This is a genomic window from Streptomyces galbus, from assembly GCF_005280195.1.
GTDB classification, from domain to species: Bacteria; Actinomycetota; Actinomycetes; order Streptomycetales; family Streptomycetaceae; genus Streptomyces; species Streptomyces galbus.
The window spans coordinates 284,086-366,011 of sequence record NZ_SZPR01000017.1 but is presented as its reverse complement, the minus strand read 5'-3'; the positions used below and the strand labels follow the sequence as shown (position 1 = coordinate 366,011).

The 81,926-nt window shown below is 72.8% G+C and carries 74 protein-coding genes and 1 pseudogene (1 of these 75 running past the window's edge); 47 read left to right on the top strand and 28 right to left on the bottom strand.

The window, feature by feature from the left end; genetic code table 11:
* Positions 1-547: pseudogene (locus tag E4U92_RS21140) on the bottom strand (ADP-ribosyltransferase); the annotation flags it as partial.
* Positions 548-655: 108 nt separating this feature from the next.
* Positions 656-2,182 (bottom strand): hypothetical protein, encoded by a 1,527-nt coding sequence (locus tag E4U92_RS21135; RefSeq protein ID WP_229862810.1) that lies wholly within the window; start codon positions 2,180-2,182, stop codon positions 656-658.
* Between the two features lie 111 nt (positions 2,183-2,293).
* Here E4U92_RS21135 and E4U92_RS21130 point away from each other — a divergent pair, with 111 nt between their 5' ends.
* On the top strand, positions 2,294-3,454 hold the full coding sequence (locus E4U92_RS21130) for a glycoside hydrolase family 18 protein (protein ID WP_229862813.1): 1,161 nt from the start codon (positions 2,294-2,296) through the stop codon (positions 3,452-3,454).
* 216 nt (positions 3,455-3,670) lie between these two features.
* On the opposite strand, the gene E4U92_RS21120 is transcribed toward E4U92_RS21130, so the two are convergent.
* The 4 genes from E4U92_RS21120 to E4U92_RS21105 form a co-directional block, all read right to left on the bottom strand.
* Complete coding sequence (locus tag E4U92_RS21120) at positions 3,671-4,447, bottom strand: succinate dehydrogenase/fumarate reductase iron-sulfur subunit (protein ID WP_137301994.1); 777 nt, start codon at positions 4,445-4,447, stop codon at positions 3,671-3,673.
* Positions 4,444-6,420, bottom strand: a complete 1,977-nt coding sequence (locus tag E4U92_RS21115) for a fumarate reductase/succinate dehydrogenase flavoprotein subunit (protein ID WP_137302023.1) — start codon at positions 6,418-6,420, stop codon at positions 4,444-4,446. The genes E4U92_RS21120 and E4U92_RS21115 overlap by 4 nt, the downstream gene beginning before the upstream one ends.
* Positions 6,421-6,489: 69 nt before the next feature.
* Positions 6,490-7,326, bottom strand: coding sequence for a hypothetical protein (locus E4U92_RS21110; RefSeq protein WP_137301993.1), 837 nt, complete (start codon positions 7,324-7,326; stop codon positions 6,490-6,492).
* 17 nt (positions 7,327-7,343) lie between these two features.
* Positions 7,344-7,634, bottom strand: coding sequence for a hypothetical protein (locus E4U92_RS21105; RefSeq protein ID WP_137301992.1), 291 nt, complete (start codon positions 7,632-7,634; stop codon positions 7,344-7,346).
* 347 nt (positions 7,635-7,981) lie between these two features.
* Here E4U92_RS21105 and E4U92_RS21100 point away from each other — a divergent pair, with 347 nt between their 5' ends.
* The 12 genes from E4U92_RS21100 to E4U92_RS21045 all read left to right on the top strand — a co-directional run bounded on the left by E4U92_RS21100 (position 7,982) and on the right by E4U92_RS21045 (position 24,971).
* A complete protein-coding gene (locus tag E4U92_RS21100; RefSeq protein ID WP_137301991.1) occupies positions 7,982-10,363 on the top strand; it encodes an ABC transporter family substrate-binding protein in 2,382 nt (793 codons plus the stop codon).
* Between the two features lie 217 nt (positions 10,364-10,580).
* The gene (gene typA, locus E4U92_RS21095; RefSeq protein WP_137301990.1) at positions 10,581-12,497 is read left to right on the top strand and encodes a translational GTPase TypA; all 1,917 of its coding nucleotides are present in this window, start codon (positions 10,581-10,583) and stop codon (positions 12,495-12,497) included.
* Between the two features lie 397 nt (positions 12,498-12,894).
* Entirely contained in the window at positions 12,895-13,932 is a 1,038-nt protein-coding gene (locus E4U92_RS21090; RefSeq protein WP_137301989.1) for an ABC transporter permease, read from the top strand.
* A gap of 111 nt (positions 13,933-14,043) precedes the next feature.
* Positions 14,044-15,852 (top strand): ABC transporter substrate-binding protein, encoded by a 1,809-nt coding sequence (locus tag E4U92_RS21085; protein ID WP_168373011.1) that lies wholly within the window; start codon positions 14,044-14,046, stop codon positions 15,850-15,852.
* 95 nt (positions 15,853-15,947) lie between these two features.
* Entirely contained in the window at positions 15,948-16,928 is a 981-nt protein-coding gene (locus tag E4U92_RS21080) for an ABC transporter permease (protein WP_137301988.1), read from the top strand.
* A 9-nt stretch (positions 16,929-16,937) separates the two neighbouring features.
* Positions 16,938-17,999 carry an ABC transporter ATP-binding protein gene (locus E4U92_RS21075; RefSeq protein ID WP_137301987.1) on the top strand — a complete coding sequence of 354 codons (1,062 nt, stop codon included), beginning with the start codon at positions 16,938-16,940 and terminating at the stop codon, positions 17,997-17,999.
* A gap of 13 nt (positions 18,000-18,012) precedes the next feature.
* Entirely contained in the window at positions 18,013-19,137 is a 1,125-nt protein-coding gene (locus E4U92_RS21070) for an ABC transporter ATP-binding protein (RefSeq protein WP_137301986.1), read from the top strand.
* 242 nt (positions 19,138-19,379) lie between these two features.
* The gene (locus E4U92_RS21065) at positions 19,380-21,008 is read left to right on the top strand and encodes a peptide ABC transporter substrate-binding protein (protein WP_137301985.1); all 1,629 of its coding nucleotides are present in this window, start codon (positions 19,380-19,382) and stop codon (positions 21,006-21,008) included.
* Between the two features lie 6 nt (positions 21,009-21,014).
* Positions 21,015-21,938, top strand: coding sequence for an ABC transporter permease (locus tag E4U92_RS21060; protein WP_137301984.1), 924 nt, complete (start codon positions 21,015-21,017; stop codon positions 21,936-21,938).
* Positions 21,931-22,911, top strand: coding sequence for an ABC transporter permease (locus tag E4U92_RS21055; protein WP_137301983.1), 981 nt, complete (start codon positions 21,931-21,933; stop codon positions 22,909-22,911). The genes E4U92_RS21060 and E4U92_RS21055 overlap by 8 nt, the downstream gene beginning before the upstream one ends.
* A 7-nt stretch (positions 22,912-22,918) precedes the next feature.
* On the top strand, positions 22,919-23,893 hold the full coding sequence (locus E4U92_RS21050; protein ID WP_137301982.1) for an ABC transporter ATP-binding protein: 975 nt from the start codon (positions 22,919-22,921) through the stop codon (positions 23,891-23,893).
* The gene (locus E4U92_RS21045; RefSeq protein ID WP_137301981.1) at positions 23,886-24,971 is read left to right on the top strand and encodes an ABC transporter ATP-binding protein; all 1,086 of its coding nucleotides are present in this window, start codon (positions 23,886-23,888) and stop codon (positions 24,969-24,971) included. The genes E4U92_RS21050 and E4U92_RS21045 overlap by 8 nt, the downstream gene beginning before the upstream one ends.
* A gap of 160 nt (positions 24,972-25,131) precedes the next feature.
* On the opposite strand, the gene E4U92_RS21040 is transcribed toward E4U92_RS21045, so the two are convergent.
* Positions 25,132-27,276 (bottom strand): S9 family peptidase, encoded by a 2,145-nt coding sequence (locus E4U92_RS21040; RefSeq protein WP_137301980.1) that lies wholly within the window; start codon positions 27,274-27,276, stop codon positions 25,132-25,134.
* 185 nt (positions 27,277-27,461) lie between these two features.
* On the opposite strand from E4U92_RS21040, the gene E4U92_RS21035 reads away from it, so the two are divergent.
* From E4U92_RS21035 to E4U92_RS21000, 8 genes are all read left to right on the top strand, one after another.
* A complete protein-coding gene (locus E4U92_RS21035; RefSeq protein ID WP_067236661.1) occupies positions 27,462-27,656 on the top strand; it encodes a hypothetical protein in 195 nt (64 codons plus the stop codon).
* Between the two features lie 76 nt (positions 27,657-27,732).
* Positions 27,733-28,599 carry an N-acetyl-1-D-myo-inositol-2-amino-2-deoxy-alpha-D-glucopyranoside deacetylase gene (gene mshB, locus E4U92_RS21030; protein WP_137301979.1) on the top strand — a complete coding sequence of 289 codons (867 nt, stop codon included), beginning with the start codon at positions 27,733-27,735 and terminating at the stop codon, positions 28,597-28,599.
* Positions 28,596-29,006 (top strand): DUF6113 family protein, encoded by a 411-nt coding sequence (locus E4U92_RS21025; protein ID WP_137301978.1) that lies wholly within the window; start codon positions 28,596-28,598, stop codon positions 29,004-29,006. The genes mshB and E4U92_RS21025 overlap by 4 nt, the downstream gene beginning before the upstream one ends.
* Before the next feature lie 154 nt (positions 29,007-29,160).
* Positions 29,161-31,563, top strand: a complete 2,403-nt coding sequence (locus E4U92_RS21020) for a hypothetical protein (protein ID WP_137301977.1) — start codon at positions 29,161-29,163, stop codon at positions 31,561-31,563.
* A 92-nt stretch (positions 31,564-31,655) separates the two neighbouring features.
* Entirely contained in the window at positions 31,656-32,627 is a 972-nt protein-coding gene (locus tag E4U92_RS21015) for an ABC transporter ATP-binding protein (RefSeq protein WP_137301976.1), read from the top strand.
* Positions 32,624-33,364 carry an ABC transporter permease gene (locus E4U92_RS21010; RefSeq protein ID WP_137301975.1) on the top strand — a complete coding sequence of 247 codons (741 nt, stop codon included), beginning with the start codon at positions 32,624-32,626 and terminating at the stop codon, positions 33,362-33,364. Before E4U92_RS21015 ends, E4U92_RS21010 begins: the two co-directional genes overlap by 4 nt.
* On the top strand, positions 33,361-34,521 hold the full coding sequence (locus E4U92_RS21005) for a sensor histidine kinase (RefSeq protein WP_137301974.1): 1,161 nt from the start codon (positions 33,361-33,363) through the stop codon (positions 34,519-34,521). Before E4U92_RS21010 ends, E4U92_RS21005 begins: the two co-directional genes overlap by 4 nt.
* On the top strand, positions 34,518-35,132 hold the full coding sequence (locus E4U92_RS21000) for a response regulator transcription factor (RefSeq protein ID WP_137301973.1): 615 nt from the start codon (positions 34,518-34,520) through the stop codon (positions 35,130-35,132). The genes E4U92_RS21005 and E4U92_RS21000 overlap by 4 nt, the downstream gene beginning before the upstream one ends.
* A 71-nt stretch (positions 35,133-35,203) precedes the next feature.
* On the opposite strand, the gene E4U92_RS20995 is transcribed toward E4U92_RS21000, so the two are convergent.
* Both E4U92_RS20995 and E4U92_RS20990 read right to left on the bottom strand, forming a co-directional pair.
* Positions 35,204-36,055, bottom strand: coding sequence for a transglutaminase-like and tetratricopeptide repeat-containing protein (locus E4U92_RS20995; protein WP_137301972.1), 852 nt, complete (start codon positions 36,053-36,055; stop codon positions 35,204-35,206).
* A complete protein-coding gene (locus E4U92_RS20990) occupies positions 36,042-37,103 on the bottom strand; it encodes a GNAT family N-acetyltransferase (protein WP_137301971.1) in 1,062 nt (353 codons plus the stop codon). The genes E4U92_RS20995 and E4U92_RS20990 overlap by 14 nt, the downstream gene beginning before the upstream one ends.
* A 141-nt stretch (positions 37,104-37,244) precedes the next feature.
* Between E4U92_RS20990 and fdxA the strand changes: the two genes are divergently transcribed.
* Both fdxA and E4U92_RS20980 read left to right on the top strand, forming a co-directional pair.
* A complete protein-coding gene (gene fdxA, locus E4U92_RS20985; protein WP_137301970.1) occupies positions 37,245-37,568 on the top strand; it encodes a ferredoxin in 324 nt (107 codons plus the stop codon).
* Between the two features lie 123 nt (positions 37,569-37,691).
* Positions 37,692-38,840 (top strand): bifunctional succinyldiaminopimelate transaminase/glutamate-prephenate aminotransferase, encoded by a 1,149-nt coding sequence (locus tag E4U92_RS20980; RefSeq protein WP_137301969.1) that lies wholly within the window; start codon positions 37,692-37,694, stop codon positions 38,838-38,840.
* Positions 38,841-38,898: 58 nt separating this feature from the next.
* On the opposite strand, the gene E4U92_RS20975 is transcribed toward E4U92_RS20980, so the two are convergent.
* The gene (locus tag E4U92_RS20975) at positions 38,899-39,348 is read right to left on the bottom strand and encodes an ATP-binding protein (RefSeq protein WP_137301968.1); all 450 of its coding nucleotides are present in this window, start codon (positions 39,346-39,348) and stop codon (positions 38,899-38,901) included.
* 319 nt (positions 39,349-39,667) lie between these two features.
* Positions 39,668-40,666, bottom strand: coding sequence for a VldE C-terminal domain-containing protein (locus E4U92_RS20970; protein ID WP_174863956.1), 999 nt, complete (start codon positions 40,664-40,666; stop codon positions 39,668-39,670).
* A 92-nt stretch (positions 40,667-40,758) separates the two neighbouring features.
* Between E4U92_RS20970 and dapE the strand changes: the two genes are divergently transcribed.
* Together dapE and E4U92_RS20960 are read left to right on the top strand one after the other, a co-directional pair.
* A complete protein-coding gene (gene dapE / locus E4U92_RS20965) occupies positions 40,759-41,871 on the top strand; it encodes a succinyl-diaminopimelate desuccinylase (protein WP_137301967.1) in 1,113 nt (370 codons plus the stop codon).
* Between the two features lie 91 nt (positions 41,872-41,962).
* Positions 41,963-42,721, top strand: coding sequence for an LOG family protein (locus E4U92_RS20960; protein WP_137301966.1), 759 nt, complete (start codon positions 41,963-41,965; stop codon positions 42,719-42,721).
* Between the two features lie 33 nt (positions 42,722-42,754).
* Here the strand turns inward: E4U92_RS20960 and folP are convergent, their stop codons facing one another.
* Complete coding sequence (gene folP / locus E4U92_RS20955) at positions 42,755-43,615, bottom strand: dihydropteroate synthase (RefSeq protein WP_137301965.1); 861 nt, start codon at positions 43,613-43,615, stop codon at positions 42,755-42,757.
* Between the two features lie 144 nt (positions 43,616-43,759).
* Here folP and E4U92_RS20950 point away from each other — a divergent pair, with 144 nt between their 5' ends.
* Both E4U92_RS20950 and E4U92_RS20945 read left to right on the top strand, forming a co-directional pair.
* On the top strand, positions 43,760-44,122 hold the full coding sequence (locus E4U92_RS20950) for a DivIVA domain-containing protein (RefSeq protein WP_174863964.1): 363 nt from the start codon (positions 43,760-43,762) through the stop codon (positions 44,120-44,122).
* Entirely contained in the window at positions 44,119-44,706 is a 588-nt protein-coding gene (locus E4U92_RS20945) for a DNA-3-methyladenine glycosylase I (RefSeq protein ID WP_137301963.1), read from the top strand. The genes E4U92_RS20950 and E4U92_RS20945 overlap by 4 nt, the downstream gene beginning before the upstream one ends.
* Positions 44,707-44,727: 21 nt before the next feature.
* Here E4U92_RS20945 and chcB read toward each other — a convergent pair whose 3' ends face one another.
* A complete protein-coding gene (gene chcB / locus E4U92_RS20940) occupies positions 44,728-45,531 on the bottom strand; it encodes a 2-cyclohexenylcarbonyl CoA isomerase (RefSeq protein WP_137301962.1) in 804 nt (267 codons plus the stop codon).
* Between the two features lie 383 nt (positions 45,532-45,914).
* Between chcB and E4U92_RS20935 the strand changes: the two genes are divergently transcribed.
* Positions 45,915-46,082, top strand: coding sequence for a DUF3117 domain-containing protein (locus E4U92_RS20935; RefSeq protein WP_003966491.1), 168 nt, complete (start codon positions 45,915-45,917; stop codon positions 46,080-46,082).
* A 74-nt stretch (positions 46,083-46,156) separates the two neighbouring features.
* On the opposite strand, the gene E4U92_RS20930 is transcribed toward E4U92_RS20935, so the two are convergent.
* Entirely contained in the window at positions 46,157-46,855 is a 699-nt protein-coding gene (locus E4U92_RS20930; RefSeq protein ID WP_137301961.1) for an O-methyltransferase, read from the bottom strand.
* Between the two features lie 163 nt (positions 46,856-47,018).
* Here E4U92_RS20930 and sigE point away from each other — a divergent pair, with 163 nt between their 5' ends.
* The 5 genes from sigE (at position 47,019) to E4U92_RS20905 (ending at position 52,345) form a co-directional block, all read left to right on the top strand.
* Positions 47,019-47,813: an RNA polymerase sigma factor SigE gene (gene sigE, locus E4U92_RS20925; protein ID WP_174863954.1), complete on the top strand. Its 795-nt coding sequence runs from the start codon at positions 47,019-47,021 to the stop codon at positions 47,811-47,813.
* Complete coding sequence (locus tag E4U92_RS20920) at positions 47,810-48,838, top strand: anti-sigma factor family protein (protein WP_137301960.1); 1,029 nt, start codon at positions 47,810-47,812, stop codon at positions 48,836-48,838. The genes sigE and E4U92_RS20920 overlap by 4 nt, the downstream gene beginning before the upstream one ends.
* Positions 48,839-48,963: 125 nt before the next feature.
* Complete coding sequence (locus E4U92_RS20915) at positions 48,964-50,790, top strand: S1C family serine protease (protein ID WP_137302019.1); 1,827 nt, start codon at positions 48,964-48,966, stop codon at positions 50,788-50,790.
* A gap of 201 nt (positions 50,791-50,991) precedes the next feature.
* Entirely contained in the window at positions 50,992-51,414 is a 423-nt protein-coding gene (locus E4U92_RS20910) for a sec-independent translocase (RefSeq protein ID WP_137301959.1), read from the top strand.
* A 271-nt stretch (positions 51,415-51,685) separates the two neighbouring features.
* A complete protein-coding gene (locus E4U92_RS20905; protein WP_137301958.1) occupies positions 51,686-52,345 on the top strand; it encodes a hypothetical protein in 660 nt (219 codons plus the stop codon).
* Between the two features lie 63 nt (positions 52,346-52,408).
* On the opposite strand, the gene E4U92_RS20900 is transcribed toward E4U92_RS20905, so the two are convergent.
* From E4U92_RS20900 to E4U92_RS20890, 3 genes are read right to left on the bottom strand one after another with little or no spacing between them, the layout of a single operon-like run.
* Positions 52,409-53,542, bottom strand: coding sequence for an Mrp/NBP35 family ATP-binding protein (locus tag E4U92_RS20900; RefSeq protein WP_137301957.1), 1,134 nt, complete (start codon positions 53,540-53,542; stop codon positions 52,409-52,411).
* A 43-nt stretch (positions 53,543-53,585) separates the two neighbouring features.
* Entirely contained in the window at positions 53,586-54,206 is a 621-nt protein-coding gene (locus E4U92_RS20895; RefSeq protein ID WP_373311560.1) for a DUF1003 domain-containing protein, read from the bottom strand.
* On the bottom strand, positions 54,196-55,578 hold the full coding sequence (locus tag E4U92_RS20890; RefSeq protein WP_137301956.1) for a magnesium transporter MgtE N-terminal domain-containing protein: 1,383 nt from the start codon (positions 55,576-55,578) through the stop codon (positions 54,196-54,198). The genes E4U92_RS20895 and E4U92_RS20890 overlap by 11 nt, the downstream gene beginning before the upstream one ends.
* Before the next feature lie 268 nt (positions 55,579-55,846).
* Here E4U92_RS20890 and E4U92_RS20880 point away from each other — a divergent pair, with 268 nt between their 5' ends.
* Positions 55,847-56,602, top strand: coding sequence for a hypothetical protein (locus E4U92_RS20880; protein WP_373311562.1), 756 nt, complete (start codon positions 55,847-55,849; stop codon positions 56,600-56,602).
* 120 nt (positions 56,603-56,722) lie between these two features.
* Here E4U92_RS20880 and E4U92_RS20875 read toward each other — a convergent pair whose 3' ends face one another.
* Together E4U92_RS20875 and E4U92_RS20870 are read right to left on the bottom strand one after the other, a co-directional pair.
* Positions 56,723-57,238: a hypothetical protein gene (locus E4U92_RS20875; RefSeq protein ID WP_137301955.1), complete on the bottom strand. Its 516-nt coding sequence runs from the start codon at positions 57,236-57,238 to the stop codon at positions 56,723-56,725.
* 23 nt (positions 57,239-57,261) lie between these two features.
* A complete protein-coding gene (locus tag E4U92_RS20870) occupies positions 57,262-58,392 on the bottom strand; it encodes a magnesium and cobalt transport protein CorA (protein ID WP_137301954.1) in 1,131 nt (376 codons plus the stop codon).
* A 484-nt stretch (positions 58,393-58,876) separates the two neighbouring features.
* On the opposite strand from E4U92_RS20870, the gene E4U92_RS20865 reads away from it, so the two are divergent.
* Entirely contained in the window at positions 58,877-59,464 is a 588-nt protein-coding gene (locus E4U92_RS20865) for a suppressor of fused domain protein (protein ID WP_137301953.1), read from the top strand.
* Between the two features lie 53 nt (positions 59,465-59,517).
* Here the strand turns inward: E4U92_RS20865 and E4U92_RS20860 are convergent, their stop codons facing one another.
* On the bottom strand, positions 59,518-60,765 hold the full coding sequence (locus E4U92_RS20860; RefSeq protein ID WP_137301952.1) for an MFS transporter: 1,248 nt from the start codon (positions 60,763-60,765) through the stop codon (positions 59,518-59,520).
* A 159-nt stretch (positions 60,766-60,924) separates the two neighbouring features.
* On the opposite strand from E4U92_RS20860, the gene E4U92_RS20855 reads away from it, so the two are divergent.
* The 3 genes from E4U92_RS20855 to E4U92_RS20845 all read left to right on the top strand — a co-directional run bounded on the left by E4U92_RS20855 (position 60,925) and on the right by E4U92_RS20845 (position 63,488).
* Complete coding sequence (locus E4U92_RS20855; RefSeq protein ID WP_137301951.1) at positions 60,925-61,566, top strand: DUF6758 family protein; 642 nt, start codon at positions 60,925-60,927, stop codon at positions 61,564-61,566.
* 313 nt (positions 61,567-61,879) lie between these two features.
* Positions 61,880-62,737 carry a PHP domain-containing protein gene (locus tag E4U92_RS20850; RefSeq protein WP_137301950.1) on the top strand — a complete coding sequence of 286 codons (858 nt, stop codon included), beginning with the start codon at positions 61,880-61,882 and terminating at the stop codon, positions 62,735-62,737.
* A 145-nt stretch (positions 62,738-62,882) separates the two neighbouring features.
* Positions 62,883-63,488 (top strand): MarC family protein, encoded by a 606-nt coding sequence (locus E4U92_RS20845; protein WP_137301949.1) that lies wholly within the window; start codon positions 62,883-62,885, stop codon positions 63,486-63,488.
* Positions 63,489-63,577: 89 nt separating this feature from the next.
* On the opposite strand, the gene E4U92_RS20840 is transcribed toward E4U92_RS20845, so the two are convergent.
* The gene (locus tag E4U92_RS20840) at positions 63,578-63,730 is read right to left on the bottom strand and encodes a hypothetical protein (protein WP_106982064.1); all 153 of its coding nucleotides are present in this window, start codon (positions 63,728-63,730) and stop codon (positions 63,578-63,580) included.
* A 214-nt stretch (positions 63,731-63,944) separates the two neighbouring features.
* On the opposite strand from E4U92_RS20840, the gene E4U92_RS20835 reads away from it, so the two are divergent.
* On the top strand, positions 63,945-64,850 hold the full coding sequence (locus E4U92_RS20835) for an NYN domain-containing protein (protein WP_137302016.1): 906 nt from the start codon (positions 63,945-63,947) through the stop codon (positions 64,848-64,850).
* A gap of 18 nt (positions 64,851-64,868) precedes the next feature.
* Here E4U92_RS20835 and E4U92_RS20830 read toward each other — a convergent pair whose 3' ends face one another.
* Entirely contained in the window at positions 64,869-65,744 is an 876-nt protein-coding gene (locus tag E4U92_RS20830; protein WP_137301948.1) for an alpha/beta fold hydrolase, read from the bottom strand.
* Between the two features lie 111 nt (positions 65,745-65,855).
* The gene (locus E4U92_RS20825; protein WP_229862816.1) at positions 65,856-68,441 is read right to left on the bottom strand and encodes a DEAD/DEAH box helicase; all 2,586 of its coding nucleotides are present in this window, start codon (positions 68,439-68,441) and stop codon (positions 65,856-65,858) included.
* Positions 68,442-68,993: 552 nt separating this feature from the next.
* Here E4U92_RS20825 and E4U92_RS20820 point away from each other — a divergent pair.
* On the top strand, positions 68,994-69,764 hold the full coding sequence (locus E4U92_RS20820) for a ferritin-like fold-containing protein (RefSeq protein WP_137301946.1): 771 nt from the start codon (positions 68,994-68,996) through the stop codon (positions 69,762-69,764).
* A gap of 94 nt (positions 69,765-69,858) precedes the next feature.
* On the opposite strand, the gene E4U92_RS20815 is transcribed toward E4U92_RS20820, so the two are convergent.
* From E4U92_RS20815 to E4U92_RS20800, 4 genes are all read right to left on the bottom strand, one after another.
* Positions 69,859-70,125, bottom strand: a complete 267-nt coding sequence (locus tag E4U92_RS20815; protein WP_137301945.1) for a hypothetical protein — start codon at positions 70,123-70,125, stop codon at positions 69,859-69,861.
* 192 nt (positions 70,126-70,317) lie between these two features.
* Positions 70,318-70,545 (bottom strand): DUF3107 domain-containing protein, encoded by a 228-nt coding sequence (locus tag E4U92_RS20810; RefSeq protein WP_137301944.1) that lies wholly within the window; start codon positions 70,543-70,545, stop codon positions 70,318-70,320.
* A 165-nt stretch (positions 70,546-70,710) separates the two neighbouring features.
* Complete coding sequence (locus tag E4U92_RS20805; protein ID WP_137301943.1) at positions 70,711-71,352, bottom strand: TetR/AcrR family transcriptional regulator; 642 nt, start codon at positions 71,350-71,352, stop codon at positions 70,711-70,713.
* Between the two features lie 195 nt (positions 71,353-71,547).
* Positions 71,548-71,772, bottom strand: a complete 225-nt coding sequence (locus E4U92_RS20800) for a hypothetical protein (RefSeq protein ID WP_137301942.1) — start codon at positions 71,770-71,772, stop codon at positions 71,548-71,550.
* Between the two features lie 224 nt (positions 71,773-71,996).
* On the opposite strand from E4U92_RS20800, the gene E4U92_RS20795 reads away from it, so the two are divergent.
* From E4U92_RS20795 to moeZ, 7 genes are all read left to right on the top strand, one after another.
* On the top strand, positions 71,997-72,971 hold the full coding sequence (locus tag E4U92_RS20795; RefSeq protein ID WP_137301941.1) for an alpha/beta fold hydrolase: 975 nt from the start codon (positions 71,997-71,999) through the stop codon (positions 72,969-72,971).
* 8 nt (positions 72,972-72,979) lie between these two features.
* Positions 72,980-74,413 carry a DUF3152 domain-containing protein gene (locus E4U92_RS20790; protein WP_137301940.1) on the top strand — a complete coding sequence of 478 codons (1,434 nt, stop codon included), beginning with the start codon at positions 72,980-72,982 and terminating at the stop codon, positions 74,411-74,413.
* Positions 74,414-74,603: 190 nt separating this feature from the next.
* Positions 74,604-76,487, top strand: coding sequence for a DUF3492 domain-containing protein (locus E4U92_RS20785; protein WP_137301939.1), 1,884 nt, complete (start codon positions 74,604-74,606; stop codon positions 76,485-76,487).
* Positions 76,484-77,887: a hypothetical protein gene (locus tag E4U92_RS20780; protein WP_137301938.1), complete on the top strand. Its 1,404-nt coding sequence runs from the start codon at positions 76,484-76,486 to the stop codon at positions 77,885-77,887. The genes E4U92_RS20785 and E4U92_RS20780 overlap by 4 nt, the downstream gene beginning before the upstream one ends.
* A gap of 112 nt (positions 77,888-77,999) precedes the next feature.
* Positions 78,000-78,959 (top strand): NAD-dependent epimerase/dehydratase family protein, encoded by a 960-nt coding sequence (locus E4U92_RS20775; RefSeq protein ID WP_137301937.1) that lies wholly within the window; start codon positions 78,000-78,002, stop codon positions 78,957-78,959.
* Positions 78,947-79,696, top strand: coding sequence for a spherulation-specific family 4 protein (locus E4U92_RS20770; protein ID WP_137301936.1), 750 nt, complete (start codon positions 78,947-78,949; stop codon positions 79,694-79,696). The genes E4U92_RS20775 and E4U92_RS20770 overlap by 13 nt, the downstream gene beginning before the upstream one ends.
* Positions 79,697-79,759: 63 nt before the next feature.
* A complete protein-coding gene (gene moeZ, locus E4U92_RS20765; protein WP_137301935.1) occupies positions 79,760-80,938 on the top strand; it encodes an adenylyltransferase/sulfurtransferase MoeZ in 1,179 nt (392 codons plus the stop codon).
* Positions 80,939-81,003: 65 nt separating this feature from the next.
* On the opposite strand, the gene E4U92_RS20760 is transcribed toward moeZ, so the two are convergent.
* Positions 81,004-81,926 carry the 3' portion of an alpha/beta hydrolase gene (locus tag E4U92_RS20760; RefSeq protein ID WP_137301934.1) on the bottom strand. Its footprint extends 631 nt past the window's final position, so the window shows 923 of its 1,554 coding nt (coding positions 632-1,554); its start codon lies beyond the right edge, outside the window — the gene reads right to left on this strand; the stop codon is at positions 81,004-81,006.

Below are 81,926 nucleotides of genomic sequence, written 5' to 3'. Positions count from 1 at the left end.
TCGCGTTCTTCAAGTCCTCCGCGTTGAAGCCGTACTGGTCCTTACGGTCCGACCCGTCCCCCGCCACCATCTGCGTACCGTGCCAGATCGCCGTGATCTTGTTGTGGCACGTCCGCTCAGCCGCCCAAAAAGCCGCAACCGTCGCCGTGATCTCGTCCCGCAACTGGTTGTGCTCGTCGACCTTGTCCCCGTCGTACTCCCAGTCGTCGTCATCCTTCACGGAGTTGACGAACGTCTGCGCCTTGCTCTTGAGCTCCGCCAGCTTCGACACCAGCGGACGGATCTCCGTCGCATACGAGGACAACGCCGACGACACCGTCTCCAAACCCGTGGCGAACTCGTCCGCCCGGTCCTTCACCGGCTTCGTCGTCGCGAACAACTGCTCCGCCTCCGGAGCCTGGTAGAACGCCGACAGCCCCTGGAACTGGGAGTGGACATCGCTGCCCGTGTCCCGGACGTTTCCCGCGTCCTTCTTCAACGCGGCATGGTCGAGCTCCAGTTGGAACAGGTTCCCCGTGAACTGTGGGATTTCGTCGGGCTTGATCACGCGTTATTCACCCCCGTGCGTCCGACTCGCCTCACCGGACAACTCGCGTCAAGATCAAATCATCATACAAAGAAGTGTGCGGGGAGCCTCGGAGTCGTCACCACTTCGCTACAACGTGCGGGGGATGCACGCCATTTGGTCACCGGAGCGCTGCTGCGCCCCCTCGTGACCCCGCAGGCGTACGTCCTGCTCCGCCGACGCCCGCGCCTCCCGCGCCAGGTCGTCCGCGCGGACCCGGTCCGCCTGCGTCACCGCGTTCCCGGGCGCGAACAGACGCCGGGCCTCCGCCAGACGCGCACGAGCCGTCAGCCGCACGCTCTCCCGGTGCGTCGTGACGAACGCCTCCGCCCCGGCGACGGAGTCGGCCGCCGTCAGGTGCGCCGCGGTCGCCAGGACCCCCGAGTCCCCGGCCGACAAGGGCTCCGTCGCCCGTACGGCACGCCGCAACAGCTCCAGCGGGTCGTGCGGCCGTCCCGACGCCAACTCGGCCCGCACAGCGGCCAACTCCGTGTCGGCGTGCAGCAGCGGCGCCGCGTGCGACGCGCCCCCCGGTGCGGCGGGGACGCGGTGGGGCGCCAGCGCCGCCTCCGCTCCGGTCAGCGCCGCCGGGACCAGCCGGTCGGCCGCCGCCAGATCCCGCGCCAGCCGCTCGACCTCCGCCAGGAACACCCCGGCCCGGGCGATGGCCCCCTCGGCGGCGCGCAGGTGTGCGGCTGCCTCGGCGGGGCGTCCCGTGTCGCTCGCCTGCCGGGCGCTGTTGAGCTCGGTGGTCGCAAGGACCAGCCGGTCCTTGGCCAGTTCCGGGTAACCGGTCACCGTGTCGAGGGCGGTCGGCGCGTACCTGGCGTGGAGCGCGGACAGGGTGGCCTCCACCGCCGGGGTACGGACGGTCAGTTCACGGAAACGCGTCTCCGCGACCTCCAACTCCCGCGGCAGCTCGTCCGCCTGGCCCGACCAGCCGGGCGATGCGGCGTCCAGCGTGCGGATCACCTCCTCGCACCGGCCCGTGATCCCGGCCAGCACGTGCCGCCGCTCCGCCGCACCCTGCGGGACGCCCTCGTCGTACCGCTGCCGCATCGCGAACGCCGACGCCAGTTCCGCCTCGGCGTCGCGCACGGCCCGGGCCGGCGGGGCCGCTGTCCCCGGACCCGAACGCGCCTGCGCGAAGGCGAGTTCCTCGCGGGCCGCCAGCAGCCGGTTCTCGGCATCGGCCAGTCCCGGTCCGCCGTCCCCGTCGCCCTCGCCGTCCTCGGGTCCGGGTGCCGCTGCTGCCTCTCCGTCGGCCGTCCGCGGGGCACCCGTCCTTCCCCCGCCCGGTGCCGTACGTCTGCGTGCCCGGCGTCTCCGCCGTACGTAGCCGTAGCCCGCCAGGACGCCCGCCGCGCCCACCACCGCGACCGGCAGGACCAGGTCCGCCCCCGACGTCTCGTCACCGTCGGTCCCGGCAGCGACGCTCGCCGGGCTGTCGGCGGGTGAGGGGGAGACGACCGCAACCGGAGCGTCCGCCGGCGGCGTCATCCCCGGCAGCACCAGCCACACGAACCCGGCCGCGCCGCCGAGCACGGCGTGCGCCACCCGCACCGGCAGGTGCGGCCCGGCACGCCGCGGCCGGCCTCGGAACAGGGGCGACGTCACATTCGGGAGCGTATGACCGTGACCACGCCCCCGCGACCGGGGTACGCCCGGGCGGCGGTCCCGCACCCACCGGGTGGGGGGCGGGCCGGGCGACAGGGAAAGGGACACCGGGTGGACCGGCCGACGGACACAGAGGCACCAGCGGAGACGCCCGCAGCGGCAGCGGAAGGAGCCACAGCCCAGGCAGCAACGGACGAACCGGCACGATCAGCGCCTCCCTCCGGGGGCAGCACCGCCGCACCGACCGCCCCCCGCCCCACCTGGGCCCGCCGGACCCGCCGCACGGCCCTCGCCCTGTTCCTCCTCGTCCTCCTCCCTCTCCTCGCCTCCCAGATCGCCCTGCGCGTCAACTACGCCGGTGACCCCGCCGACGGCACCCTCACCCGGGGCCGGGACGCCCTCTGGCTCGGACACGCCTGGGTCGACGGGCGCAAGGGCGACGCCGACGTGGCCGCGCTGGCCGAGCGGCTCGCGGGCACCGGGGTCAAGGACCTGTACGTGCACGCGGGGCCGCTGGAGCACGACGGCACGCTGCCCGCGTCGCGGTACCCGAAGGCCCGCTGGCTGGTGGACGCGGTGCACCGGGAGCTGCCCGGGGTGCGGGTGCAGGCCTGGCTGGGGGACGTGCTCGCCACCGAGGGGCCGACCGGGATGCGGCTGGCGGACGCCGGCACCCGGGCCCACGTCGTACGGTCCACCCGGCAGGTCCTCGACGCCGGTCTCGAGGGCGCCCACTTCGACCTGGAGCCGCTGCACTCGGGCGACCGGCACTACCTCGACCTGCTGGACCGGCTGCACGCCGTGACCCGTGCGCGGAACGTCCCGCTGTCCGTTGCCGCCCACCAGATCGACCCGCTGCCCGGCTTCCACTCCTTCTGGGGCACGGTCGCCGGGCACCCCAAGTGGTGGTCGCAGGCGTTCTTCGGCGAGGTCGCGCGCCGCGTCGACCAGATCGCCGTCATGTCGTACGACACCATGCAGCCGCTGCCAAGCACCTACGGCGGCTACGTCGCCCAGCAGACCTCGCTCGCGCTGGAGGTCACCCCGCCCGGCACCGACCTGCTGATGGGGCTGCCCTTCTACCACGAGAACCGCTTCGGCCACTGGAACCGTGCGGAGACCGCCCGGGCCGCCGTCCGCGGCGTCCGCCTCGGCCTGTCCCGTACGGACGCGGACCGCGAGCACGTCGGGGTGGCGCTGTACGTCGACTTCGCGGCCACGGACGCCGACTGGGCCGCGTACCGGAAGGGCTGGGTGACCGGGACGGGCTGAAAAACCGGGGGGGCGGCCGGGCCCGGGCCGCGAGACTCGCGGGCATGGACCGTGCGCGACGCCACCTGACCACCACGTAGGCCGGTGACGCGTGGGCGCCCAGGGCGCGGATCCTGCACCTGTCCCTGGTCGCGGGCCCGCTGCGGCTGCTGGACGGCGACTTCCCAGACGCCGGGGCGATGCGGGCGATCGGGGAGTTCAACGCGGGCCGGGTGCTCAGCCTCCTGCGCCGCGTCTCCTGATCTTCGCGCCGAGCCACACCAGTGGGTCGTACTTGCGGTCGACGGCGCGCTCCTTGAGGGGGATCAGGGCGTTGTCGGTGATCTTGATGCCCTCGGGGCAGACCTCCGTGCAGCACTTGGTGATGTTGCAGTAGCCGAGTCCGTGGACCTCCTGGGCCGTGCGCTCGCGGTCCAGGCCGGTGTCCGCGGCCGCGTCCAGCGGGTGCATGTCGAGTTCGGCGACCCGCATGAGGAAGCGCGGGCCGGCGAACGCCGTCTTGTTCTCCTCGTGGTCGCGGACCACGTGGCAGGTGTCCTGGCACAGGAAGCACTCGATGCACTTGCGGAACTCCTGCGGACGGTCCACGTCCTCCTGCATCATCCGGTACTCGCCGGGGCCCAGGCCGGCGGGCGGCACGAACGCCGGGATCTCCCTCGCCTTGCGGTAGTTGAAGCCCACGTCCGTCACGAGGTCGCGGATCACCGGGAAGGCCCGCAGCGGGGTCACCGTGACCGTCTCCGCCCGGTCGAAGACCGACATGCGCGTCATGCACATCAGCCGCGGACGCCCGTTGATCTCCGCCGAGCACGAACCGCACTTGCCTGCCTTGCAGTTCCAGCGGACGGCCAGGTCGGGGACCTGGGTGGCCTGCAGCCGGTGGATGATGTCCAGCACCACCTCGCCGTCGTTGACCTCGACCTGGAAGTCCTCCAGGCCGCCGCCGTCCACGTCCCCCCGCCACACCTTGAATCGGGCCTGGTAGCCGCTCACTCGTACAACTCCTCCTCGGCGAGGTACTTGACCAGCTCCTCCTTGTCGAACAGGGCGAGCAGGTCCGGGCGGACGGGTTCGGTGGTCTCACGGGCCAGGTGGATCCGGCCGCTCACCGGGTCGGCGGCCGCGAGCCCGCCCGTCGGGTCGGTCAGCGTGCACAGCAGGTTGATCCGGCGCCACGCGCGGTCCATGGACGGACAGTCCTCCCGCGTGTGGCCGCCGCGCGATTCGGTGCGCTCCAGCGCCGCCCGCGCCACGCACTCGCTGACCAGCAGCATGTTGCGCAGGTCCAGGGCGAGGTGCCAGCCCGGGTTGAACTGGCGGTGCCCCTCGACACCGGCCCGGCGCGCCCGCACCCGCAGCTCGGCGAGCTTCTCCAGCGCCTGCCGCATCTCGCCCTCCCGGCGGATGATGCCGACCAGGTCGTTCATGGTCTGCTGGAGCTCCTGGTGCAGGGTGTAGGGGTTCTCCGGGGGCCGCCCGCCGGGCCCGTCGTGCGCGACCGCGACCTCCGCGTCCCCATCGGTCCCCGCCTCGGCCTCCGCGGAGAACGGCCGCAGGGCCTCCGCCGCCGCCGCGTCGACTTGTACGTCGTCGACCCGCGGACGGGCCGCGGCCAGTGCGGCCGCGTACTCGGCGGCGTGCCGGCCCGCCCGCCGGCCGAAGACCAGCAGGTCGGAGAGGGAGTTGCCGCCGAGCCGGTTGGAGCCGTGCATGCCGCCCGCGACCTCACCGGCCGCGTACAGCCCCGGCACCCCGCGGGCCGCCGCCGAGTCGGAGTCGACCGCGATGCCGCCCATCACGTAGTGGCAGGTCGGCCCGACCTCCATCGCCTCGGCCGTGATGTCGACGTCGGCCAGCTCCTTGAACTGGTGGTACATCGACGGCAGCCGCCGCTTGATCACCTCGGCGGGCATCCGGGTGGACACGTCGAGGAAGACACCGCCGTGCGGGGAACCCCGCCCGGCCTTGACCTCGGCGTTGATGGCGCGGGCGACCTCGTCGCGGGGGAGCAGCTCGGGCGGCCGCCGGTTGCGGTCCGGGTCGTCGTACCAGCGGTCGGCCTCCTCCTCCGTCTCGGCGTACTTCTCCTTGAAGACGTCGGGGACGTACCGGAACATGAACCGCTCGCCCTCGGAGTTGCGCAGCACCCCGCCGTCGCCGCGCACCGACTCGGTGACGAGGATGCCCTTCACCGACGGCGGCCAGACCATGCCGGTCGGGTGGAACTGCACGAACTCCATGTTCAGCAGCGGGGCGCCGGCGAGCAGCGCCAGCGCGTGCCCGTCGCCGGTGTACTCCCAGGAGTTGGACGTCACCTTGAACGACTTGCCGATGCCGCCCGTCGCGATCACGACGGCCGGGGCCTCCAGGACGAAGAAGCGGCCGGACTCCCGCTCGTAGCCGAAGACGCCCCCGACCCGGTCGCCGTCCTTGAGCACCCGCGTGACCGTGCACTCCTGGAAGACCTTCAGCCGCGCCTCGTGGTCACCGGTCTCCCGGAAGTCCTCCTGCTGGAGGGCGACGACCTTCTGCTGGAGGGTGCGGATCAGTTCCAGGCCCGTGCGGTCGCCGACGTGCGCGAGGCGCGGGTACTCGTGGCCGCCGAAGTTGCGCTGGGAGATCCGCCCGTCCTCGGTGCGGTCGAACAGCGCGCCCCACGTCTCCAGTTCCCACACCCGGTCCGGGGCCTCCCGGGCGTGCAGCTCGGCCATCCGCCACTGGTTGAGGAACTTCCCGCCGCGCAGGGTGTCGCGGAAGTGCACCTGCCAACTGTCGTGCTCGTTGGCGTTGCCCATGGCGGCGGCGATCCCGCCCTCGGCCATGACGGTGTGCGCCTTGCCGAACAGCGACTTGCAGACCACCGCCGTACGGCAGCCCCGCTCGCGGGCCTCGATGGCGGCCCGCAGACCGGCACCGCCGGCCCCGACCACGACGACGTCCCACTCCTGGCGGTCGACCACGGACATCAGCAGGCCCCACTCACTGGAAGACACCGGAAACACGGGTGACGGACGGGAACGCCCACGGGACGCTCACTAGAAGAAGCGCGGATCGTCGAAGGCTCCGGACGCGACGAGCCAGACGTAGAGGTCGGCGAGCGCCACGCTGACCAGCGACGCCCAGGCGAGCAGCATGTGCCGGGCGTTGAGCCGGCTCACGACCTGCCACATCCGGTAGCGCACCGGGTGCCGGGAGAAGTGCTTGAGCTTGCCGCCGACGATGTGCCGGCAGGAGTGGCAGGACAGCGTGTACGCCCAGATCAGCACGATGTTGAGCAGGAACACCAGGGTGCCCAGGCCCATGTGCCCCCAGGCGTAGTGCTCGTCGCGGAAGGCGAGCGCGGTGTCGTAGGTGAGGATCCCGGCGACGACGAGCGCCGCGTAGAAGAAGTACCGGTGCAGGTTCTGCAGGACCAGCGGGAAGCGGGTCTCGCCGGTGTACGTCCGGTGCGGCTCGGCCACCGCGCAGGCCGGGGGCGAGGCCCAGAAGCTCCGGTAGTAGGCCTTGCGGTAGTAGTAGCAGGTCAGGCGGAAGCCCAGCGGGAAGAGCAGGATGATGATCGCCGGGGAGATGCCCCACCAGCCGCCGAACAGCTCCCAGTTGGGCCCGGCGTGCATCGGCCTGCACCGCTCGGCCAGGCACGGCGAGTAGAACGGCGACACGTAGGGCGCGGCGTAGTAGTCCGTGTCCGCGAAGGCCCGCCAGGTCGAGTAGACGACGAAGGCCAGCAGACCGGCGGCGGTGGCGGCGGGCGCCAGCCACCAGCGGTCGGTGCGCAGGTGGGGGGCGGCGATGGCGGCGCGCGTGGCGCCGCGGACACCGCCCCGCGCCTGAGGGGGTTCGGTGGCAGGGGGTTCCGTACCAGTGGCCACGGGTGACTCCGGTCGGGTCAGGGGGCGCGACGGTCGCGGGCGCCGAGTCCCTCGTCGTCCGAGTCCGTCCACAGGGTGTTGTCGTACGGGGTGTCGGAGATGGTCACGAGCTCGGGGACGGCGGCCGCGACCGGGGACGAGGCGGCCTGCCGGAGCAGGGCGACGCTCTCGCGCAGGTGCTGGGCGTCGGTGCGGACGCGGCGGATCTCCAGGCCGCCGCCGCCGACCTGCTTCTCCAGTCGGCCGACCGACCGGAGCAGCTCGTCCATGCAGCGCTGGATCGCAGCCAGGTCGTCGTTCAGGGACATGACGTGCACCTCATTTCCGCGGGCCCGGGGCCCTGGACGGGAGCGTTCATGCGCCTGCGAGTGTCGCGCGTCACACCGGCCCCTGGGAAGGGACGCGCAGCAATTCAGGGGGCGTACAGGTGTGCGCCGTCCGGATACCGCGCCTAGGGCGTTGCGCCACACGGGTGGCGTTCCGGTCCGCCCCCGCCGTGTCGCCTGCACCCGCTGAACCCTTTCCTCTTCACTCGCCGCGTACCCGATACATCAGATCAGCTCCATATACGGCCAAAAGTGATCATCAACCTGATCAACACACCCGGCAGCACGCCCGGGAAGTCCCGAACACCGCGGAGCCGGAGGTAGCAGAGATGTCCCACGACGGCCTCGGACTGCGCGCGGTCATGCGCTCGGTCACGTTCCTGACCGCGACCGTGCTCGCGGTCCCCCTGCTGGCCGCCTGCGGCTCCGACGACGAGGCCGGCAAGCCCCTCGCCGCCCAGGACATCGCCTCGGCCGGCCGCGCCCGGGTCGCCGACGGCGGCACGCTGCACTGGGCCGTCGACGACGTGCCCGAGACCTTCAACTCCTTCCAGGCCGACGCCGACGCCACCACCAACCGGGTCGCCCAGGCCGTGCTCCCGGCGATGTTCCGTCTCGACGCGTCCGGACGGCCCCGGCGTGACGCCGACTACCTGGAGTCCGCCAAGGTCGTGGACACCGAGCCGAAGCAGGTCGTCCTGTACCGGCTGAACCAGCAGGCCGTCTGGAGCGACGGCCGCGAGATCGGCGCCGCCGACTTCGCCGCCCAGTGGCGCGCCCTGTCGGGGAAGGACAGCGCGTACTGGACCGCCCGCAACGCCGGCTACGACCGCATCGAGAAGGTCGAGCGCGGCCGCAACGACCTGGAGGTCCGGGTCACCTTCGCGCGCCCCTACGCCGACTGGCGTTCGCTGTTCTCGCCGCTGTACCCGAAGGACGTCATGGGCACGCCCGACGCGTTCAACGACGGGGCGCGCCGCAAGCTGAAGGTGACGGCCGGGCCGTTCGCCCTGAAGAAGGTCGACCGCAAGACCAAGACGGTCACCCTCGCGCGCAGCCCGCGCTGGTGGGGGCGGCCGGCGAAGCTGTCCGAGATCGTCCTGACGGCCGTGCCCCGCGAGGAGCGGGCGTCCGCCCTGGCCGCCGGGAAGCTGGACCTCGCCGAGATCGACCCGGCCGACGCCCGCCGCATCGAGACGGCGGCCAAGGGGTCGGCGGGCGCGGACGCGTCGGCGCCGGGAGCCGTCGAGGGCACGGGCGCGGCGAAGAAGAGCGGGAAGGCCGACCCGGGCGAGAAGAAGCAGAAGAGCGAGAACAACGAGAAGAGCGAGAACGCCGACGACGAGCAGCAGTCCGGCGACGAGCAGCAGTCCGGCGACGAGAAGAAGAGCGACGGCGAGAAGAAGTCCGACGCCGAGACGAAATCCGACGACGAGAAGAAGAGCGACGCCGGCGAGGAGGGCGGCGACGACGAGGAAGGCACCGACGGCAAGGCGTCCCGGGCCGCCGCCGAGGACGCCCTGCGCGGCCTGGAGGTGCGCCGCTCGCTGGAGCCGGCGTACACCCAGCTCGCCCTGAACGGCTCCGAGGGCCCGCTCGCCGACGAGCGGGTGCGCCGGGCCGTGGCGCGGGCGCTGGACCGCAAGGAGCTGGCGAAGCTGGTGCTCAGGCCCCTGGGTCTGCCCGCCGAGCCGGTCGGCAGCCACCTCGCCCTGTCCGGCCAGGCCGCCTACGCCGACAACAGCGGCGCGCTCGGCGGCCAGGACACCGCCGAGGCGCGGGCCCTGCTCGGGGACGCCGGCTGGGTGCCCGGCGGCCCGGTCGACGAGGAGAAGACGGAGAAGGCGGCCGGGGGAGAGGGTGAGAAGTCCGACCGGGGCGCGAAGAGCAGCAGCTCCCCGAAGGCCGGCAAGAAGGGCGGCTCCGACGGGGACGACGACGGGACGTACATCGTCGGGGAGGACGACAAGGGGCGGCGCGCGGGCGGCGCGGACGGCAAGGACCAGCGCAGCGGGCACGACGGGCGGCACCTCGCCCAGGACGGCCGGCAGTGGGTCGGCCGGGAGCTGAGGCAGGGCAGCGTGGCCGGCGCCTACGCCCCGAGGGGCACCGCCGCGCCGGCCGGCTCGGCCTCGGGGGTGCTCGCCAAGGACGGCAAGGCGCTCGACCTGCGGTTCGTGCTGCCGTCGGGCGAGGGCTCCGAGACGCTGCGGGCGGTCGCCGAGCGGATCTCCTCGATGCTGGTGAAGGTCGGGATCCGCACCCGGATCACCAAGGTGTCCGAGGCGAGCTACTTCAAGGACCACATCGCGTCCGGGCAGTACGACCTCGCCCTGTACTCGTGGCCGGCGAGCGCCTTCCCCGCGACCGACGCGCGGCCGATCTACGCCAAGCCGGTGCCGGCCGCCGACGGGTCGCTGACCGTGGAGCAGAACTACACGCGGGTCGGCACCGACCAGGTCGACCAGTTGTTCGACCGGGCCGTCGCCACCCTGGACGAGGACGAGGCGCGGGACCTGCTGCGCAAGGCGGACAGCCGGATCTGGGCGGCGGCAGGATCGATTCCGCTGTACCAGCGGCCGCAGCTCGTGGCCGCCCGGAAGGACCTGGTGAACGCGGGTGCCTTCGGGTTCCGCACGCCGGTGTACGAGGACATGGGCTTCCTGAAGAAGGGCGCGGTGCGGGACGCGGCGAGCCCGTCGAAGAAGTAGGGGGCACCCCGGTCGCGGGGTGCTCGGAGCCGGTCGCACCGGCCCGGGCGGGGCCGTCCTTCGGGGCGGCCCCGCCCCGGTGTGCCCGGGCCAGGAAGCCCCTGTCGCGATCGCCCCGTACCATGGGGTGAGGCCGTGGCACGTTCAGCCCGGCAGGGCCCGCGCCCCACAGACGTACGCGCCGGGCTTTCCTCACACTCCGGGAGTACGCCACCTCATGGCAGTGACCTCAACACGTCACGACATCCGCAACGTCGCCATCGTCGCGCACGTCGACCACGGCAAGACGACCATCGTCGACGGCATGCTGAAGCAGGCCGGTGCCTTCGCCGCCCACCAGCTCGACTCGGTCGACGACCGCATGATGGACTCGAACGACCTGGAGCGTGAGAAGGGCATCACGATCCTCGCCAAGAACACGGCGGTGAAGTACCACCCCAAGGACGGCGGGGAGCCCATCACGATCAACATCATCGACACCCCCGGCCACGCCGACTTCGGCGGCGAGGTCGAGCGCGGTCTGTCGATGGTCGACGGCGTCGTGCTGCTCGTGGACGCCTCCGAGGGCCCGCTGCCGCAGACCCGGTTCGTGCTGCGCAAGGCGCTCAGCCAGCGGCTGCCGATCATCCTGTGCATCAACAAGACGGACCGCCCCGACGCCCGGATCGACGAGGTCGTCAACGAGACGTACGACCTCTTCCTCGACCTGGACGCCGACGAGGAGCAGATCGAGTTCCCGATCGTCTACGCCTGCGGCCGTGACGGCGTGGCCTCCCTGACCAAGCCCGCCGACGGCACCGTCCCCGGCGACTCGGACAGCCTGGAGCCGTTCTTCTCGACGATCCTGCAGCACATCCCCGCCCCCACCTACGAGGAGGGCGCCCCGCTCCAGGCGCACGTCACCAACCTGGACGCCGACAACTTCCTCGGCCGTATCGCGCTGCTGCGCGTGCACCAGGGCGAGCTGAAGAAGGGGCAGACCGTCGCCTGGATGAAGCGCGACGGCTCCGTGCAGAACGTGCGGATCTCCGAGCTGATGATGACCGAGGCGCTCACCCGCAAGCCCGCCGAGAAGGCCGGCCCGGGCGACATCTGCGCCGTCGCCGGCATCCCGGAGATCATGATCGGCGAGACGCTGGCCGACCCCGAGAATCCGGTGGCGCTGCCGCTGATCACGGTGGACGAGCCGGCCATCTCGATGACCATCGGCACCAACACCTCCCCGCTGGTCGGCCGCGGCGGCACCGGCAAGGGCGCGGACGCCAAGGCGGCCGTCAAGGACCGCAAGGTCACCGCCCGCCAGGTCAAGGACCGCCTCGACCGCGAGCTGATCGGCAACGTCTCGCTGCGCGTGCTGGAGACCGACCGCCCGGACGCCTGGGAGGTCCAGGGCCGCGGTGAGCTGGCCCTCGCCATCCTGGTCGAGACCATGCGCCGGGAGGGCTACGAGCTGACCGTGGGCAAGCCGCAGGTCGTCACCAAGGACGTCGACGGCAAGGTCTACGAGCCGGTCGAGCGCATGACGATCGACGTGCCCGAGGAGCACATGGGCGCGGTCACGCAGCTCATGGGCGTGCGCAAGGGCCGGATGGACAACATGTCCAACCACGGCTCCGGCTGGGTCCGCATGGAGTTCGTCGTGCCCTCGCGCGGTCTGATCGGCTTCCGCACGGAGTTCCTGACCCAGACCCGCGGCACGGGCATCGCCCACTCCATCCACGAGGGCCACGAGCCCTGGTTCGGCACGCTGACCACCCGCAACAACGGCTCGCTGGTCGCGGACCGCTCGGGTGCCGTCACGGCGTTCGCGATGACGAACCTCCAGGAGCGCGGCGTGCTCTTCGTGGAGCCCGGCACCGAGGTGTACGAGGGCATGATCGTCGGCGAGAACTCGCGCGCCGACGACATGGACGTGAACATCACCAAGGAGAAGAAGCTCACCAACATGCGGTCGTCCACGGCCGACGTGGCCGAGTCGATCGTGCCGCCGCGCAAGCTGTCGCTGGAGCAGTCCCTGGAGTTCTGCCGCGACGACGAGTGCGTCGAGGTGACCCCGGAGGCCGTGCGCATCCGCAAGGTCGCGCTGGACCAGCGCGAGCGCGCCCGCGCGGCGAGCCGCGCCAAGCACGGCTGAGCCGAGCCCCCGTCCGAGTCGTACGACCCGGTTCTCTCCCTGGGAGAGGGCCGGGTCGTCGGCGTACCCGCGGGCCGGGAGGGAGGGGCTCGACGGACACTCGACGGACGACTGATGAGTAACCGTCCGGAAATCGGTGACCGGCCGATCGTGTTTCGGACATGTGAACGCAAATTGCCTACGTTATGCCCGATTTGACGTTTGTTCATCTCGGATGTCAAGCGCGCGTAGGTGTCAGTCTTCGCAATTTTTGCTCAAAATGTGGACCGTAGGGAGATCCCTATGTCTTCCGCCCTTGACGCGCGTTGAACGTTTTGGCGACAGTTCCCCCAAACCACAGAGCCTGCCGGTATCTGTGCTGCGCTTAACTCTCCTACCCCGCGGGGGAAGAACACACATGACCAGTCCAACCAAGGCCGAGGGCCCCGGGTCTGCGGTCGCCTTGGACCCCGAGGTGGCGTCGACCGCCGAGACCGACAAGGGCAAGGAACTCGTCGGTCGTTCCCCCGGCCAGTTGATGTGGATCCGCTTCAAGCGGGACCGCGTCGGCGTGATCTCGGCCTGTGTCGTGGTCTTCTTCTTCGTGGTGGGCCTGCTGGCGCCGGTGATATCGAAGCTGTACGGCAAGGACCCGTACACGGTGTTCGCCGACGAGCGCCCGGACCTGTTCGACAGCGCGGGCGTCCCCCTGCAGCCCAACGGCGGCATCAGCGGCGACTTCTGGTTCGGCCTGGAGCCCGGCAACGGGTACGACGTGTTCACCAAGTTGCTCTACGGCATCCGGAACTCGCTCGGCATCTCGGTGGCCGTCACCATCGCCACCGTCCTCACCGGCGTGCTCCTCGGTGTCATGGCCGGCTACATGGGCGGCAAGGTCGACTTCGCCGTCAGCCGGGTCGTCGACTTCCTCCTCGCCTTCCCCGCACAGCTCTTCTTCATCGCGAGCATGCCCGTCGTGGTCTCGCTCTTCGTCGACCCCAAGGACGAGACGCCGGTCTACGTCCGGGTGGTTGCGCTGATCGCCGTGCAGTGGGTCCTGGGCTGGATGAGCCTGGCCCGCATCCTGCGGGGCACCGCGCTCTCGCTCGCCGGCCGCGAGTTCATCGAGGCGGCCCGGGTGAGCGGGGCCTCGCCGTGGCGGATCATCCGCAAGGAGGTCCTGCCCAACGTGGTCACGCCGATCCTCGTGCAGTCCACGTACATGCTCCCGGCCTTCGTCACGGCCGAAGCCGGACTCTCGTTCCTCGGCGTGGGTCTCGTCGAGCCGACGCCCGACTGGGGACAGATGTTCTCCAAGGCGTCCACCGAACTCGTGATGCAGAACGACATCACGTACATGTTCTTCCCGGGTATCTCCATGATCATCTTCATCGTGGCGTTCAACCTGCTCGGGGACTCGGTCCGCGACGCCTTCGACCCCAAGACGGCTCGCTGACCGACGGGATGGGCATCCTGCCCGAACCAGCCCGCGGCGGCGCCCTCGTCGCCGCGGACGACGCTTCATTTCATCGCAGTTGTGACACATGGATGGGTGGGAAACCGAGTGATGGGTAAGGGTGGACGCCACACGTACGCCGCCATCTCCGTGCTCGCGGCCGGAGCGCTTGCGCTCACCGGCTGCAGCTCCGGTGGCAGCAAGGACGGGGCCAGCAACCAGAAGGACACGGAGAACGCCAAGCGGCAGCAGTCCTCCATCGAGTTCGGCAAGGCTCAGGACTCGGTCGGTCCGGCTCCCGAGGTGCCCGGCGCCAAGGCGGGCGGCACGGTGACCGTCCTGCAGCGGGACACCTACGCCCACCTCGACCCGGCGCAGATCTACGTCTCCGACGAGGGTTCCCTCTCCTCGATCATCCACCGCGGTCTGACCGGCTACAAGGCGACCAGCGAGGACGGCTCCAAGCACGAGGTCGTCGGTGACCTCGCCACCGACAGCGGTACCACCAGCGACGGCGGCAAGACCTGGACGTACAAGCTGAAGGACGGCATCAAGTGGGCCGACGGCACGCCGATCACCTCGGCTGACGTCCGCCACACCTTCGAGCGCCTCTTCGCGCCGTTCATCTCCAACGGCCCGACGTACATCCAGCAGTGGATGGCCAACACCCCGGGCACCGAGTACCGCGGCCTGCTCAAGGGCGGCCCGTACGGCGGCAAGCACCTGCCGGACACCGTCCTGGCGACCCCGGACGACAAGACCATCGTCTTCAAGTTCAAGGAGCCGAAGCCGGACCTGCCGTACGCGCTCGCCATGGCGGGCTACTCCGTGGTGTCCCAGAAGAAGGACACCAAGGAGAAGTACGACAAGGCCCCGATGACCGCCGGCCCCTACAAGGTCGCGGACTTCAAGTCGGGCAAGTCCATGACGCTGGTCAAGAACACGAACTGGGACCCGAAGACGGACCCGATCCGCCACCAGTACGTCGACCAGTTCAACATCCTCTTCAACAAGCAGTACGAGGACTCCACCAAGACGCTGCTCGACGACACGGGCGTCAACGCCACCTCGATCAGCTTCAACAACCAGGTCGACGCCGGCAACCTGTCCAAGGTGCTCGCCGACCCGAAGCTGAAGTCCCGCGTGGTCTCCGGCTACCAGCCCTACGTCGGCCAGATGGACATCAACATGTCCCAGCCGGAGATGCAGGACAAGAAGGTCCGTGAGGCCATCGCCTACGCGCTGCCCATCACGCCCTTCGTCCGCGCCTACGGCGGTGCCCAGGCCATGGAGGTCGCCGGCGGTCTGATCAGCCCGACCGTCTCCGGCTACAACCCGAGCTTCGACCCGTTCGGCAAGAAGAAGAAGCCGGCCGGTGACCCGGTGAAGGCCAAGGCGCTGCTGAAGGAGGCCGGCAAGGTCGGCATGAAGCTGACCTTCGGCTACATCAACACCCCGGAGGGCCAGCAGTACTCCACCGCCATGGCGGCGGGTCTGCAGAAGGCCGGCTTCAACGTCCAGCGCCAGGAGATCCCGGCCGAGACGTACTACGACCAGATCGGCAAGGTCAAGAACAACTTCGACATCTACCACACCGCGTGGGGTGCCGACTGGCCGAGCGCCTCGACCGTGGTCCCGCCGCTGTACGACGGCCGCGTGATCCAGGACGGCGCCGCCAACTACGCGCACGTCAACGACAAGAAGGTCAACGCGGACATCGACCGGGTCAGCAAGATCTCGGACCCGGTCAAGGCCGCTGAGGAGTGGAACAAGATCAGCGAGTACGTCGTCAAGGATGTCGTCTCCAACATCCCGACGGGCTACTACAAGCAGACCCAGATCGCCGGGTCGAAGGTCGGTGGCCTCGTGTACGACGACGTCCTCGGTGGCGTCGACCCGCGCAGGCTGTTCGTGAAGTAACCGCCTCCACCTCCCACGGTGTCTGCGGGCGCCCCGCCGAACGGCGGGGCGCCCCCTGACCGCACAGCCTTCCCACGCCCGAAAGCTGCCTCCTGATGCTGCGCTTCATCTTCCGCCGGACACTCGGCGCCGTCGTGATCCTGGTCCTGCTGACCGTGGTCGCGTTCCTGCTCTTCTTCGGCATGCCACGCGATCCGGCGCTGCTGATGTGCGGCAAGACCTGTACACCGGACGCCCTGGCCAACATCCACAAGACGCTGGGCATCGACAAGTCGATCCCGGAACAGTTCTGGATCTTCCTGCAGGGTCTGTTCGTGGGCCGTGACGACTTCGCCCAGGGCCCGTGCCCCGCCCCCTGCTTCGGCTACTCGTACCACACCAACGAAAACGTCTGGTCGACCCTCATCGACCGCCTGCCGACCACGGTCTCGCTGGCCGTCGGTGCCGCGTTCCTCTTCCTGTTCGTCGGTCTCGGCTCGGGGCTGCTCGCGGCCTGGAAGCGCGGCACGCTCATCGACAAGACCTTCACCGGCGGCGCGATGGTGCTCAGCTCGATGCAGATCTACTTCCTCGGCCCGCTGGCCATGGCTTTCCTGGTGTACCAGACACACCTGTTCGACCAGGTGGAGTACACGAACTTCACGAAGAACCCCGCCTCCTGGTTCACCGGGCTGGTCATCCCCTGGGCCGTGCTCTCGACGATCTTCGCCGCTCAGTACACTCGTATGGCGCGCTCGTCGATGATCGAGCAGCTCCAGGAGGAGCACGTGCGGACCGCCCGCGCCAAGGGCATGTCCCGCAGCTACGTGTTCTTCCGCTACGCCTGGCGTGGCTCGCTCATCCCGATCGTGACCATCTTCGGCATCGACATCGGCTCGCTCCTCGGCGGCGCGATCATCACCGAGTACACGTTCGGCCTGCCGGGCCTCGGACAACTGGCCGTGGAGGCGGTGAAGTTCAGCGACCTCCCCCTGTTGCTGGGCGTGATGCTGTTCTCGGCCGCCATGATCCTTCTGTTCAACATCATCGTCGATGCGTGCTACGCGTTCATCGACCCGCGCGTGCGGCTGTCCTAGGAGCTCTCTGTGACCACTCTCACCAAGGAATCGGGGGCTCCCACCTCGGCCGACGCCGGGGCGTTCCTCTCCGTGCGCGACCTGCGCGTCCAGTTCAAGACCGAGGACGGCATCGTCAAGGCCGTCGACGGGCTCTCCTTCGACCTGGAGCGGGGCAGGACCCTCGGCATCGTCGGCGAGTCGGGCTCCGGCAAGTCGGTGACGAACCTGACCGTCCTCGGTCTGCACAACCCGCAGTTCGCCACCATCGACGGTGAGATCGTGCTGGACGGCCAGGAGCTCATCACCGCCCGCGAGCGGGAGCTGGAGAAGCTCCGCGGCAACAAGATGGCGATGATCTTCCAGGACCCGCTGACCGCGCTGTCCCCGTACTACACGGTGGGCCGGCAGCTCTCCGAGCCGTTCATGAAGCACAAGGGCGCCTCCAAGAAGGAGGCGAAGGACCGCGCGATCGAGATGCTGACCAAGGTCGGCATCCCGCAGCCCAAGGTCCGCTTCGACGACTACCCGCACCAGTTCTCCGGCGGTATGCGCCAGCGCGCCATGATCGCCATGGCGCTGATGTGCGACCCCGACCTGCTGATCGCCGACGAGCCGACCACCGCGCTCGACGTGACCGTGCAGGCGCAGATCCTCGACCTGCTCAAGGACCTCCAGCAGGAGTTCGGCTCCGCGATCATCTTCATCACCCACGACCTCGGCGTCATCTCCAAGATGGCCGACGACCTGCTGGTGATGTACGCGGGCCGGGCCGTGGAGCGCGGCGCCATGAAGGAGGTGCTGGGCGCGCCCCGGCACCCCTACACCTGGGGCCTGCTCAGCTCGATGCCGCGGCTGAACAGCGACATCCACCAGGCGCTCACCCCCATCCCGGGTTCGCCGCCCTCGCTGCTCAACCCGCCGTCGGGCTGCCCCTTCCACCCGCGCTGCGCCTTCAGGTCGGAGGTGCCGGGCACCCTGTGCACCGACACCCGGCCGCCGCTCGGCGCAGGTCGGGCCGCCGCGTGCCACCTGACGGCGGAGCAGAAGCAGACCATCTTCATCGACAAGATCCAGCCCCGGCTGCGCTAGGGAGATCCGAGACATGAGCGACAACCTCACCCTCCCCGCACAGCAGGGCTCCGCCGACGCCTCCTCCCCGTCGCCCGAGACGCTGCTGACGGTCGAGGGGCTGACGAAGCACTTCCCCATCTACGGCGGCTTCCCGATCCGGCGGAAGGTCGGCGCGGTCCAGGCCGTGGACGGCGTGGACCTCAGCGTCGGCGTCGGCGAGAGCGTCGGCCTGGTGGGCGAGTCCGGCTGCGGCAAGTCGACCACGGGCCGGCTGATCACCCGGCTCCTGGAGCCGACCGCCGGCCGGATCACGTACGCCGGGCAGGACATCACGCACGCCACGCGGCGGCAGCTCGCGCCGGTGCGGTCCGAGATCCAGATGATCTTCCAGGACCCGTACTCCTCGCTGAACCCGCGGCAGACCGTCGGCACGATCATCAAGTCGCCGATGGAGGTCAACGGGATCGAGCCGGCCGGCGGGCGCGAGAAGAAGGTCCGCGAGCTGCTGGAGCTGGTGGGTCTCAACCCCGAGCACTACAACCGCTTCCCGCACGAGTTCTCCGGCGGCCAGCGGCAGCGCATCGGGGTCGCGCGGGCGCTCGCCCTCAACCCCAAGCTGATCATCGCCGACGAGCCCGTCTCCGCGCTGGACGTGTCGATCCAGGCCCAGGTCGTGAACCTGCTGCAGAAGGTCCAGGACGAGCTGGGCATCGCCTTCGTGTTCATCGCGCACGACCTGGCGATCGTGCGGCACTTCTCGCAGCGCATCGCGGTCATGTACCTGGGCAAGGTGGTCGAGGTCGGCGACCGGGACTCCATCTACAACCGTCCCCGCCACCCCTACACCCACGCCCTGCTGTCCGCCGTCCCCGAGGTCGAGATCGACGCGGAGGAGGACAGCCGTGAGCGCATCCGGCTCTCGGGCGACGTGCCCTCGCCGATCCACCCGCCGTCCGGCTGCCGCTTCCGCACCCGGTGCTGGAAGGCGCAGGACAAGTGCGCGACGGAGGAGCCCCCGCTGGTCCAGATCTCCGGCAACCGGGGCGGCCACCTGACGGCGTGCCACTTCCCGGAGGACCCGACGACCGAGGACCGCGGCGAGGACATCGTCCTCGACCCGGCCCTCGCGGCCCTCGAGGACGACGCGGCGAAGTAACGCACCGGAGCGCGCCCAGCGCGCGCGGACGGCCGCGACGTGGGGCCGGGGAACACTCCCCGGCCCCACGTCGTGGTGTCATGCCCCTCTCGCTTCCCTCGCCTCCCTCGCTTCCCCTGGTCCGCCCCTCGTCCTCCCCGTGACCGCCGAATGGCCGAGGCGCGCATGCGCGGCACCCTTTTTGCGCCGATATTGGCCGATAACGCAACGGTGGAGATCGGTGGACCCAAGAGGAGGCATCCATGCGCGGAGCCAGGCACGCCAGGTGGGCCGCGGGCGCGGCGGCGGTCGCCCTGGTGGCGACGGGCTGCGGGGGCGGGGGCGGCTCCGGCGGCGGTGACAGCGGCGCGGTGCTCAGCGCCTCCTGGGGCGACCCGCAGAACCCGCTGGAGCCGGCCAACACCAACGAGGTGCAGGGCGGCAAGGTGCTCGACATGGTCTTCCGCGGGCTCAAGCGGTACAACCCGCAGACCGGCGCGGCCGAGGACATGCTCGCCGAGAAGATCGACACCACCGACTCGCAGAACTTCACCATCACCGTCAAGGACGGCTGGACGTTCAGCAACGGCGAGAAGGTCACCGCCAAGTCCTTCGTGGACGCCTGGAACTACGGCGCCAGCCTGAAGAACAACCAGAAGAACGCCTACTTCTTCGGCTACATCGACGGCTACGACAAGGTCCACCCGGACAGCGGCAAGCAGACCGCGGACACGCTCTCCGGGCTGAAGGTCACCGGTGACCGCACCTTCACCGTCAAGCTCAGCCAGAAGTTCTCGACGTTCCCCGACACCCTCGGCTACGTGGCCTTCGCCCCGCTGCCCCAGGCGTTCTTCAGCGACCACGCCGGCTGGCTGAGCAAGCCCGTCGGCAACGGGCCGTACACCATCCAGTCCTACACCAAGGGCTCCCAGATGGAGCTGCGCACGTGGGCGGACTACCCCGGCGAGGACAAGGCCGACAACGGCGGCGTCACCCTCAAGGTGTACACCGACAACAACACCGCCTACACCGACCTGCTCGCCGGCAACCTCGACCTCGTCGACGACGTGCCCGCCGCCCAGTTGAAGAACGTCAAGAACGACCTGGGCGACCGCTACCTCAACACCCCGGCCGGCATCATCCAGACCCTGGCGTTCCCGTTCTACGACCCGCAGTGGAACAAGCCGGACTCCGACAAGGTCCGCAAGGGCCTGTCCATGGCCATCAACCGCAAGCAGATCACCGACACGATCTTCCAGAAGACCCGCACCCCGGCCACCGACTGGACCTCACCGGTGCTCGGCAAGGACGGCGGCTTCCAGGACGGCCTGTGCGGCGACGGCTGCGACTACAACCCCACCGAGGCCAAGAAGCTCATCAAGGAGGGCGGCGGCCTGCCCGGCGGCCAGGTCAAGATCTCCTACAACGCCGACACCGGCTCCCACCAGCAGTGGGTGGACGCCGTGTGCAACTCCATCAACAACGCGCTCGGCAACACCAAGGCGTGCGTCGGCAACCCGATCGGCACCTTCGCCGACTTCCGCAACCAGATCACCGAGCGCAAGATGAGCGGCCCGTTCCGCGCCGGCTGGCAGATGGACTACCCGCTCATCCAGAACTTCCTCCAGCCGCTCTACTACACCAACGCCTCCTCCAACGACGGCAAGTGGTCCAACAAGCAGTTCGACCAGCTCGTCAACCAGGCCAACGCCGAGTCCGACACCGGCAAGGCCGTCCAGACCTTCCAGAAGGCCGAGGAGGTCGTGCGCGACAACATGGCCGCCATCCCGCTCTGGTACCAGAACGGCAGCGCCGGCTACTCGCAGCGGCTGTCCAACGTCAAGCTCAACCCGTTCTCGGTCCCCGTCTACAACGAGATCAAGGTCGGCTGATCCGCCATGGGGCGCTACGTCGTCCGGCGGCTGCTCCAGATGATCCCCGTGTTCATCGGGGCCACGCTGCTGATCTTCCTGATGGTCAACGTGATGGGCGACCCCATCGCGGGCCTGTGCGGCGAGCGCCAGTGCGACCCCGCCACCGCCGCCCAGCTCAAGAAGGAGTTCGGCCTCGACAAGCCGGTGTGGCAGCAATACCTGACCTACATGGGCAACGTCTTCACCGGTGACTTCGGCACGGCCTTCAACGGCCAGAAGGTCACCGAGCTGATGGCGACGGCGTTCCCGGTCACCATCCGGCTGACCCTGGTGGCGATCCTCTTCGAGATCGTCATCGGGATCACGCTGGGCGTCGTCACCGGGCTGCGCCGCGGCAGCCCGGAGGACACCGGCGTCCTGCTGCTGACCCTGGTCGTCATCTCCGTCCCCACCTTCGTCACCGGCCTGCTGCTGCAGCTCCTGCTCGGGGTGAAGTGGGGCTGGATCAAACCGTCCGTCTCACCGGAGGCGACCTTCGGCGAGCTGATCCTGCCCGGCCTGGTCCTCGCCTCCGTCTCCCTCGCCTACGTCACCCGCCTGACCCGCACCTCCATCGCGGAGAACAAACGGTCCGACTACGTCCGCACCGCCGTCGCCAAGGGCCTGCCGCGGCACCGGGTCGTCACCCGGCACCTGCTGCGCAACTCCCTCATCCCGGTGGTCACGTTCATCGGCACCGACGTGGGCGCGCTCATGGGCGGCGCCATCGTCACCGAGCGCATCTTCAACATCCACGGCGTCGGCTACCAGCTCTACCAGGGCATCCTCCGCCAGAACACCCAGACGGTCGTCGGCTTCGTGACCGTCCTGGTGCTGGTGTTCCTGCTCGCCAACCTGATCGTCGACCTCCTCTACGCCGTTCTCGATCCGAGGATCCGCTATGCCTGAGCAGCCGTACGAGCCGGAGGGCGCGATCGCCGGCACCGGCATGGGCGGCGCCATGGACCTGGGCGCCAGCGAGGCCGTCACCCTGGAGAAGACCCCCGGCGGACCGGACGGCACCGGGCCGGCCGAGAAGCCGCGCTCGCTGTGGTCCGACGCCTGGCGCGACCTGCGGCGCAACCCCGTGTTCATCCTCTCCGCCCTCGTCATCCTGTTCCTGGTCTTCATCTCCCTGTGGCCCGGGGCCATCACCTCCGGCAGCCCGCTGACGTGCGACCTCGCCAAGGCCCAGCAGGGCTCCGGGCCGGGCGCGCCCTTCGGGTACAACGGCCAGGGGTGCAACGTCTACACGCGCACCGTCTACGGCGCCCGTACGTCCGTCACGGTCGGCGTGCTGGCGACGCTCGGGGTGGCGGTGCTCGGCAGCGTGCTGGGCGGACTCGCCGGGTTCTTCGGCCGGTCCTGGGACTCGCTGCTGTCCAGGACGACCGACATCTTCTTCGCCATCCCCGTCGTCCTCGGCGGCCTGGTGCTGCTGTCCGTGGTCACCAGCAACACCGTCTGGCCGGTCATCGGGTTCATGGTGCTGCTCGGCTGGCCGCAGATCTCCCGCATCGCCCGCGGCTCGGTGATCACCGCCAAGCAGAACGACTACGTGCAGGCCGCCCGCGCCCTCGGCGCCTCCAACTCCCGGCTGCTGCTGCGGCACATCGCGCCCAACGCCGTGGCCCCCGTGATCGTCGTGGCGACCATCGCGCTCGGCACCTACATCGCGCTGGAGGCGACCCTGTCGTACCTCGGCGTCGGCCTGAAGCCGCCCAGCGTCTCCTGGGGCATCGACATCTCGGCCGCCTCGCCCTACATCCGCAACGCCCCGCACGCGCTGCTGTGGCCCTCGGGCGCCCTGGCCATCACCGTCCTGGCGTTCATCATGCTCGGCGACGCGGTGCGCGACGCCCTCGACCCGAAGCTGAGGTGACGGCGCCATGCTGCTCGAAGTGCGCGACCTGCACGTGGAGTTCCGCACCCGGGACGGGATCGCCAAGGCCGTCAACGGGGTCAGCTACGCCGTCGACGCGGGCGAGACCCTGGCCGTGCTCGGCGAGTCCGGCTCCGGCAAGTCGGTCACCGCGCAGGCCGTCATGGGCATCCTCGACATGCCGCCGGGGCGGATCACCGGCGGCGAGATCCTGTTCAAGGGCCGTGACCTCCTCAAGCTCAAGGAGGACCAGCGGCGTTCGGTGCGCGGCGCCGAGATGGCGATGATCTTCCAGGACGCGCTGTCCTCGCTCAACCCCGTGCTGTCCGTGGGCGACCAGCTCGGTGAGATGTTCGTCGTGCACCGGGGCATGTCCCGCAAGGACGCCCGCGCCAAGGCCGTCGAGCTGATGGACCGGGTGCGCATCCCCGCGGCCAGGGAGCGGGTCAGGCAGTACCCGCACCAGTTCTCCGGCGGGATGCGCCAGCGCATCATGATCGCCATGGCACTGGCCCTGGAGCCCGCGCTGATCATCGCCGACGAGCCGACCACCGCGCTCGACGTCACCGTCCAGGCCCAGGTCATGGACCTGCTGGCGGAGTTGCAGCGCGAGTACCGGATGGGGCTCATCCTCATCACCCACGACCTCGGGGTCGTCGCGGACGTCGCCGACCGCATCGCCGTGATGTACGCGGGCCGGATCGTGGAGTCGGCGCCCGTCCACGACATCTACAAGGCGCCGGCCCACCCCTACACCCGCGGCCTGCTCGACTCCATCCCGCGCCTGGACCAGAAGGGCCAGGAGCTGTACGCCATCAAGGGCCTGCCGCCCAACCTCCTGCACATCCCGCCGGGCTGCCCCTTCCACCCGCGCTGCCCGATGGCGCAGGACGTGTGCCGCACGGACGTACCGCCCCTGTACGAGGTGTCCGCGACCCGGGGCAGCGCCTGCCACTTCTGGAGGGAGTGCCTGCATGCCTGAGCCGATTCTTCAGGTCGACGGGCTCGTCAAGCACTACCCGCTGACCCAGGGCGTCCTGCTCAAGAAGCAGATCGGCGCCGTCAAGGCCGTCGACGGCGTCGACTTCACGCTCGGCCGGGGCGAGACCCTCGGCATCGTCGGCGAGTCGGGCTGCGGCAAGTCCACGGTCGCCAAGATGCTGGTCCACCTGGAGCGGCCGACGGCCGGTTCGATCCGGTACAAGGGCGAGGACGTCACCGAGCTGTCCGGCCGCGCCCTCAAGGCCGTCCGCCGCAACATCCAGATGGTCTTCCAGGACCCGTACACCTCCCTCAACCCCCGGATGACCGTCGGCGACATCATCGGGGAGCCCTACGAGATCCACCCCGAGGTGGCGCCCAAGGGCGACCGGCGCCGCAGGGTGCAGGAGCTGCTGGACGTCGTCGGGCTCAACCCCGAGTACATCAACCGCTATCCGCACCAGTTCTCCGGCGGCCAGCGCCAGCGCATCGGCATCGCCCGGGGCCTGGCCCTGCGCCCCGAGGTGATCGTCGCCGACGAGCCGGTGTCCGCGCTGGACGTCTCGGTGCAGGCGCAGGTGATCAACCTGCTGGCCGGGCTGCAGCAGGAGTTCGACCTCTCCTACGTCTTCATCGCGCACGACCTGTCGATCGTCCGGCACATCTCGGACCGGGTCGGGGTGATGTACCTCGGCCGGATCGTGGAGATCGGCACCGACGAGCAGATCTACGACCACCCCACCCACCCCTACACCCAGGCGCTGCTGTCCGCCGTTCCGGTGCCCGACCCGGAGGCCCGCGAGCACCGCGAGCGGATCATCCTCACCGGCGACGTGCCCTCCCCGACGAACATCCCGTCCGGCTGCCGCTTCCGCACGCGCTGCTTCAAGGCGCAGCCGCGGTGCGCCGAGGAAGTGCCGCTGCTCGCGGTGCCGGAGGCGTTCCGGGGAGCGCCGGGGCCCGCGGCGCACCCCTCGGCGTGCCACTTCGCCGAGGAGAAACAGGTGGTGCCCCCGGAGACGGACCCGCGGGGCGACCGCTTCCTGCCCCCGGCGGACGGGCCCGGGCGGCCGGCGTAGGGGAGGGCCCGGTGGGCGGCCCCGTGCTTAACACGCAGGCAACTCGGCCGACCCGGCACCGATATACCGACGCGTCACGCTGGACGGCGTACGGCCGTGCGGGTGCCGTAACGGGCCGGGGACGCAGCCATGTCGCCCCCGGCCCGTGCCGTGCCCGTGCTCAGCCCGCCGACAGGCCCAGGGCGCGCTTGAGGAAGTCCACCTGGAGCAGCAGCAGGTTCTCCGCGACCTGCTCCTGCGGGGTCATGTGGGTGACGCCGGACAGGGGGAGCACCTCGTGCGGGCGGCCCGCGGCGAGCAGGGCCGAGGACAGCCGCAGGGAGTGCGCGACCACCACGTTGTCGTCCGCCAGGCCGTGCACGATCATCAGCGGGCGGTGCGGCTCGGCCGGGTCGGACAGCCCGTCGTCGGTCACCAGCGAACTGCGCGCGTACGTCGCCGCGTCGGCGGCCGGGTCACCGAGGTAGCGCTCGGTGTAGTGGGTGTCGTACAGCCGCCAGTCGGTCACCGGGGCGCCCGCGACGCCGGCGTGGAAGACGTCGGGGCGGCGCAGCACCGCGAGGGCGGCCAGGTAACCGCCGTACGACCAGCCGCGGATCGCCACCCGGGACAGGTCGAGCGGGTAGCGCCGCGCGAGGTCCTGGAGCGCCTCGACCTGGTCGTCCAGGGACACCGTGAAGTCACGGTGCACCGCCTTCTCCCAGCCGGGGGAGCGGCCCGGCGTGCCCCGGCCGTCGGCGACGACCACCGCGAAGCCCTGGTCGGCGAACCACTGGGAGGTCAGGTGGGCGTTGTGGGCCGCGACGACGCGCGGGCCGTGCGGTCCGCCGTAGGGGTCGAGCAGAACCGGCAGGGAGGTGTCACCGGGGTAGTCCGTAGGCATAAGCACGGCGCACGGGATGTGCCGTGCGCCCCCCTCGGTGAGCGTCACGCGCGGGGTGAGGCCGGGGTCCGCGGCATGCGAGGCCACCGTGGCGGCCGGCTTGCCGTCCCGCAGCACCAGCACCCGGCTGCCGGGCCGGTCCAGCGCCGCCGACACCAGGACCGTGACCCGCCCGGAACGCACCGCCGAGTGCACGCCCGGCTCCTGCGACACGCGCTCCCAGCCCAGCTCGTTCACGCGGTACACGTGCACCTCGCCGGTCTCGGGCCGCTCCGCGTCCTGCCCGGCCGACGCCGTGACCAGCACGTCGTCGGCGCCCACGTCCAGCACGGCGCGCACGTGCAACTGCGCCCCGGTCAGCGGCCGTTCGCCCACCGCGAGGACCCGCGCGCCCCCTTCGTCGGCGATCCGCACCAGCCGGCCCGAGGGGCTCCAGCAGGGCACCCCGGCGAAAAGATCCAGCCAAACTGGATCTTCGTCGGCATGCACCATCCGGGTCGCCCCGGTGTCCGGGTCGACCGCCAGGTAGAGCTGGCTGCGCTGGTCGCGGGCCTGGACGAGCAGCAGCGGGGCACCCGCCGCTGACCAGTGCACTCGCGCCAGGTACGGGTAGCGCTGCCGGTCCCAGGCGACCTCCGTGCGCGCCCCGTCGAGCCCGACGACGAGCAGCCGGACGTCCGCGTTGGGGGTGCCGGCCGCCGGATAGGGGACGTGCTGTGGGTCACGTTCCGGGTGGGCCGGGTCCGCGATCCACCACCGGCGCACCGGCGTGTCGTCCACCCGTGCCACCAGCAGCCGGTCCGAGCGCGGGGACCACCAGAAGCCGCGCGCACGGTCCATCTCCTCGGCCGCGACGAACTCGGCCAGGCCGTAGGTGACGGTGCCGCCGTCCGCCCGGCCGGCCTCCGGGTCCGGCCCGGCCAGCACCCGGTCGCCGTCCCCGTCGACGCCCACCACGCGCAGGGCGCCCGCGGAGACGTACGCGACGTGCCGGCCGTCGGGGGCGGGGCGGGGGTCGATCACCGGCGCGGCGGCGGGCAGTTCACGGGCCGTCCCGGCCCGCAGATCCGCCGTGAACAGTCGGCCCGACAAGGCGAAAGACGCCAGTTCCACGGCCTCGTCGGTGGCGTACGCGACGATGCCCGCGCCCCCCTCGCGGCTGCGCTCGCGGCGCGCCCGCTCCTCGGGGGAGAGGTTCTCCGCGGCCCCGCCGAGCAGGGCGCGGGGGTCGGCGGCCGGGCGCTCGGCGCCGTCCGCGGGGTCCAGGACCCACAGGGCGTTCGCCCGGTCCGTACCGGAGCGCGAGCGCAGGAACGCGACACGCGAGCCGTCGGGGGCGACGGTGAACGAACGCGGCGCGCCGAGGGTGAAACGCTGGGTGCGGGCGTGCCGCCGGGGGAAGGAGTCGGACTCGGTCGTCATGTCCCGACCCTATGGGCCGTGATTGGCCATGCGCCCCCTTGCGCGTCCGTGCGCCGACCGATGCGCGCGCACCCGTAGTTATGATCAATAGCGCTGCGTGGGTATGAACCTGCCGGCTGCTGTATGGATGTACAAGTTCCCTCGCTCTGTCCCCCACGTACCCGGGTTCTTGGAGGTGAGCCGCCGTGGCACTCTCGATTTCGGCGGTGGTGCTGCTGGCGATCATCGTCTTCTTGCTGGTCAAGAAGTCAGGCCTGAAGGGCGGTCACGCGGTTGTCTGCATCCTGCTCGGCTTCTACCTCGCCTCCTCGACGGTCGCGCCCACGATCAGCGACCTGACGACGAGCGTGGCGAGCATGATCGGCAGCATCAAGTTCTGAGCCGGGCGCGCGGGCACGTCGTTCCGTCCGTCTGCCCCTGCGCGGCGGGAGTATGCCCGGCTCGTAGGGTGGCTGCATGACGGAACTGCCCGCGCGTCGCCTGCTGCTGGTGCACGCGCACCCGGACGACGAGTCGATCAACAACGGCGCGACCATGGCGCGGTACGCCGCCGAGGGTGCCCAGGTGACCCTGGTCACCTGCACCCTGGGCGAGCGCGGCGAGGTGATCCCGCCGCCGCTGCGGCACCTGACCGGCGCCGCGCTGGGGGAGCACCGGCTGGGCGAACTGGCCGCCGCCCTGCGCGAACTCGGCGTCACCGACTCCGCTCTGCTCGGCGGCGCCAGCCGCTACGGCGACTCCGGGATGATGGGCCTGCCCGACAACGACGACCCCGGCTGCTTCTGGCAGGCCGACGTCGACACCGCCGCCGCCTCCCTCGCCGAGGTCGTCCTGCGCACCCGCCCCCAGGTCGTCGTCACCTACGACGACCACGGCGGCTACGGCCACCCCGACCACATCCAGGCCCACCGCGTCGCGATGCGCGCCGTCGACCTGGCCGCCGGGGCGGGCTGGGCCGTCCCGAAGGTCTACTGGAACCGCATCCCGCGCTCCGTCGCCGAGGACGCCTTCGCGCGGCTGCGCGCGGACCTGCCCGGGCTGCCCTTCGACCGGGTGGCCGCCGTCGACGACCTGCCCGGTGTCGTCGACGACGACCGGGTCACCACCGCCATCGACGGCACCGCGTACGCCGGCGCGAAGGCCGCCGCGATGCGCGCGCACGCCACCCAGATCGACGTCGCGCCCGACGCGCCGTACTTCGCGCTCTCCAACGCACTCGCCCAACCCCTGTTCACCACCGAGTACTACGAGTTGGTGCGCGGTGAGCGTCCCCGGGGCCGCGAGAGCGACCTGTTCGCCGGCGTCGGGGCGGTGACCCGATGACCGGGCGGGGCTCCCTGCTCGCCGAGCCGCTGCGGCCCCCCTCCGCCGGCCGGGCGGCCGGCTACCTGGGGCTGCTGGTGCTCGGCGCGGTCACCGGCGCCGCCGGATCGCTGGTGCAGGCCGGCTGGTTCCCGGGCGGCCTGCTGCTCGCCCTCGCGGGCGCGGCCGGCCTGTTCCTCGGCGGGGCCCGGCTGGCCCGCAGCCGCGGCGGCGCCGTCGCCCCGGCGGCCGGCTGGATGGTCGCCGTAGTCCTGCTCATCACCGCGCGGCCGGAAGGCGACTTCCTGTTCGGCGCGGGCGGCGGCTCCTACCTCTTCATCCTCGGAGGCATGGCGCTGGCTGTGATCTGTGCCACGCTCGCCCCCCTGGGGCAACCGGCCGACCACGACGTCCGACTTGGCAAGTGACGTACCACTTCGCCACCGAGTGAGCGTGCGTATCCGGTGATGGTTTCCCCGGCGGTCATGGGATACACGCCAGAAGTGGCCAGTATGGTGGTGCGCGCCGCCGAGCTGCCCGTGAGGTCGTGGCGGGCGGCGGAGCCAATCTGGAGAACCTGCCTTGAGTCGTGAAACTGACACTCCGTCCTCCGGGCCCAACGGGCGCGGCGGAGCCGCATACCCCTCGGGTACGCCGCCGTACGGGACCCCCGTGGTCCCCGCCGGCGGTACGGACGCGGGGCGTTCGGCGACGCAGCCGGAGGAACGCAAGACCGAGACCACGCTGACGACCCGGATCCGCATCAACATCCCCGGGTCCCGGCCGATTCCGCCGGTCGTCGTGCGCAAGCCCGTCACGGAGGCGGAGGCGGAGGCCGCGGCGGAGGACACCGGCCCCGACGCCCGAGCCGCGGACGCCGCGCCCCCCGCCGGGCCGGACCGGCCCGCCGCGCAGGCGCCGGCCGACGGCGCCGCGGCGGGCGAGGACAAGACCAGCGACTGGTTCGCGCCCCGCAAGTCGCCCGCCGTCAAGGGCGGTCCGGGCGGCGGCGCGCCCAACGGTGCCGGGACGCCGGGCGGTTCGGCCGCCGGCCCCGGCGCGGTCACCGGTGCGGCTCCCGGCGCCCCCACGGCGCCGGGCGGCCCCGGCGCGACCGCACGACCCGGTGCCGGACGGCCCGGTGGCGTGGTCGGCTCCATGGGGGCGCCGGGCACGGCGCGTCCCGGCTCCACCAACGGCGCCGGCCTGCCCGGCGCCACCGGCGGGCCCGTGGCCCCCGGGCACGGCGGCGGCACCGGCTCCTTCGACGTCACCGAGGCGATCAACGCCGCCGCGCAGAGCGGCCCCCGTCCCGGCCAGGACGGCGGCGAGGCCCGCCCGGACGGCCTGCCGTACTTCGCCGACGGCTCCCCGCAGGGCGGCGCACACGGCGGACAGCCGCCCCAGGGCGGCCCGTTCACCGACGGCGCCGGGCAGGGCTTCGGCGGCCCGAACGGCGTCCCGGGCACCCAGGGCGGCCCGAACGGCCAGGGCGCCCCGCAGGGCCCGCACGGCCCGCAGGGTTACGAGAACTTCAGCGACTACGGCGACCAGGGCGGCCAGGCGCACCCCGGCGCCCCCTACGGCACCGGCCCGGCCGGGCCCACCACCGGGCCCATGACCGGCCCCATGAACGGCGACACCACGTCGGCGCTGCCGGTGGTGGGCGGCCCGGACGGCACCGGCGTGCCCGGCGCCCACGGTCAGGGCCCGAACGGCGCCCACGGCCCCGCGGGCCCCGGCACGCACCCCGGCGCCCCGGCCGCCCCCGGCACCCGGCTGCCCGGCGGCGGACTGAGCGACGACACCGCGGTCCTCACCCCGCAGAAGCCGGCCGACCCCGCCGCCACCGCCGGCTTCCCGCGCCCCGACAACGTCTCCGGCCACACCGTCACCAGCGGCATCCCGGTCGTGCCCCCGGCCGACCGCAACGGCCCCTTCCCGCCGGGCGGGCCCGCCGACGGGCCCGTGCCGCACACCCCGGCGCAGCGCACCGAGCCCTCCGCGCCGAACAAGCCCGCGCCCGCCGCCAAGAAGGCCAAGAAGAAGGGCCGCAGCAAGCTGGTCCTGCTCGGCGGCCTGGTCGTCGTCGCGGCGGTCGGCGCCTACGGCGCGGGCCTGCTGATGAACCACTCCGACGTGCCCAAGGGCACCACCGTGCTGGGCGTCGACATCGGCGGCGGCACCCGCGACGACGCCGTCAAGAAGCTCGACGACGCCTTCGACCAGCGGGTGAACCAGGCGCTGAAGCTGTCGGTCGACGGGCGGACGGTCACCCTCAAGCCGGACCAGGCGGGCCTGCAGTTCGACCTCCAGGCCACGGTCGACGACGCCGCCCGCAGCGACTACAACCCGGTGTCGGTGATCGGCACCCTGTTCGGCCAGAAGCGCGTGGTCGAGCCCGAGATGCCGGTCGACGAGGAGAAGCTCGACGCGGCCCTGGAGACCGCCGCGGGCGGCGCCGGCAGCGCGAGCGACGGCACCATCAGGTTCGAGTCGGGCAAGGCCGTCCCCGTCTACGGCAAGGCCGGCCAGGGCATCGACACCGAGCGGGCCGCCGCCGCGGTCGAGGAGGGCTACCGCACCCAGGTGGAGACCGGCGCCCCCACCACCGTGCGGGTCCCGACCACCACCAAGCAGCCGACGGTGTCGAACGCCGAGGTCGACCGCATGATGAAGGACTTCGCCCGGCCGGCGATGTCCGCGAAGGTCACGGTCCGCAGCGGCACGCACCAGATCGCCTTCAGCCCCGAGAAGTCCCTGTGGAAGTTCCTCCGGGTCAAGGCGGTCGACGGCAAGCTCGTCGACAGCTACGACGAGGCCGCCCTGAAGGAGCTGTACGGCAGCACCTTCGACGGCGTGCTCATCACCCGGGGCACCGGGCAGAAGACGCCCGTCACGGTCCAGGACGTGATCAGCGCCCTGCGCCCGGCGCTGAAGAGCACCACCGACCGGGTCGCGATCATCGAGACCGACCCGAGCTGACCCGCCTCCTGATCGCCGCATGACATCTGTCATGCGGCGATCAGGACCGCCGACACTGCCGGACCACCGTCCTGCCCGGCCACGATGGCCGCATGACGACGACACAGGCGACGACAGCGGCGACGGGGGACACGGCACGGCCCGCGGTCGCCTTCGACCAGGTGACCAAGCACTACGGCGACGTACGCGCCGTGGACGGACTGAGCCTCACCCTGCACCCGGGGGAGACCGTGGCGCTGCTCGGCCCGAACGGCGCCGGCAAGTCCACCACCCTCGACCTGCTGCTCGGACTGCGGCCCGCCGACACCGGCACGGTGCGCGTCTTCGGCACCAGTCCCCGCGAGGCGATCGTCGCCGGGCGGGTCGGCGCCATGCTGCAGAGCGGCGGGCTGATGGACGAGGTGACGGTCGGCGAACTGGTCCGGCTCGCCTGCGCCCTGCACCCGCGGTCCTACCCGGTGTCCGACGTCCTCACCCGGGCCGGCGTCGCGCAGATCGCCGACCGCAAGGTCGACAAGCTCTCCGGCGGCCAGGCCCAGCGGGTCCGCTTCGCGCTCGCCACCGCGGGGGACAGCGACCTGATCGTGCTGGACGAGCCGACCACCGGCATGGACGTCACCACCCGCCAGGCGTTCTGGGCCACCCTGCGCGAACAGGCCGACCAGGGCCGTACGGTGCTGTTCGCCACCCACTACCTGGAGGAGGCCGACGCGGTCGCCGACCGGGTGCTGGTGCTGCACCGGGGCCGGCTGCTCGCCGACGGCACCGCCGCCGAGATCAAGGCCAAGGCGGGCGCGCGCCGCGTCTCCTTCGACCTGGAGGGCACCGTCGACGAGGCAGTCCTGCGCGGGCTGCCGTTCCTGACCTCCCTGACGGTGTCCCACGGCGGCCCCGCCGCGGGCCCCGGGCACCACACGGTCCGCATCCAGTCCTCCGACGCCGACGCGACCGTCCACGCCCTCTACGGCCTCGGCCTCTACCCCCGCAACCTCGAAGTCGCCGGGCTCGGTCTGGAGCAGGCCTTCGTCGCCATCACCGCCGCCGAGGAGGCGAAGCAGAAGTGAACAGCCTGATCAAGCTGGAGCTGACCCGCGCCCTGCGCAACCGCAAGTTCCTGTTCTTCTCGGTGATCTACCCGTCCGTGCTGTTCCTGCTGATCGCCGGCAGCGCCGACGCCACGGAGAAGATCGACGGGACGGGCCTGACCCTGCCGACGTACATGATGGTCTCCATGGCGTCCTTCGGCGCCCTGACGGCCGTCCTGATGGGCAACAGCGAGCGCATCGCCAAGGAGCGGGAGAGCGGCTGGGTGCGGCAGCTGCGGCTGACCACCCTGCCGGGCCGCGGCTACGTCCTCGCGAAGACCGCGAGCGCGGCCGTGGTGAGCCTGCCGTCCATCGTGGTGGTGTTCGCGGTCGCCGCGACCGTCAAGGACGTACGGCTGGACGCCTGGCAGTGGCTGGCGCTCACCGGGTCGATCTGGGCGGGCAGCCTGGTCTTCGCCGCGCTCGGCGTGGCGCTCGGCTACCTCGCCAGCGGCGACGCGGTCCGCCCGATCACCATGATCACCTACTTCGGCCTGTCCATCCTGGGCGGCCTGTGGATGCCCACCACGACCTTCCCGGGCTGGCTCCAGGACATCGCCAGGTGGGTGCCCACGCACGCGTACGCTGCCCTGGGGCAGGCCATCGAACAGAGCCGCGCCCCGCACATGACGGACATCGCCCTCCTCGCCGTGTTCTTCGTCCTGTTCACGGGCGGCGCGGCCTGGCTGTACCGGAAGGACACGCTGAAGGCGTGAGCGGCATCGGCATCGGGCAGCGCCCGCAGAACCGCAGGCAGCGCGTGATGAAGCTGCTGTGGACGGGAATCTGGCTCGCCTACCTCGGCGCACCCGTGAGCGACCTGCTGCACGGCGGTCACTCCGACCCGGTCCGCGTCCTCGGCGCACTGGGCCTGCTGGCCTTCGTGGCCTGGTACTTCGCCCTGGTCTTCCGCGCCGGGCGCGGGGAGACCAACGCGGTGGTGCTGGGCTCGCTGGCCGTCCTCGCCACCCAGTCCGCCCTGCTCAGCCTCACCCTGGGCCGGGAGTGGCTGGTGCTGTTCGTGTACGTCTCGGTGGCCTCCGGCGCCGCCCTGCCGATGCGGTACGCCCGCTGGACCGTCCCCGGCACCTCCCTGCTGCTGACCGGGCTCGCTCTGGTCGTGCCCGGTGGCACGGAGTACCTGGCCGGGCTGCTGCTGCCGGCGCTGCTGGCCGGGTTCTCCATGACCGGCGTGCGCGAACTGATCCGGACCACCGTCGAGTTGCGCGAGGCCCGCGCCACGGTCGCCCACCTCGCCGCCAACGAGGAGCGCCTGCGGCTGGCCCGGGACCTGCACGACCTGCTGGGCCACTCCCTGTCGCTCATCACGCTCAAGAGCGAGCTGGCGGGCCGCATGCTCCCCGACCACCCCGACAAGGCGGCCCAGCAGGTCGCCGACATCGAACAGGTCAGCCGGCAGGCCCTGGTGGACGTGCGCGAGGCCGTCACCGGCTACCGGCGCCCCCGCCTCGCCGCCGAACTCGCCGGCGCGCGGGTCGCGCTGACCGCGGCCGGGGTCGCCGCCGAACTCCCCGCCGAGCCCGGCCTCGAAGGCGTCCCCGAGGACAGCGAGTCCGCCCTGGCCTGGGCGCTGCGCGAGGCGGTCACCAACGTCGTACGGCACAGCGGGGCCCGCCGCTGCGTGGTCGGACTGGTCCGGCGCGAGACCCTGGACGGGCCGGTGCTGGAGCTGTCCGTCGAGGACGACGGCTCCGGCGGCTCGGGCAAGGGCCCCGGGAACGGCCTCACGGGCCTCACCGAGCGCCTGGAGAAGGCGGGCGGCACCCTGGAGGCGGGCGGGGCCCGGAAGGGCTTCCGGGTCGTCGCCCGCGTCCCGGCGGGGAGCGGGGCGCGCGTAGGATCCGCCCCATGACGCGCGTGATCAAGGTCCTGCTGGCGGAGGACCAGTCGATGGTCCGCGAGGCGCTCGCCGCGCTGCTCGGCCTGGAGGACGACATCGAGGTGGTCGCCCAGGTGGCCCGCGGCGACGAGGTCCTCGCGGCGGCGCGCGAGCACGACCCGGACGTGGTCCTGCTGGACATCGAGATGCCGGGCGCGACGGGCATCGAGGCGGCGGCGCACCTGCACCGCGCGTTCCCCGCGCTGAAGCTGGTGGTGCTCACCACCTTCGGCCGCCCCGGCTACCTGCGCAGCGCGATGGAGTCCGGCGCCGACGCCTTCCTGGTCAAGGACGCCCCCGCCGCCGAACTCGCGCAGGCCGTGCGCAAGGTGCTGGCCGGCGAACGCGTCATCGACCCCACCCTGGCCGCCGCCGCCCTCGCCGAGGGCGCCAACCCGCTGACCGACCGCGAGCGCGAGGTGCTGCGCGCGGCGGCGGACGGCTCCACCAACGCCGAACTGGCCGCGCTGCTGCACCTGTCCCAGGGCACGGTCCGCAACTACCTGTCGACGGCCATCCAGAAGCTCGCGGCCCGCAACCGCGCCGAGGCGGTGCGCATAGCGCGGGAGAAGGGCTGGCTGTAGCCCGGTGCGGGAGCGGGGACGCCTCCGTGTGACGCGGAGGAGGGGCGCTGCGGGGCGAGCTGCCCCGCCGCTCAGTTCATCAGCGCCCGCGCCGCCAGCGCCTCCGTCCGCACCCGGTCCGCCAGCCCCTCGTCCACCACCTCGACGAGCTGCGCGTACTCCTCCATCTCCTCGGCGCCCGTGACGAAGGCGCCCCGCTGCACCAGCAACTGGCCCCGCTCGTAGCGCAGCCGGGCCGGGTGCGACGGCACGAGCAGCGCCAGCTCCACCGCCCACAGCGCCACGTCCGACCGCTCGGGCCGGGCCGACGCCCAGGCCCGGATGTTGTTCAGCACCCGCAGCACCACCTCCAGCGGCGCGGCGGGCACCAGCATCGACGGCTCCAGCGGCGCTCCCGTCGCCCCGACCACCAGCACGTCCGCGTCCGCCCCGGACAGCACCCGGCCCCCGTCGAACGGGTCGGCCAGCACCTGCTCCTCCCGCGGCCCGAACCCCACCACGAAGTGGCCGGGCAGCGCGACCCCGTACACCGGGGCCCCGGCCCGCCGGGCGACCTCCAGCCACACCACCGACAGCAGGATCGGCAGCCCCCGCCGCCGCAGCAGCACCGAGTGCAGCAGCGACGACTCCAGCCGCTGGTAGTCCGCGGCGGAGCCCCGGTACCCGTACCGCTCACCGAGCAGGTCCCGCAGGGCCGCCGCCCAGGAGCGCGGATCGCCCGGCCGGAACGGCACCTCACCGGCCAGCCGGTCCAGCTCCGCCTGGGCCGCGTCCAGCCCGGCCTCGTCCAGCGTCCCGTCGGCCTGCGCGCCGATCAGCAGGCACAGCACGGACAGGTCGGGCCGCTCGGCCCGCGCCTCCTCGGCGAACCGGCGCCGCAGCTCCGCGGCACGCTCGGGCGACGGCGGCTCAGGGGAGTGCATGGCCGGGCTCCCGGTAGTGGTGGTAGGCGTGGTGCGCGGCGAAGCCCGCCCGGGCGTACAGCGCCCGCGCCCCGGCGTTGTCCGTCTCGACCTGGAGCCAGGCCGCCGAGGCGCCCTCCTGAAGGGCCCGCCCGGCCAGCGCGGCCATCACCGCCGTCGCCAGCCCCCGGCGCCGCTGCGCCGGGTCGACCTCGACCGCGGCGAACCCGGCCCACCGCCCGTCCACGACGCACCGCCCGATCGCGGCCGGGGCGGCTCCCCGGGCGTCCGGCACCGAGGCGAACCACACCGACGGCCCACCGCCCAGCACCCGCAGGGCCACCTCGCTCACCCCCTTGCGCCCGTAGCGCGACAGCCACGCCTCGTCGGCCGTCCGGGACAGCACGACACCCCCAGCCTCACCCCCGTCGGCCACCGGCGCCAGCGCCCCGGTCCACAGTTCGGCCGTCACCTCGCGCACCCAGCCGCGCCGCTCCAGCTCCGCGCACAGCAGCTCCTGGGTGCCCTCGGCGCCGGTCGCGGTCTGCACGTAGGCGGGCAGCCCGCGCGCCCCGTACCACCGCCGCACGGCGTCCAGCGCCTCGTCGAGCGGCACACCGGGGTCACCCAGCGGCAGCACCGAGTTGGCCCGCCGGGTGAAGCCCGCCCGTCGCCCGGCCACCGCCCCCCACGGACGCGCTTCGCGCGGCACCTGCTGGACCGCGGCCCGCAGCTCCCACTCGCCGAGCCGCTCGCGCTCCACGGGCGGCCAGGCGCGTGCGGAGACCCGCGCCAGCTCCTCGTAGGAGGCGGCGGGTCCGCGGCGGCGCGCCGGGGCGGCCGGGACGACCTTCCCGGCGACCAGCGAGCGCTCCGGGACGCGGACACCCTCCCCGTCCCGGCGTGTGATCACCAGCACACCGTCGTCCCATGATGTGAGAACACCGACCGTGTCGGTGAATTTCGCGTCATCGGCGCCCCCGTCGTTCAACCGCCGAACGGAGACACGTTTGCCCACGTCAGCGGCGGTGATGCGGACTTCGAGGCGTCCGGCGGCCGAGATTTCCACAGGTCGGTCCACCCCTCCTGTTCGGATCGTGCCCAGGAACGGAGATACTAGGGGCGGGCATCGACGACGCCGCGCTCCCGCGCGCCAGGCGGCGGAGCCTGTGGGAGGCCCGCCAGCGCCCTATCGAGGAGGAACGACAGCGTGACCTACGTCATCGCGCAGCCTTGTGTCGACGTGAAGGACAAGGCGTGCATCGAGGAGTGCCCGGTCGACTGCATCTACGAGGGCCAGCGGTCCTTGTACATCCACCCGGACGAATGCGTCGACTGCGGTGCCTGTGAACCGGTCTGCCCGGTCGAGGCGATCTTCTACGAGGACGACGTGCCGGAGGAGTGGAAGGACTACTACAAGGCGAACGTCGAGTTCTTCGACGACCTCGGCTCCCCGGGCGGCGCCAGCAAGCTCGGACTGATCGAGCGGGACCACCCGTTCGTCGCCGCGCTGCCGCCCCAGGCGGCCGAGTAACACCGCGTCAGCGGTCCGCATCCGGCGCCGCCTCGGTCCCGTACGGCCTGATCCCCGCGATCAGCGCCGCACGGGACCGAGGCGTTTGCCGTACCGCCGCCGTACCAGAAAGTGAGCCAGACCGTGTCCCCAGTCTCCGACCGCCCTCCCGTCGCCCGCCGCCACCCTTCTGACGAGTCGCTGCGCGACCGCCTTCCTGCCTTCCCCTGGGACAAGCTGGAGCCCTGCAAGGCGAAGGCCGCGGCGCACCCGGACGGCATCGTCGACCTCTCCGTCGGCACGCCCGTCGACCCGGTCCCCGACCTGATCCAGAAGGCGCTGATCGACGCCGCGGACTCCCCGGGCTACCCGACGGTCTGGGGCACCCCGGCGCTGCGCGACGCGATCACGGGCTGGGCGGAGCGCCGCCTGGGCGCCCGCGACGTCACCCACCGCCACGTCCTGCCGGTCGTGGGCTCCAAGGAACTCGTCGCCTGGCTCCCGACCCAGCTCGGCCTCGGCCCCGGCGACACGGTCGCCTACCCGCGGCTGGCCTACCCGACGTACGAGGTCGGCGCGCGTCTGGCCCGCGCCGGGTACGTGGCCTACGACGACCCGACGGAGCTGGACCCGGCCGGCCTGCGGCTGCTGTGGCTCAACTCCCCGTCCAACCCCACGGGCCGGGTGCTGGGCAAGGAGGAGCTGACCCGCATCGTGGCCTGGGCCCGCCGGCACGGGGTGCTGGTGGTCTCCGACGAGTGCTACATCGAGCTGGGCTGGGAGGCCGACCCGGTCTCCGTCCTGCACCCGGACGTCAACGGCGGCTCCCACGACGGCCTCGTGGCCGTCCACTCGCTCTCCAAGCGCTCGAACCTGGCCGGGTACCGCGCCGCGTTCCTGGTGGGCGACCCGGCCGTGCTCGGCCCGCTGCTGGAGATCCGCAAGCACGGCGGCATGATGACCTCGGCGCCCACCCAGGCCGCCGTCGTCGCGGCCCTGTCGGACGACACCCACGTGCACGAGCAGCGCGAGCGCTACGCCGCCCGCCGCACCGCCCTGCGCGAGGCGCTCCTCGCCCACGGCTTCCGCATCGAGCACAGCGAGGCCAGCCTCTACCTGTGGGCCACCCGGGACGAGTCCTGCTGGGCCACGGTCGACCACCTCGCGGACCTCGGCATCCTCGTGGCCCCGGGCGACTTCTACGGCCCGGCGGGCGAGCGGTTCGTCCGCGTGGCCCTGACGGCGACCGACGAGCGGGTCGCCGCCGCCACCGCCCGCCTGGCGCGGCGGTAGCACGCGCGACGGGGCCCGGGGGAGACGTCCCCCGGGCCCCGTGCGCGGCGCTCGCGCGTCAGCCGAGCGGCAGGCCCTGCACCGGCAGGGTGCCGGCGCCGGGCAGCCCGCCGTGGGTGAGGGCGTCGGTGGGCAGGCCGCCCTTGGTCGCGCCGGACGCGGTGTCGCCGAGGACCTCGCCCGCGGACCCGGCGGCCTCGCCGGCCGCCTTCTGGGCCGCCGGAGCCGCCTTCTTCACGGCCTTGCCGCCGGTCTTGCCGACGGCCGGCACCGCCTGCTTCACGGCCTTGCTGCCGGTGTCACCGGCGAGCCCGGTGACGTTCTGCGCCGCTCCGTCCACCGTGTTGCCGGCGCTCGCCGCGTCCAGCGCGGTCAGCCCGCCCAGGTTCGGCGTCGCGGGCAGGTCCGGCGCCGCGCTGGCGGAGCCGGCCGCACCGACCCCGGCGGCCGCTCCCGCAGCGACGAGCAGCGCGGCACGGGCGATCCGGCGGGTCAGGGGGAGGGACATAGTGCTCCTTCGACGGGAGAGAACGTTGAGTCGTGCGCCGTGACTACCGCTCGACTCCCCACGAAGTTGCGGACCGGCGACGTAAAGAGTTGGCAATGCGTCGCATTATCGGCTGCGGATAAAAAGGGACAAAGAGCGCCCGGTGTGAAAGTCCGCAGAACCCCTGCGGCCCTTTGTTCGCAAGGGTTTCGGGGTTTGCGGGGGCCCGGCGGGGAAAAGCCGCGCGGGAGCCCCGGGAAAGCCCCCGCCGACACCCCGGAGGGGGACGGCCCGCACGTCTGCTCGGGCCCCGGGGTGTCCCCCCCAGGGGAGACACCCCCTATTCGCCGGTGACGATCCGCACCGAGTCGGCGCCCGACCCCCGCGCCCCGCCGGTCCCGCTCGCCTCGTTGCCCCCGGTCGTGCGCCACCGGCTGTCGGTGTTCCCGGCGACCCACTCCCGCCCGGCGTACGACACCCGCTCGATGTGCAGCGCCGAGGCGTTGGCCACCGCCCAGTGGGCCAGCTGCCAGCCCCGCTCCCGGACGCCGCGCCCGTCGCCGTCGGTCTGCGCGGTCACCGGCAGGGTCACCGTCCGCCCGCCGCCGTGCGCGCGGGGGCCGTCGGCCCGCGCCGACGGCGCCGCGGACACGGCGCCGGCCGGGTCGGCCTCGGCGCCCGCCTGCCGGATCACCGCGCGCCCGAAGTCCCGTACCAGCGCGGCCCGTACCGCGTCCGGGCCGGTGGCCGTCGTGGCCCCCGGGCGGCCCGCGCAGGTCAGGCTGGCCGCCGACCGCCCGGTGAGCGCGGCGGCCAGCAGCGTGGCGTCCGGCTCGTGCTTGGCGTACGCCTCCGGGAACCCGCTGCGCTGCACGCGCTGCGCGGCGACCGTCAGGGGCAGCTCGGTGTAGTCCGGCACCTTCGCCAGGTGCGCGTAGAAGATGTCCGCCGCGTACGCCGGGTCGGTGACCTGCCGCGCGGTGCCCCAGCCCTGCGAGGGCCGCTGCTGGAACAGGCCGAGCGAATCCCGGTCGCCGTGCGCGAGGTTGCGCAGTCCCGACTCCTGCAGGGCGGTGGCCAGCGCGATGGTCACCGCGCGCTCGGGCATCTTCCGGTCGGTGCCGACGGCGGCGATCGTGGCCGCGTTCACCGCCTGCTCCGGGGTGAACTCGTACGACGCGTTCCCGCCGCTCGCAACGACTCTGCACCCGGGTGCGCCGGTACCGGCGGTGACGTACTGCACCACGAGGTACCCGGCGACGGCGAGCAGGACGACCAGGCCCGCCCCGAACCGGAGGGGGCGGCCACGACGCTGGGAGGAGGGGGACGGCGCTGGCACGCGTACAAGGTACTGGAGAGTACGGAGACGGAGGAGTCCCCGGAGGCGGGTGGGACGGCACGGCGGGCGCCCCGCGCGTTAGGGTCGGCGGCATGGCCGACACCCCGCTGGACCTCACGCTGGACGCCGCAGCCCTCACCGCGCGGCTCGTCGACTTCCCGTCGGAGAGCGGCACCGAGAAGCCGCTCGCGGACGCGATCGAGACCGCCCTGCGCGCCCTGCCGCACCTGACGGTCGACCGGTACGGCAACAACGTCGTCGCCCGCACCACGCTGGGCCGGGCGCAGCGGGTGATCCTCGCCGGCCACATCGACACCGTCCCCATCGCGGACAACGTCCCCTCGCGGCTCGACGAGGACGGCGTGCTGTGGGGCTGCGGCACCTGCGACATGAAGTCGGGCGTCGCCGTCCAGCTCCGCATCGCGGCCACCGTCCCCGCCCCCGACCGCGACCTGACCTTCGTCTTCTACGACAACGAGGAGGTCGCCGCCGAGCTGAACGGCCTGCGGCACATCGCCGAGGCCCGCCCCGAGTGGCTGGCCGGCGACTTCGCGGTGCTCCTCGAACCCTCCGACGGCCAGGTGGAGGGCGGCTGCCAGGGCACCCTGCGGGTCAAGCTGCGCACCCAGGGCGAGCGCGCCCACTCCGCACGCGGCTGGATGGGCTCCAACGCCGTCCACGCCGCCGCCCCGATCCTCGCCCGCCTCGCCTCCTACGAGCCGCGCCGGCCCGTCATCGACGGCCTGGAGTACCGCGAGGGCCTCAACGCCGTCGGCATCTCGGGCGGCGTGGCCGGCAACGTCATCCCGGACGAGTGCGTCGTCACCGTCAACTTCCGCTACGCGCCCGACCGCAGCGAGGAGGAGGCCGTCCGGCACGTGCGCGAGGTGTTCGCCGACTGCGGCGTCGCGGAGTTCACCGTCGACGACCACAGCCCCGGCGCCCTGCCCGGCCTGTCCCACCCGGCCGCGGCCGCGTTCATCGAGGCCGTCGGCGGCACCCCGCAGCCCAAGTTCGGCTGGACGGACGTCTCCCGCTTCTCCGCGCTCGGCGTCCCGGCGGTCAACTACGGCCCCGGCAACCCGCACCTGGCGCACAAGCGCGACGAACGCGTCGACACGGCGAAGATCCTCGCCGCGGAGGAGCGCCTGCGGCACTGGCTGACCGGGGCCCGGGCCCGACACGCCGAAGTCCCCCGCCCGTAACCCGCAGCGATCTACGCTGAGGCGGAACAGCCTTCCCCGCCCGCCGGCTCCACCCGAGGGCGGGGAGACCCCGAAAGCGGAGGGAGCGGACATGCCTACCGGCAATCCCGAGGGGAAGAAACAGCCGCCGGACGAGCAGCGCCTCGGACCGGTCCTCCGACGGCGGGGCCAGGTCACCGCCAGTACGACGGACCAGCGGCTGCTGGACGAGCGCGCCCCCACCGACTGGGTGCACACCGACCCCTGGCGCGTGCTGCGCATCCAGTCGGAGTTCATCGAGGGCTTCGGCACGCTCGCCGAACTCCCGCCCGCCATCAGCGTCTTCGGCTCCGCCCGGACCCCGGCCGACTCACCGGAGTACGAGGCCGGCGTCCGCCTCGGCCGGGGGCTGGTCGAGGCCGGCTGGGCCGTGATCACCGGCGGCGGCCCCGGCGCCATGGAGGCCGCCAACAAGGGCGCCTCCGAGGCCGGCGGCACCTCCGTGGGCCTCGGCATCGAGCTCCCCTTCGAGCAGGGGCTGAACCCCTACGTCGACATCGGGCTCAACTTCCGCTACTTCTTCGTGCGCAAGATGATGTTCGTCAAGTACGCGCAGGGCTTCGTGGTCCTGCCCGGCGGACTCGGCACGCTGGACGAGCTCTTCGAGGCGCTGACCCTGGTCCAGACCCAGAAGGTCACCCGCTTCCCCATCGTGCTGTTCGGCAGCGCCTACTGGGGCGGGCTGGTGGACTGGCTGAAGAACACCCTGGTCGCCCAGGGCAAGGCCTCGGACAAGGACCTGCTGCTCTTCCACGTCACGGACGACGTGGAGGAGGCGGTGGCCCTGGTCTCCAAGGAGGCGGGCCGGTAAGGGCCCGAGCGCTCGTCCCCGCCGCGGCCCGGGTCAGGCCAGGCCGCGGCGGGCCACCGCCGGTGCCCGGTGGCCGGCGATCGACGCCACCATGTCCAGCACCTGCCGCGTCTCGGCCACCTCGTGCACCCGGTACACCTGGGCGCCCAGCCACGCCGACACCGCCGTGGTCGCCAGCGTGCCGATCACCCGCTCCTCGACCGGCCGGTCCAGCGTCTCCCCGACGAAGTCCTTGTTGGACAGCGACACCAGCACCGGCCAGCCGGTCTCCACCATCTCGCCGAGCCGGCGCGTCGCCTCCAGGCTGTGCCGGGTGTTCTTCCCGAAGTCGTGCCCGGGGTCGATCAGCACGGACTCCCGCGGCACCCCGAGGGCCACCGCCCGCTCCGCCAGCCCCACGGTCACCCGCAGGATGTCGGCCATGACGTCGTCGTACGTCACCCGGTGCGGCCGGGTCCGCGGCTGCGCGCCGCCCGCGTGGGTGCACACCAGCCCCACCCCGTGGCGCGCGGCGACCTCCGCGAGCTGCGGGTCCACGCCGCCCCACGCGTCGTTCAGCAGATCCGCCCCCGCCTCGCAGACCGCCTCCCCGACCGACGCCCGCCAGGTGTCCACGCTGATCACCACGTCCGGGAACCTGCGCCGCACCTCGGCCACGAAGCCCACCGTGCGCCGTGCCTCCTCCTCGGCGGAGACCTCCTCGCCGGGGCCGGCCTTCACCCCGCCGATGTCGATGATCGCCGCGCCCTCGGCAACGGCCTGCTCCACGCGCGCGAGGGCCGGCTCGTCGTGGAACGTGGCACCCCGGTCGTAGAAGGAGTCCGGCGTCCGGTTCACGATCGCCATGATCACCGGCTCGTGGGTGCCGAATTCCCGCCTGCCCAGCCTGAGCATCCCCTGTGACCTCTCCCGGTACGTGCCTGACTTCCGCCGCCTGCGACCCTAACCGTCACACCCGCATGGCACGATCGGACCCTCAAGACTTCCGTCTTCGGACACATCGTTCGAGCAACCGAGCGTGGGGACGCACCGATGGTTATGTTCTTCTTCCTGGTCGTCGCGCTCGCCGTCGTGGTCGCCGCGGTCACACTCGCCGTGGTGGGCGGCGGCGAGGGCACCGGCCCGCTGCCGGAGAGCGCGCCGCAGCGGCTGTACGACCCGCTGCCCCCCGACCGCCCGGTCACCCGCGCGGACGTCGACGCCCTGCGCTTCCCGCTGGCCGCCCGCGGCTACCGCATGGCGGACGTCGACGACGCCCTCAACCGCCTCGCCGCGGAACTCGCCGAGCGCGACGCCCGGATCGCCGACCTGGAGTCCGCCCTGGCGGGCGCGCAGGCCCCGGCGGCCCACGCGGCGCCCGGCGTGTCCACCGAGAAGCCCGCCCCGCAGGAGGACCGGTGAGCGAGGGAGCCGCCCTGACGGGCCCGGACGGCGCGGCGCGCTGCCCGTGGGCGCTGTCGACGCCGGACTACGTCACGTACCACGACGAGGAATGGGGCCGCCCGGTCCACGGTGACGACGCCCTGTTCGAGCGGGTCAGCCTGGAGGCGTTCCAGTCCGGCCTGTCCTGGATCACGATCCTGCGCCGCCGCGCCGGGTTCCGCGCGGCCTTCGCCGACTTCAAGATCGCGGCGGTGGCCGGCTTCACCGACGAGGACCGCGCGCGGCTCCTCGCCGACCCGGGCATCATCCGCAACGGCGCCAAGATCGACGCCACGCTCGCCAACGCGCGCGTGCTCGCCGCGTGGGCGCCGGGCGAGCTGGACGAGCTGATCTGGTCCCACGCGCCCGACCCCGCCGGCCGCCCGGCCCCCAGGACCCTGGCGGACGTCCCCGCGATCACCCCGGAGTCCACGGCCCTGTCCAAGGCCCTGAAGAAGCGCGGCCTGCGCTTCGTCGGCCCCACCACGGCCTACGCCCTCATGCAGGCGTGCGGCCTGGTGGACGACCACCTGGAGACCTGCGTGGCCCGCGGGCGCCGCTGACCGCGCCCGCGGGACGGCCCCCTAGCGGCCCAGGTACTTCGGCTTCTCCTTGTTCACGAAGGCCTGGACGGCGATCGCGTGGTCCTCGGACTGCCCGGCCCGCGTCTGCAGCTCGTCCTCCTTCTCCAGCGTCTCGGACAGGGAGTGCGACAGGCCGAAGCGCACCGACTCCTTGAGCGCCGCGTACGCCACCGTCGGGCCCTCGGCCAGCCCGCGCGCGACCTTCTCGGCCTCCGCGCGCAGCTCCGCGGCCGGCACCAGCCGGTTGGCGATGCCCAGCTCGTAGGCCTCCTGCGCCGTGATCGAGCGCGGGAACAGCAGCAGGTCGGTCGCGCGTGAGGGGCCCACGACCCGCGGCAGGGTCCAGGAGACGCCCGAGTCGGCGGTCAGGGCCACCCCGGCGAACGAGGTGGTGAAGGCCGCCGTGTCCGCGACCACCCGGTAGTCCGCGGCGAGCGCGAACCCGAAGCCCGCGCCGGCGGCCACGCCGTTCACCGCCGCGACCACGGGCTTGGCCATCTCGGTCAGGGCCCGCACGATCGGGTTGTAGTGCTCGCGCACCGTGCTCATCGTCTGCCCCGACCCGCTCTCCCGGTCGGCCGCCAGCAGCCCGATGTGCTCCTTGAGGTCCTGGCCCACGCAGAACGCCCGGTCCCCGGCCGCGGTCAGCAGCACGGCCCGTACGGAGCTGTCCTCCGCGGCGGAGCGCAGCGCGTCCCGCAGGGCCACCTTGGCCGCGACGTTCAGCGCGTTCATCGCCTCGGGGCGGTTCAGGGTGATCGTCGCGAGTCCGTCGCTCACCTCGTGGAGCACGGTGTCGGCCATGGGAGTCCCTCCGTGTGGCGGCACTGACGTACCGCTCAGTACGTCGTCGTCTGAAGGACAGCATGACGGAGTTCCCGGCCGGGGGACCGGACCGGACGTGTGAGCTGCGTCAAAGAAGCCGGAGCGGTCCGGCACCGGTTCCCGAACGGCGTATCTCGGTGCCGGGCGCGCAGTATCGCAGTCACATCGCCGAATTGGGTGGTTTTGCTCGCGCGCGTTGCCCAAGCGATGCCGACCGATGTTGGTCATCGGGTCCTGAGATGCGGGATAATGGCTGGGAAGCAATGTGTTCGATGCCGGTGTCGCGGGTCCCGCTGGACTGCGCGTGCCCTTCAGGGGCCGTCGGCTTTGGCGATGAGCTGGTTTCAGGAAGGGGAACGAGCATGGCGGCCATGAAGCCGCGGACGGGCGACGGCCCGCTCGAGGTGACCAAGGAGGGGCGGGGCATCGTCATGCGCGTTCCGCTCGAAGGCGGCGGTCGGCTCGTCGTAGAGCTGACCCCGGACGAGGCCGACGCCCTCGGCGACGCCCTCAAGAAGGTCGTCGGCTGACGCGGAAGCGACCATACCCTTCCAGTCCCCCGGCATCGCAGTGCGGTGCCGGGGGACTGCTTTTCCCCGGCAGCTCAGCGCTTGACCGCGCACAGCAGCCCGTCGCCGACCGGCAGCAGCGACGGCACCAGCTCCTGGCTCTCGCGCACCGCGCGCAGCAGCTCCCGGATGCGTATGACCTCCGTGGGCTGCGGCCCCGAGTCCACCGTGCGCCCGTTCGCGAAGACGCCCTCGAACACCACGAGGCCGCCCGGACGCAGCAGGCGCAACGATTCAGCGAGGTAGTCGAGCAGCTCCAGCCGGTCGCCGTCGCAGAAGACGAGGTCGTAGCCGGCGTCGGCGAGGCGGGGCAGCACGTCCAGGGCGCGGCCCGGGATGAAGCGGGCCCGGTTGCTGGCGAAGCCCGAGGCGCGGAACGCCTGCCGGGCGAACTGCTGGTGCTCCGGCTCGGGGTCCACGGTCGTCAGCACCCCGTCCGGGCGCATCCCGTGCAGCAGGTGGATGCCGGAGACACCGGTGCCCGTACCGATCTCCGCGACGGCCTTGGCGTCCACGGAGGCGGCGAGCAGACGCAGCGCGGCGCCCGTGCCGGGCGTCACCGAGCGCAGCCCTGCCTCACGGGCCCGTTCGCGGGCCCAGCGCAGTGCGTCGTCCTCGGCGACATAGGCGTCGGCGAACGCCCAGCTCGTCTGCCGGTTGCCGGTAATGACCCTCTCCTGTCCCCGCGGTTGCCTCGGCGTGACTGTATCCGTTGGCGTCGGGAACCCGCAGATGGGACCGGGCGTTTGAAGGGGTGGGAACGACCGCGGGGGGACACAGTTGGATCACGACGAGGAGCGGGGCGGCGAGCAACTGCTGACGCAGCCGCATGAGCCGTACCAGCCCAGATCAAATTCTCGTAAAACCGCTTATCCGGTCCTAACGGGCGAGGTGGCTATGGTAGGGGCTCCGCTGGACACCACCAGAGCTGACAGGGGAGGTGCGGCCACGCCTGTGGATCGCGGGGGAGCGCTGCGGCGCCTCCTCGGATCGGCGGGCAGGCCGAGATCCGTGACCGACACCGCTGCTGACCCGAGCCACGCCGCCGGCCCCGCCGGCCCCGCCTCTGGCAGGATCCCGACCGCGACCTTCACCACCGACGCGGACGGGCAGGCCTGGACTCCGCCCACCTGGGAGGAGATCGTCAGCACGCACAGCGCCCGCGTGTACCGTCTCGCCTACCGGCTGACGGGCAACCAGCACGACGCCGAGGACCTCACCCAGGAGGTCTTCGTCCGGGTCTTCCGCTCCCTGTCGACCTACTCGCCCGGCACCTTCGAGGGCTGGCTGCACCGGATCACCACCAACCTGTTCCTGGACATGGTCCGCCGCAAGCAGCGCATCCGCTTCGACGCCCTCGGCGAGGACGCCGCCGAGCGGCTCGCCAGCAAGGAGCCGACCCCGCAGCAGGTCTTCAACGACGCGCACTTCGACGCCGACGTCCAGCAGGCCCTCGACACCCTCGCGCCCGAGTTCCGCGCGGCCGTCGTCCTGTGCGACATCGAAGGCCTGTCCTACGAGGAGATCGCCGCGACCCTCGGCGTCAAGCTCGGCACGGTCCGCTCGCGGATCCACCGGGGCCGCTCCCAGCTCCGCAAGGCCCTCGCGCACCGCTCGCCCGAGGCCCGCGCCGGGCGCCGCTCCTTCGTGCCCCGCGTGCCCGCTCTGAGGGGAGGGGGCGCGCCCGCGTGAGTGGAACACGGCCGGACCCTGCCGAGGGACACCTCGCAGAGCAGCACCTGGGAGACCGACTCTCCGCCCTGGTGGACGGAGAGCTCGGTCATGACGCGCGCGAGCGCGTACTGGCGCACGTGGCCACCTGCCCGAAGTGCAAGGCGGAGGTGGACGCGCAGCGCCGTCTGAAGGACGTCTTCGCGGCCGTCGCCCCGCCGACGCCCTCCGAGAGCTTCCTGGCCCGCCTCCAGGGCCTCCCCGCGGGGGGTGACCCGGACGACGGCGCCACCCCGCTCGGCGGGGCGGGGTTCGGCGCCCGCCTCCCCGACGCCGCCCCCGCACCGGCCCTCGGCGCCTTCGGGGTGCGACGGGGCCAGCCCTTCGAGTTCGCCTACGCCCCGGCGCGCGCCCACGGCTCCGGGCCGGCCCCCGACCCCGCCGAGCGCGGCTTCCGCATCCACCCCGTGGCCCGCGGCGAGGCCGAGCGCTCCCGGGGGATGCGGATCGCCTTCGTGGCCGCCGGAGCGGTCTCGCTGGCCGCGATCGCCCTGGGCGGCATGACCGGCGGCAGCCCCTTCGACACGGCCGCGGACGCCCGCGGCGGCTCCGGCAGCGGCAGCAACGTCACACCGGCCCGCACCGCCGCGTCCGGCACCGCCACGGCGCCCGAGGGCCAGCGCCGCCGCAGCGCGGTCCCGCTGTCCGCCCAGAGCGGCCAGAGCCTGCTCGGCGACACCCCGGTCGCCCCGACCGAGGTGTCCGCACCGCTCCTCCCGGGTGTGCCGGCCCCGTCGACGCCCCGGCAGCGGTTCACCACGCCCGTGGTGGCCGGCGCGGCGGCCATGTCGCCGCTGATACGCCCGCTGGGCGTGGCCGCACCCGTCACACCGGCGTCCTGGACGCCCGCCCCGCGGCCGACGTGGTCGGACCTGGTCGCCGCGGCCGTCGGCCCCGGTGTGCCGTCCCCGGCGCCCGCGCCGTCGTCCGCGCTGACCGTGCCCCCCGGCGCGACGCCGCCCGCCTCCGCGCGGACCGCGCGCTGATCCCGCGGACCTGATGTAATCCACGGTGGACCGCGCCCACGCCGTTCCGGCCGGGCGCGGAGTCGGCTGTCGACGAGCCGCGGCCACCGCCGAGGAGCGCTGCCGTGGCCGGCTGCGGGGAGAGCATGGACGAGGGCGAGCGGCGCAACGGACCCGAGCCGGGGGAGAGCGGCGAGCCGGTCGGGGGTGAGCGGGCGGAGGGCACCGGGACCCGGGACGTCCGCGCGCGTGACACCGGCGGCGCGGACGCCGGGGACTTCGAACTGGCACGGCCCGCGGAGGGCGGCGGGAGCGCTGCCGGCGGAGCCGCTGCCGGGGCGGACGGGGACTTCGCGCTCCCCGAGCCGCAGCCCCGGCCGGAGCACCGCACCGACCCGCAGTCCGACGCCGAGCAGTCCAGGTCCCTGCACGATCCCGAGCGGCCCAAGCCCCTCCACGATCCCGACGCCTACAGCACCCCGCCGTACGGCAGGCCGGGGCCCTGGGCGCCCGCGCCGCCGGTCCAGCACCCGGCGGCCGCCGCCGTGGTCCCCGACGCGGGCGACACCGCCGTACCGGTACCCGGGTCCGCTGTTCCGGCCGAGCCGCCCGCAGTACCCGGGCCCGCCTCCGCCGCCGAGCCTCCTGTGGCCCCGGCCGCCCCGCCCGAGCCTGCCGCAGCGCCCGACCTCACCGCCCCGCCCGAGCCTGCCGTAGCCCCCGACCCCGCCTCACCGGCCGCCCTCGACCCCGCCGCCCCTCCCGCGCCCCCCGCCGACCCCTGGCACCGCTACGACCCCTGGGCCAAGGGGGCCGCCGGGCCTCTTCAGCAGGCCGGGGCCGGGGTGGTCGGTGACGTGCAGCGGCGCAGGCGGGTGCGGCGGGGGCTGGCCGGCGGCGCGCTGCTGATCGCGCTGGTCTCCGGGCTCGCCGGCGGCGTCGTCGGGGCCCAGCTCGAGCGCAACGGCGGCATCGGCGCGGTCGAGCTGCCGCAGCCCAGCGCCGCGCCCAGCGGACGCGCGCCCGACAGCGTCGCGGGGATCGCCGCGCGGGCCCTGCCCAGCGTGGTGACCCTGCACGTCACCGGCAGCGAGGAGTCCGGCACCGGCACCGGCTTCGTGCTCGACACCCAGGGCCACATCCTCACCAACAACCACGTCGTCCAGCCCGCCGGGGGTGACGGCGCCATAACGGTGGTCTTCAACGGCGGGCAGACCGCCACGGCGGAGATCGTCGGCCGGGACAGCGGCTACGACCTCGCCGTCGTCCGGGTCACCGGCGTCAAGGGCCTCACCCCCCTGCCGCTGGGCAACTCCGACGACGTCCAGGTCGGCGATCCCGTCGTCGCCATCGGCGCCCCCTTCGACCTGGAGGGCACGGTCACCGCAGGCATCATCAGCGCCAAGGAGCGGCCCATCACCGCCGGCGGCGACGGCGGCGACGCGAGCGACGTGTCGTACGTGGACGCCCTGCAGACCGACGCGCCCATCAACCCCGGCAACTCCGGCGGCCCCCTGCTGGACCGCCGGGGCCGCGTCGTCGGCATCAACTCCGCCATCCGGTCGGCCGGGGCCGGCACCGGCGCGGACAGCGGCCAGGCGGGGTCGATCGGGCTGGGCTTCGCCATCCCCGTGAACCAGGGCAAGCGCGTCGCCGAGGAGCTGATCAACACCGGCCGGGCGACCCACCCGGTCATCGGCATCACCCTCGACATGGGCTGGTCCGGCGACGGCGCCCGCGTCGGCACCGCCGCCGACGGCGACGCCTCCCCGGTCACCCCGGGCGGCCCCGGCGCCCGGGCCGGTCTGCGCGCCGGTGACGTGATCACCGAGGTCGACGGCCAGCGCGTCCACTCGGGTGAGGAACTGATCGTCAGGACCCGCGCCCACCGCCCCGGCGACCGCCTCCGGCTCACCGTCGAGCGCGACGGGCAGGAACAGACCCTCTCGCTGGTCCTGGGCTCCTCGAAGTGACACGGACCTCACCGGCCGGATGTCGGGACGCGGCCCCCTGGGCGAACAACGCGGAAAACCGGCCGGACCGGCGCACGCGGAGCCCACGGGGCAGTACCGGTCGGACAGGTGCGACAGGTACCGTGGACCCGGCCCGGACCCACGGACGACCCGCAGCACACCCCGAGGGCCGAGGACCGCGGACTTCGCAAGGAGCTTCAGGTGTTCAATGACATAGGACCGCTCGAGCTGGTGACGATCGTCGTCCTGGCCGTGCTCGTCTTCGGTCCGGACAAGCTCCCCAAGGTCATCCAGGACGTGATGCGCACGATCCGGAAGATCCGTGAGTTCTCCGAGAGCGCCAAGCAGGACATCCGGCAGGAACTCGGCCCGGAGTTCAAGGACTTCGAGTTCGAGGACCTCAACCCCAAGACGTTCCTGCGCAAGCAGCTCGAGAACGAGGACCTGGGGCTCAAGGAGATCCGCAACGGCTTCGACCTGAAGAAGGAGATGGCCGAGGTCACGGACGCCGTCCACAGCCGGGACAACGACCCGGGCCCCGCCGGTGGCCGCATCGACATGACGAAGAAGCCCGAGGACCCGGGCCGTGACGAGCGTCCGGCGTTCGACCCCGACGCCACCTGACGCGCCCGCCCCGCCCGCGCACCTTCTCGCGTACGCCCCCTCCCGGACGCCGGGTCAGGGGGCGTACGTGACGCGTTTCATACGCCCCGGACCCTTCGCACGGCCCACAGCGGGCATCCGGAAGGCCCCACGCGCCGGGCGCTTTCCCGGCTGTCCGGGGCGAGGTGGATATGCTGCCGAGTTGTTGTGCGGACCGTACTTCAAGGAGTAGAGCCGCCCGAAGGGGGGCGGGCCGGACCGGTCCGCCCGGAGCAAGGAGGCGTCGGGGCACATGGAGACGACGAGTCGGGCAGTCGCACAGGCGCCGGCCGCGGAGGGCGCACAGCACGTCCCCTCCGCCCGGCGCACCGTCGACGGCTACCTCGAGGCGCCCTTCCCCTGGTACGGCCTCGACGAGGCCTTCACGGGGCCGCGCTGGCTGATGCAGGTGGGGACGGCCGCCGACGGCGCCGTCGAGCACGGGTCCGTCGGACACGGCGACGAGCCCTCGGTGCGCCACGAGACGGCGGGGGAGGACCGGGGGAAGTTCGCGGTCGTCGTGACCGTCGCGGCGAACCCGTCGCGGCGCAGCGCGGACGGTACGGGGCTGCTGGAGGCCACCACCGTGTCGTCGGCGGCCTGGCTGGCGGGCGTGGGGCTGCTGTCCTACACCTGGCCGGGCCAGATGGACCACAGCCTGCGGGACGACTGGCTGGACCAGCAGACGGAGACGGCGTGGGAGCTGGCCGACGACCTCGGCGGGCCGGAGTGGTCCACGCTCTCGCTGCCGGTGGACGGGGTGCCGACGCCGTTCCACTACCGCGAGTCCGAGTTCGGCTGGGTGCTCGCCGGCTCCACGCAGGAGGGCGTGCACGTGGGCGCGTACGGGCGGGGCATGAGCGCGTACGGCCTCGGCTTCGCGATCATCAAGGACATCACGGCGTACGCCTGAGAGCCGGGCAGCGCGCGACGAAGGGGCGCCGGTCGATCCCGGCGCCCCTTCGTCCGCCGCGGGCTAGAACTTGTTCTTCGGGGTGATCCCCAACGACAGGCCCGACAGGCCCCGTTGCCGGCCGCCCAGCTTCCCGGCGATGCCGCGCAGGGCCGAGCCCGCCGGGCTGTCGGGGTCGGTCAGGACGACCGGCTTGCCCTCGTCGCCGCCCTCGCGCAGGCGGACGTCGATGGGGATGTTGCCGAGGACCGGGACCGTGGCGCCCGTGGTACGGGTGAGGCCGTCGGCGACGAGCTGGCCGCCGCCGGTGCCGAAGACGTCGACCATCTCGCCGCAGTGCGGACAGGGCAGGCCGGACATGTTCTCGACCACGCCGACGATCTTCTGGTGGGTCTGCACGGCGATGGAACCGGCCCGCTCGGCCACCTCGGCCGCCGCCTGCTGGGGCGTCGTCACGACCAGGATCTCGGCGTTCGGGACGAGCTGCGCCACGGAGATCGCGATGTCGCCGGTGCCGGGCGGCAGGTCGAGCAGCAGCACGTCCAGGTCGCCCCAGTACACGTCCGCCAGGAACTGCTGGAGCGCGCGGTGCAGCATCGGGCCGCGCCAGACGACCGGCGCGTTGCCCGGGGTGAACATGCCGATCGAGATGACCTTCACGCCGTGCGCCGACGGCGGCATGATCATGTTCTCGACCTGGGTCGGGCGGCCGTCGGCGCCCAGCATGCGCGGCACCGAGTGGCCGTAGATGTCGGCGTCGACGACGCCCACCTTCAGGCCGTCGGCCGCCATGGCCGCCGCGAGGTTCACCGTGACCGAGGACTTGCCGACGCCGCCCTTGCCGGAGGCGACGGCGTAGACGCGGGTCAGGCTGCCGGGCTTGGCGAAGGGCACCTCGCGCTCCGCCTGGCCGCCGCGCAGGGCCGTCGCCAGCTCCTTGCGCTGCTCGTCGCTCATCACGTCGAGCGTGACGTCGACACGGGTGACCCCCTCGACGCGGGAGACCGCCTCGGTGACGCGCCGGGTGATCGTGTCGCGCATGGGGCAGCCGGAGACCGTCAGGTACACGGTGACCGCGACCGCCCCGTCCGCGCCGATCTCCACCGATTTGACCATCCCGAGCTCGGTGATGGGGCGGTTGATCTCGGGGTCGTTCACCGTCGCCAGTGCTTCGCGCACCGCGTCTTCGCTAGCCATAGGGACGATGGTACGGCGACCGGAGGGGCCTTAGGGATGCCCCTCAGCGGTCGTCTGCGTCACGTACGGCCGACCGTTCTGCCGGGAATACGGCAGGTCCGTGGCCGTCGCGCCGCTCCTCCAGTTCCTTCAGCAGGTCCTGCAGTTCCGAGCGCATCCAGTCCCGCGTGGCCACCTCGCCCAGGCCGATGCGCAGGGCGGCGATCTCACGGGTCAGGTACTCGGTGTCCGCGATGGACCGCTCGTTCTGCTTGCGGTCCTGTTCGAGGTTGACCCGGTCGCGGTCGTCCTGCCGGTTCTGCGCGAGCAGGATCAGCGGCGCCGCGTAGGACGCCTGCAGGGACAGCATCAGCGTCAGGAAGATGAACGGGTACTGGTCGAAGCGCAGGGAGTGCGGCGCGAACACGTTCCACACGACCCACAGGATGATCACGACCGTCATCCAGACGATGAACCGTCCCGTGCCCAGGAAGCGCGCGATGCGCTCCGAGAGCCGCCCGAACGCCTCCGGGTCCCACTCGGGCAGCAGCCGCCGCCGCGGCGGGCGCGGCTGGTCCAGCCGGGCGCGCGGACGGGTGGTGGCCGTCGCCCCGGACGGCGCACGCTCGCGGCCGCCGGACGCCGTCGCGCGCCCCTCACGGACGCCCTCACGCTCAGGCACCACGCGGACCACCCCCCTCGCCGCGCCCGTCGGCGCCCTCCGCGCCGACCCGGTCGTCGTCCGCGGTGACCGTCGCGTCCCCGGGGTCCGGGGTGCCCCCGGGGTCCGCGGGGTCCTCTTCCAGATGGAACTCCGTCTCCCGCCAGTCCTCCGGCAGCATGTGGTCCAGCACGTCGTCCACCGTCACCGCGCCCAGCAGCGAGCCCGCCTCGTCGACGACGGGCGCCGCGACCATGTCGTACGTCGCGAAGAACCCGGCGACGACGGGCAGCGCCGCGTCCGGGTCCAGCGGCTGGAGGTCGTCGTCGATGATCGAGCCGACCAGGGTGTACGGCGGGTCGCGCAGCAGCCGCTGGAAGTGCACGGTGCCCAGGTACTTGCCGGTCGGCGTCTCGTCGGGCGGCCGGCACACGTAGACCTGGGCGGCGAGCGCCGGGGACAGGTCGCGGTTGCGCACCCGGGCCAGGGCGTCGGCGACGGTGGCGTCCGGGCGCAGCACGATCGGCTCGGTCGTCATCAGACCGCCGGCCGTGTGCTCCTCGTACGACATCAGCCGCCGCATGTCGGCCGCGTCGTCGGGCTGCATCAGGCTCAGCAGCCGCTCCTTGTCGGCCTCCGGGAGCTCGGCGAGCAGGTCGGCCGCGTCGTCCGGGTCCATGGCCTCCAGGACGTCCGCCGCGCGCTCCTCCTTCAGCTTGCCGAGGATCTCGATCTGGTCGTCCTCCGGCAGCTCCTCCAGGACGTCGGCCAGCCGGTCGTCGTCGAGGGCCGCGGCGACCTCGGCGCGCCGCTTCGGGGACAGGTGGTGCAGGACGTTGGCCAGGTCGGCGGGGCGCAGCTGCTCGAAGGTGGCGAGCAGGTTCTCCGCGCCCTGTCCCTGTTCGTCCACGGAGAAGCCGGTGACGGCCGACCACTCCACGGTCAGCGTCTCGCCCTTGGCGCGGCGGAAGGCGCCGCCCTTCCTGCCCTTGCGCACGAAGACCCGGTCGATCTCCCAGTCCCGGCGGGCGGGCAGCTGCTGCACCGACAGGTCGAGCACGGTGACCTCCTCGCCGCTGTCGGCGAGGGTGACGCGCCGGTCCAGCAGCTCGCCGAAGACCAGCCGTTCCGTGGGGCGTTGCTCGAAGCGGCGGACGTTGAGCACGCCGGTGGTGATGACCTGGCCGGACTCGATGCCGGTCACCCGGGTCATGGGCAGGAAGATCCGGCGGCGCGTGGCCAGTTCGACCACCAGTCCGAGCACCCGCGGCGGCCGGCGGCCGACGCGCAGCATGACGACCAGGTCGCGCACCCGTCCCACCTGGTCGCCGGTGGGGTCGAAGACGGCGACACCGGAGAGGTGCGAGACGAAGATCCGGGGGGCGCCGGCTGCCATGACTGTGCTTCCTTCGCTTGCCGGGGTGTGGGGACGGGACGGGGGGCGGTGGGGGATCAGGGGCCGGGTGCGGGAGGGGACGAGGGGGCGGGTGCGGACGAGGGGGCCGTTATCCCAATTGCCCGTTCGTGCGGGCTTCAGGCTAGCCCGTCCCGATCGGATACGCCCTGGTGAGGGGTCCGGACGGACCGGCTCCGCCGAGGCCCCGCGACCCCGGTACGCTGCCGTACGCCGCTGAGGAGATCCCCATGGAAAGGCAGCTGCGTCTGTGACTGCGATGCGCCACGGCCGTACCCGTCGGACCGCGCTGATGGGCGCCGTGTGCGTCCTGGTCGCGGCAGGACCGCTGGTGACGGGGTGCAGCGAGGACCCGGACGCGGGCACCAACGGGGTGGGCAAGCTGCCGGCCGAGCGGATCCAGGCCAGGACCAAGGCGGCCGCCGACGCGGCACAAGCGGTGCGGCTGGCGGGGACGGTGGTCACCAGCGGGCGCACGTACCGGCTCGACATGCGCCTGAAGTCCGGCGGCGGCACCGGCTCGGTCACCTCCCAGGGGGCCACCTTCCAGCTCCTGCGGATCGGCGAAGAGCTGTACCTGAAGGCCGACGCGGGCTTCTGGAAGCACGAGGACGGCAAGGGCGACGACCAGGGCACCGACGCGGCCGCCGCGGACAAGCTCGACGGCAAGTACGTGAAGGTGCCCACGGGTGACCCCTCGTACAAGAAGTTCAGCGGGTTCACGGACAAGGACGTCCTCCTCGACGGTCTGCTCACCTTGCACGGCACGCTCGCGACGGACGGCCACCACGAGCAGGGCGGCGTGCGCACCATCCGCATCACCGGCGACAAGGGCTCCGGCGGCACCCTGGACGTCTCCCTGGAGGGCCGCCCGTACCCGCTGCGCCTGGTGCGCGCGGGCGGCGCGGGCACGCTGACGTTCTCGGCCTGGGGCGAGGACTTCGCGCTGGCGGAGCCGGCGAAGGGCGAGACGGTGGACTACGGCCACCAACTGCCGACGTCCTGACCGGCCCTGGGCCTGGGCGCCGCCGCTCCGGCCGCCGTACGGCCCCGGGTCCGGGTGCCGTCGGTCCGGCCGCCGTCCGGGTCCGGGTCCGCCGGTCGGGCCGCCGTGCGGTCCTGCGTCCTACGTCCGCTTCCTGCGGCGCGCCAGCAGCCGCGGCAGGCCCGCCGGGACCGGCCGGCGGGTCGTCGCCGGGGTGGGCACCGGGACGGCGGCCAGGCTGCCCTCGGGCAGCGGCAGCGTGGTGCCCGTCGGCTCCAGGCGCAGGACGCGGCACTCCCTGGCCCAGCGCCCGGTCATCGCCTCGCCGTCGGGCGCGTTGAGCCGCTTGCCCCTGAGCTCGGCGACCGCCGCGTCCCACGCGTCGCCGCCGGGTGCGAGCTGGACGACCCGCGCGGTCCAGGAGACCAGCCGGCCGCCCTTGTCCTTGCTGCGCACGGTCACCTCGGCCCGTCCGCCGTCGGCCAGCCCGGACAGCGGCTGCTCGCCGGGCCCGTCACCGACCAGGCACGCGGCACCCTCGTGCCACACGTGCCACAGCGCACGCGCGGCCGCCGCGCCCTCCGGCCGGACCCAGACGAGCCCGGACTTCTTGGTGGCCTCCTCGACGAGGGCCTGGTCGAGCAGCTCGTTGGTCATGGCCCCAGCCTATCCAGGCGGTCCTACAGCCAGCCGTTGCGCTTCAGGGTGCGGTGGATGCCCAGGCAGATGGCCACCGTGAAGGACATGATCACGGGATAGCCGTAGCGCCAGTGCAGCTCGGGCATGTGCTCGAAGTTCATGCCGTAGACCCCGCACACCATCGTCGGTACGGCGATGATCGCGGCCCACGACGTGATCTTGCGCATGTCCTCGTTCTGCGCGACGGACGCCTGCGCGAGGTTGGCCTGGAGGATGGAGTTCAGCAGCTCGTCGAAGCCGACCACCTGCTCCTGCACGCGCGCGAGGTGGTCGGCGACGTCGCGGAAGTACTTCTGGATGTCGGGGTCGACCAGCCGCATCGGCCGCTCGCTCAGCAGCTGCATGGGCCGCAGCAGCGGCGACACCGCACGCTTGAACTCAAGGATCTCGCGCTTGAGTTGGTAGATCCGCCCGGCGTCCGTGCCGCGCGGGGTGCCCTTGCGGCCGGGCGAGAAGACGTCCGTCTCCACGGCGTCGATGTCGTCCTGGAGGGCGTCGGCGACCGCGATGTAGCCGTCGACCACGTGGTCGGCGATGGCGTGCAGCACGGCCGACGGGCCCTTGGCGAGCAGCTCGGGGTCGTCCTGCAGGCGGTGGCGCAGCGCGCGCAGGGAGCCCTGGCCGCCGTGCCGGACGGTGATGAAGAAGTCCCGCCCGGTGAAGCACATGACCTCACCGGTCTCCACGACCTCGCTGGTGGCGGTGAGTTCGTCGTGCTCGACGTAGTGGACCGTCTTGAACACGGTGAACAGCGAGTCGTCGTAGCGCTCCAGCTTGGGCCGCTGGTGAGCCTGGACGGCGTCCTCCACGGCCAGCGGGTGCAGCCCGAACTCCGAGGCGATGCCCGCGAATTCGGACTCCGTCGGCTCGTGCAGGCCGATCCAGACGAAGCCGCCGTCGCGCCGCACCCGGCGCATCGCCTCCTGCGGGGCCAGCGGGGCGTCGGTCTCGACGCGGGCGCCGTCGCGGTAGACCGCGCAGTCGACCACGGCCGACGGGGTCGCGGGGTCGCGCGTGGTGTCGTAGGTGCCGCCGTCCGGGCGTACGGCGCTCTTGCGCAGCGAGGGGCGGGACGGGCGGACGACGGCGCGCAGGTCGCGGATCATCGACATGGGCAGGCTCCTTCGCATCGGGCGGCGAGGCCTTCCGCCGACGGGTGGAACTACCCGGAATGAGGACGTCCGTGCTGCGGATGTTTGGCACGTCCACAAAGCGGGGAGCACCGCACCGTCGCGGTGAGGGGCTTCGCTGCTGGATTCGACTTCTGATGCAGATCAGACAGATCGGGTGAAACGAAACGAAGTGCTCTTCCGGTGAGATGCGCCAGGCACGCACACGCGAACGTGAGGGGTGGCAGGCCAGCCAGAGCGAGATCGGCTATTCAGCGGGCGGAAGAGCGAGTGGTACTGCACGGTCGACTTCGATCCATGACAGCCCCACCTCCTCCGGCCGGTCCCTCGTAAGGGAGTTCCATCGGCGTCGGGGCTAGATCGCGACGCTTGCACGTGCTGCCCCGAACCACCGGGCAAGAGTAGCAGTCGTCCGAAGTGTCAAGGCGCTGCTTTGCCCGGCACTGACGAGTTCTATGCTCGCCGCATGGCAGATGTTCTTCCTCTGGTCGAGGCCCGGTACCGCACCGCGCTGGGTGAGCCGGACGCGCGCGCGGCGGTCACCTTCCTCGGCACCGACCGCATCGAGGTGCTGCGTTTCCACGAGGGGGACATCGTCCGGTACGCCACCCTCGGCATGTCCGCGCACCCCATGACGGACCCCACGGCGATGGTCGCCGACCCGGTCGCGGGGCCACGCGCCGAACTGGTCCTGTCGGTGCGCGCGGGCGCCGGCGCCGACACCGACAAGGTGCTCCGCCCGCTCGCCGTGCTGGGGGCGTCCCCGCAGGTCGAGGGACTGGTCGTGGCTCCCGGCGCCTCCCTCGACGTGGGCGAACCGCTGTGGCCCGGTGCCCCGTTCACCTCCGTGCTGGTGGCCGAGCCGGGCGGCCTGGTCGAGGACCTCGAACTCGACGCGCCGATGGACCCGGTGCACTTCCTGCCCCTGCTGCCGATGACGCCGAACGAGGCCGCCTGGAAGCGCGTGCACGGCGCCCAGGCCCTCCAGGAGCGCTGGCTGACGAACGGGACGGACCTGCGGGATCCCTCCCGCAGGTCCGTCCCGCTGGACTGACCGGTTCCGCGCCCACCGGGTGAGCAAGTTCACCAACCGGTGGGCGCGAGGCGTCAGTTGGCGAAGACGGCCACCCCGTCCTCGCTGGCGTGCCGCGGCTCGAGCTCCTCGGCCCGGTGGGTGAGGGCCCCGCGCCGCACGACGACCACGAGCGCGCCGAGGGCGGCCGTGACCGCCGCCACCACGAACGGCATCCGCAGGTCGGTCCACTCCTCGATCTTCGGCGCGAGGTAGGGCGCGGCGGCGGCCGCGAACCAGCGCACGAAGTTGTAGCCCGCGCTCGCCACCGGGCGCGGCGCGTCCGACACGCCGAGGGCCAGCTCGGTGTACACGGTGTTGTTCACCCCGATGAAGGCACCGGACAGGATCGTGCACACCACGGCCGTGGTGTGGTCGCCGAAGCCGAGGACCAGCACATCGGCCGCGAGCAGCACCAGCGAGCCGCCGAGCACCTTCAGGGAGCCGAACCGCTTCTGCAGCCGCGGGGCGACGAGCACCGAGAACACGGCGAGCAGCACACCCCAGGCGAAGAAGACGGCACCCGACTTGTACGGGGTCATGTTCAGCACGAACGGGGTGAAGGCCAGCACGGTGAAGAACGTGTAGTTGTAGAAGAACGCCGAGACGGCCGCGGAGGCCAGGCCGCCGTGGCCGAGCGCCTTGAGCGGGTCGAGCAGCGAGGTCTTCCGGGCCGGCCGGGGCTGCTCCTTCAGGAACACCGCGATGCACAGGAACCCGACCGCCATCAGCAAGGCCGTGCCGAAGAACGGGTAGCGCCAGCTCGCGTCGCCGAGCAGTGCGCCGAGCAGCGGCCCGCAGGCCATGCCGAGCCCGAGGGCGGACTCGTAGAGCAGGATCGCCGCCGCGCTGCCGCCGGCCGCCGCGCCGACGATGACCGCGAGGGCCGTCGAGACGAAGAGGGCGTTGCCGAGTCCCCAGCCCGCGCGGTAGCCGACGAGCTGGCCGACCGTGTCGGAGGTGCCGGCCAGTCCGGCGAACACCACGACGAAGGCGAGGCCCAGCAGCAGGGTCTTGCGCCCGCCGATGCGGCTGGAGACGAAGCCCGTGACCAGCATCGCGATCGCGGTGATCAGGAAGTAGGAGGTGAACAGCAGGGAGACCTGGCTGGGCGTCGCGCGCAGGCCCTGGGCGATGGACGGCAGGATCGGGTCGACGAGCCCGATGCCCATGAAGGCGACGACCGACGCGCCGGCCGTGGCCCACACCGCCTTGGGCTGGCGCAGGATTCCGCCCGCTCCGGCGTCGAAGGGGTCCGAGGTCCCGGTACCTCCTGTGGCCATGGTTGCTCCTGTCCGGTTGCGACAGATGGTTGGTGTTTACACATAGTAAGTTAGCCACGCTAATAAATGCAAGGTGCACCTAGTTTTGGCCGGTGGGGGCCCGTCCGGACGGGTGATCGTCCTTGACGCGGGCGGGTCCGGGTAGGACCGTGGGGGCCTATGAGGGGCGAACCCAGTTGCCCGAAGTGTGGTGGCCGGGTCAGGGCTCCCGGCCTCTTCTCCGACTCCTGGCAGTGCGACGCGCACGGGACGGTGCACCCGCTGCAGCCCGTGATACCGCCCAGTGTCGAAGCCCTGGGCGTCGTCGTGGCCCGGACCCGGGTGCCGGTGTGGATGCCCTGGCCGCTGCCGGTCGGCTGGCTGTTCACGGGCGTGGCCTACGCCGGCGACGACCGCAGCGGGGGCCGCGCCACCGCCGTCGCCTGCTCGGGTCCCGGACCGCTCGGCGGGATGGGCGAGCTGATCCTGGTCGCCGAGGAACTCGGCGTCGGGCTCGGCGCGTACTACGCCGGCATGGACGGCCCGGACCCCGGCCCCTACCTGGACGTCGAGAAGCCTCCCCAGGCCAAGGTGCTGGCCGCCGGCCGGCCCACCCCGCTGTGGCACGTCTCCGGCGGCCCGGCCGACCGCGCGGTCTTCGCGGGCGAGGCCCGCGGGCTGTGGCTGTGGGCGGTGGTCTGGCCCGAGCAGTCGGGGCTGCTCATGTACGACGAGCTGGTGCTGACGGATCTGCGGGACGCGGGGGCGGAGGTGGAGCTGGTGCCCTGCGGAGCGTTGTCGCCGCGCTTGCTCAAGCCGTGAGGTGGGCTGTGGTGGCGGTGCTGCGCGTGAGGGTGGGGTGGTGTGGCGTCGTCGGCGGCTGCGGGCAGGTGCGGGGTGCTCGCGCAGTTCCCCGCGCCCCTGAGGGTGGGACGCCGGGCCGGGGTGGGGGTGCTCGGGGAGTTGCTCGCGCCCCTGGGGGTGGGGAGTCGGGGCGGGGTGTGGGTGCTCGGGGGTCCTGGGGGTGGCGGAGCTTGTAGGGGGCGGTAGGGCGGTGCGGGTGTGACAGTGGGGGGCTTGTGTGCGGTTATCCTTGAGCGTCCCCTTCCGTCCGTGACCGCCTGGAGTCCGCGTCGTGCGTATCGACCTGCACTGCCACTCCACCGCGTCCGACGGTACGGACACCCCGGCCGAGCTGGTGCGTCACGCGTCCGCGGCCGGTCTGGACGTCGTCGCGCTGACCGACCACGACACCACCCGCGGGCACGCCGAGGCGATCGCCGCGCTGCCCGCCGGGCTCACGCTGGTCACCGGAGCCGAGCTGTCCTGCCGTCTGGGCGGCGTCTCGATGCACATGCTGGCCTACCTCTTCGACCCCGAGGAGCCCGCTCTGCTCGCCGAGCGCGAGCTGGTGCGCGACGACCGGGTGCCGCGGGCGAAGGGCATGGTGGCCAAGCTCAACGAGCTGGGCGTGCCGGTCACCTGGGAACAGGTCGCCCGGATCGCCGGCGACGGCTCGGTCGGCCGCCCGCACGTGGCGACCGCGCTCGTCGAGCTGGGCGTCGTCCCGACGGTCGGTGACGCCTTCACCGAGGAGTGGCTGGCCGACGGCGGGCGGGCCTACGTCGCCAAGCACGAGACCGACCCGTTCGAGGCGATCCGGCTGGTCAAGGGCGCGGGCGGGGTCACCGTCTTCGCGCACCCGGCCGCCAGCAAGCGCGGCCGCACGGTGCCGGAGTCCGCGATCGCCGAGCTGGCCGCGGCCGGCCTGGACGGCATCGAGGTCGACCACCTGGACCACGACGCGGACACCCGCGCCCACCTGCGGGGACTGGCCGCGGACCTGGGGCTGCTGGTCACCGGCTCCTCGGACTACCACGGCAGCCGCAAGACGGTCGCGCTCGGCGAGTACACCACCGACCCCGAGGTGTACGGGGAGATCACCCGCCGCGCCACGGGAGCTTTCCCCGTCCCCGGCACGGGCGGAAGCTGAGCCGCCCGGAGTTGTCCGGGCTCTCCCTCCCCTTTTTCACCTCCCTTCCCTTCCTCCTCGCTTCCCCGTACCCGGCGCCCCCCGGGCGTGCCCGCACGTCCTGACGGTGCCCGGGCGGGCGGCTCCGTTCCGCAAGGCACCCTCAATGTTCGACGTCGCCGTCTTCGGCTCCCTGTTCCTGACCCTCTTCGTCATCATGGATCCCCCGGGGATCACCCCGATCTTCCTGGCCCTGACCGCCGGGCGTCCGGGCCGGACGCAGAAGCGGATGGCCTTCCAGGCCGTCTGCGTGGCGGGCGGTGTGATCACCGTCTTCGGGCTGCTGGGCCACCAGATCCTGGACTACCTGCACGTCTCCGTGCCCGCGCTGATGATCGCGGGCGGGCTGCTGCTCCTGCTCATCGCGCTGGACCTGCTGACCGGCAAGACCGACGAGCCGAAGCAGACCAAGGACGTCAACGTGGCGCTCGTACCGCTGGGGATGCCGCTGCTGGCCGGGCCCGGCGCGATCGTCTCGGTGATCCTCGCCGTGCAGAAGGCGGACTCGGTCACCACCCAGGTGTCGGTGTGGTCGGCGATCCTCGCCATCCACGTCGTGCTGTGGCTGGTGATGCGCTACTCGCTGCTGATCATCCGCGTCATCAAGGACGGCGGGGTCGTGCTGGTGACCCGGCTCGCGGGCATGATGCTGTCCGCCATCGCCGTGCAGCAGATCATCAACGGGATCACCCAGGTGGTCCGGGGCGGCTGAGCGGGCGGGGGAGACGCCCCGGCACGCGCAGAGCCCCGCACGGCACGGTGCCGTACGGGGCTCTGAAGCCTGTCGTAAATCGATCCGCGTTACGAGGCCGGGGTGTCGGCAGGGCGGATCCACAGGCGCTGCCCGATGGCGGCGGCCTGCTGAACGATCCGGTTGACGGAGGCGGCGTCCACGACGGTGCTGTCCACGGGTGTGCCGTCGACGTCGTCGAGTCGCATGATTTCGAAGCGCATGGGCTTCTCCCTTCGTCTGGTCATCCTCCTGAGGAGAACTACTGGTGGGCGTTAGGGACACGTACGTGCGTCCCGCTCCATGAGAGTCAACCTGTCGCGCGTTACAAACATTCCCTACGCTAAATAAATTTTTCGAACGACTAATTACTGACGAGTAAGAGGGTTGCCCGGACTGTTCGGGACCAGTTGTGTTCACAGCGTGACCGCCGGGACAATGGACGCGATGAACGACGACCTCGCGGCCCTCGCCGCCCGCATCGACCGCACGAACGAGCTCCTGACCCGCATGCTCGCCGAGGTGGCGAAGACACCCTCGACCCATGCGATCTTCGTCGACGCGGGGTACCTCTACGCGGCCGCGGGCCGGCTCGTGGCCGGCACCGAGGACCGGCGGGCCTTCGACCTCGACGCCGAGGGCCTGATCGAGGCGTTCATCGACCGGGCCCGCTCGGTCTTCGCGGACAGCAGGCTGCTGCGCGTGTACTGGTACGACGGCGCCCGCCGCCGCATCCACACGGCCGAGCAGCAGACCATCGCGGAGCTGCCCGACGTCAAGGTCCGCCTCGGCAACCTCAACGCCAACAACCAGCAGAAGGGCGTCGACTCGCTGATCCGCAGCGACCTGGAGTCACTGGCCCGCCACCGCGCCATCAGCGACGCGGCCCTCCTCGGCGGCGACGAGGACCTGGTCTCGGCGGTGGAGGCGGCCCAGGGGTACGGCGCCCGCGTGCACCTGTGGGGCATCGAGGCGCCCGACGGACGCAACCAGGCCGAGCCGCTGCTCTGGGAGGTCGACAGCCAGCGCACCCTCGACCTGGAGTTCTTCAAGCCGTACGTCGCCCGCCGCACCGCCCTCGCCCAGGAGGGAGCGGGCGGTGCGCGGCCCACGCGCGAGGACGTGCGCTTCGTCGGCGCCCAGATCGCCGCGAAGTGGCTGTCGGCGCGGGGCCGCGACTCGCTGGGCGAACTCCTGCCCGGGCACCCCTACCTGCCCGGCTCCGTCGACCAGGACCTCCTCGTCGAGGCGGAGGGCCTGTTGCAGTACTCCCTGCGCGGCCAGGCCGACCTCCGGCGCTCCCTGCGCGACGGCTTCTGGGAGCACCTGCGCACGCAGTACTAGGGCGATCCGTCCCGCACGTCAGTGGTGCGGCGGGTGGGCGTCCCAGAAGTCGGCGAAGGCTTCGGCCGTCGCCCCGGGGCGGTCGGCGTTCGGGGAGTGCTCGGCGCCGGAGATCACCGTGCGGTGCGCCCCCAGCCGCTGTGCCATCTCGTCCAGCAGGGGCACCGGCCAGGTGTCGTCACGGGCGCCGGACAGGACGTGCAAGGGCAGCGGGACGGCCGCCAGTTCGGCCACGCGGTCCGGTTCGACGCACAACTGCTTCCCGGTCGCCAGTAGTTGGGCGGGCTTGTGGTTCAGCCAGCGCTGCCGCAGCAGCTCCGGGCCGCCGAACCCCCGGGCGGGCCCGCCGACCTCCTCCGGGGGGCCCATCAGGGTGATCACCTGCCACACCTCGGCCATCGTCATCACCGCGAGCGCGTCGTGCAGCAGCTTCACGCGCTGCTGCTGGGACTCGGAGATCCGCGCCGGGCCCGACGACATCAGCGTGAACGACACGAAGGGCGCGGGGTCCAGCAGCACGGCGGCCCGCGCGACCTGTCCGCCCAGCGAGTGCCCCATCAGGTGCACGGGCGTCCCCAGGGCGTCCGCCTGCGCCAGCAGGTCCCGCGCCAACTCCTCCTGCGCGTAGGGCGCTTCGTCGTCCGCCGGCCCGTCCGACTCGTTCTGCCCGCGCCCGTCCACCGCGACCGTCCGGTAGCCGCGCGCGGCCAGCGGCTCGTGCAGCAGGTGGAAGTCCTCCTTGCTGCCGGTGAACCCGGGCACCAGCAGCGCCACGCCCCTCGGCTCCACCCCGGCGGCCACGGGCGCGTCGACGACGGCGAACGCACCGCGCGCCGTGCGCAACGCGTACGCACGGGCTCCGGGCGGCGGGACGAAGGGGCTCGGCGTGGTCACGCAGGGAGGCTACCGCGTGCGTCGGGACGCGGCCCGTGGTGGTTCCCGCACGCCGACGGCCCGGTCCCGTGGGTACGGGGCCGGGCCGTCAGGCGCGCTGTGCGGGGGCGGTCAGCTCTCCGTCGGCTCCGCGGCCGCCGTCGCCTTCCGGGTGCGCCGGGCCTTCGGCTTGACCTCGCCACCGTCACCGGGGACCTCGGCGGCGGCCGCGGTCTTCCGGGTCCGGCGCGGCTTGGCCTCGACCGCGGCCTCCGTGACCTCGGCGGCCGGGGCGGCCTTGGCGGCGGCCGTCTTGCGCGTCCGGCGGGGCTTGGCCTCGGTGGCCTCGACCGCGGCCTCCGTCACCTCGGCAGCCGGGGCGGCCTTGGCGGCGGCGGTCTTGCGGGTGCGGCGGGGCTTGGCCTCGACGGCAGCCTCGGCACCCTCCGCCGTGGCCACGGCGGCCTCGGCCTCGGGCGCCGCGGTCTTGCGGGTCCGGCGCGGCTTCGTCGCGGCAGCGGCCTCGACCGGAGCCTCGGCGGTGGCGCTCGCCCCGACGGCGGAGGCGACGGCCTCGGTGTCCTCGGCGGCCTGCGCGGCCTTGCGCGTCGTACGACGGCGCGGCTTGGCCTCGGCGGCCTCGGCACTGTCCAGCGCGGCCTCGGCGGCCTGCGCGGCCTCGGCCTTGGGCGCCGCCGTCTTGCGGGTGCGGCGCGGCTTGGTCTCGACAGCCGCCTCGACGGGGGCCTCGGCGGCCTCCGCCGGGTCCACGGCCGCGACTTCCGCGGCCTTGGCGGCGGCCGTCTTGCGGGTACGGCGCGGCTTGGTGACCGTCGCTGCCTCAGCGGCGTCGGCGACCTCCGCGGCGGGCTGCGCCGGCGTGGCGACGGCCTCCGCCGCCTCGGCCGTCGGCTCGGCGGCCACAGCCGCCTTGCGGGTGCGGCGGCGCGACTTGGCCTCCGTGACCTCGGCCGGCTCGGCGGTGGTCTCGGTGCCGACCGGAGCGGCCGGCTCGGGAACCGTCACGGTGCCGGTCTCGACGGCCGTCGGCGTGGCCTCGGCCGTCCGTCGGGTGCGGCGGCGGCGCGGCTTGTCCGTCTCCGGGGCCTGCGCCTCGGGGGACTCCGCGGGCGCCGGGATGTCCAGCGCCGGGCGCTCCGCCGTCACCACGGCGGCCTGGGCGGCCTCCGGCGCGGCAGCGGTCGTCGCGGCGGCAGCGGCCTCCGTCGAGGAGCCGTTGCGGGTACGGCGCCGGCGGCGCGGGGTGCGGGGACCGGCGGCCTCGTCGGCCGCGGGCGCCTGCTCCGGAACCTCGGGGCCCGTGCCGACAGGCGTCCGGGCGGCGTCCAGCGCGGTCCCGCCGCGCGTACGGCGACGGCGGCGCGGCGTGCGCTCGGCACGGTCGGACCGGTCCGAACGCTCCGAGCGGTCGGTGCGCTCGGTGCGCTCGCGGTCGGCGGGGCGGGACTCGTCCCGGCCACCGGCCCGGCCGCCCCGGCCACCGCGACCGCGCGGTCCGCGGCCGCCCGGCTCGCCCAGGTCCTCCAGCTCCTCGGCGTCCAGCCCGGCGCGCGTGCGCTCCGCGCGCGGCAGGACGCCCTTGGTGCCCTCGGGGATGCCGAGGTCGGAGAAGAGGTGCGGGGAGCTGGAGTACGTCTCCACCGGGTCGGGGAAGTTCAGCTCCAGCGCCTTGTTGATGAGCTGCCAGCGCGGGATGTCGTCCCAGTCGACGAACGTGATCGCCGTGCCCTTGGCGCCCGCGCGGCCGGTGCGGCCGACGCGGTGCAGGTACGTCTTCTCGTCCTCGGGGGACTGGTAGTTGATGACGTGGGTGACGCCCTCGACGTCGATGCCGCGCGCGGCGACGTCGGTGCAGACCAGGACGTCCACCTTGCCGTTGCGGAAGGCGCGCAGCGCCTGCTCGCGGGCGCCCTGGCCGAGGTCGCCGTGGACCGCGCCGGAGGCGAAGCCGCGGCGCTCGAGCTGCTCGGCGATGTCGGCGGCCGTGCGCTTGGTGCGGCAGAAGATCATCGCCAGCCCGCGGCCCTCGGACTGCAGGATGCGGGCGATCATCTCCGGCTTGTCCATGTTGTGGGCGCGGTAGACGAACTGCTTGATGTTCGCGACCGTCGCGCCCTCGTCGTCCGGCGCCGTGGCGCGGATGTGCGTGGGGCGGGACATGTAGCGGCGCGCGAGACCGATGACCGCGCCCGGCATGGTCGCCGAGAACAGCATCGTCTGGCGCTTGACCGGCAGCATGCCGATGATCTTCTCGACGTCGGGCAGGAAGCCCAGGTCGAGCATCTCGTCGGCCTCGTCCAGGACGAGCGACCTGATGTGCTTGAGGTCCAGCTTCTTCTGGCCCGCGAGGTCCAGCAGCCGGCCCGGGGTGCCGACGACGACGTCGACGCCCTTCTTCAGCGCCTCGACCTGGGGCTCGTACGCCCGGCCGCCGTAGATCGCGGTCACCCGGACGTTGCGCACCTTGCCCGCGGTCAGCAGGTCGTTGGTGACCTGCGTGCACAGCTCGCGGGTGGGGACGACGACGAGCGCCTGCGGGGCGTCGGTGAGGTCCTCGGGGCGGGCGCGGCCGGCCTCGACGTCGGCGGGGACGGTCACGCGCTCCAGCAGCGGCAGGCCGAAGCCGAGCGTCTTGCCGGTGCCGGTCTTGGCCTGGCCGATGACGTCCGTGCCCGAGAGGGCCACGGGGAGCGTCATCTCCTGGATGGGGAAGGGGGTGGTGATGCCGACGGCTTCGAGGGCCTCGGCGGTCTCGGGGAGGATTCCGAGATCTCTGAACGTGGTAGTCAGGGTGCTGCCTCTTCTGTGTACGCGGTGCGAGGCGAGCGCGGGGGTCGTTGACGGACCGTGCCGGGGGACGTCGGCTGCCTTACGGGCGGGCCGTGAGGGGCACGCCGTACGGCTCGGGACCACTGCCGACGCTCTAGCGCTCGTACCGCTGAGGTTCCCTCCGATCGTCGTACGCACAGTGCCGTACGGTCAGGGAGGGCTGTCGGGTCGGAGCCGATCGGGCCACCGACCGGGCATCCTCATACGTGCGGCCTGTCGAGATGCGTCGCACTCATGAAGTGCCGACGTACCAGCAGGCGCATTACCACCATACCCCGGAATCGCGCACTCGTGACGGCCGATTCGGTCACGTTGCCGCCGTCACACCGAATCACGCCCCCCGGAGCGCCCCCTGACACCGGCCGCGATGTGACTGGCCAGGGGCTTCCGTCACGGGGTGAGCGGGCTATTGTGCGCTCCATGACGAGCTCTGACAAGCCTGACCACGCCCCCGAGACCGCCGCCGGACCGGCCGCGGAGACCGCACCCGCGCCGACCGGCATCGCCGCACAGGACTGGGCCACGGCCGCCGCCGACCCGCAGTACCGGGCCGCCGTCGTGGACCTGCTCGGCGCGCTGGCCTACGGCGAGCTGGCGGCGTTCGAGCGCCTCGCGGAGGACGCCAAGCTGGCGCCCACGCTGGAGGACAAGGCGGAGCTGGCGAAGATGGCGTCGGCCGAGTTCCACCACTTCGAGCGGCTGCGGAACCGGCTCGCGGAGATCGGCGAGGAGCCCACGCGCGCGATGGAGCCGTTCGTCGCCGCGCTGGACGGCTTCCACCGGCAGACCGCGCCGTCGGACTGGCTGGAGGGCCTGGTCAAGGCCTACGTCGGCGACTCGATCGCCAGCGACTTCTACCGGGAGGTCGCCGTACGGCTCGACTCCGACACGCGCGCGCTGGTGCTGGCCGTGCTGGACGACACCGGGCACGCCGGGTTCGCCGTCGACCGGGTGCGTGCCGCGATCGACGCCGAGCCGCGCGTGGGCGGGCGGCTCGCGCTGTGGGCGCGGCGGCTGATGGGCGAGGCGCTGTCGCAGTCCCAGCGGGTGGTCGCGGACCGGGACGCGCTGTCGACGATGCTGGTGGGCGGGGTGGCCGACGGGTTCGACCTCGCCGAGGTCGGCAAGATGTTCTCGCGGATCACGGAGGCGCACACGAAGCGGATGGCTGCGCTGGGGTTGGCGGCGTAGCGCTCCGTGGAGGGGCGGCGGTCGCCGGCGTCGCGCGGCTGCGGGGGTGTGGGGGCTGGTCGCGCAGTTCCCCGCGCCCCTGGGTACCCCTCGCTCACGCCGTCGCTGAGCGGCGGAGGCGGCCCGCCGGGCGCAGGAGGAGCGAGAGGGAGGCGGCGGAGACGACCACCGCGCCGAGGAGGCTCACCAGGAGGGAGCCGGAGTCCAGCGCGCTGTGGGTGACGAAGTCGCCGAACAGGGCGCCGGCGATGCCGGTCGCGAAGACCAGGCTGGTGGCCGGCAGGCGGTGGGACAGGCGGTGGACCGCCGCCCACGCGAGCAGGATGCCGAGCACAGCGGAGCCGAGTGCTTCCAAGATCATGCGGGTCCCTCCCAGACGGCCGGGCTGTGCAGCAAGGTCGTAGCCGGTCTTACCCGTGACCTGCGGAATGCAATCCTCCCCTGTGAGGGGCTCGTGCGCCATCTGTGAACGACTCCGGGAGCCCGAATGGGGGAAGGGCCCGGCGACGTCACCGTCACCGGGCCCCTCCCGAGGCATCTGCCCGAACCGGGCTCAGAGCGCGCCGAAGCCCACCTTGCGCGGGGCCGGCTCGCCCAGCTCCACGTACGCGAGGCGGTCCGCCGGGACCAGGACCTTGCGGCCGTGGTCGTCCGTGAGGCTGAGCAGCTGCGACTTCCCGGACAGCGCCTCGGCCACCACGCGCTCGACTTCCTCGGCACTCTGACCGCTCTCCAGAACGATCTCGCGCGGCGCGTGCTGCACGCCGATCTTGACCTCCACGGCTATGTCCCTCCGACGGTCAGTGAGGTGCGCGGACGTCCGCGCCGTACGCTGCACACATTAGCCCGGTGAGGGGACGGACACGGTGTGGCCGTCCACGCCAGGAGCGAACAGCCGGCGGGAACAAACCGGCCGGGTGCCGGCCGCGCGCCCCGCCGGGCCGGCTCAGTGCTGCTCGGTGCCGTGCAGCGGGAAGCCGGCGATGCCGCGCCAGGCCAGCGAGGCCAGGAGCTGGACCGCCTCGTCGCGCGGGACGCTGCGGTCGCTGTGCAGCCAGGAGCGGGCGACCACCTGGGCCAGTCCGCCGAGGCCGGAGGCGAGCAGCATGGACTCCGCGCGGGACAGTCCCGTGTCCTCGGCGATGACCTCGCAGATCGCCTCGGCGCACTCGTTCGTCACCTTGTCGACGCGCTCGCGCACCGCGGGCTCGTTCGTCAGGTCCGACTCGAACACCAGGCGGAAGGCGCCGCCGTCGTCCTCGACGTACGCGAAGTAGGCGTCCATGGTCGCGCGGACGCGCTGCTTGTTGTCGGTGGTCGACGCGAGCGCGTTGCGCACGGACTGGATCAGCGCTTCGCAGTGCTGGTCCAGCAGGGCGAGGTAGAGGTCGAGCTTGCCCGGGAAGTGCTGGTACAGCACCGGCTTGCTGACGCCGGCGCGCTCGGCGATGTCGTCCATCGCGGCGGAGTGGTAGCCCTGCGCCACGAAGACCTCCTGGGCGGCGCCCAGCAGCTGGTTCCGTCGGGCACGGCGCGGCAGGCGCGTACCTCGCGGGCGTGCCGCCTCTGTCTGCTCGATGGCTGTCACGCCGCCTCCCAAGTTCGTCCACATGCGGTGTGCGCCGCGCCGCCATCGTACTTTTCGGTAACCGTGGTGCGCGCGGTGCCAGCGCAGAATTTCACGGACCGGACGCCGGCGAAAGCCGTACGGAAGGTTTCAAACCCGGGCCCGCCGGGCAGAATGGCGCGCCATGACGCCCTTCGGCGCCCTTCCCCCGGCGTCTCAGCGGTAGTCGTCCTCGTCCAGGGAGACGACCCGGGCCTGTTCGACCTGGTCGGCCTCGTCCGCGCGGGCCGGGTCCACGTCCTCCAGCGGGTCGTCGCGGTCCGGTGTGACGGCGGCCTGCTGTTCGGCGGCGTCGTGCTCCGGCGCCTCCACGTCGAACTGCGGGGTGTCCTCCGCCTCCCGCTCCGCGAAGGTGTCGGGGTCGGTGGGGTCTACGGCCATGGTGGGCTCCCTTCCTACGGACGTCCCTGAGACATGCAGGGGCCACACGCGGGTGCCCTCTGTACGAGACTAGGAGACACCCGATGCGGTCGCCAGGCGATCCGCGCGGTCCGTCCTCCTGTTCCGCGCGGCCCCGTTCTGCACGGTTCCCCAGGGGAGTTCGGGGTGACTCCTGTGACGCCGGACACGTGATGGGGGACGTGATCGTCTCGTAACATTGCGGCATGTCTTCGACCGAGCTGCCGTCCGTACCGCCGACCAGTGTGCTCCCCAAGTCGGTGCCCGTGCGGGTCGCGGAGGGCGAGCGACTGCGGTCGGTCGGGCTGCCGGGCGTCACGCTGACGGTCCGTTCGCGCCCGCCCGCGCGCGAGGGACTCCAGCCCGCGCTGTTCGTGCACGGGCTCGGCGGGTCCTCGCAGAACTGGTCCGCGCTGATGGCCATGCTCGACGGCGACGTCGACAGCGAGGCCGTCGACCTGCCCGGCTTCGGCGACTCCCCGCCACCGGACGACGGCAACTACTCCATCACGGGGCACGCGCGTGCCGTGATCCGCTACCTCGACGCCTCCGGCCGCGGCCCCGTCCACCTCTTCGGCAACTCCCTGGGCGGCGCGGTCACCACGCGCGTGGCCGCCGTACGGCCCGACCTCGTGCGCACGCTGACCCTGGTCTCGCCCGCCCTGCCGGAGCTGCGCGTGCAGCGGACCGCCGTGCCGACGGGGCTGCTGGGCGTGCCCGGAGTGGCCGCCCTGTTCAGCCGTTTCACGCGCGAGTGGACGGCCGAGCAGCGCGTCCGCGGGGTCCTCGCGCTGTGCTACGGCGATCCCGGGCGCGTGTCGGAGGAGGCGTTCCGCTACGCCGTGGAGGAACTGGAACGGCGGTTGCGGCTGCCGTACTTCTGGGACGCGATGACGCGCTCCGCGCGCGGGATCCTCAACGCGTACACCCTCGGCGGACAGCACGGGCTGTGGCGCCAGGCCGAACGCGTCCTCGCGCCCACCCTGCTGATCTATGGCGGCCGGGACCAGCTCGTGGGATTCCGCATGGCCCAGCGGGCCGCGCGCGCCTTCCGCGACTCCCGTCTGCTGACCCTCCCGGAGGCCGGGCACGTGGCCATGATGGAGTACCCGGAGACGGTGGCCACGGCGGTCCGCGAACTCCTCGCGGACGCCGCCGACACCGCGGCCACGAGGAGCTGAGGGGACCGGTGGGACGCCACAGTCGACGTGGGCCCGCACCCGAGGGGGCGGAGAAGAAGACGACCGGTGCGCCGAGCGCGCCGGGTGCGCGCGACGGGGCCGGTGGGTCCGGCGCGACGGGTGCGCCGGGTGTGACCGGCGCCGAGAGGGCTCAGGGGGCGCCGACGCCGGGGACGGGGACCCGCCGTTCCCCGGACGGCACCCCGGCCCACGGTGTGCCGCGCCTGGCCGACGGCACCCCCGCGCGCGGTGTGCCGCGTCTCCGTGACGGGACTCCCGCGCGCGGTGTGCCGCAGGTGCGTGGGGGGCATCCCGAGCAGCGTGAAGGCGGGGGCGGCTGGGGGGACTTGCGCGGGCCGGCGGCGAGTGGTGCCGGGCCGGTGGTACCGCGTCAGCGGCCCGTACCGCCCCCGGCTCCCCGGCCGGCGCGCGGCGGCCCGCGCCAGGACTACCTCGACGCCTTCGACGAGGCCGACGACGTCTTCACGCGCCGACGCGGCGCGGTCACGGCCCTCGCCGAGGACCCGTACGCCTCGGTCACCGACTGGGACACCGCCCCGGCGCGGACCGCGTCCGACGACGAGGGCGGCGGCGCGGACGACGCCCCGCCCACCGGTGCGCCCGCGCCCGCGAAGGGCGGCAAGGGCCGCACGTTCACGGGGATCGCGGCCGCCGCGGTCACCACCGTGCTGGCCGTCGTCGTCGCCGGGCAGGTCACCGACGGGCAGGCCGACGGCTCCGCCCCGTCGCCCTCGGCAGCCGACCGGGCGGCGGACGCCCAGGCTCCCGTGGTGCCCGGCGGCGGGACCGGCCCCTCCGCCTCGCCGAGCGCGACGCCGCTGACGTACGAGCAGAAGATGGGCACGCGGTACGCGCTCGGTCCCGCCCTCACCGGGTCCGGGAAGTTCGACGCGGTCCCGGGCGTGGCGAAGGCGCCGGGCAAGGGGCGGAAGTACACCTACCGCGTGGACGTCGAGCAGGGGCTCGGCCTGGACGGCGCGCTGTTCGCGCAGGCCGTGCAGACGACCCTGAACGACAGGCGCAGTTGGGCGCACGGCGGTGCCCGCACCTTCGAACGCGTCTCCAGCGGCAAGCCCGACTTCGTCATCACGCTGGCCAGCCCGGGCACCACCGCCAAGTGGTGTGCCAAGTCGGGCCTGGACACCACCGAGGACAACGTCTCCTGCGACTCCGCCGCCACCGAGCGCGTGATGATCAACGCCTACCGCTGGGCCCAGGGCTCCCGCACCTACGGCGCCGCCATCCACGCCTACCGGCAGATGCTCATCAACCACGAGGTCGGCCACCGGCTCGGGTACGCGCACGTGACGTGCGACAAGAACGGCGAACTCGCGCCGGTCATGCAGCAGCAGACCAAGTTCCTCGACCACGACGGCATCCACTGCCGGCCCAACCCCTGGCCGTACCCCAGCGCGACGTGACCGTGCGTGCGCGCGTGATCTCTTAGCGCGACGGAACGCGACCCGCACGGGAAAGTTACGAGCGTTCACCCCTTTTGGTGGTGCGACGGACAACCGTCCGTCGCACCACCGCCTTGTCCGCATACGTTCGTCCCGCTGCGAGCCGCCGGGTCAACGGCGGCTCCCCAAACGGGAGATCGGGGGTGCACCAGTGCGCATCGGACTGCTGACCGAGGGTGGCTATCCGTATGTGAGCGGTGACGCCGGACTCTGGTGCGACCGGCTCGTGCGCGGGCTGGCGCAGCACGAGTTCGAGCTGTACGCGCTCAGCCGCACCGAACACCAGGACAACGAAGGCCGGTTCGCCCTGCCGCCGCAGGTCACCCGCGTCCGCACGGCACCGCTGTGGACGGCTGAGGACGACGGGGTCGTGTACGGGCGCCGTGCGCGCCGGCGCTTCGCCGACTGCTACGGCGAGTTGGTGGCCGCGCTGTGCGAGGGCCCCGGCGCCGAGGCCGCGCGGTACACTCCCGCCCCCCAGGCGGACCGTTTCGCCAACGCCCTGTACGGGCTCGCCGACCTCGCCCGCGACGAGCGCGGGCTGGTGGGAGCGCTCCGCTCGGAACGGGCGGTGCGCGCCCTCGAACGCGCCTGCCGGGCGCCCGGCGCGCTGCGCACCGCGCGCGAGGCACGCGTCGCCGATCTGCTGACGGTCACCGCGCACCTGGAACGCGCCCTGCGCCCCCTCTCGCTGGACTGGTACGAGGACGACGCCCTCGGCGCGGTCGACCTGTGCCACGCCGCCTCGGGCGGCCCCGCGGCCCTGCCCGGCCTGCTCGCCCGGCACTTCTGCGGGGTGCCGCTGGTGGTCACGGAGTACGGGGTGCGACTGCGGAGCCACTACCTCGGCGGGGGACCGGGGGAGGAGACGGTGCCGGGCGGGCCCGTGGGTGGGGGGACGAGTGCTCCGGCGGGGAGCGCGGGAGCGGGCGACGCTGGGGGAGCCGGTTCCGGTGTCGGTTCCGGCGTTCGTGGGGGTACGAGGGGTGCCGCGCGGCGTGACGCGGGGCCGTTCGCCGCGACGGCCGTCAGCCCCGCCGTGCGCGCCCTGCTGGCCGCCTTCCACGGCCGGCTCGCCGCCGAGGTCTACCGGCAGGCCGCCCGCATCATCCCCGGCAACGCCCACGCCCGCCGCTGGCAGGAGCGCTGCGGTGCCGACCGCGCCAAGATCCGCACGGTCCACCCGGGCATGGACGCCGCGCCGTTCGCGGAGGTGGGCGAGGCGCCGGACGCCGCCGACCCCGACACCCTGGTCTGGGTGGGCCGGATCGAACCGGCCAAGGACCTGGTGTCCCTGCTGCACGCCTTCGCGGAGGTCCGCAAGGAGGAGCCCAGGGCCCGGCTGCGCGTCATCGGCGCGCCGGCCGGCCCCGAGGGCGAGGCGTACCTCGGCCACTGCCGCATACTCGCCGCCCAGCTCTTCCCCGACGAGGCCGACGGCCTGCACTCCGTCGGCGACAACCCCGTCTCGTTCGAGGAGATCGGCGGTCCGGAGGCCCCCACGCCCGCCGACGCCTACGCCGCCGGTGCCGTCACCGTGCTGTCCAGCGTCGTCGAGGGCTTCCCCCTGGGTCTGGTCGAGGCCATGTTCTGCGGACGCGCCACCGTGTCGACCGACGTCGGCGCGGTCGTCGAGGTCATCGGCGGCACCGGACTCGTCGTCCCGCCGCGCAACCCGCGGGCGCTCGCGGAGGCGTGCGTGGCCCTGCTGCGCGACCCCGAGCGCCGTGCGCGTCTCGGGGCCGCCGCCCGAGCCCGCGCGCTCGAACTGTTCACCGTCGAGCAGAACGTCGCGGCATTTCACGGCATTTACCTGGAGGTCGTCTCGCAGTGTCCCGTCCGGCGCGTCGTCCTCGACGAGTCGGGCGAGCCCCTGCCGTTCGCCGTGCCCGCCGAGGCGCACGTCGCCAGCCGCTGGACCGGCCTGTCGTCCCGCTTCGCCACCCGACGCGGCCCGGGATGGGCGGCCGGGCCGCCGGTGCGGGGGATGACGCCGGGGCCCGCGGTCGCCGCGGGAGAGGGGGCGGCCCGATGAGCGGACTCGGCGAACTGGACCGCCCCGGCACACCGGAGAGCCCCGGAGCCTGGGACGAACGGTCCGAGGAGTGGGCCCTGGCGGACGACCCGACGGCCACCGTGGACGACTCCAGGATTCCCACGGGCGGCCCCGCGGCCGCCGAGGACGACCCCATGACCTCCATGGACGCCCCCATGACCCCCGTGGACCCCCCCGTAGGTCCCTTGGACGACGCCTCCGGATCGCGACCCGCACCCGCCGCGCGGCCGAAGCCCCCGCGGCGGCGTGCCGTCGACCCCGTCAAGGCCCTGATGCACCGTCACCGGGACCTCTGCGAACGCGCCGTCGACGCCCTGGAGATCGCCGCCGGCCTGGAGGCGCACGGCGTCACCGACCGCACCGCCGCCCGCTTCCGCCACCGCGACGTCTTCTCCCTGGCCGAGGAGATGTACGCCCGCGTCCCCCACGACGGCGACCGGTCCGGGCCGGCGACGGACACCACCGGCCGACCCGCGGCCCGGGACCGGGCGTCCTCCGCGTCCTCCGCCGATGAGACCGGCCTCCGCCCCCGCGCCGGCTGGGTCCTGCTGTCCCTGCTCCCGGGCCTGCTGTGCGCCGCGACCGTCGCCGGGCTGCGGCTCACCGACGGCCGGACCGCGCTCGCCGTCGCCGCCGCCGGAACGCTCGCCGTGGCGCTCGGCCTGCGCGCCGCCCTGCGCCGCGGCCCCCTGAGCCGGCCCGACCGCGCCCACGGCCACGGCACGGTCACCCGGACCTGCTGGCTCCTCGCCTACGCCGCCCTCGGCGACGGACTCCTGCGCGCCGCCCTGCACGCAGGCCCCGACAGCCCGCCCACCACGGCGAGCGACGGCTCCTGGCCGCTCTCCGCGGCGCTCCTGCTCACCCTCGCGCTGGCGTGCGCGCCCGCCGCCTGGTGCGCCCACCTCCTCGCCGCGGGCGCCCGGCGCAGACTCACCGCCAGCCGCGGCCTGGAGGAGTTCGCCGCCTCCATACGCCCCTTGCTGCTGGGCACGTTCACCCTGTTCCTCGGCGTACTCGCCGGGCTGACCGCCCTGTGTGCCGTGCTCCTCGGCGACCCGCCCGCCTACGGCCGGACGCTCACCCTGGGTTCGCTGCTGTTCCTCGCGCGCCTCCTCACCGTGCACCGCTTCACCCACGCCCCCCAGCTGGTCCTGACGGCCGCCGTCGGCGCGGAGGCGCTCGCCCTGTCCACCGTCCTCGCGGCCCGGTTGCCCGGCTGCCAGGCCCTCGGTGCCCCCGTCGAGACCGTCGCGGGCGCCTGGGGCCCGGCCGGTGTCCCGGCGCTGGTGTGCGGGGCCGGCGCGCTGACCCTGCTGGCCCACGCGACCCGCACCCTCACCCGGGCGTCGGCCCACGCCCGCCCGGACGCACCCTGACTTCGCCCTCGCCGCCCCCCACGCGCAGGCAACCGCACCATCCCCGAAGGAGTAGCCAGATGACCACCTCCCGTTCCGGAGCGACCGGCGCGCACACCCCGGGAGCCGCACGATGAGGGTCCTGCTGATCGGAGCCAACGGCTACCTCGGCCGCTTCGTCGCCGACCGCCTGCTCGCCGACCCTGCCGTCCAGCTCACCGCGCTCGGGCGCGGCGACGACGCCGACGTCCGCTTCGACCTCGCGACCGGCAGCCCCGGCGCCCTCACCCGCTTCCTCGACGCGGTCCACCCCCAGGTCGTCGTCAACTGCGCGGGCGCCACCCGGGGCGGTGCCCGCGAACTCACCCGGCACAACACCGTCGCCGTCGCCACCGTCTGCGAGGCCCTGCGGCGCAGCGGCTGCGGCGCGCGGCTGGTGCAGATCGGCTGCGGCGCCGAGTACGGCCCCAGCCAGCCCGGCTCCTCCACCGCCGAGGACGCCGTCCCGCGCCCCGGCGGCCCGTACGGCGTCAGCAAGCTCGCCGCGACCGAACTCGTCCTCGGTTCGGGCCTCGACGCCGTCGTCCTGCGCGTGTTCTCGCCCGCCGGACCAGGCACCCCGGCCGGCTCCCCGCTGGGCCGGCTCGCCGAGGCCATGCGCCGCGCCATGCAGTCCGGCGACGGCGAGCTGAAACTCGGCGGGCTCGGCGCCCAGCGCGACTTCGTCGACGTCCGGGACGTGGCCCGCGCCGTCCACGCCGCGTCGCTGTCCGCCGCGCAGGGCGTCATCAACATCGGCTCCGGCCGTGCCGTGCGGCTGCGTGACGCGGCCGCGATCCTCGCCCGGGTCGCCGGGTACGGCGGCGCCCTCCACGAACTCGACGGCCCGCCCGGACCGCTGCGCGCCACCATCGGCCACCCGCGCCACGACCCGGACCACCCGGCCCCGGTCGCGTACCCGTACCCCGACGGCTGCGGCAGCTGGCAGCAGGCCGACGTGCGCACCGCCCGCGACCGGCTCGGCTGGCGCCCGCGGATCAACCTCGAGGAGTCCCTGGCCGACATCTGGATGGAGGCCGCATGCCGTATCTGAGCAGTACGGCCGCCGGCACCCGGACCGGAGAGGGCCACGCCGGGTTCGGCATCCCCGGACTCGCGCACCCCCTGCTGGCCCCCACCGAGTGGGGCGAACTGGCCCGCCCCGGCGCGCCCCTGCACTGGGTGGTCCTGGACGTCGCCGACGGGCCCGGCCTGCGGCCCGACCCGCACTGTCTGGAGGCCGTGGGCCGGCTGCGCACCGCGGGCGTCCGGGTCCTCGGCCACCTCGACGCCGCCCACGGGTTCCGGTCCCACGGCGACCTGGTCGCCGACGCCCAGCGCTTCACCGACTGGTACCGGGTCGGCGGCTTCCTGCTGGACCGCTGCCCCGGTGACCGCGACTCCCTGTCCACGGTCCGCCGCACCGTCGCCACCCTGCGCGGCCTGCGTGACGATGCCCACATCGTCCTGGGGCACGGCACCCACCCGCACCCCGGCTTCGTCGAGCTGGGGGACCAGCTCGTGACCTTCTGCGGCCGCTGGGCGGACTACCGCTGGTCGCAGGTCGCGGAGTGGACGGCCGACCACCCGCCCGAGCGTTTCTGCCACTTCGTGCACGGCGTTCCCCGCCCCCACCTGGAGGAGGCGCTGCGGATCGCGCGCTGGCAGGGCGCCGGGACGATCTGGTTCACCGACCGCACCGACGGCGGCGGACGCGTCGACCCGTGGGAAACCATGCCCGGCTACTGGGACGAAATCGTCTCGCGGATCGGAACGGGTGTCTCGGAATGAAAAAGGCCGTGGCAGTGTTACGGACAGAACCACCGTAGTGATCGACCGAGCAACGGAGTCCCCGTGTCGCTGCCACCCCTGGTCGAGCCAGCATCTGAGCTCACCGTAGACGAGGTCCGCAGGTACTCCCGCCACCTGATCATCCCCGACGTCGGGATGGACGGGCAGAAGCGGCTGAAGAACGCCAAGGTGCTCTGCGTGGGCGCCGGCGGCCTGGGCTCGCCGGCGCTGATGTACCTGGCCGCCGCGGGCGTGGGCACCCTCGGCATCGTGGAGTTCGACGAGGTCGACGAGTCGAACCTCCAGCGTCAGATCATCCACAGCCAGGCCGACATCGGCCGCTCCAAGGCCGAGTCCGCGCGCGACTCCGTCAAGGGCATCAACCCGTACGTGAACGTGGTCCTGCACGAGGAGCGGCTCGAGGCCGACAACGTGATGGACATCTTCAGCCAGTACGACCTGATCGTCGACGGCACGGACAACTTCGCGACCCGCTACCTGGTCAACGACGCCTGCGTGCTGCTGAACAAGCCGTACGTGTGGGGTTCGATCTACCGCTTCGACGGCCAGGCGTCGGTGTTCTGGTCCGAGCACGGCCCCTGCTACCGCTGCCTCTACCCGGAGCCCCCGCCCCCCGGCATGGTCCCCTCCTGCGCCGAGGGCGGCGTCCTGGGCGTGCTGTGCGCGTCCATCGGCTCCATCCAGGTCAACGAGGCCATCAAGCTCCTCGCGGGCATCGGTGAGCCGCTGGTCGGCCGGCTGATGATCTACGACGCGCTGGAGATGCAGTACCGGCAGGTCAAGGTCCGCAAGGACCCCGACTGCGCGGTCTGCGGCGAGAACCCGACCGTCACCGAGCTCATCGACTACGAGGCCTTCTGCGGCGTCGTGTCCGAGGAGGCCCAGGCGGCGGCCGCCGACTCGACGATCACTCCCAAGCAGCTCAAGGAGTGGATCGACGACGGCGAGAACATCGAGATCATCGACGTCCGCGAGCCGAACGAGTACGAGATCGTCTCCATCCCGGGCGCCAGGCTGATCCCGAAGAACGAGTTCCTCCTCGGCACCGCCCTGGAGAACCTCCCGCAGGACAAGAAGATCGTCTTGCACTGCAAGACGGGTGTCCGCAGTGCGGAAGTCCTCGCGGTGCTGAAGTCCGCGGGCTTCGCCGACGCCGTCCACGTCGGCGGCGGCGTGATCGGCTGGGTCAACCAGATCGAACCGAGCAAGCCCGTCTACTGAGCCGGACTCCCGGTCCCAGCGGCGGGGGCCTCGCGCACCACGGGTGCCCGGGGCCCCCGCCGTCGTCATGAGCAGACCTTGCCGTCCTTCGGCACCGTGCCCCGGAGCAGGTAGGCGTCCACCGCCGCGTCGACGCACGAGCTGCCCCTGCCGTAGGCCACGTGTCCCTCGCCCTTCCAGGTGAGCAGCACCCCGACCCCCTTGCCGAGCTCGTCGGCCATCCTGCGCGCACCCTCGTACGGCGTCGCCGGGTCGCCCGTGTTGCCCACCAGCAGGATCGGCGCCGCGCCCGGCGCGCTCACCTCCGGGGTGTCGAACTGCCCGGCCACCGGCCAGTCGTGGCACCAGCCGGCCGTGTCCCAGCCGAGGAAGTCGCCGAAGACGGGCGAGATCTTCTCGAACCGCGCCAGCGCGGCCTTCGTCTCCTGCAGCGTCGGGCGCTGCTTGTCGTCCAGGCACGATATGACCCGTTGCGCGTGCGCCGCCGTGCCGTACGTCCCCGAGGCGTCGCGTTCGTTGTAGGCGTCGGCGAGCTCCAGGAGCCGTGAGCCGTCGCCCTTCTCCGCGGCGTCTAGGGCGCTGGTCAGGGTGGGCCAGCCGGACTCGCTGTACAGCGGCAGGACGATGCCGGTCACCGCGAGCGTCTGTGTCAGCTTGCGACCCGACGACGTCGGCAGCGGACGGGCGTCGATCCGGTCCAGCAGGGCGGCGATCTTCCGCGTGCCCTTCTCGGGGTCCTGTCCGGTCGACTTCAGGTAGTCGTCGAGGGCCCGCTGGAAGCCGAGGGCCTGGTTCTCGGCGTGGCCCACCGTGTCGGCGGTCGGGTCGACCACCGCGTCCAGGACCACCCGTCCCACGTGCTGCGGGAAAAGGTGGGCGTACACCCCGCCGAGCTCGGTGCCGTAGGAGATGCCGAAGTAGTGCGTCTTCGCGTCCCCGAGGACCTGGCGCATGAGGTCCATGTCGCGGGCGGTGTCGGTGGTCGACA

Excerpts from the sequence above, each read along its gene's own strand:
- E4U92_RS21115 (WP_137302023.1), bottom strand. The coding sequence starts at position 6,420 with ATGTCCGTGGTCGACCGCCAGGAGTGGGACGTCGTCGTGGTCGGGGCC.
- E4U92_RS21105 (WP_137301992.1), bottom strand. The coding sequence starts at position 7,634 with ATGTCCCTGAACGACGACCTGGCTGCGATCCAGCGCTGCATGGACGAG.
- E4U92_RS21100 (WP_137301991.1), top strand. The coding sequence starts at position 7,982 with ATGTCCCACGACGGCCTCGGACTGCGCGCGGTCATGCGCTCGGTCACG.
- typA (WP_137301990.1), top strand. The coding sequence starts at position 10,581 with ATGGCAGTGACCTCAACACGTCACGACATCCGCAACGTCGCCATCGTC.
- E4U92_RS21090 (WP_137301989.1), top strand. The coding sequence starts at position 12,895 with ATGACCAGTCCAACCAAGGCCGAGGGCCCCGGGTCTGCGGTCGCCTTG.
- E4U92_RS21085 (WP_168373011.1), top strand. The coding sequence starts at position 14,044 with ATGGGTAAGGGTGGACGCCACACGTACGCCGCCATCTCCGTGCTCGCG.
- E4U92_RS21080 (WP_137301988.1), top strand. The coding sequence starts at position 15,948 with ATGCTGCGCTTCATCTTCCGCCGGACACTCGGCGCCGTCGTGATCCTG.
- E4U92_RS21070 (WP_137301986.1), top strand. The coding sequence starts at position 18,013 with ATGAGCGACAACCTCACCCTCCCCGCACAGCAGGGCTCCGCCGACGCC.
- E4U92_RS21065 (WP_137301985.1), top strand. The coding sequence starts at position 19,380 with ATGCGCGGAGCCAGGCACGCCAGGTGGGCCGCGGGCGCGGCGGCGGTC.
- E4U92_RS21060 (WP_137301984.1), top strand. The coding sequence starts at position 21,015 with ATGGGGCGCTACGTCGTCCGGCGGCTGCTCCAGATGATCCCCGTGTTC.
- E4U92_RS21055 (WP_137301983.1), top strand. The coding sequence starts at position 21,931 with ATGCCTGAGCAGCCGTACGAGCCGGAGGGCGCGATCGCCGGCACCGGC.
- E4U92_RS21050 (WP_137301982.1), top strand. The coding sequence starts at position 22,919 with ATGCTGCTCGAAGTGCGCGACCTGCACGTGGAGTTCCGCACCCGGGAC.
- E4U92_RS21045 (WP_137301981.1), top strand. The coding sequence starts at position 23,886 with ATGCCTGAGCCGATTCTTCAGGTCGACGGGCTCGTCAAGCACTACCCG.
- E4U92_RS21040 (WP_137301980.1), bottom strand. The coding sequence starts at position 27,276 with ATGACGACCGAGTCCGACTCCTTCCCCCGGCGGCACGCCCGCACCCAG.
- mshB (WP_137301979.1), top strand. The coding sequence starts at position 27,733 with ATGACGGAACTGCCCGCGCGTCGCCTGCTGCTGGTGCACGCGCACCCG.
- E4U92_RS21025 (WP_137301978.1), top strand. The coding sequence starts at position 28,596 with ATGACCGGGCGGGGCTCCCTGCTCGCCGAGCCGCTGCGGCCCCCCTCC.
- E4U92_RS21015 (WP_137301976.1), top strand. The coding sequence starts at position 31,656 with ATGACGACGACACAGGCGACGACAGCGGCGACGGGGGACACGGCACGG.
- E4U92_RS21000 (WP_137301973.1), top strand. The coding sequence starts at position 34,518 with ATGACGCGCGTGATCAAGGTCCTGCTGGCGGAGGACCAGTCGATGGTC.
- E4U92_RS20995 (WP_137301972.1), bottom strand. The coding sequence starts at position 36,055 with ATGCACTCCCCTGAGCCGCCGTCGCCCGAGCGTGCCGCGGAGCTGCGG.
- E4U92_RS20975 (WP_137301968.1), bottom strand. The coding sequence starts at position 39,348 with ATGTCCCTCCCCCTGACCCGCCGGATCGCCCGTGCCGCGCTGCTCGTC.
- dapE (WP_137301967.1), top strand. The coding sequence starts at position 40,759 with ATGGCCGACACCCCGCTGGACCTCACGCTGGACGCCGCAGCCCTCACC.
- E4U92_RS20960 (WP_137301966.1), top strand. The coding sequence starts at position 41,963 with ATGCCTACCGGCAATCCCGAGGGGAAGAAACAGCCGCCGGACGAGCAG.
- folP (WP_137301965.1), bottom strand. The coding sequence starts at position 43,615 with ATGCTCAGGCTGGGCAGGCGGGAATTCGGCACCCACGAGCCGGTGATC.
- E4U92_RS20950 (WP_174863964.1), top strand. The coding sequence starts at position 43,760 with ATGTTCTTCTTCCTGGTCGTCGCGCTCGCCGTCGTGGTCGCCGCGGTC.
- chcB (WP_137301962.1), bottom strand. The coding sequence starts at position 45,531 with ATGGCCGACACCGTGCTCCACGAGGTGAGCGACGGACTCGCGACGATC.
- E4U92_RS20935 (WP_003966491.1), top strand. The coding sequence starts at position 45,915 with ATGGCGGCCATGAAGCCGCGGACGGGCGACGGCCCGCTCGAGGTGACC.
- sigE (WP_174863954.1), top strand. The coding sequence starts at position 47,019 with ATGGTAGGGGCTCCGCTGGACACCACCAGAGCTGACAGGGGAGGTGCG.
- E4U92_RS20915 (WP_137302019.1), top strand. The coding sequence starts at position 48,964 with ATGGACGAGGGCGAGCGGCGCAACGGACCCGAGCCGGGGGAGAGCGGC.
- E4U92_RS20905 (WP_137301958.1), top strand. The coding sequence starts at position 51,686 with ATGGAGACGACGAGTCGGGCAGTCGCACAGGCGCCGGCCGCGGAGGGC.
- E4U92_RS20900 (WP_137301957.1), bottom strand. The coding sequence starts at position 53,542 with ATGGCTAGCGAAGACGCGGTGCGCGAAGCACTGGCGACGGTGAACGAC.
- E4U92_RS20890 (WP_137301956.1), bottom strand. The coding sequence starts at position 55,578 with ATGGCAGCCGGCGCCCCCCGGATCTTCGTCTCGCACCTCTCCGGTGTC.
- E4U92_RS20875 (WP_137301955.1), bottom strand. The coding sequence starts at position 57,238 with ATGACCAACGAGCTGCTCGACCAGGCCCTCGTCGAGGAGGCCACCAAG.
- E4U92_RS20870 (WP_137301954.1), bottom strand. The coding sequence starts at position 58,392 with ATGTCGATGATCCGCGACCTGCGCGCCGTCGTCCGCCCGTCCCGCCCC.
- E4U92_RS20865 (WP_137301953.1), top strand. The coding sequence starts at position 58,877 with ATGGCAGATGTTCTTCCTCTGGTCGAGGCCCGGTACCGCACCGCGCTG.
- E4U92_RS20860 (WP_137301952.1), bottom strand. The coding sequence starts at position 60,765 with ATGGCCACAGGAGGTACCGGGACCTCGGACCCCTTCGACGCCGGAGCG.
- E4U92_RS20855 (WP_137301951.1), top strand. The coding sequence starts at position 60,925 with ATGAGGGGCGAACCCAGTTGCCCGAAGTGTGGTGGCCGGGTCAGGGCT.
- E4U92_RS20845 (WP_137301949.1), top strand. The coding sequence starts at position 62,883 with ATGTTCGACGTCGCCGTCTTCGGCTCCCTGTTCCTGACCCTCTTCGTC.
- E4U92_RS20840 (WP_106982064.1), bottom strand. The coding sequence starts at position 63,730 with ATGCGCTTCGAAATCATGCGACTCGACGACGTCGACGGCACACCCGTG.
- E4U92_RS20835 (WP_137302016.1), top strand. The coding sequence starts at position 63,945 with ATGGACGCGATGAACGACGACCTCGCGGCCCTCGCCGCCCGCATCGAC.
- E4U92_RS20825 (WP_229862816.1), bottom strand. The coding sequence starts at position 68,441 with ATGACGCTCCCCGTGGCCCTCTCGGGCACGGACGTCATCGGCCAGGCC.
- E4U92_RS20820 (WP_137301946.1), top strand. The coding sequence starts at position 68,994 with ATGACGAGCTCTGACAAGCCTGACCACGCCCCCGAGACCGCCGCCGGA.
- E4U92_RS20815 (WP_137301945.1), bottom strand. The coding sequence starts at position 70,125 with ATGATCTTGGAAGCACTCGGCTCCGCTGTGCTCGGCATCCTGCTCGCG.
- E4U92_RS20800 (WP_137301942.1), bottom strand. The coding sequence starts at position 71,772 with ATGGCCGTAGACCCCACCGACCCCGACACCTTCGCGGAGCGGGAGGCG.
- E4U92_RS20795 (WP_137301941.1), top strand. The coding sequence starts at position 71,997 with ATGTCTTCGACCGAGCTGCCGTCCGTACCGCCGACCAGTGTGCTCCCC.
- E4U92_RS20780 (WP_137301938.1), top strand. The coding sequence starts at position 76,484 with ATGAGCGGACTCGGCGAACTGGACCGCCCCGGCACACCGGAGAGCCCC.
- E4U92_RS20775 (WP_137301937.1), top strand. The coding sequence starts at position 78,000 with ATGAGGGTCCTGCTGATCGGAGCCAACGGCTACCTCGGCCGCTTCGTC.
- E4U92_RS20770 (WP_137301936.1), top strand. The coding sequence starts at position 78,947 with ATGCCGTATCTGAGCAGTACGGCCGCCGGCACCCGGACCGGAGAGGGC.